Annotated in this window: 95 protein-coding genes and 1 tRNA gene (1 of these 96 running past the window's edge); 30 read left to right on the plus strand and 66 right to left on the minus strand. The window is 72.1% G+C overall.

Annotated elements, in window-relative coordinates; genetic code table 11:
- The 3 genes from P696_RS0104565 to P696_RS59200 form a co-directional block, all read left to right on the plus strand.
- The coding region (locus tag P696_RS0104565) for an IS5/IS1182 family transposase (RefSeq protein WP_026411388.1) at positions 1–184 on the plus strand (184 nt) is incomplete at its 5' end.
- A 48-nt stretch (positions 185–232) separates the two neighbouring features.
- On the plus strand, positions 233–682 hold the full coding sequence (locus P696_RS43305; protein ID WP_051466852.1) for a hypothetical protein: 450 nt from the start codon (positions 233–235) through the stop codon (positions 680–682).
- A 58-nt stretch (positions 683–740) separates the two neighbouring features.
- The gene (locus tag P696_RS59200) at positions 741–1,103 is read left to right on the plus strand and encodes a helix-turn-helix domain-containing protein (protein WP_425394135.1); all 363 of its coding nucleotides are present in this window, start codon (positions 741–743) and stop codon (positions 1,101–1,103) included.
- 1,063 nt (positions 1,104–2,166) lie between these two features.
- On the opposite strand, the gene P696_RS53980 is transcribed toward P696_RS59200, so the two are convergent.
- Positions 2,167–3,057 carry a pentapeptide repeat-containing protein gene (locus P696_RS53980; RefSeq protein ID WP_084336824.1) on the minus strand — a complete coding sequence of 297 codons (891 nt, stop codon included), beginning with the start codon at positions 3,055–3,057 and terminating at the stop codon, positions 2,167–2,169.
- Positions 3,058–3,984: 927 nt separating this feature from the next.
- Here P696_RS53980 and P696_RS0104585 point away from each other — a divergent pair.
- Genes P696_RS0104585 through P696_RS0104615 form a run of 7 tightly spaced genes read left to right on the plus strand, consistent with a single transcriptional unit; the run spans position 3,985 to position 12,367 of the window.
- Entirely contained in the window at positions 3,985–5,082 is a 1,098-nt protein-coding gene (locus P696_RS0104585; protein ID WP_211245630.1) for an ROK family transcriptional regulator, read from the plus strand.
- Positions 5,083–5,087: 5 nt separating this feature from the next.
- Positions 5,088–6,116 (plus strand): extracellular solute-binding protein, encoded by a 1,029-nt coding sequence (locus tag P696_RS0104590; RefSeq protein WP_026411391.1) that lies wholly within the window; start codon positions 5,088–5,090, stop codon positions 6,114–6,116.
- Positions 6,117–6,127: 11 nt separating this feature from the next.
- Complete coding sequence (locus P696_RS0104595; RefSeq protein WP_026411392.1) at positions 6,128–7,186, plus strand: ABC transporter ATP-binding protein; 1,059 nt, start codon at positions 6,128–6,130, stop codon at positions 7,184–7,186.
- A complete protein-coding gene (locus P696_RS0104600) occupies positions 7,183–8,934 on the plus strand; it encodes an ABC transporter permease (protein WP_026411393.1) in 1,752 nt (583 codons plus the stop codon). Before P696_RS0104595 ends, P696_RS0104600 begins: the two co-directional genes overlap by 4 nt.
- A gap of 33 nt (positions 8,935–8,967) precedes the next feature.
- A complete protein-coding gene (locus P696_RS0104605) occupies positions 8,968–10,428 on the plus strand; it encodes a lyase family protein (protein ID WP_026411394.1) in 1,461 nt (486 codons plus the stop codon).
- Positions 10,425–11,387 (plus strand): carbohydrate kinase family protein, encoded by a 963-nt coding sequence (locus tag P696_RS0104610; RefSeq protein ID WP_211245631.1) that lies wholly within the window; start codon positions 10,425–10,427, stop codon positions 11,385–11,387. Before P696_RS0104605 ends, P696_RS0104610 begins: the two co-directional genes overlap by 4 nt.
- Positions 11,388–11,389: 2 nt before the next feature.
- Positions 11,390–12,367 carry an amidohydrolase family protein gene (locus tag P696_RS0104615; RefSeq protein ID WP_034483274.1) on the plus strand — a complete coding sequence of 326 codons (978 nt, stop codon included), beginning with the start codon at positions 11,390–11,392 and terminating at the stop codon, positions 12,365–12,367.
- 620 nt (positions 12,368–12,987) lie between these two features.
- Here P696_RS0104615 and P696_RS0104620 read toward each other — a convergent pair.
- The 10 genes from P696_RS0104620 to P696_RS0104665 all read right to left on the minus strand — a co-directional run bounded on the left by P696_RS0104620 (position 12,988) and on the right by P696_RS0104665 (position 24,074).
- The gene (locus P696_RS0104620) at positions 12,988–14,277 is read right to left on the minus strand and encodes a COG4705 family protein (RefSeq protein ID WP_026411397.1); all 1,290 of its coding nucleotides are present in this window, start codon (positions 14,275–14,277) and stop codon (positions 12,988–12,990) included.
- Positions 14,278–14,315: 38 nt separating this feature from the next.
- Positions 14,316–15,539, minus strand: coding sequence for a sensor histidine kinase (locus P696_RS0104625; RefSeq protein WP_211245633.1), 1,224 nt, complete (start codon positions 15,537–15,539; stop codon positions 14,316–14,318).
- A gap of 35 nt (positions 15,540–15,574) precedes the next feature.
- On the minus strand, positions 15,575–16,228 hold the full coding sequence (locus P696_RS0104630; RefSeq protein WP_026411399.1) for a response regulator transcription factor: 654 nt from the start codon (positions 16,226–16,228) through the stop codon (positions 15,575–15,577).
- 682 nt (positions 16,229–16,910) lie between these two features.
- A complete protein-coding gene (locus tag P696_RS0104635; RefSeq protein WP_026411400.1) occupies positions 16,911–17,288 on the minus strand; it encodes a response regulator in 378 nt (125 codons plus the stop codon).
- A complete protein-coding gene (locus tag P696_RS0104640; RefSeq protein WP_026411401.1) occupies positions 17,285–19,936 on the minus strand; it encodes an FtsX-like permease family protein in 2,652 nt (883 codons plus the stop codon). Before P696_RS0104640 ends, P696_RS0104635 begins: the two co-directional genes overlap by 4 nt.
- Complete coding sequence (locus tag P696_RS0104645) at positions 19,933–20,595, minus strand: ABC transporter ATP-binding protein (RefSeq protein ID WP_026411402.1); 663 nt, start codon at positions 20,593–20,595, stop codon at positions 19,933–19,935. Before P696_RS0104645 ends, P696_RS0104640 begins: the two co-directional genes overlap by 4 nt.
- Positions 20,582–21,358, minus strand: a complete 777-nt coding sequence (locus P696_RS0104650; RefSeq protein ID WP_211245634.1) for an ABC transporter ATP-binding protein — start codon at positions 21,356–21,358, stop codon at positions 20,582–20,584. Before P696_RS0104650 ends, P696_RS0104645 begins: the two co-directional genes overlap by 14 nt.
- Positions 21,322–22,098 (minus strand): hypothetical protein, encoded by a 777-nt coding sequence (locus P696_RS0104655; RefSeq protein ID WP_211245635.1) that lies wholly within the window; start codon positions 22,096–22,098, stop codon positions 21,322–21,324. The genes P696_RS0104650 and P696_RS0104655 overlap by 37 nt, the downstream gene beginning before the upstream one ends.
- Before the next feature lie 192 nt (positions 22,099–22,290).
- A complete protein-coding gene (locus P696_RS43315) occupies positions 22,291–23,412 on the minus strand; it encodes a YncE family protein (protein ID WP_051466854.1) in 1,122 nt (373 codons plus the stop codon).
- Positions 23,409–24,074: a polysaccharide deacetylase family protein gene (locus P696_RS0104665; RefSeq protein ID WP_211245636.1), complete on the minus strand. Its 666-nt coding sequence runs from the start codon at positions 24,072–24,074 to the stop codon at positions 23,409–23,411. Before P696_RS0104665 ends, P696_RS43315 begins: the two co-directional genes overlap by 4 nt.
- 314 nt (positions 24,075–24,388) lie before the next feature.
- Between P696_RS0104665 and P696_RS0104670 the strand changes: the two genes are divergently transcribed.
- The gene (locus P696_RS0104670) at positions 24,389–24,604 is read left to right on the plus strand and encodes a hypothetical protein (protein WP_026411406.1); all 216 of its coding nucleotides are present in this window, start codon (positions 24,389–24,391) and stop codon (positions 24,602–24,604) included.
- A 330-nt stretch (positions 24,605–24,934) separates the two neighbouring features.
- On the opposite strand, the gene P696_RS0104675 is transcribed toward P696_RS0104670, so the two are convergent.
- A complete protein-coding gene (locus P696_RS0104675) occupies positions 24,935–26,674 on the minus strand; it encodes a sensor histidine kinase (RefSeq protein WP_245627504.1) in 1,740 nt (579 codons plus the stop codon).
- Between the two features lie 175 nt (positions 26,675–26,849).
- Between P696_RS0104675 and P696_RS43320 the strand changes: the two genes are divergently transcribed.
- Positions 26,850–27,971 (plus strand): methyltransferase, encoded by a 1,122-nt coding sequence (locus P696_RS43320; RefSeq protein ID WP_051466856.1) that lies wholly within the window; start codon positions 26,850–26,852, stop codon positions 27,969–27,971.
- A gap of 55 nt (positions 27,972–28,026) precedes the next feature.
- On the opposite strand, the gene P696_RS0104685 is transcribed toward P696_RS43320, so the two are convergent.
- The 16 genes from P696_RS0104685 to polA form a co-directional block, all read right to left on the minus strand.
- Complete coding sequence (locus P696_RS0104685) at positions 28,027–28,830, minus strand: alpha/beta fold hydrolase (protein ID WP_211245637.1); 804 nt, start codon at positions 28,828–28,830, stop codon at positions 28,027–28,029.
- A 93-nt stretch (positions 28,831–28,923) separates the two neighbouring features.
- Positions 28,924–29,838, minus strand: a complete 915-nt coding sequence (locus P696_RS0104690; protein WP_026411409.1) for a Cgl0159 family (beta/alpha)8-fold protein — start codon at positions 29,836–29,838, stop codon at positions 28,924–28,926.
- A gap of 159 nt (positions 29,839–29,997) precedes the next feature.
- Positions 29,998–33,237 carry an AfsR/SARP family transcriptional regulator gene (locus P696_RS0104695; protein WP_026411410.1) on the minus strand — a complete coding sequence of 1,080 codons (3,240 nt, stop codon included), beginning with the start codon at positions 33,235–33,237 and terminating at the stop codon, positions 29,998–30,000.
- Positions 33,234–36,485, minus strand: a complete 3,252-nt coding sequence (locus P696_RS52050) for an AfsR/SARP family transcriptional regulator (protein ID WP_051466860.1) — start codon at positions 36,483–36,485, stop codon at positions 33,234–33,236. Before P696_RS52050 ends, P696_RS0104695 begins: the two co-directional genes overlap by 4 nt.
- A 72-nt stretch (positions 36,486–36,557) precedes the next feature.
- Positions 36,558–38,525, minus strand: coding sequence for an AfsR/SARP family transcriptional regulator (locus tag P696_RS43325; RefSeq protein WP_084336828.1), 1,968 nt, complete (start codon positions 38,523–38,525; stop codon positions 36,558–36,560).
- Between the two features lie 205 nt (positions 38,526–38,730).
- On the minus strand, positions 38,731–39,237 hold the full coding sequence (locus tag P696_RS0104710) for a GNAT family N-acetyltransferase (RefSeq protein WP_026411411.1): 507 nt from the start codon (positions 39,235–39,237) through the stop codon (positions 38,731–38,733).
- 153 nt (positions 39,238–39,390) lie between these two features.
- A complete protein-coding gene (gene uvrB / locus P696_RS0104715; protein ID WP_026411412.1) occupies positions 39,391–41,505 on the minus strand; it encodes an excinuclease ABC subunit UvrB in 2,115 nt (704 codons plus the stop codon).
- 108 nt (positions 41,506–41,613) lie between these two features.
- Positions 41,614–42,774, minus strand: a complete 1,161-nt coding sequence (locus P696_RS43330; RefSeq protein ID WP_034483276.1) for a sensor histidine kinase — start codon at positions 42,772–42,774, stop codon at positions 41,614–41,616.
- Between the two features lie 63 nt (positions 42,775–42,837).
- Positions 42,838–43,599 (minus strand): hypothetical protein, encoded by a 762-nt coding sequence (locus P696_RS0104725; protein WP_034483279.1) that lies wholly within the window; start codon positions 43,597–43,599, stop codon positions 42,838–42,840.
- 180 nt (positions 43,600–43,779) lie between these two features.
- Positions 43,780–44,541 (minus strand): hypothetical protein, encoded by a 762-nt coding sequence (locus P696_RS43335; protein WP_034483281.1) that lies wholly within the window; start codon positions 44,539–44,541, stop codon positions 43,780–43,782.
- 60 nt (positions 44,542–44,601) lie between these two features.
- On the minus strand, positions 44,602–45,207 hold the full coding sequence (coaE, locus tag P696_RS0104740) for a dephospho-CoA kinase (protein WP_026411414.1): 606 nt from the start codon (positions 45,205–45,207) through the stop codon (positions 44,602–44,604).
- Positions 45,208–45,267: 60 nt separating this feature from the next.
- Positions 45,268–45,756, minus strand: coding sequence for a GNAT family N-acetyltransferase (locus P696_RS0104745; RefSeq protein ID WP_026411415.1), 489 nt, complete (start codon positions 45,754–45,756; stop codon positions 45,268–45,270).
- A gap of 80 nt (positions 45,757–45,836) precedes the next feature.
- Positions 45,837–47,795 (minus strand): endonuclease/exonuclease/phosphatase family protein, encoded by a 1,959-nt coding sequence (locus P696_RS0104750; RefSeq protein WP_245627505.1) that lies wholly within the window; start codon positions 47,793–47,795, stop codon positions 45,837–45,839.
- Positions 47,796–48,118: 323 nt separating this feature from the next.
- Positions 48,119–49,594: a 30S ribosomal protein S1 gene (rpsA, locus tag P696_RS0104755; RefSeq protein ID WP_026411417.1), complete on the minus strand. Its 1,476-nt coding sequence runs from the start codon at positions 49,592–49,594 to the stop codon at positions 48,119–48,121.
- 323 nt (positions 49,595–49,917) lie between these two features.
- The gene (locus P696_RS0104760) at positions 49,918–51,051 is read right to left on the minus strand and encodes a polysaccharide deacetylase family protein (protein WP_026411418.1); all 1,134 of its coding nucleotides are present in this window, start codon (positions 51,049–51,051) and stop codon (positions 49,918–49,920) included.
- 239 nt (positions 51,052–51,290) lie between these two features.
- The gene (polA, locus tag P696_RS0104765; protein WP_026411419.1) at positions 51,291–53,987 is read right to left on the minus strand and encodes a DNA polymerase I; all 2,697 of its coding nucleotides are present in this window, start codon (positions 53,985–53,987) and stop codon (positions 51,291–51,293) included.
- 128 nt (positions 53,988–54,115) lie between these two features.
- Here polA and P696_RS0104770 point away from each other — a divergent pair, with 128 nt between their 5' ends.
- Complete coding sequence (locus P696_RS0104770) at positions 54,116–54,493, plus strand: PaaI family thioesterase (RefSeq protein WP_051467090.1); 378 nt, start codon at positions 54,116–54,118, stop codon at positions 54,491–54,493.
- A 357-nt stretch (positions 54,494–54,850) separates the two neighbouring features.
- Positions 54,851–55,462 carry a hypothetical protein gene (locus P696_RS43340; protein ID WP_157429523.1) on the plus strand — a complete coding sequence of 204 codons (612 nt, stop codon included), beginning with the start codon at positions 54,851–54,853 and terminating at the stop codon, positions 55,460–55,462.
- Positions 55,463–55,556: 94 nt separating this feature from the next.
- Here the strand turns inward: P696_RS43340 and P696_RS0104780 are convergent, their stop codons facing one another.
- The 6 genes from P696_RS0104780 to P696_RS0104805 form a co-directional block, all read right to left on the minus strand.
- The gene (locus tag P696_RS0104780; protein ID WP_026411421.1) at positions 55,557–56,405 is read right to left on the minus strand and encodes an ABC transporter ATP-binding protein; all 849 of its coding nucleotides are present in this window, start codon (positions 56,403–56,405) and stop codon (positions 55,557–55,559) included.
- Positions 56,395–57,135: an ABC transporter ATP-binding protein gene (locus tag P696_RS0104785; RefSeq protein WP_051467092.1), complete on the minus strand. Its 741-nt coding sequence runs from the start codon at positions 57,133–57,135 to the stop codon at positions 56,395–56,397. The genes P696_RS0104780 and P696_RS0104785 overlap by 11 nt, the downstream gene beginning before the upstream one ends.
- A 74-nt stretch (positions 57,136–57,209) precedes the next feature.
- Positions 57,210–58,349: an ABC transporter permease subunit gene (locus P696_RS0104790; protein WP_026411423.1), complete on the minus strand. Its 1,140-nt coding sequence runs from the start codon at positions 58,347–58,349 to the stop codon at positions 57,210–57,212.
- Positions 58,346–59,311 (minus strand): branched-chain amino acid ABC transporter permease, encoded by a 966-nt coding sequence (locus tag P696_RS0104795; RefSeq protein ID WP_026411424.1) that lies wholly within the window; start codon positions 59,309–59,311, stop codon positions 58,346–58,348. Before P696_RS0104795 ends, P696_RS0104790 begins: the two co-directional genes overlap by 4 nt.
- 99 nt (positions 59,312–59,410) lie before the next feature.
- Complete coding sequence (locus P696_RS0104800) at positions 59,411–60,571, minus strand: branched-chain amino acid ABC transporter substrate-binding protein (RefSeq protein ID WP_245627506.1); 1,161 nt, start codon at positions 60,569–60,571, stop codon at positions 59,411–59,413.
- 687 nt (positions 60,572–61,258) lie between these two features.
- Positions 61,259–61,879, minus strand: a complete 621-nt coding sequence (locus P696_RS0104805) for an ANTAR domain-containing response regulator (RefSeq protein WP_034483284.1) — start codon at positions 61,877–61,879, stop codon at positions 61,259–61,261.
- Between the two features lie 97 nt (positions 61,880–61,976).
- Here P696_RS0104805 and P696_RS0104810 point away from each other — a divergent pair.
- Both P696_RS0104810 and P696_RS0104815 read left to right on the plus strand, forming a co-directional pair.
- Positions 61,977–62,054 (plus strand) — tRNA-Leu (locus tag P696_RS0104810).
- A gap of 74 nt (positions 62,055–62,128) precedes the next feature.
- Positions 62,129–62,890, plus strand: a complete 762-nt coding sequence (locus tag P696_RS0104815; protein WP_026411427.1) for a transposase — start codon at positions 62,129–62,131, stop codon at positions 62,888–62,890.
- Between the two features lie 57 nt (positions 62,891–62,947).
- On the opposite strand, the gene P696_RS0104820 is transcribed toward P696_RS0104815, so the two are convergent.
- Positions 62,948–63,367, minus strand: coding sequence for a MarR family winged helix-turn-helix transcriptional regulator (locus P696_RS0104820; protein ID WP_026411428.1), 420 nt, complete (start codon positions 63,365–63,367; stop codon positions 62,948–62,950).
- An 85-nt stretch (positions 63,368–63,452) separates the two neighbouring features.
- Between P696_RS0104820 and P696_RS0104825 the strand changes: the two genes are divergently transcribed.
- On the plus strand, positions 63,453–64,640 hold the full coding sequence (locus P696_RS0104825) for an MFS transporter (RefSeq protein ID WP_026411429.1): 1,188 nt from the start codon (positions 63,453–63,455) through the stop codon (positions 64,638–64,640).
- A gap of 460 nt (positions 64,641–65,100) precedes the next feature.
- Here P696_RS0104825 and pyk read toward each other — a convergent pair whose 3' ends face one another.
- Together pyk and P696_RS0104835 are read right to left on the minus strand one after the other, a co-directional pair.
- Positions 65,101–66,534, minus strand: a complete 1,434-nt coding sequence (gene pyk / locus P696_RS0104830; protein ID WP_026411430.1) for a pyruvate kinase — start codon at positions 66,532–66,534, stop codon at positions 65,101–65,103.
- A 236-nt stretch (positions 66,535–66,770) separates the two neighbouring features.
- Entirely contained in the window at positions 66,771–67,322 is a 552-nt protein-coding gene (locus P696_RS0104835; RefSeq protein WP_026411431.1) for a type 1 glutamine amidotransferase domain-containing protein, read from the minus strand.
- A gap of 73 nt (positions 67,323–67,395) precedes the next feature.
- On the opposite strand from P696_RS0104835, the gene P696_RS0104840 reads away from it, so the two are divergent.
- From P696_RS0104840 to P696_RS43345, 3 genes are all read left to right on the plus strand, one after another.
- Positions 67,396–68,178 (plus strand): DUF6597 domain-containing transcriptional factor, encoded by a 783-nt coding sequence (locus P696_RS0104840; protein ID WP_026411432.1) that lies wholly within the window; start codon positions 67,396–67,398, stop codon positions 68,176–68,178.
- 267 nt (positions 68,179–68,445) lie between these two features.
- Positions 68,446–69,960: an alkaline phosphatase family protein gene (locus P696_RS0104845; protein WP_084336830.1), complete on the plus strand. Its 1,515-nt coding sequence runs from the start codon at positions 68,446–68,448 to the stop codon at positions 69,958–69,960.
- 92 nt (positions 69,961–70,052) lie between these two features.
- Positions 70,053–71,174 carry a YncE family protein gene (locus P696_RS43345; RefSeq protein ID WP_051466868.1) on the plus strand — a complete coding sequence of 374 codons (1,122 nt, stop codon included), beginning with the start codon at positions 70,053–70,055 and terminating at the stop codon, positions 71,172–71,174.
- A 161-nt stretch (positions 71,175–71,335) separates the two neighbouring features.
- Here P696_RS43345 and P696_RS0104855 read toward each other — a convergent pair whose 3' ends face one another.
- From P696_RS0104855 to P696_RS0104955, 21 genes are all read right to left on the minus strand, one after another.
- A complete protein-coding gene (locus P696_RS0104855) occupies positions 71,336–71,713 on the minus strand; it encodes an MmcQ/YjbR family DNA-binding protein (protein ID WP_245627507.1) in 378 nt (125 codons plus the stop codon).
- The gene (locus P696_RS0104860; RefSeq protein ID WP_026411435.1) at positions 71,710–72,072 is read right to left on the minus strand and encodes a VOC family protein; all 363 of its coding nucleotides are present in this window, start codon (positions 72,070–72,072) and stop codon (positions 71,710–71,712) included. Before P696_RS0104860 ends, P696_RS0104855 begins: the two co-directional genes overlap by 4 nt.
- Before the next feature lie 51 nt (positions 72,073–72,123).
- Positions 72,124–72,630: a mycothiol transferase gene (locus P696_RS0104865; RefSeq protein ID WP_026411436.1), complete on the minus strand. Its 507-nt coding sequence runs from the start codon at positions 72,628–72,630 to the stop codon at positions 72,124–72,126.
- Positions 72,631–72,991: 361 nt separating this feature from the next.
- Entirely contained in the window at positions 72,992–74,077 is a 1,086-nt protein-coding gene (locus P696_RS52055) for an alpha/beta hydrolase (protein WP_026411437.1), read from the minus strand.
- 473 nt (positions 74,078–74,550) lie between these two features.
- Complete coding sequence (locus P696_RS0104875) at positions 74,551–76,014, minus strand: glutamate synthase subunit beta (RefSeq protein WP_026411438.1); 1,464 nt, start codon at positions 76,012–76,014, stop codon at positions 74,551–74,553.
- Between the two features lie 17 nt (positions 76,015–76,031).
- The gene (gltB, locus tag P696_RS0104880; protein ID WP_026411439.1) at positions 76,032–80,588 is read right to left on the minus strand and encodes a glutamate synthase large subunit; all 4,557 of its coding nucleotides are present in this window, start codon (positions 80,586–80,588) and stop codon (positions 76,032–76,034) included.
- Between the two features lie 373 nt (positions 80,589–80,961).
- Positions 80,962–82,002 (minus strand): hypothetical protein, encoded by a 1,041-nt coding sequence (locus P696_RS0104885; RefSeq protein ID WP_026411440.1) that lies wholly within the window; start codon positions 82,000–82,002, stop codon positions 80,962–80,964.
- Entirely contained in the window at positions 81,999–82,853 is an 855-nt protein-coding gene (locus tag P696_RS0104890; protein WP_026411441.1) for a hypothetical protein, read from the minus strand. Before P696_RS0104890 ends, P696_RS0104885 begins: the two co-directional genes overlap by 4 nt.
- 100 nt (positions 82,854–82,953) lie before the next feature.
- Positions 82,954–83,682, minus strand: coding sequence for a VIT1/CCC1 transporter family protein (locus tag P696_RS0104895; RefSeq protein WP_026411442.1), 729 nt, complete (start codon positions 83,680–83,682; stop codon positions 82,954–82,956).
- A 9-nt stretch (positions 83,683–83,691) separates the two neighbouring features.
- Positions 83,692–85,140, minus strand: coding sequence for a prolipoprotein diacylglyceryl transferase (lgt, locus tag P696_RS53985; RefSeq protein ID WP_084336834.1), 1,449 nt, complete (start codon positions 85,138–85,140; stop codon positions 83,692–83,694).
- A gap of 195 nt (positions 85,141–85,335) precedes the next feature.
- Complete coding sequence (locus P696_RS0104905) at positions 85,336–86,097, minus strand: DsbA family protein (RefSeq protein WP_026411443.1); 762 nt, start codon at positions 86,095–86,097, stop codon at positions 85,336–85,338.
- A gap of 220 nt (positions 86,098–86,317) precedes the next feature.
- Positions 86,318–87,088, minus strand: a complete 771-nt coding sequence (locus P696_RS43360) for a DsbA family protein (RefSeq protein ID WP_051466870.1) — start codon at positions 87,086–87,088, stop codon at positions 86,318–86,320.
- Positions 87,089–87,132: 44 nt separating this feature from the next.
- Positions 87,133–87,624, minus strand: coding sequence for a vitamin K epoxide reductase family protein (locus P696_RS0104915; protein ID WP_026411444.1), 492 nt, complete (start codon positions 87,622–87,624; stop codon positions 87,133–87,135).
- A 302-nt stretch (positions 87,625–87,926) separates the two neighbouring features.
- Positions 87,927–88,742, minus strand: coding sequence for a tryptophan synthase subunit alpha (gene trpA / locus P696_RS0104920; RefSeq protein ID WP_026411445.1), 816 nt, complete (start codon positions 88,740–88,742; stop codon positions 87,927–87,929).
- Positions 88,739–89,974, minus strand: coding sequence for a tryptophan synthase subunit beta (gene trpB, locus P696_RS0104925; RefSeq protein WP_034483548.1), 1,236 nt, complete (start codon positions 89,972–89,974; stop codon positions 88,739–88,741). The genes trpA and trpB overlap by 4 nt, the downstream gene beginning before the upstream one ends.
- Before the next feature lie 284 nt (positions 89,975–90,258).
- Positions 90,259–91,065, minus strand: coding sequence for an indole-3-glycerol phosphate synthase TrpC (gene trpC / locus P696_RS0104930; RefSeq protein WP_026411447.1), 807 nt, complete (start codon positions 91,063–91,065; stop codon positions 90,259–90,261).
- Positions 91,066–91,214: 149 nt separating this feature from the next.
- Complete coding sequence (locus P696_RS0104935) at positions 91,215–91,688, minus strand: DUF2752 domain-containing protein (RefSeq protein ID WP_026411448.1); 474 nt, start codon at positions 91,686–91,688, stop codon at positions 91,215–91,217.
- 129 nt (positions 91,689–91,817) lie between these two features.
- Positions 91,818–92,498 carry a winged helix-turn-helix transcriptional regulator gene (locus tag P696_RS58690; RefSeq protein ID WP_026411449.1) on the minus strand — a complete coding sequence of 227 codons (681 nt, stop codon included), beginning with the start codon at positions 92,496–92,498 and terminating at the stop codon, positions 91,818–91,820.
- A 12-nt stretch (positions 92,499–92,510) separates the two neighbouring features.
- Positions 92,511–93,266 (minus strand): Trp biosynthesis-associated membrane protein, encoded by a 756-nt coding sequence (locus P696_RS43365; protein ID WP_064743898.1) that lies wholly within the window; start codon positions 93,264–93,266, stop codon positions 92,511–92,513.
- The gene (gene hisI, locus P696_RS0104950; RefSeq protein WP_026411450.1) at positions 93,263–93,652 is read right to left on the minus strand and encodes a phosphoribosyl-AMP cyclohydrolase; all 390 of its coding nucleotides are present in this window, start codon (positions 93,650–93,652) and stop codon (positions 93,263–93,265) included. Before hisI ends, P696_RS43365 begins: the two co-directional genes overlap by 4 nt.
- Positions 93,653–94,156: 504 nt before the next feature.
- Positions 94,157–94,363 (minus strand): cold-shock protein, encoded by a 207-nt coding sequence (locus P696_RS0104955; protein WP_018657218.1) that lies wholly within the window; start codon positions 94,361–94,363, stop codon positions 94,157–94,159.
- Positions 94,364–96,082: 1,719 nt separating this feature from the next.
- Between P696_RS0104955 and P696_RS43370 the strand changes: the two genes are divergently transcribed.
- The 4 genes from P696_RS43370 to P696_RS0104975 all read left to right on the plus strand — a co-directional run bounded on the left by P696_RS43370 (position 96,083) and on the right by P696_RS0104975 (position 102,519).
- The gene (locus P696_RS43370; RefSeq protein WP_211245663.1) at positions 96,083–97,996 is read left to right on the plus strand and encodes an ABC transporter ATP-binding protein; all 1,914 of its coding nucleotides are present in this window, start codon (positions 96,083–96,085) and stop codon (positions 97,994–97,996) included.
- Positions 97,993–99,777: an ABC transporter ATP-binding protein gene (locus P696_RS43375; RefSeq protein WP_034483294.1), complete on the plus strand. Its 1,785-nt coding sequence runs from the start codon at positions 97,993–97,995 to the stop codon at positions 99,775–99,777. The genes P696_RS43370 and P696_RS43375 overlap by 4 nt, the downstream gene beginning before the upstream one ends.
- 194 nt (positions 99,778–99,971) lie before the next feature.
- On the plus strand, positions 99,972–101,285 hold the full coding sequence (locus P696_RS0104970; protein WP_245627508.1) for a HEAT repeat domain-containing protein: 1,314 nt from the start codon (positions 99,972–99,974) through the stop codon (positions 101,283–101,285).
- Positions 101,286–101,349: 64 nt separating this feature from the next.
- Entirely contained in the window at positions 101,350–102,519 is a 1,170-nt protein-coding gene (locus P696_RS0104975) for a winged helix DNA-binding domain-containing protein (protein ID WP_026411452.1), read from the plus strand.
- Between the two features lie 112 nt (positions 102,520–102,631).
- On the opposite strand, the gene P696_RS0104980 is transcribed toward P696_RS0104975, so the two are convergent.
- The 6 genes from P696_RS0104980 to P696_RS0105005 all read right to left on the minus strand — a co-directional run bounded on the left by P696_RS0104980 (position 102,632) and on the right by P696_RS0105005 (position 108,002).
- Entirely contained in the window at positions 102,632–103,693 is a 1,062-nt protein-coding gene (locus tag P696_RS0104980) for a hypothetical protein (RefSeq protein WP_026411453.1), read from the minus strand.
- A gap of 97 nt (positions 103,694–103,790) precedes the next feature.
- The gene (locus P696_RS0104985; protein WP_026411454.1) at positions 103,791–104,960 is read right to left on the minus strand and encodes a hypothetical protein; all 1,170 of its coding nucleotides are present in this window, start codon (positions 104,958–104,960) and stop codon (positions 103,791–103,793) included.
- Positions 104,953–105,567, minus strand: a complete 615-nt coding sequence (locus P696_RS43380; RefSeq protein WP_051466872.1) for an RNA polymerase sigma factor — start codon at positions 105,565–105,567, stop codon at positions 104,953–104,955. Before P696_RS43380 ends, P696_RS0104985 begins: the two co-directional genes overlap by 8 nt.
- A 251-nt stretch (positions 105,568–105,818) precedes the next feature.
- Entirely contained in the window at positions 105,819–106,082 is a 264-nt protein-coding gene (locus tag P696_RS0104995) for a Rap1a family protein (protein WP_026411455.1), read from the minus strand.
- A 61-nt stretch (positions 106,083–106,143) separates the two neighbouring features.
- On the minus strand, positions 106,144–107,331 hold the full coding sequence (locus tag P696_RS0105000) for a hypothetical protein (protein WP_026411456.1): 1,188 nt from the start codon (positions 107,329–107,331) through the stop codon (positions 106,144–106,146).
- Entirely contained in the window at positions 107,328–108,002 is a 675-nt protein-coding gene (locus P696_RS0105005; protein ID WP_245627574.1) for a sigma-70 family RNA polymerase sigma factor, read from the minus strand. Before P696_RS0105005 ends, P696_RS0105000 begins: the two co-directional genes overlap by 4 nt.
- 72 nt (positions 108,003–108,074) lie before the next feature.
- On the opposite strand from P696_RS0105005, the gene P696_RS0105010 reads away from it, so the two are divergent.
- The 6 genes from P696_RS0105010 (at position 108,075) to P696_RS0105035 (ending at position 114,186) form a co-directional block, all read left to right on the plus strand.
- Positions 108,075–109,181, plus strand: a complete 1,107-nt coding sequence (locus P696_RS0105010) for an acyl-CoA dehydrogenase family protein (RefSeq protein ID WP_034483296.1) — start codon at positions 108,075–108,077, stop codon at positions 109,179–109,181.
- A gap of 1 nt (position 109,182) precedes the next feature.
- Positions 109,183–109,899, plus strand: a complete 717-nt coding sequence (locus P696_RS43385) for an acyl-CoA dehydrogenase family protein (RefSeq protein WP_051466874.1) — start codon at positions 109,183–109,185, stop codon at positions 109,897–109,899.
- Between the two features lie 25 nt (positions 109,900–109,924).
- On the plus strand, positions 109,925–111,595 hold the full coding sequence (locus tag P696_RS0105020) for a CocE/NonD family hydrolase (protein ID WP_026411459.1): 1,671 nt from the start codon (positions 109,925–109,927) through the stop codon (positions 111,593–111,595).
- Positions 111,596–111,604: 9 nt separating this feature from the next.
- Positions 111,605–112,450, plus strand: a complete 846-nt coding sequence (locus P696_RS0105025; RefSeq protein WP_026411460.1) for a GNAT family N-acetyltransferase — start codon at positions 111,605–111,607, stop codon at positions 112,448–112,450.
- Positions 112,451–112,531: 81 nt separating this feature from the next.
- A complete protein-coding gene (locus P696_RS0105030; RefSeq protein ID WP_026411461.1) occupies positions 112,532–112,879 on the plus strand; it encodes a VOC family protein in 348 nt (115 codons plus the stop codon).
- A 119-nt stretch (positions 112,880–112,998) separates the two neighbouring features.
- Positions 112,999–114,186, plus strand: a complete 1,188-nt coding sequence (locus tag P696_RS0105035; RefSeq protein WP_026411462.1) for a hypothetical protein — start codon at positions 112,999–113,001, stop codon at positions 114,184–114,186.
- Between the two features lie 43 nt (positions 114,187–114,229).
- On the opposite strand, the gene P696_RS0105040 is transcribed toward P696_RS0105035, so the two are convergent.
- Positions 114,230–114,568 (minus strand): HEAT repeat domain-containing protein, encoded by a 339-nt coding sequence (locus tag P696_RS0105040; RefSeq protein ID WP_026411463.1) that lies wholly within the window; start codon positions 114,566–114,568, stop codon positions 114,230–114,232.
- A gap of 129 nt (positions 114,569–114,697) precedes the next feature.
- Positions 114,698–115,343: the 3' portion of a DUF899 domain-containing protein gene (locus P696_RS0105045; RefSeq protein WP_026411464.1), read on the minus strand. Its footprint extends 20 nt past the window's final position; only the last 646 of its 666 coding nucleotides appear in the window; the start codon falls outside the window, past its right edge; its stop codon occupies positions 114,698–114,700.

A 115,343-nucleotide genomic window follows, 5' to 3' on the forward strand; every position in this document is an offset into this window, starting at 1 on the left:
AGGCACCCGCGGCGGACGCCCACCCACCTTCGACCCGGCCCTCTACCGGCGCCGCAACGTCGTCGAACGCTGCATCGGCCGACTCAAGCAATGGCGAGGCATCGCCACCCGCTACGACAAACTCGCCCGCAACTACCAGGCAGCACTCACCCTGGTCAGCACACTCCTCTGGATCAACACATGATCCACCGGACAGGCCCTAGCCGAGACTGCGGACGACGCCCCCGAGCAGATGACCCTGGAGACGGCCTCGGTCCCCGATGAGCAACTGGAGGCCGAGCGTGCTCAAGCGCTGGAGGATCTACGCGAGCTGACCGCACAGGTTCGGGTGGTGTTCGTGGCCTATGCCAGCAACCCCAACGGCGGGATCTTGAACATCAAGTGGGGTGACGCCACCCTGGCAGATGAAGACGGCCATCTGAACTTGTCCCACGATGAGGTACTGCCGCTAACCTCCGGACCGGCGGCAGGCGAGGCTCCGGGTGGGACAGCGACGGGCGCGGTCGGCCCCGTACTGCCGAGTGGGCCGACCGGAGGAGCAACTCCGGCAGCCGCGCGCTTCGACAGCGCCCCGATGAACGACATCGACCTGTCACTACGTCCGCCTTTGTCGGAAGTCGACAGCGAACAGCAGGACCAGCACACGGGCATCACCGAGACCGGGACCGATGAGCAGCACTGAACAACTGCGCCTGCTGACCACCAGCGGCCCTAACCCGATGGCTGTGGACGTGGCAGCGATGTTCGACCCGGCACGGCTGACGCAGGCGCGCCAGCTGGCCGGGTTGACCAAAACGGCTCTGGCGCAGCACGTGGGTGTCAAAGCAGCCGCGGTCGGCCAGTGGGAGTCCAGCACCACCCCACCGCGCCCCGATCACCTGACGCGGGTTGCGGAAGTGCTGGAGGTGCCGATCGGCTTCTTTGCGCTCGGCCGGCCCTACGCCCGGCTAGACGCCTCGGATCGATGCCTTCGCCGCCGAAATGCTCACGCCCGCAGCCTCCATCGGGCCGCTGCTGCCCAGTCGCCTGGACTTCCCCGCCCTCACCGAGCTCAGTCTCGCCTGGGGTGTATCTCTGAAGTCTCTGCCCTATCGGACTCGTGAGCTCGGTTTGCTGTCCGAGGCCACCGCACGCCGCGGCCACCAACGCATCGAGCAAATGAAGAAGCTCGGCCTCATCGTCGCCGAGCCCGTCACCCACTATCCCGGTGAGACCCCCTGCTTGCTCGCCAGAGCCTTCGCCCTCGCCCAGCAGCAAGGACCCAGAACAAGCTCGCAGACGAACTCCAATGGCGAGTCCCACGCGTCCGCAAACTTCTCGGTGAAAACGACACCCGCCCCGAGCTCACCCTCATCAGGACGGCCGAACCAGCAGGCGCTTCCGACTCTTGATGACACTGGGATGACGGTATTTGAGCATGTTTGGCCATAGAGACAGCCTCCTTGCGTTCGAACGGCTTCCGGCACCTGCCAGCGGCTGCGAAGCGCAGAAGGCGCCGTGGCAAGAAGCAGCCTCGCGCTAGTCAGCCGGGCAGGGAACGGACTTCGAGTCCTCGACCCTGAATTCCGCACCATTTTCCCTACCCAAGCCTCCGACTAGCGCCGCGACCAGGAAAAGGCCCTAACAGCAGGGTTGCCAGTGGTCGGCTTTGAAGCCAGACTCGCCATCCTCCCAGATCACCGTCATTCCATGATCGGCGACGTAGGCATGAGCTCCAGACAGCTCGGCGGCGGCTGGAATCCTGTGGCGGGCGTTGCTGGGCGACCGTCCCGCCGACACGATCGAGGCGTCCGCGTCGCTGAACGACAACTGCGAAGGATGGTTCGGCGCCGCCAGGCAGGCACCCGATCAACCACCCCACTGGGGGGCAGAGCAAGAAATTCCCGCACCTTGGCGGCCAAGGACCTTGGAGGCCAGCCCATCACCGGAGCAGGGTGAGACGGGCCGACGGCATCGACGCTCGGCGGAGGAGGGACCGACTGGAGCGCGGGAGAACCCGTTGGCGCCGAGGTCCGGGCAGGGTGACGTTACGCCGGCGGAATCCATGCTGGTCCCGGGGGTACTCAGGCGGGTGGGTCTGGATACCCTCTGCTTTGCGTGCATGACCTCCCAGCATGTGCTGCGGGCGGGCCCGCCATCACCCGCACCGGACGCGCGAGCACCTTGTCAGCGCCTGTAATCCCCGCCACCCCGGAGGTCATCACCAAAACCGAGCATCCGGTGTTCGTAAAAGCCTCCCTTGAGATCCACAGGCCAGTCATACGGAGCCCAGGCCCCTTCCACATGAAAGCCGTTGTAGATCTTGGCATTCTTGAAAGTTCCTCCCGTTTTGAACATCGACGCCTCAAGATGGAGTCCCCACTCAAATTTTGCATCATTGAATTCCACCGGTCCATGGAATTCACAGGATCGGAAGAGTGCCTTATCCTTGAAAGTTGCACCTCTCCCCCGAAGTGTCGCCTTGATGGTGGAGCCGTCAAAGATCACGGCGCCACCGAAAACCACCTCATTGAATCCGATCCAGGTCGACACCCACTTACCGATGTGCGGCACGGTAACGCAGAGCACCCCGAAGTCCGCGCGACGGAAGGTCACTTCCTTCACGAAACGGGCCAGGGTGAAGTTCGCAGCGAAATTGTCGGCCAGGGTGTACATATAGTGCCGATCGTTGCTCTGATCATTTTGCAGGAAGGTTGCGCCGTCGAAATTCACCGCCTCCTCGAACCGCACCTCTCGAAAACTCACTCCATGCCTGAAGTGCGCACCGCTGAAGTTTGCCTGGCCTTCGAATGTGAACTTCGAGAAGTTAGCGGGTCCACGAAAGGAGGCTCCCTCGAAATTGACGTTCCCCACACGTGGACCAGTAGCCGAACTGAGGCTTTGCAGTAGTGCCACACTAAAGGCTGTACCGCGATGGTTCATATCGGCGCCCGGGCGAAGTCCGGCGAAGTATTCCTCGCGGGCCGCGGATGCGGCATGAAAGAGACAACGGGGCGAGTTCGGCAATTTGGCGGCCTTGCAGAACAACTTCGAGCAGTCGTCAGCGCCCTGAGGCATGGCCAACTCCCGGGGAGAGGGGTCTTGGCATCAAATCGTAGTTGCCCGCGCGCTCGGACGGAAGATTTCCGGCAAGTCCGGTGCAGTACCCGATCGACAGACCAGCCGCATCACCACCGCCGCCGACAGCCCAGGGGAGTGGCCGCTACGGGTCCCCCAACAACGGCGCAATACCCCATGGATATCGTGCGCGAGGTGCGTCTCCGGCCTCTCCTGTCCGCCGCGTCCCGGAAAGGCGAGCAAGATGGCCGGCCTATCCGGCCTCGGTCAGCGCGTACCACCAGGTCAGCGCGTCCTGGCCCGCTCGGGGTCGCGTGGGGCCGTCCGGGCCTGACCTAACCTGCGCCAACTCCGCGCGTACCTGCTTGACCGTGGATGTGGTCGGCCGTCCCGCTCGGGCAGGCCGCGCTGCAGCCGGTAGTCCCTGGCGTGCTGCCCCCGCCCCCCCAGGGAGCTGGTCCCCGGACAGCCAGCCGCAGGCGGCGACCGCCACGGCCTCCGGGGCCGCGCGCATGGTCTCGGTGACCAACTCCAGCCGATTCAGGTTCCGGATCGCCGCCAGTGCCCACGTGACATCGGTGCGCATCTACCCACCGGGCCGCAGCAGCCCTCGGCAGGCCAGCCCCTCCACCATCACCTGCGTCACCCCACTTGATGTTCAAGATCCCCCGTTGGGGTTGCTGGCATAGGCCACGAACACCACCCGAAGCTGTGCGGTCAGCTCGCGCAGATCCTCCAGCGCTGTGCACGCTCGGCCTCCAGCGAGAGTGCACAGGTCAACACCCCGACCCGATTTTGGTCCGGCACAGGCTGAACACTAGGCAAACTTACTTCGGATGGAGTAAGAAGTACGCCATGCCTTCTAGAGCAGTCGGACGTTCGGCACCAACCGGGCATGAAGCACTGCGTCGGATCCGGACCGATGCGGTGCTGACGGCGCTGCGCACACACGGTCCGGTGTCCCGCACCGACCTCGCCGACCTCACCGGGTATCGCCCGTCCTCACTGACCGAGATCGTGCGCGATCTGATGAACAGCGGGCACATCATCCAGGTCGGCACCGGGGACTCCTCCGGAGGCCGCCGGCCCCGACTGCTCGCGTTCAACCCGGCCGCCGAGACGCTGGTCACCGTGTCGCTGGAAGGCGAGCGGGCCCGCGTCGCCGTCGTGGACCTGGCCGGCGAGCTGCACCAGGAGCACACCAGGCGGGTCGACGCCGCCGACCCGCTCACGGGGCTGGCCACCCTGATCTCCGAGGCGATCCAGGACGCGGACGGGCCCGCTCCCAGCCGCGTGGTGTTCTCGGTCCCGGGCGTGGCCACCGCCGAAGGCGCGGTGGCTCTCTCGCCCGTGCTGCACGCGCTCGGCGAGGGCTCGCTGACCAGCATGCTCAGCGAACGACTCGGCCTCCCGGTGCAGACGGAGAACGACGTCAACCTGATCGCGCTGGGCGAGCGAGAGCGTGGCGCCGCCGCGAACGTCGACGACCTGGTGCTGATCTATGTCGGGTACGGCATCGGCGCCGCACTGGTCAATGACGGGGCGCTGTGCCGGGGCGCGGCCGGGTTCGCCGGCGAGATCGGCTTCCTGCCCGCCGGACTGCCGCCGGAGCCGCACAGCGGTGGGCGTGGCCGGTTCGAGCGGCGTTGGAGCGTTCCCGGCATCGGCGCCGCGCTGTTCGAACTGGGCGGACGGATGCCGGAGGAACCCGTCGCCGAGCTCGCTCGGCGGGCGAGCGAACCGGCCGTCGCCGCCCTGCGCCGGAGTGTCATCGAGGCCTGGGCATTCGCGGCGATCGTCTGTTCTTGTGTGGTCAATCCGGCACGCGTGGTCTTCGCCGGTGCGGCCACCCAACTGGGCGCGGATGGGCTCACCGAGCTTCGCGCGATGGTCCGCTCGTCCGCGCCGTCCGCTCCGGAGGTCGTGTTCGCGGAGCTCGGGGCGCACGCCCTGGATATGGGCGCGGTGTCGCCCACGTTGTTGTCGGCTGTGATCAGTGCGCAGCCCCCTGTCACGAAGGAATGACCAAATTGCGCAAGATCGTTCTGCTCATGGCGAGCGTGCTCACGCTCGGCGCTGCCACTGCCGGTTGCGGCATCAGCAGCTCGGACAAGTCGAGCCTGACCATCTACACCGCTCGGGACAAGGAGCTGGCCCAGGGCGTCGTGGACGCCTTTGAGAAGGCCAACCCCGACTACAAGGGCAAGGTCCGGCTGCTCACCCTGGGCGCCCAGGAAGCGCTCGAACGCGTCACCGCGGAGAAGGGCCGCCCGCAGGCGGACATCTGGTGGGGCGGCACGCGGCAGCAGTTCGTCCAGGCCACGAACGCCGGGCTCGTCTCCGAAGCCCCCGCCGAGGTGACGAACAGCATCCCGGCGAAGTACCGCGACCCGCAGGGCCGCTGGGTCGGCGAAATGCTGCTGGACGAGGTCATCTTCTACAACGACAAGATGCTCAAGCCCGAGCAGGCCCCGAAGGACTGGGACGACCTGATCAAGCCCGAGTTCAAGAACAAGATCATCATTCGGGACGTGGCCGCGTCCGGGACCATGCGCAGCATCTACTCCGCGATGATCGCGCGCAAGAGCAAGGGCGGCGACCCGGCGGCGGGCTATGACTGGCTGCGCAGGCTGGACGCCAACACCAAGGTCTACGCGGCCAACCCGACCGACCTTTACCTGCGCATTCAGCGGCAGGAAGCGCCGCTGACGGTGTGGAACCTGCAGGACGCGATGCTGCAGAAGAAGAAGAGCAACGCGCCGTTCAGCGTGGTCTCCCCGGCGTCGGGCGTGCCGCAGCTGGTGGACGGTGTCGCCAAGGTCGCGAAGGGCCCGAACTCCAAGGGCGCCGACGCGTTCCTGAAGTTCCTGCTCGGCAAGGACGAGCAGAAGAAGCTCGCCGAGGAGTGGTTCCAGATCCCGACCGTTCAGGGGGCCTCCGAGCCGAGCTGGCTGGCCCCGCTGAAGCTGCATGAGATGCCGGTGGACTGGGACCTCGCCGCGTCCAAGGAGACGGACTGGATCTCCCACTGGAGCGCCGCCATCAAGAACAAGGGCTGAGGCATAGGTAGATGAGTTCCGTTCGCCTCGACCACGTCGGCAAGCGCTACGGCGCGAACAACACCGTGGTCAACGACATCGACGTGACCATCGCGTCGGGTGAGTTCTTCACCCTGCTGGGGCCGTCGGGCTGTGGCAAGTCGACCACCCTGCGGATGATCGCCGGATTCGTCGCGCCCACCACCGGGCGCATCCTGTTCGGCGATCGTGACGTCACCTCGAGCCCGCCGAACAAGCGCGGCACCGGCATGGTGTTTCAGAACTACGCCTTGTTCCCGCACCTCAACGTCGCTCAGAACGTCGCGTACGGCCTGGTCACCCGCAAGGTACGCAAGCCGGAACGCGACCAGCGGGTGGCGCGGGCGCTGGAGTCGGTGGGGCTTGGGCGGTACGCCGACCGGCGCATCGAACAGCTCTCCGGTGGTCAGCAGCAGCGAGTCGCGTTGGCCCGGGCGCTGGTGATCTCCCCGGACGTGCTGCTCCTCGACGAGCCGCTGTCCAACCTGGACGCCAAGTTGCGGGAGGAGACCAGGACGGAGATCCGCCGTGCCCAGCGGGAGGCCCAGATCACCAGCGTTTATGTGACGCACGATCAGGCCGAGGCGATGGCGATGAGTGACCGGATCGCGGTGCTGGACGCCGGCCGCCTGCACCAGATCGGCACTCCCCGGGAGATCTACAACCGTCCCGCCACCGCGTTCGTCGCCCGGTTCATCGGGCGGAGCAACGTACTGGACGCCAAGGTGGTGGACGGTTCCGGGGAGACCGCCGTGGTGAGGTTGCCGGGCGGTGCCACGATCGAGGCCGCCCGCCCGGCCGACATGGCGACGACCGACGAGGTCGCCGTGTCGGTCCGGCCGGAGAACCTGCGGCTGACCGAGCCCGGCAGCGGAATGCTGGACGCGGTGGTGCATGCGGTGGAGTTCACCGGAGCGAGTAACCAGGTCGAGGTGGATTCCGGCGGGCTGAAGCTGTCGATCACCGTGGCGGACTCCGCCGCGCTGCCCCGGCCCGGTGACACCGTGGGTGTACGCGCGGAACCGGGGCACGCGTGGCTGGTGGCTCGATGAGTACCGTCACCACTCCGCCGTCGGCGGCCGCGGCACCGCGTACGCGGCGGCTCCCGGCCCGCGACTCCGACCGGTTCGTCTACGTGCTGGCGCTGCCGGTCGTGGCCATCCTGGTGTTCCTCGTACTCATCCCGATGCTCACCACGGCACGCAGCTCCGCCGGGGGCGCCGGGTTCGCCGACAACTACCGCAGCCTGCTCTCCGGCGCCTCCGGGCACGCGTTGCTGCTGTCGGTGGGCATCTCACTGGCGTCCGTGCTGTTCTGCGGCGCCCTTGGAACGTTCCTCGCCGTGCTCCTGACCCGCTTCGAGTTCCCCGGGCGGCGCCTGCTCTCAGTGTTCGCGGTGCTGCCGATGGCGCTGCCCCCGCTGATCGGTGCGGTGGCGTTCGTCCTGCTCTACAGCGAGACCGGGATCGTGCCGCGGACACTGCATTCCCTTACGGGGCTGAGTCCCGCCAGCAGCTCGATCGGTGGCGTGTCCGGGGTCATCCTGGTGCACGCGTTCACCATGTACCCCTACTTCTACCTGTCCGTTTCGGCCGCTCTGGCCGGTCAGGACGCCTCACTGGAGGAGGCCGCGACCAACCTCGGCGCCGGGCGGCTGCGGGTGTGGCGAACCGTTCTGCTGCCGATGCTCACCCCGGCACTGGTGTCCGGCGCGCTGCTCACCTTCATGATGTCGATGGCGTCGTTCACCGCGCCGCAGCTGTACAACGTGCAGACGCTGACCATGGAGATCGTCTCGGCGCGCACGTCCGGCAACGAGGCTTTGGCCGCGACCCAGGCGACCGCGTTGTCGCTGGTGTCCATCGTCTTCCTCGTGGCCATGCGCTGGTACCAGGGCCGGCGAGTCCACCGCAGCCTGTCCAAGGGATCCGCCGCGGTCCGGCGGGGCCTGTCCTCCGGGGCGGCCAGGGTCGCGGCCGGGATCGGCAGCCTGCTGCTCACCATCGTGCTGATGGCGCCCGTCCTGGTGATCGTGCTGGTGTCCTTCTCGGTGGACGGCGCGTGGACGACCCAGGTGCTCCCGCCGGAGTACACAGCAGCCAACTACCAGCGGATCTTCACCGACCCGAAGAGCCTGATGCCGGTCTCGGTAAGCGTCCAGACGAGCCTGATGGCCACCCTGGCGGCGATTCTGGTGGGTGCGGCGGCGGCCTGGGTGGTCGCCCGCTGGAAGCTGGCCGGCCGCTGGACGCTGGACGTGGTCATCATGCTGCCCTGGGCGCTGCCCGGCACCGTCATCGGTGTCAACCTGGTCACCACGTTCAACGAACCGAGCGCGGCCAACCTGGGCCTCACGCTGGTCGGCACGCTGTGGATCCTGCCGGTGGCGTACTTCGTACGGTTCGTGCCGCTGGTGTTCCGCTCCACCGGCGCCTCGCTCGAGCAGCTCGACCCCACCCTGGAGGAGGCCGCCCGCAACCTCGGCGCCGGCCCGGTGCGCGTGCTGCGTACGGTGACGTTCCCGCTGGTGCTGCGTGGCGTGATGGCCGGTGCGCTGCTGGCGTTCGTGGACGGCGTCGGCGAGTACGTCGCCTCGGTGGTGATCTATCCGCCCGGCACGGTCCCGATGTCGGTGGAGATCTACAACCGGATCTACTCCTCGGAATTCGGCACCGCGGCCGCCTTCGGCAGCCTGCAGATCGTGCTCATCCTGTTCGTCCTGTTCGCCTCCCGCCGGCTTGAGGACGGCCCGGGCCGCCGACGGCGGCGGCGACGCGCCCCGGCCGTCAAGCCCTCCTGACCTGGCCCTGAACTTACGAAGAGAGTGTTTGAGATGCCCCTGTCCGTCTACTGGGACAACCACCTGCGGGTGGCCTTCGAGGAATCCGCGCCGCAGCTGTACCGGCCGATGCTGCATGCCAGCCTCGCGCACGTGGTCATGCTCGCCGAGCAGGGGCTGCTGCCGGCCGACCGCGCCGGTCGCCTGCTCGGCGGCCTGCGTACGCTGCTCAGCGCCGAGGACGACGAGCTGGCCTTCGACGGCAGCGTCGAGGACGTCTACTACCTGACCGAGCAGCGGCTGGCCAAGGCCGCCGGCATCAAGCAGTCCGAGCTGGACGTTCAACTGGCACGGTCGCGCAACGACCTGGACGCCGGTGTGTTCCGCATGGTGCTGCGCGACGCGGTGCTGGAGCAGGCGGCGCAGGCCTGCGCCGCCGCCGAGATCGCCGCGGAGCAGGCCGGCCGGTACGCCGACGTGCTGATCATCGGCCTCACCCATCGCCGGCCCGCGCAGCCGACCAGCCTCGGCCACGTCCTGGCCGGCTACGGCGAGGCACTGGTCAGCCAGGTCAGGGAGATGCTCTCGGTCTATGACGAGCTGAACGTCAACCCGCTCGGCTCCTGCGCGTTCGCCGGCACCGATCTTCCCATCTCCGTCGACCGGCTGACCACCCTGCTCGGCTTCCGCACGAGCTTCACCTCCAGCTACGAGGCGGTGGCCGGAGCCGAGCACCTGGTCCGCGCGGCCACGGTGCAGGCCCGCGTCCTGGCCACCGGTGCCCGGATGGCCCGGACCATGCTGGACTGGATGACCTGGCAGTGGATCGTCACCCCTGAGGCGTACTGCCAGGGGTCCAGCATCATGCCGCAGAAGAAGAACCCGGTGGTGCTGGAGCACATGTGCTCGATGGCCGGTGCCGCCGCGGCCGACCTCGCCGCCACCCTGAACAACGTCGGCGCCGCCTGGTACGAGGACTCCAACAACGCCACCACCGACGTGCAGAAGCACCTGTGGCGGGCCAACGACCGGGCGCTGCGCTTCCTCACCCTGATGCGCGGCCTGCTCAGCGAGATCACGCCGCTGACGCCGCCGGCGCCAGAGGACGTGGTGACCACCGGCGCGACCACGACCGCCATCGCGGAGGCCCTCGCCAGCGCCGGCATCCCGTGGCGCGGCGCGCACTCCGTGGTCGGCGCGCTGGTCCGCAAGGCGCCGCCCGCGCAGTGGACGGAAGACCTGGTCGCCAAGGCGATCGAGGAAGCCGGATTGGGCGATGCCGACGGCACGGCGGTACGAGCCGCGCTGGACGCGGGGCTGCGGCCGGAACGCGTCCTGGACCGGCCCCAGGTCGGTGGCCCGGGCCGCGACGCGGTGCGACGTACGGCTGCCGGAGTGGCCGAGGCGGCGCGGTCGCTGTCCGACGAGTTCGCCGAGCGGCGCCTCGCGCTGCGGCAGGCCGAGGACGCGCTGCGTGCCGCGGTGGACGGCCGCCTGGCCGGAACCGACCAGTGAGCGCCTCTGTGGACAAGGCGCCCGCGGGCTCCCGGATCACAGTCGTCGGCAACGTCAACCTGGACGTGCTGATGTCCGGAGTGGCCGACCTGCCCGAGCCCGGCACTGAACGGATCGTGCCGCCCATCGCCCTGCGTACGGGAGGCTCGGCGGCCAACACCGCCATCACCCTGGCCAGGCTCGGCCGGTCCACCGTGCTGGCCGGTCTGCTCGGCGACGATGACACCGCGCACCTGCTGCGGCGGCAGCTCGACATCCCCGGCCTGCACACTCGCCTGGCCCGGATGCCGGGAAAGCACACCGGGGTGACGGTCGCCGTGGAATCGCCTGGGCGGGACCGCGCGTTCCTGTCCTCGCTCGGCGCCATGGCAGACCTCGACGCCGACGCGGTCCCGGAGGATGTGCTGCCCGCGGCGTTCGTGCTGCTGTCCGGGTACTTCCTGCTGCCCGGCATCCAGGGCGCGCCGGCCCGTACGCTGCTCGACCGGGCCAGGGCCGCGGGGGCTCGCACCGCGCTGGACACCGGATGGGATCCGGGTGGGTGGCCGCCGGAGACCCGCGCCGACGTGCTGGCCCTGCTCCGGCACGTGGACGTGTTCCTGCCCAATGACGACGAAATCCGGACACTGACCGGGCACTCGTCGGTCGAGGCGGCGGCGCGGGAGGTCGCGGACACCACGGGAGCCATCGTCGTCGTCAAGTGCGGTGCTCGCGGTGCGCTGCTCGCCAGGCCGGGGCAGCCGGTGACCGCTCACGCAGCGGTGAACGTACAGGTGCGCGACTCGACCGGGGCAGGCGACGCGTTCAACGCGGGGCTGCTGCACCGGCTCGCCGGCGGCGCCGAGCCGGAAGCGGCGGTGGAGTACGCGAGCAGCGTCGCCGCCACCGTGATCAGCAAGCCCTCGCACGACCGTACGTTCACTCCGGACGAGGTGCTCCAGGGGGCGACGGCATCGTGACCATGGCCGTGCAGGGCATCCCGATCATCGACTTCCACCTGCACTTCCAGATTGAGAATGACGCGGCCACCCGGGATCTGGCCGGCGGCCAGTTCCACTGTGCCGACCACGACGAGCTGGCGGAGCGCAGGAGACGCGAACAGGTGGCCGAGCAGTCCCGGCGCTGGCGGCGGGCCTGGGACTTCCCGGACCCGAAGCCGGACGCCGAGCGTGGCTGGGAGTCGGAGGCCGATCTCTGGCTGGCCGAGCTGGACCGCTACCAGATCGCGCACGCGGCCTTCGTCACCGGCTGCGGCGACGAGCGGGTCGGGCAGCTGGTGGCCAGGGCGCCCGAGCGGTTCTCCGGGATGGCCAATCTGACCGACCTGACCGCCCCCGACGCGGCGGAGCGGCTCGAGCACGCGGTCACCGTGCTCGGGCTGCGTGGCCTGAAACTGTTCGCCCCGCTGCTGCCGCACCGGATCGACGACCCGGCCGCAGACCCGGTGTGGCGGGTCGCCGCCCGCCACGACATCCCCGTGCTGATCCACTTCGGACACTGCGGGTCCAGCGGCGGGATCGCGCACAACGCGCACATCGAGCCGGCGTGGCTGGAGCCGGTCGCCAAGCGGCATCCGGGCGTCACGTTCGTGGTGCCGCACTTCGGCGTGCAGCACGTGCAGCAGATGCTGTTCCTCTGCTGGGCCTGCCCGAACGTGTGCGTGGACACGTCCGGATCCAACCAGTGGGTGCGCTGGATGCCCTACCGGCTCACCCTGGAGGACCTGTTCCGCCGCTGCTACGAGACGATCGGTCCCGACCGGATCATCTTCGGCAGCGACTCTTCGTGGTTTCCCCGCGGCTACTGCTACCGCTACCTCGCCGATCAGATGCGGATCTGCCACGAGATGAACATGCCAGAGCCCGACCTTCACCGGATCTTCGGCGGCAACGCGGCCCGTCTGCTCGGTATCTCATCGGCCCTCGAAGGATCGACCTGAGAGAGCCCGAGCCCGGACCAGCGACATGCCGGCCTGTCGGTGCCGAAAATTGTGTCACCCTATGCGACCTGCGCGTATTCGTGGATCAGTCCGCCAAGCCGATCACGTCATCTGATCTTGATCGGGTTTTCTGGTGCCTCCGCCGTTGGTTTCTACCCATTGCGCCTCGGTTCGAGTCTGTCTCTCCGACATATGCCGGAGAGACAGACCCTCCGGGGGATACGGTCACCGACCGAACCTGCATGACTACAGCCCGGACGATCGTGGTTGCTCGGTGGCTGCTCGGGGGTTTCGGTACCTGGCGTCAGCCAGGAGTAGCGGCCGACACGCAGAGCGGACGCGGACGGACACACCGGAACGATTCGGCTTGAAAACACCCGTTGTGGGAGTATCTGGGCGCTCTTGATCCGTAGATTGTGGGTTCGAGTCCCCACCTGACCTGGGCGAACGCGAAATTGCCGCGTTCGCCCAGCGTCGTTTCACCCCACTTTTCCTCTGTGGCTGCTCGGTGGTTGTCCGGTGGCCCGCATCGGGCCTGGTCGCTACCGCGTGCGATGCCGGCCACTGTGTTGCGGGTCAGTCTGTGTTCCCGGTAGGGATTCCGATGCTGAGCCGGTGTGTCAACGCAGATCGGTGAGGAGGGTGGCGAGTTCGGCTTCCTGCTTCGCCGGTGCCATCGGCGGGTTGGAGTGGTCGATGCCGAAGGTCTTCAGGACCTGGTCCATCTGCGCGTCGATGAACGTCCAGCCGGTGCCGTCCAGGGGCCGCAGGGAGGCTTCGTCGGCGTCCCAGAGATCACGCAGTGATTTCGCGGCCGTGTGCGCCCCCGCCGTGTTGCCCGCCCGCACGTCCTTGAGCGCGGTCGACGCGCGTGCCTTCAGCGCGTGGATCTTGGCTGGAGGGAACTTCTTCACGGCCTGGCCAGGGGGGAGCTGGACGGTCGGGGCCGCGTCGCCCTCCGGCGCCGGGGTGGCATGCGGCTGTCCGTGCGCCCAGATCAGCAGGACCGCGGTGGCGACGGCGAGAACACCGAAGCCCGCCAGCGCGACGCGCTCCCTGCGCGGATCGCCGGGGGTGTGGAGACCATGCGCGGCCTCGTGATCCGGGGTGATGCGGCTCTCGGTGACGTCGGAGCGGGTGGCGGTGAGGTAGAGGACGGTCGCCAGGATCAGTCCGAGGAAGATCACGCTGGTGGTGAGGGTGCCCAGGGCCAGGCCCGTCGGGTCGCCCGGGGACTCGGCGACCTTCGGGGAGGCGAGCCAGTCGCCGATGTTGGCGCCCAGCGGGCGGGTCAGGATGTAGGCGAGCCAGAAGGACAGCACCGGGTTCGCGCCGAACTTCCACAACAGCGTGATCGAGGCGATGAGGCCGAGCGGGAGCAGGACCGAGACGCCGGGGCTCCAGCCGGTGAGGTCGAGGGTCCAGTCGCCGGTGGCGGTGCCGAGCGCGAAGGTGACCAGAACGGTGAGCCAGTAGAACGACTCACGGGGCAGGGTCGTGATCGTGTGGATCGACAGGGTGCGCTCGCGCAGCCACCACGCGCCGAAGACCGCGGCGAGCAGGGCCGAGAACGCCGCGGAGCTGATCCACAGCGGCACGTTGAGCTGGTCGGTCAGGATGTCGGTGTAGAGCGTGCCGGTGACGCTGACGACGACCACGGTGAGCCAGTACGCGAACGGGACGTATCGCTTCAGCCGCAGCTGGACGGTCAGCACCACGACGAAGACGGCCGTGAAGATCAAGGCCGTGTTCACCAGGCCGACGCCCAGCCGCGTGTTGATCCAGTCGGCGAAGCTCTCACCGACGGTCGTGCAGAGGATCTTGATCACCCAGAACCAGACGGTGACCTCGGGAACCTTGTTGAGCAAGGGTCGCGTGCGCCGGGTGCGCACGGCGGTTGTCGTTGTCATGCGGAGAGGCTGGACCGCCATACCTGCCTATAACCTGACTACAGGGTCGGCTGTGGCAGGGGGAAGGTCACCTCGACGCGGCCGTGACCATCGGCGATCGCGTGGACCTCCGCTCCGGCGGAGGCGGCGAGACGCCTGGCCACGGCCAGTCCGAGCCCATGCCCGTCGCCGCCGGTGACGCCGGCCTCGAAGACGCGGTCGAGCTCGGCCGGGTCGAATCCCGGGCCGTCGTCGAGGACCTCGATCACGACGCACCGGGGCTGGACACGCGCCGTGACTCGGGCGTGGGAGGCCGCGTGCCGCAGGCTGTTGTCCAGCAGGGGCGACAGTACGGCCACGACGAGTTCGCCCGTCACGGCGACGTCGATGCCGTCCGGAACGGACAGGTCGATGGAGCGTCCGGCGATCGCCAGCCGTGCCGCCGCCCTGAGGTCGCAGCGGGTACCGCCGCCGGTCCGCGGCCGAGCGGCGCTCAGGATCGTGGTGACCGCCGCGCCCAGACGGTCGACTTCCCGCAGAACCGATTCGGGTGCCAGTTCACGGCCGGACAACTGCGCCAGCTGAGCCTCTCCCCGCAGGACGGTCATGGGCGTCCGCAGCTCGTGGGCTATCTCGTCGGTGAGCCGGCGCTCGTCGGCGAGCGCGGCCTCGACACGTTCCAGGAGGCGGTCGAGTGTGCGTCCGAGCTCCCCGAACTCATCGCGAGGCTCGCCGAGGTCGAACCGGCGGCCAGGTTCGTGATCGCCCCAGTCGTCGGCGAGCGCGGCCATGTCGTGGACCACCCGCAGCGCCCGGCGCACCGCAAGGTAGGCGACAGCGCCCGCGAGCAGGATCGACAGGCCGCCCAAGATGAGCGACATCGCCAGGCCACGCCGCACCGACGCCTGGTAGGGCCTCAGATCCACGCTCGCGACCACCATCACATGGCGGCCTTGGATCGGGACCGGCAGGGAATACAGCAGGTGGTCACCGACCGTGACGGTCTGGGACCGCGGAGAACCGGCCAGCGCCTCGACGCGGTCAAGGCCACCGTCAGGCACGATCCCGTCGATGAGACGCTCGTCGGCGTACACCCACGAGACCGTGTCCAGGGCCTCGTTGCCGTTCTCGGTCATCACGACGCGGCCGCCGCGCACCGTGACGTTCGCCGCGACCGCATCCGCGCGTGTATGCGCCAGATCCAGCGAGTCGGCGTCGGTCACCCGATTCAGCAACACGTGCGAGACCACCACGAGCACCGCGACCACCACTGTCGAGATCACCACCGTGAGCGTGACGACCCTCCCACGAAATCCCGTCACTCCCACCGATAACCCACCCCGCGGACCGTCACCAGATGGTCGGACGCGTCCAGCGTGCCGAGCTTGGTCCGCAGACGGCGCACGAAGGAGTCCAGGGTGTTGTCGCTGACCTGCGCGCCATGCGGCCAACCGGCCGCGACAAGGGCATGGCGGCGCACCGCCTCGCCCCGCGAGGCGATCAGCCTGCCCAACAACCGGAACTCGGTCGGCGTCAGGCTCTCGCTCCCTGAACCACAGGTCACGACATGTTTCGCCGGATCCAGAACAACACCGGTCGGCGAGGGGGCAACGGCCGTTCTGCGCAGCAGGGCGCGTACCCGCACCAGCAGTTCCGGAACGCCGAACGGCTTGGTGACGTAGTCATCGGCGCCGGCCTCGAAGCCGCTCACCTTGTGATGCATGCCGTCCAGAGCGGTCAGCATCAGCACCGGCGCGTCGACACCGCGGGCCCGCAGCGCCACACAGACGTCGCGGCCATCGGCGTCGGGGAGCCCCAGGTCCAGGACGACCAGATCAGGGACCGGCCCAACATTCCCCAGCAGGCTGTCCGCTGTGGCAGCCACCGAGACGGTATGGCCGTCGTGCTCAAGCACCCTTTTGAGGACGTCGCGAACAGCCGCGTCGTCCTCGCACACCACGATGAATGCCACCCGCTGACCTTACGTGACCGTCCCTGGGGCCAGGGTCACAGCAGCGGAGGTCCGTCACCGCCAGGATCTCCGGTGATCGAGGCACCCGGCCGGGGCCGGGTACCTCTCACCACGTCCCGGGGCAGAGCACCCGTGGACACACCACCCAATGTGACTCTCGGTAGCTCCTAATGTCGCTTGGGTCATCGAGCGCCCAGGTTGCACGACACGAACTCCTCGTTCCGGCAGAGCGGGATGTCCAAAACGCGCCGTTGCCCTCATGACTACCGCCGGGCCGGTTCGCATGGAGGCCATGCCTCGTATCGGTCGGACAGTCGCTTGTAGTCCGCCGGGAAGCGCAGACCGAACGTCCTCTCCACCGCCGGCCAGTCCGCCGGAGGAGGCGTGATCACCGATGGCCCGATGGTGGCCTCAAGATCGACAAGCCATGGGACAGCGACACCCTCTTCAACACGCTCACCGACCCTGCCCGCCCGTTCGACGACTTCAAGTTCGCCGAATCCGACGGGCTCCACGCCGGAGCGACCGAAGACCTCTGCACCTGGATCATCAAGGAACTCGCCAAGGCCTGACGGCACCCACCGTGACGGGGTCGATGGATCCCAGACGCCCGCCACCAACGACACGTCCGCCGGCCGCCGATCTCACTGGCCACACACCGCCAGTTCTTGGCCACCAACCGTCAGGTTCCGCAACTCACGGCCACACACCTGCACCCAACAGACCGCCTACCAGCACTTTCTTCCCCGGAGGGTCGCCGCGTGGGGCGCAGGGCGCGGGCCACATCGAGGCCGTCCATGTCGGGCGGACCGAGGTCCAGCAGGACGGCATCGTCGGGCGTGCGGGCGGCTTCGGCCAGGCCGCTTGTGCCGATGCGGCTCCAGGCGGGCGCGTAGCCGTTGCTGTGCAGGCCGGTTTCCAGATGGCGGCCGATGATGTCGTCGTCTTCGGTGACGAGGACACGGCTGCGGATGCGGTCCGGTGCGGCGGGCGTACGCTTGGTCGACAGCGTGGGAGCACGCGCGAGGATCGGCTCGGTCGGCGAAGGCGGAGCGCTCACAGGTCACGCAGCTCCTCCACGGCCGGGCGCTTGGTGCGCCGGATTCCGTTCAGCGCGGCCGCCAGGATGGCGAGCAGAGCGGCGAGCGCGGTGAGCACCAGGTAGGAGCCGGGGACCGACAGGCTCGTCGGCGGTGGGTCGAAGACTCCGGTCAGCACCTTGACCAGCATTTCGGACAGGGCCCAGCCGATGAGGGCGCCTCCGGCCAGGCCGGCCGTGGCCAGGAGGAGGGCTTCGGTGAGGACCATGCCGCGCAGCTGCCGGCTTTTGGCGCCGAGGACGGTGGCGATGGCGAAGGTGCGGCGGCGTTCGGCGAGGCCGAGGGCGAGGACGAGTCCGCCCGCTCCGGCGGCCAGCAGGACCGCGAAGGCGAGTTCGATGCGGGTGAGTCCGGCGAGGTCGACGGAGGTCAGGCTGGTGCCGACGGTGCCGCGGGTCTGGGTGAGGTCGGTGACGGTGGCGCTGGTGCCGAGCTGGTGGCGCAGTTGTGCGGCGATCTGCTTCTGGTGGGTGCCGCCGGTGTCGAGGAGGAAGGCGCCGACCGCGTCGCTGCCGGTCGCTCTTGCGATGTAGGAGGCGTTGGCGACGAAGAAGCTGTCCTTGGGGGCGGTGGGGAATTCCTTGGCGATTCCGGCGTAGTGGAAGGGGACCGTGCGCAGGGCCTTGGTGCGGGCGTCCTGGATGCGCAGGTTGACAGTGTCGCCCGGGGAGAGCTGGAAGTCGTTGACGGTCTCCACGCTGACCAGCAGGTTGTCCGGACGCTGGGCCAGCTTTTGCATGAGCTGGTGTGCGGTGCCGCCGGCGAAGTAGGCGTCCTGGAGTGACGTGGCCTTCGCGATGGTGCCGGGGCGGACGCCGTAGAGGTCCTGCAGGTCGGAGCCGACGTACGCGAAGCGGTGCTGGATCGGTTCGGCGTGCCGGACGCCGGAGATCTTCAGGGCGGATCCTGCGGCGGGAGGGACGTGGGCGCCGGGCGGTTCGGTGACCGTGACGTCGGCACCGTTGGTCAGCCGGGCGTCGACCTCGGCTTGCTGCTGGTAGGTGGCGTTGAAGACAGCGGTGGACACCGCGAAGGACACGGCGAGGGCGAGCAGCACGATCGAGCGGGCGAGCGGGCGGCGGCGCCGGGCGAGGGTGGCGGCCGTGGTGCCTGCCAGGGTCGCGGTGAGCGGGCGAGCCAGCCGGGCCAGGGCGGGGCGGCCGTGGGCGAGGGTGAGCAGGGTGAGCCGCCAGACCAGCAGGGCGGAACCGATCCACAACAGGGCCGGGCCGAGGAAGGCCCAGTACGACACGGAGATGCTGGGCACGCCCTCCGGGGCGAGGACGAGGGCGTACTGGTTGCCGGAGGAGGCGCGGAAGATGAACCAGGAGCCGACCAGCAAGATGAAGTCCAGGCCGTAGCGCATCCACCACGGGCTGCGGGTGCTGCGGGCGCCGGACTCCTTGCGGGTCTCGGCGACGGTCACCCTGCGCAGGTCGCGCAGGGCTGGAATCAGAACGGCCCCGGCGGCCACGGCTGCGCCGAGGGCGAAGGCGATGCCGTACCAGGCGGCCCGGGTGCCCGCGCTCGCCCCGAAAGAAGCTTGGCCGAAAGCGAGGCGGCCGGTCAGTGCGGCGATACCCAATCCGGCCAGGCCGCCGACGAGACCGATCAGGGCCGCTTCGAGGACCGCGAGGGCGGTGATCTGGCGGGGGCGCAGGCCGCGCAGCCGCAGCAGGCCCTGCTCCTGACGGCGGCGCTCACCGCCGGCGGAGGCGACCGCGGCGGTCAGCGCGGCGGCGAGGACGGCGCCGGGCACGCCGAGGAAGAGGAAGAGGATCTGGGCGTACAGGGCGTCCTGGCGGGCGGAGTCGAGGGCGGCGCCGACGTTGTTGCCGACCAGCGCCGCGCCCGCCGAGCGAGCCTCCAGGTTGTGGGCGGCGCCGGTGACGGCGGTGAAGGCGGCGGCCGGATCGGCGGGCAGCCGGGCGTCGTCACGGGCCACGTGGATCTGCGCGGTGACCGCAGTGGCGCCCCGCGTGAGCGCGGTGAACCGGGCGGCGGGCAGGAGGACGACGTTGTCCGGCGGGGCCGTGGGCTGGGACTGGCTGGGGGCGCCGACGGTCTGGAAGAGGGAGTCGGCCTGGGGCAGGTCGACCACGCCGTCCACCCTCACCTGCTTCAGCCCGGCGCCGGGGAGGCGGACGCCGATGGTGTCACCGGGGGCTGCGTGCAGGTTGGAGGCGGTCTGCTGGGCCAGCAGGACGCCGGTCGGGGAGCCCGACAGCGTGCGGATGGCGTCGGGGAACAGCCGGCGGTAGCCCTCGGGCAGGCCGAGGGCCATGCCAGGGCCGGTGCTCTGGGTGCTGCCCTGCACGCGGGCGGTCAACCCGGTGGTGTGGGCGTAGCCGACCAGCAGCGCGGCGCGGGTGCCGGGTGCCTGGCGGACCAGGGACATCACCGTGCCGGGGTCGGCGCCGGGCTGCACCTGGACCTGCCAGTCGACCGCGACCGAGCGCACGGCGCGCTGGGTCATGGTCGCCTTCGACGCCGTGAGGAAGGACCCCAGCGCGGCGACGAGGGCGACCGCGAGTGCGACGCCGGCCACTGCGGCCAGCAGGCGTCCGGTGCGATGGCGGGCCAGGCCGGCGGCCCACGCGGTGATCACGGCACTTCCTCGGGTGCGAGCAGCCGGCCGTCCCGCATGGTGCGCCGGGTGGTGAGCCGGGTGGCGATGGCCGGGTCGTGGGTGGTGACGACGAGGCCGGCACCGGTGTGGTCTGCGGCGGTCAGCAGGGCGTCCAGGACGCGGGCGCCGGTGGTGTGGTCGAGGCGGCCGGTGGGTTCGTCCGCGAGGATCAGGCGTGGGGACTGGGCCAGCACCCGGGCGACGGCCACCCGCTGGGCCTGACCGCCGGAGATCTCCTCGGGCAGGCGGTCGGCCAGGTCGGCCGCGTCGACCAGGGCGAGCGCCGCCAGGGCGGCCTGCCGCGCCTCGTCCTCCGGCCGGTCGGCGAGGACCAGGGGGAGAGCCGTGTTCTCGGCCACGTTCAGGGCCGGGATCAGGCTGTCGCCCTGGAAGACCAGACCGATGTCGTACGGGCCCAGGGAGGCGGCCCGGGTCACCGTGCCGCTGGTGGGCTGCTCGAGTCCCGCCAGCAGGTGCAGCAGGGAACTCTTCCCGGACCCGGAGGGGCCGACGACCGCGAGCCGGTCGCCGGACCCGATCTCCAGGTTGGCGCCGTGCACCGCCACGACCGCCTGCGTGTCCCGGCCGAAGGTCAGGGCCGCGTCGGTGCAGGCGACGAGCACCTCATCGCGTGTCATCGTGAGCCTCCTGCCGCAGCGGGCTCCGGTCTGGGGCCGAGGCGTCGGCGACCCTTCCGTCGTCCAGCGTGATCACGCGGTCCGCGCTGCGGACGACTTCGGCGCTGTGCGTCACGATCAGCACCGCGCACCCCTGCGCGGCCCGGTCCCGCAGCATGGTGAGCACCAGCTGCTCCGTGTCACCGTCCAGTTCACCGGTCGGCTCGTCGGCCAGCAGCACGTCGGGCGAGTTGGCCAGCGCGACGGCCAGCCCGGCCCTGGCCAGCTCTCCGCCGGACAGCTGCAAGGGCAGGGCGTGCCCCCGGTCACCGAGTCCCACCTGACCCAGGAGCTCTTTGACGGAAACGGCGGGCTTACGACCCATGGCCTGCTGGGGCAGGCGGACGTTGTCCCGCACGCTCAGGTGCGGCAGCAGATTGCGGGTCTGCAGCAGTACGCCGATGTGCCGGGCGCGCAGCCGGGCCCGCTCGGTCTCGGGCCGGTGGCTGATCCGCACACCGCCCACACGAACCTCGCCGCCGGAGGGCTCGTCTATCCCCGCCAGACACGCCAGCAGGGTCGACTTGCCCGCACCTGAGGGCCCCACGACCGCGACGGTCTCGCCCCGCCGCACCCGCAGCGACACCCCGCGCAGCGCAAGGATCTCCTCCTCACCGGCCCGGTAGAAGCGATACAGCTCGCGGGCGGCCAGGGCGTCCTCATCCAGCCGGGAGGCGGGCAGCGGTCTCACCGCCAGGCGAAGGAGTCGCTGACGATGCGCCACGGGTCGACGTTGTCGGCGTTGACCGGGCCGGACAGCGTCAGATCCACCTCATGGCCGGACCGGTAGAAGGCGTATCGCTCGAACGCGTCGCGCACCACCTTGCCGGTGACCGGGTCCTTCGCCGAGTCACCCTGATAGGTCAGCAGGACGACAGGGCCGGCGTGCCGGGTCACCTCCGACACCTTCGGCGCGGCGAACCTCGGCACCTGAGAGCGCAGCTGCGGGATGACCGTGTTGGTGACCGAGCCGGTCGTAGGCGCCGTGGAGGAGGTGACCGCCGTGATCCTCACGGTGTTCAGCTTGTCCGTGAACACCGTGCTGCTCCCCTGCTCGGAGCGGGCCCAGCCCTCGGGCACCTTCACCGTGAAACCGGTGAAGGCTCCACCGGTTGGGCGGTAAACGACATACACCTGGTTGTCGGGAATGTCACCGGGCGGATTGGACTCGGTGGGCGCCGGGGCGGGCTGGCCGTTGCCGCCGCGCGCGGAGGAAGCCGGCGGTGCTGTCCTCGTCGGGCCGGAACCGGCACAGCCCACGGTCACCACCGCGATGAGCGCCAGTGCGACGACCTCACATGTCCGCGCATGTGCTGCCATGGCCACTGCCCTCCAAGGAGCCCCAGAGCGGACGATCATGACATCCACGCTAGGAATCGGCTGGTCAACAGCCTGCTCGCCGAGGGTTAGACGATGGCAAAGCGTGGACCGCATCCCGCGCACCCGGCCGAGCCGCCGCACCATGGGGGCATGAGCCAGCGCGTGGCGTGAGTCACCCTCACCGCTGCCCTGGTCGCCGTTGCCCTGTTGGCTGTCCCCCTGGCCGTGGTCATCAGGTCGCCCCTGTACGCCGGCCAGCGCGTCGCCGGTTCGGTGGATTTGACGCGGCCCGCCCGCAGTAGGGGCGTTGGTCGCTCCCCCCGCCGACCGGACTGCTCAGCGGAGGACCCCGGTGTGGCCGAGGGAGTAGCGGCCGGGCTGCGGGAACACCGACAGGCCGTGCGGGCCGTCCCCGACTCTGATCCGGCGGATCAGCCGTCCGGTGGACGTGGAGATCGCGTACACCTCGGAGTTGTAGCGGCCCGACAGCCACAGCACCTTGCCGTCCGCCGAGATCCCGCCCATGTCCGGCGAGCCGCCGCCGGGCAGCCTCCAGCGATGCGTGACCCGCTCCGTCTTGAACGAGATGAGCGAGATCGTGCCCTCGCCGCGGTTGGTCACATACAGCGTCCTTGAGTCGCGGCTCACGTACAGGCCGTGCGCGCCCCTGCCCGTCGGGACGAAGCCGGTCGTGCGGAAAGTCGCCGCGTTGATCTTCCAGACGCCGTTGGACGCCATGTCGGCGATGTAGAAGGTCCTCCCGTCGGGAGAGATCTTCACGTCCTGCGGCATCGCGCCGTCCGCCAGTTTGACGACGCCCGTGACCTTCTGCCGGTGGGTGTCCATGCGCAGCACGTCGCCGGAGAACTCGCACGCGGTGAGGAAGAAGCTCCCGGACGCCGAGAAGTCGGCATGGTTGGGACCGGTGCACGGTACGTTCACGCGCCTGTGGACCCGCATCGTGTGGGCGTCCCGGAAGTCGATGCGCTGGAGCCGCTCCGCCATGATGATCGCGAACCGGCCGTCCGGGGTGAAGTACATGTTGTAGGGGTCGTCGACCGGCACCGGCTTGCCGGGCTTTCCGGTGCGCGGGTCGATCGGGACGAGATCGTTGGAGTCGTTGTCGTTGACCCACAGAGTCCTCAGGTCCCAGGACGGTACGACGTGCTGCGGCCTGAGGCCGACCTTGAAGCGTCCGACCCGCCTGAACGTCTTCTGGTCCAGCACGATCACGTCGCCGCTCTCCGAGTCGGGGACGTACACCCGCGCCGGAAGGTCGCGCACCGCAGGGCTGAGCTGCCCGGGCCGGTCGTGTTCGTACAGGTCCAGCGGTGAGTCCGCCACCTTGGCGGCGGCCTCATCAGGCGTTTGGAGGCGGGTGTGGCCGACGGAACTCCCGGAAGAGCACGCCGCCGCGAGCATTCCTGCGGCGGCCACGGTCATCCACCGGCTCTTCATGCGCCCATCAGCTCGGAAGCGGTGACGGCCCGCAGTCCGCGGCTGCGCAGGCCGTCCAGGAGGACGGGTAGCGCCTCGACCGTCCCGGAATGCCCGAGGTGCATGCTCACCACCGAACCTCCCCGCACCTCGCGCAGGACCTTGCGGGTGATGGCCGGCGCACCGGGATCGGTGAAGTCCAGCGAGTCCACGTCATAGGACAGACAGCCGCGATAGCCCAGCGTCGCGGCCTGAGCGCGGACCCGTCGTGACGCGTGCCGCGTCTGCGACGGACGGAACCAGACCCCCGCCGTTCCGGTCAGCCTCTTCAGCCGCTCGGCGCACCGGGCGATCTCGGCGTGGGAGTCCGCCTCTGACATCGCGTCGATGTCGCGGTGATTCTGCGTGTGGTTGCCGAGTTCGTGGCCATTGTCCAGGAACGCCCTCGCCGTGCCCGGCTCTTCGTCCAGCCATCGTCCGACCGCCATGACGGTGACGCGCGCGCCCGCCGCGTCCACCTCCCGCAGCAGACGTCGAGCGAGCGCCGGGTCACCGGACCCGTGGAACGTCAAAGCCACGGCACGAGCCGTTCGCACGCCGTGCGCGATCTCTTCCGGCTGCGACCGGACGGGCCGCACGGCCCCGGCGGCGGCAGCCACCGAACCGTGGCCGGGGGTTCTCACGTTCGCACTATGCCGGGAGCTTCCACCACACGCGGCACAGAAGCCCACCCCCGCGAGCCCGGCCACACCCGCCAACACAGAACGTCTCCCAATGATCACAAAGTGCAGCGTAGGGTCGATCGAATCTCTTGAGGGTCAACCGTCTCGGCAAGATCGGAAAAGACTTGACGAAGCCTCTTCGCGCCGCTCCCGTGGAGGCGGGGGATGCGCGTATCCGTCCGGTGACGTGACTCCTTGAAGCAGTGCGCCGTAACCGCGTACCGGTTCCCCCGACCGGCGTGCAGACGCAGATGAGAAGACCGCACCCCGAGCCAATGGTGTCCCGTTCGGCGGTCGCGGTGCAGGTCCGACGGCGGAGTGACCTGCCAGCCAGACGCAGTACCTACGCGGCCGGTCTCGCCCTGCTCGCGATCGTGGCCGCCGCGGCGTTGGCCTTCACCCTCACCGGCGTCAGCGCCGCGTCCGAGGCCGGCGGCGCGCCGCGCCCCGGCCGCCGGAACGACCACCGCGCCGCTGGCACCACCGCCTGAGGGCGGACGTCCCGGATCCGTCCGAGGAACGGCCGTGGCCCTCACCCACTCGGATCACCGCAACCCAGGAGCCGAGCACCGCCCCCCAAAGCGGGGCTCGGCCCAGGCCGTCCCGCCGTTCGGGCCGTCCCGCCGTTTAGACCGTCCCGGCGTTCGGACCGTCCCGGCGTTCGGACCGTCCCGGCGTTCGGACCGTCCCGGCGGTCAGGGCGTCCCGGCGGTCAGGGCGTCCCGGCGGTCAGGGCGTCCCGGCGGTCGGGTCGTCCGGCGGTCGGGGTGCGCCGTTTTGGGGGCAGGCGTCGTGGTGGTGGGGCTTGGTTGGGGCGGGGGTCAGCCGTCGGTCGAGGGGACGGGGACGGACCAGGTCAGGATCGTGCCGCCGGGCCGGTTCGGGGAGACCTCGAAGTCCCCTCCCAGTTCCTCGGCCCGCTGCCGGAGGTTGGCCAGGCCGCTGCGCCTGGTGACGGCGGGGTCGATGCCGCGGCCGTTGTCCGTCACCCGTAGCCGGAGGGTCCGGTCGCTCACGTCGACGCTGACGTCCACGGCCGTGGCGTGCGCGTGCCGGGCCGCGTTGGACAGCGCCTCGCCCAGGACGGCCAGGAGGCGCTCGGCGTGCTCGGCGGGCACGGCCGTGTCGAGCAGGCCGGTCATCCGCAGCGCCGGGGTGAAGCCGAGGGCCGCGGCGGCGCGGTCGGTGGCCGTCACCAGCTTCGCCCGCAGGCCGACGCCGCCGCCGCGGTCGCTCTCCCGCAGGCCGTAGATGGTGGAGCGGATGACCTTGATCGTGTCGTCGAGGTCGTCCACGACCCGCTGGATCCGCTCGCCCACCTGAGGACGGTCGGCGACGCGCCCGAGCGTGGACTGCAGCGTCAGGGCCCCGGCGAACAGCCGCTGGATGACCAGGTCGTGCAGGTCGCGGGCGATGCGGTCCCGGTCGCCGAGGACGAGCATGTGCTCGGCGTCCTGGCGGTGCTCGGCGACCTCCAGGGTCAGCGCCGCCTGGTTGCCGAAGCCGACGACCATGTCGACGACCGCGTCCGGGAAGGCCCGCCCGCCGGGCGCGTTCGCCACCAGCAGGACGCCGCGGACGTGGTCGCGGGTGCCGAGCGGTACGGAGAACGCCGGCCCGAGGTCGGCCGTGGAGGAACCGCCGCCCTCGGCGCGCAGGTCGGCGCCGACGGCGTCGCTGGTGACCGTCTCCCCGGTGGTGAACACCTTGGACGCCAGCGTCGTGGCCGGCAGCACCAGGCCGCGGATCTCCTCCTCCCGCGCGCCGGAGGCGACCTCGACGACCAGCTCGCCGCTGTCGCCGACCGGCACGGCCAGCGCGACCAGGTCGGCGCAGGCCAGCTCGCGGACGGTGGCGGCGACCGACGCCAGCACCTCGGCCGATCCCCGGCCCGCCAGCAGGCTGCGGGTGAGCTCGTCGCTCGCCGCCAGCCACTGCTGCCTGCGGCGGGCGTCGTCGTAGAGCCGGGCGTTGTCGATCGAGACGCCCGCCGCCGCGGCCAGGGTGCGCAGCACCGCCTCGTCGTCGGCGTCGAACTCCGCCCCGTCCCGCTTGTCGGTCAGGTACAGGTTCCCGAACACCTCGTCGCGCACCCGGACGGGGGCGCCGAGGAAGGTCGTCATCGGCGGGTGGCCGTCCGGGAAGCCGACGGAGGCGGAGTGGTCCTTCAGGTCGGCCAGGCGCAGCGGTTCGGGACGGCGGATGAGCTCGCCGAGGATGCCCTCGCCGCGCGGGTAGTGCCCGATCCGGGCGACGACGTCCTCGTCGACGCCGACGGTGATGAACTGCGTGATCGTGCCTTCCTCGCCCAGCACGCCGAGCGCGCCGTACCGGGCGTCGACCAGGTCGACCGCGGACTCCACGATGCGGCGCAGCACGACCTCGAGGTCCAGGTCCGAGCCGACGGCCAGGACGGCGTCCAGCAGGGTGCGCATCCGGTCGCGGGCCGCCCGCACCTGGTGGACCTGCCGCTGCAGGCCGTCCAGCAGATCGTCCAGACGCAGCTGCGGGGAAGCCCCGGGCGCCGCGCCGTGGCCCCGGTCCTGCGCGCCCTCGTCCACCGAAGCTCCCCTCACACCACACCGTCGAACCACTGTTCAGCATGCCCGATAAGTCGACCGCGTTCGAGACCACCCCGGCCGACGCTTCCCTCCCCGGACGCCCCTGCCGCACTATGAATACGAACGACTACCCAGAGCGACATCGCGGGAGCGTCCCCGCCTCGAAGGAGAGACAGTGAACGACGGACGGCAGTTCACGGGGTCGAGCGGGCGGGAGCCCGCGCCGACCACCGCGCCGGCGCCCCTCGCCCCCACCACGTCGTCCGGCCCCGGCGACCCGCCGTCGGCGATCGTGCGGGATCTGATCAAAGGCACCGTCCGGTTCTCCGCGCTGTACGCCTTCGTGCGCGTCGCGGGACCGCAGGCCCTCGCCGACGGGCCGCTGACCAGCGAGGAGGTCGCCGAACGCTGCCAGTGTGATCCCGTTCTGACGCGGCGGATGCTGAGGGCCCTGGAGGCGTACCGGATCGTCACCGGCGCGCCCGGATCGCGGTATCGCCTGTCCCCCGCCGGACGACTGCTCCTGCCGGACGTCTCCGGCTCCCTGCGCGCCGGGGTGCTGCTGAACGGGTCGGCCCCCTGGCGGGAGGCGGCCGCGGGCCTGAGCGAGACGCTGCTGGGCCGCCCTCCGCTGACGAGCCCGGACGACTCCCCCTACGAGCGCCTCCAGCAGGACCCGGAACTCGCCGCGGCCTTCGACCGCTACATGACGGCCCTCGCCACGCCGGTCGGCGAAGCGCTCGCGGCCCGCGGGTTCGAGGGCGTCGGCACCGTGGTCGACCTCGGAGGCGGCCGAGGGACGACGCTGGCCGCCATCCTGCGCCACCACCCCCAGGTGCGCGGGGTGCTGGTGGAACGTCCGTCCGTCGCCGAGGACGCGGCGCGCCACCTGGCCGGCCAGGGCCTGGACGGGCGATGCGAGATCATCGCGGGGGACATGTTCACCGCCGCCTGCCCTCCCGCGCAGCGGGTCATCCTGTCCGCCGTCCTGCACAACTGGGGGGACGACGACTGCGCGGCGATCCTCCGGCAGGCCCGTTCGGCGCTGACGGCAGGCGGGCCGGACGCCCGGCTGTGGTGCGTGGAGGAACTGCTGCCTCCCCCTCACGCCGACACGGACCGCGGCGCGTTCGATCTGGACATGAGGATGGCCGCATTGTTCCCCCAGGGCCGCGAACGCACCGCGGACGAGTACCGCGACCTGCTGGGCCGGGCGGGTCTGCGGCTGGAGACCGTCCACCGCATCCCGGCCAGTCCCCGAAGCCTCATGATCGTCCGTACGGCGGACACCCGCTGACGCCCCCGCGCGCCCCCGCACCGCACAGGGCATCCGCCGACAGCGCGGCTCCCGGTCACCAGGGGTGGCGGTCCAGGAAGTCGCCCACCTGCTTGGCGAACGCTTCGGGGGCGTCGGAGTAGAGCCAGTGACCACAGCCGGGCATTTCGACCAGGGTCGTGCCCGGACGTTCGGCCACCATGCGGCGCGCCGTCGCCCTGGACAGCATGAACGTCCCGCCGCCGCGCAGGAGCAGCGCCGGTCGGCCCCCTCGGGCGGACGCGCGCCACGCCTCGGAGTGGTCGCCGACCAGGGCTCGCTGGGAGGTCATCAGCTCGTCCAGGTCGAAGAGGAAGCCCCAGCCGTCCTCGAACTCGACGGCGCTGTCCATGAAGTACGAGGCGTCCGGGATGCCGCGCGCTTCGACCGCCTCGCGCAGGGCCTCACGGGACGGGGCGCGGTGGGGCCAGTCCGAGACGTCCAGGACGGGGTGGGTTTCGGGCTCGGTGTTGAGGACGGTCATGTCGACGTTGATCAACACCGACACGAGCGAGGGACGCCTCGCGGTCAGCGTGTAGGCGACGGCGGCGCCCATGGAGTGGCCCAGGACGGCGACGGGCCCGCGTCCGAGGGCGTCGATGACCGTCGCGGCGTCGTCGACGTAGGCGTCGGGCGTCAGGAGGCCGCCGTGGGCGGACAGTCCGTGCGAGCGCTGGTCGGGGGCCACCACGCGGTAGCGCCCGGCCAGCGCCCCGGCGAGCGGCGCGAAGACGCCGCCGTGGCCGAAGTGTCCGTGCAGGGCCAGCAGGGTCGGGCCGGGACCTCCGAAGTCCCGGACGGCCAGCTCGATTCCGTCGCTCTCCACTCGTCGCACGTCCATGGCGTCCATGATCGCGGACGACGGCTCCCAGCGTGACCTCCAGGACACGGCTCCCGCCGGGCGGGCACGTCGCGGTGTCTCCTCAGCACCGGGTCACAGGGGGCGGACGGACTTCTCGACGGCCTCGACGGCGGCGTCCACCGCGCCGCGCACGTCGCCGTCCGGCGGGTACAGGAGGGAGCGGCCGACGATCAGCCCGCGCACGTTCGGCGGACGCAGGGCCCGCCGCCACCCGGCGAGCATGGCCTCACGGTCGTCGGACACCTCGCCGCCGAGGATCAGCGCGGGCAGCGTCGTCGCCGCCATCACCCGCTCCATCTCCGGCACTACCGGGACCTTCAGCCAGGTCCGGGCGGAGGTCGTGCCCAGCGCGGACGCCACCGAGACGGCGCGGATCATCGCGTCCGGGGTGAGGACGTTGCGCAGCCGCCCGTCCTCACGGCGGGCGGAGAACGGCTCGACGACCGCCATCAGCCCGTGCCCGGCGAGCGCCGACACGGCCCGCGCGCACGCCTCCAGCATCGGCGCGGTCGCCGGGTCGGACTCGTCGATCCGCAGCAGCATCTTGCCGCCGTCCAGCCGGGACGCGGCGATCGCGTCCGCGTCGTAGCCGGTGAACCGGTCGTCGGTCTCGAACGCGGCCCCGGCGAGCCCGCCCCGGTTCATCGAGCCGAGCACGACCATGCCGTCCAGGACGCCGAGGAGCAGCAGGTCCTCGACGATGTCGGGGGTGCCGAGCACGCCGTCCACGCCGGGCCGCGACAGCGCCGCGCAGACCCGCGCCAGGTAGTCCGACCGGTCGGTCATCGCGCGCGGGTCGCCGCCGGCGCCGAGCACGCCGCGTCCCGGATGGTCGGCCGCGACGATCATCAGCCGCCCGGTCTCCCCGGCCGGGCGCGTCCGCCGCACCCGGGCCGCCGCCCGCTCGGCCACCGCCCCGGGGCTGCGCACCCGGACGGCGGTCAGCTCCGCGATCCGTTCCGTCCACTCGGTGGTCGCCAGCACCACGGCCTCACCTCACGCCCGGAAATGGAACGTTCTCACTAGACACTGTCACCCCCCGGGCCCCCCGCCAACCCCCCGTTCGGACGACCGCCGCCCACGGCGGGCCATCGCGCGCCGCGTCCCGTCGATCCGGGGCGCGGCGCGCGCCGGTGCCTTCGGCCGCTACCTGGTGGCGCTCCGCGCCCCTGGAGTCGAAGCTCGCATGTCGCCGGTGCCGTCGCGATCGCCACCCGAAACCGCCACGCGCGAGCCGTCCGCATCCCCCCGCGTTTCCGGCGCGTCCGCGCTCCCCAGCGTTTCCAGGGCGTCCGCGTTCCTCTGCGGTTCGGGGGCGTCCGCGCGCTCCAAGGGTTTGAGGTAGTCCGCGCGCCCCTGCGGTTCGGGGTCGTCGGGGCCTCCCAGGGGGGCGAGGAGGGCGGCGGTGTCGGACGTGTCGGGGAGGCTCAGCGCGGTGAAGACACGGTGGGCCTCCGAGAGGCAGGCTCGGGCGCGGCCGGGCTCGCCGAGTTCGTGGAGGGCCCGGCCGAGCTCGGCCAGCCCGCGGGCGTGGAAGTAGTCGTCCCCCTCGGTGGACGCGACCGCGCAGGCGTCCTCGGCGTGCGCGCGCGCCGACTCGAAGTCGCCCACGACGTTGTAGGCGCGCGCGAGCCAGCTCGACGCGAGCGACTCCCAGTACCGGCCGCCGATCACGCGCAGGATCCGCACGCTCTCGTGGAACCCTTCGAGCGCCTCGGCCGGACGGCCCGTCCAGAGCCGGATGCCGCCCAGGTAGATCAGGGCCCGCGCCCGGGCCCCCAGGTCGTTGATGTCGTGGGCGAGCGCCAGGGCCTTCTCGCCCTCGGCGACCGCCTCCTGGGGACGGCCGTTGGCCAGCAGGGCGACCCCGCGCAGCGCGAGGGCGAACGACTCGCAGGCGGGATTGGCGGTCGACCGGCTGATCCGGACGGCCTCGTCCAGCGACGCGAGCGCCCCGGGGAAGTCCCGCGCGGTGAGCTGCTCTCCGCCCAGGTGGTTGAGGACGTAGGGAAGCATCCCGTCGTCGCCGGTCCCGCGGAGCAGGTCGACGGCGCGTCCGGTCCGGGGAAGCGCCTCGTCGACCAGGAAGCGGCGGCTCATCGCACCGCCCTCGAGGTACAGCGCCCGCCCCTCGGCGGCCGGGTCGCCGCGCTCGGCCGCCGCCCGCCCGAGCTCGCGCGCGCTGCTCTCCAGCCGGTCGGTGCGCACGTTGTTGAACGCCGCCGGGTAGATCGCCATCAGGACGTCGGCGGGGAGGGCGATCGGGATCCCCGGTTCGCGGGAGGCCCGCTCGACCGCGTCGAAGACGTCGCCCTGCTCCTCGTGGAACCAGGCGACGGCCCGCCGCCGGTCGGCGAACTCCCGTCCGGCCGTCCCCGTCGGCGACACGAGCCGGGGCACGCGGTCCGCCGGAGAGATGACGGGATGGGTGTTGCGCAGTGTGACCAGGTAGAACTCCAGCAGCCGCAGCAGCGCCGGGACCCGCTCGGCGTCCTCGGCCAGCTCCCTGCCGTAGAGCCGGAGAAGGTCGTGGAAGCGGTACTCCCACTCGCCCGTCGAGTTCATCAGGCCGACGTCGACCAGCGCCTCGCACAGGTCCTCGGCCTCGATCGGCGGACGGTCCAGCACGGCGGCGGCGACGGCGGACGACACCGGCTGCGGGGCGACCGCGGCGAGCAGCCTCAACGCGCGGGCCTGCTCGGGGAGCAGCTGCCGGTAGCTCAGCTCGAAGCTGGCCCGGACGTCGAGGTCGCCGGTCCTGAGCCGCCGCAGCCGATGCTGCTCGTCGTCCAGGCGCCCGGCGAACGACGCGACGCTCCAGCCCGGACGGGTGGCGAGCCGGGCGGCTACGACGCGCACCGCGAGCGGCAGCTGCCCGCAGAGCGCGGCGAGCTCGCGCACGGGCTCCGGCTCGCTCCGGGCGCGCTCGGCGCCGATGATCCTGGTGAGCAGCGCGACCGCGTCGTCCTCGTCCAGGACGTCCAGGCCGACCCGGTGCGCGCCCGCCAGCTCGGGCATCAGCGCGCGGCTGGTCAGCAGCGTCGCGCAGTGCGGCGTCCCCGGGAGGAGCGCCTCCGCGTGGGCGTGGTCGCGGACGTTGTCGAGCAGCACCAGCATCGGCCGCTCCGCGAGCAGCGTCCGGTAGAGGGCGGCCCTGTTGTCCAGGGAGCCGGGGATGTCGGCCTCCGGCACACCGAGCCGCCGCAGGAACTGGTCGAGCGCCTCCCCCGGATCGACCGGGCGGCCGTCGGCCCCGCGCAGGTCGATGTAGAGCTGGCCGCCCGGGAACAGGCCCTTGACCTCGTGCGCGGCCCTGATCGCCAGGCTCGTCTTGCCGACCCCGCCCATGCCGTTGATCACGACGGGCCGGGCCGGATCCTCGGTGAGGGCGGCCACGATGCCCGCCCTCTCACGCCGCCGTCCGGTGAAGTCGGGCAGCACGGCGGGCAGATCCGCGCAGACCGGCCGCCGCGACTCGTCCGCCTCACCGAGGACGGCGCCGCGGGCGGTGACGGTCACGGACCCGCCGCCGGGGACGGTCTCGGCCGCTTGGCGAGCGGACGCCGGGTCCGGGGCGCCCGAGAGGATCTCCGCGTGACGCTCGCGCAGGGCCGGGCCCGGTTCGAGGCCGAGGTCCTCGGCGAGAGCGTGCCTGGCCCTGCCGTACGCGGCGAGCGCGTCGGCCGTCCGGCCGACGCGGTGGTAGGCCGACATCAGCGCCGCGACCAGCCGCTCCTGGTGCGGATCGTGGTCGAGCGCACGCACCAGCCCGGGGATGGCCTCGTGTTCGCGTCCGGCGGCCACGAGCAGTTCGAGGTACCGCGCGGTGGCCGCCTCACGCTGCCCGGCCAGCGAGCCGCGAGCCGTCTCGGCGAACGGACCCGGGATCCCCGCGAGCGCCTCGCCCCTCCAGAGCGCGAGCGCCCCGGACAGGGTCCGCACCGCCTCGGACAGGGTCCGCGCGGCCTTGCCCGGATCGGCGTCGGTGCCGGTGTCGGCCGCCGTGCTCGCGGCGGAGACGGCGTCGGCGAACGCCAGCGCGTCGACGTCGGCGCGTCCGGCGAGCAGGCGGTAACCCGTGCGCGGACGGTGTTCGAGGAGCGACGGCTCGCCCCTGCCCCGCCTCGGCTGGAGGGACTTGCGCAGCCGGTAGACGTGGCTGGCCACGACCCGCTGCGGGCCGTCCGGCAGGTCGTCGCCGTAGAGGCCGTCGACGATCGTCTGGACGGGGACGAACGCGCCGGGCGAGAGCGCCAGCATCGCCAGGATCGCCGTCTGCCCTGGGGACCCCGGCGCGACCGTCCGGCCGCCGACGGCGAGCTCGGTCGCGCCCAGCAGCCCGACGGAGACCGCCGGCGTCGCGTCCTCGAACGCGCTGGTGGTCACCGTCGTCCTCCCTCGCGTCCGGCCGCGTCGATGCCGAGCTCGGCGAGCCGCCGCCGCGCCTCGGCCAGATGGTCGTACGCCTCGGCCGAGCCCGCCGCCTCCAGCGCCCTGCCGTAGGCCAGCCGGGCCTGGGCCGCGTGGTGCGGCTGGCCGGAGGCGGCGGCGTCCTGCCAGGCGCGGCGGGCCTCCCGGACCGCCGCCTCGTGCCGTCCACCGGCCGTCAGCGCCCCGGCCAGGCGGTAGCGGGCCGGGATGGACAGGACGGCCATACCGCGCTCCCCGGTGCGTTCGAGCACGCCGTCATAGGCGGCGATCCCCGCCGGGAGGTCGCCGCTCCGGCACAGCAGGTCGGCCTCGGTCATCGAGGCGATGGCCGAGAGGCGGGGATCGGCGGTCCGGAACAGCCCGGCGAAGTGCCGGGCCCGTTCGATCAGCCGCTCGGACGGCACGGGCCGCGCGGGGTCCACCGCGTCGACGACCAGCTCGTGCAGGTGCCCGCCCAGCGCCAGCAGCGAGTCGGGCCGCGCCTCGCCGTCCAGTTCGCCGACGAGCGCCACGACCCGGCGCAACATCGCGCGGGCGCCCGCGTGGTCACCGGTCTCCCTGCGCGCCAGCGCGCCGTAGTGCAGGCAGAACAGCGTGAGCACATGCCGATGCCCACCCGCCTCCCCATCGAAGTCCGGATTCCCGAACGGGTTCGCAAGACCCTCGCCATCGGGGTCCGCGTTCGCCAGGCCCTCGCCGCCGAGGTCCAGGTTCCCGGACGGATCCACGAGCCCCTCGCGGTCGAAGTCCGGGTTCGCGGGGCCGTCGCCGTCGGGGTTCAGGCCGTACAGGGTGAGCGACTCGTCCAGGAGGACGCGGGCACGGGCGAACCCTCCGGCGGACAGGTGCGTCACCCCGGCGGTGTAGGCGGCCTGCGCGGCGCATCCGGCCACGTCGACACCGTCCACGACGACGTCGCCGTGCTCGTGGTGCAGCTCCATGGCCGTCCGGTGGAGCGCGTCGGCGGCCTCGGTGAACGGCCGGAGGCTCAGATGGTCGTCCAGGGTCGGCAGGAGCACCATGAAGTCCAGCGCGAGGCGGATCACGCGGAGGTCGCCGGTCGCCGCCGCCCGCCGGGCCAGCGCGGTCACCACCCCCTGGTGCCGCCGGACCCAGGCCGCCGCGGCCTCGTCGCCGGAGCCCAGCGTCACACCCGGACGGGACGCGCAGAGCAGGACGGGCGCGACCACCCGCACGATGTCCGGCCGGATCGAGGCGAGGCTCCCGAGCATCATCGCGCCCAGCAGGTCCAGGGCGGCGGCGACCGCCGCGGTCAGTTCCGCCTCGCTCAGCAGCTGGTGGACCTTGTCCCGCGCGTGGACGGCGACGAGCTCGTGGATGCCGTGGCGGCCCGCCTCGCGGGGCTGCACCAGGGCGGCGTCCGCCAGCTCCGCCAGCAGCCGTCCGGCGTCGGCCACCGGCAGGCCGAGGACGACCGCGGCGGCCGGAACGCTCCAGCCCGTGGGGTCCACCGCCGCCAGCGTCACCAGCGCCCTGGCCTGCTGGACGGTCAGCTGCGCGAACGACGCCTCCAGGGCGCCCGCGACGGCGAGGTCGCCCGCCCTCAGCTCGCCCATGAGCCGGGTGCCGTCCGCGAGCCGGGCCACCATCGACGACACCGGCCAGGCGGGCCTGCCCGCCAGCCGGGCCGCCGCGACCCGCAGCGCGAGCGGCAGGTGGCCGCACAGCGAGGCCAGCGCCGCGACCTGGTCGGGCTGCCCCTCGGCCCGGGACCGTCCGATGATCGTCGTCACCAGCTCGGCCGACTCGTCCGCCGACAGCCCGCCGAGGCGGATCCGGACGGTCGCGGGGAGCGACGGCAGCGGCCCGTGCGAGGTCACGATCCAGGCGGACCCCCGCGCGGCGGGCAGCAGCGGGACGACCTGCGCGTCGTCGGCCGCGTCGTCCAGGACGACCAGCACCGCCCGGTCGGCGAGCACCGACCGCAGCAGCGTCACCCGCTCCGGGACGCCGCCGGGCACGCGATCGGCGGGAACGCCGAGGGCCGACAGCCATCCGTCCAGCACCGCCGCCGGGTCCACCGGGCCGTCGACCGCGCGCAGCGAGGCGTACAGCATCCCGCCCGGGAACCGGACAGAGCCGGACTCCCGGGCGGAGCCGGACTCCCGGGCGGCGGTGTGGGCGACGCGCAGGGCCAGGGACGTCTTGCCGATGCCGCCCATCCCGCTGATGACGACGCCGCCGCCCGCCGTGAGCGCGTCCGACGCCGCCGCGACCTCGTCGGCCCGGCCCGTGAAGTCGGCGGGCGCGGCCGGTACCTGCATGGGAACCCGGCCGGACGGGGGTTCCGCGCTCGCCTCGCCCTCCGGGGGACGGACGCGAACCCCCCCGGACGCGTCCCCGGCGACGGCGTCGGAGGGCGTGAGCACGGCGGCGTCGCCCGACAGGATCGCGGCGTGCAGGTCCCGCAGCCGCCGTCCGGGTTCGACGCCCAGCTCGTCGGCCAGGACGCGGCGGGCGTGCGCGTAGGCGGCCAGCGCGTCGGCGGTCCGGCCGGAGCGGTACAGGGCCAGCATCAGCACAGCGTGCAGGCGTTCCCGGAACGGATGGGCGGCCACCTCGGCCGAGACGGCCGGGATCAGTTCCGCGTGACGGCCGACCGCGAGCATCAGTTCCCCGTGCAGTTCGCGCAGGCCCGCGCGCGCCTCGGCCAGGGCGTCCCGGTGGGCCGTGGCGAGCGGCGCGTCCAGGCCGCTCAGCGCGGCGGGTCCGCGCCACAGGCCGAGCGCCCGTTCGACGACGCCCAGCGCCTCGGCGGGAGCGCGTCCCGGGGTGTGGGCCTCAGTAGCCAGGGCGGTGAACGCGAGCGCGTCCACGTCGGCGGGGTCGAGGGCGAGCCGGTACCCGCCGGACCCGCCGGTGACGATCAGCGAGGGCTCCCCCGGTCCGCCGCCCCGGCCCCGCCGCCGGTCCGGTTCGAGGACGGCGCGCAGCCGGTACACGCAGTTGGCGATCACCTCGCGCGCCGACGACGGCGGATCACCCGGGTAGAGGCCCCCGACGAGCTCGTCCACCGACACCGTCGCCCCGGCCCGCATCGCCAGTGCCGCCAGAACCGTCTGGACGCCGGGGCCACCAGGCGGAACGGTCTCCACGACGCCGTCCCGCGCCCGGGTCACCGTGACGGGCCCGAGCAGGCCGATCCGAACCCCCGCGCGTGCGCGCGCTGCGCCGCCCGCCATGACGCGCCTCCACCCCCGACAGGCGCCCTCGCCTGTTCCCCCGACGGGCGGATTCTAGACAGGCGATGACATTTACGGAACAGCCGCCCCGTCGGCCGACCGGAGCCGCCTCGTCCCGAGCCTCAATGCCCCGAGGACGTCGTGCCGGGGCGCGAGCAGGACGTCGAGGGCCCTCGCCGACGCGGCGCGCAGCCCGGCCCGGCCGTCGGTCCGCTCGGCGAGCCCGCGGGCGAACAGCCGGAGCAGCTCGTGATGGCGATAGAGGCCGGGGGCGGGCGCGTCCAGCATGCCGAGGTCGACGAGCCCCTCGGCCAGGTCCTCCGCCCGGTGGACGTCCGTCCCGAGGAGCGCCGCGGCGACCTCCCTCGAGACCGGACGGGCCTCGGGCGGGGCGAGCAGGCGGAACGCCCGCGCGTGGTCGTCGTCCAGCAGGTCGTAGCCGCGCCGGAACGCCTCCTCCACGGCCAGGTCGCCCGCGGAGAGTTCGGCGAGCCGTCCCCGCTCGTCCGACAGCGCGGACGCCATCGCGCCGATGCTCGCGTCCGGCCGGGCGGCGAGCCGGGCGCCGACGATCCGCACCGCGAGCGGCAGGCCCCCGCAGAACCGGACGACCTCCAACGCCGCGCCGGGTTCAGCGGCCACCCGCTCCGCCCCGGCGACACGGCCGAGCAGCTCCAGGGCCTCGCCGCCCTCGAACCCCTCGAGATCGAACCGTCCCTCCACGGGCAGTTCGCTCAGCTTGCCCCGGGCGGTGACGAGGACCGCGCAGCCCGTCCCGGCGGGCAGCAGCGGACGGATCTGGGTGAGGTCGCGAGCGTCGTCGAGGACGACCAGGACGCCACGGTCCGCCAACCGCGACCGGTAGAGCGCCTCCCGCTCCGCGGTCCCCTCCGGGATCGCCGCATCGGGCACACCGAGCGCCGCGAGAAATCCACGCAGCACCACGCCCGGCTCGGCGGGACGGCGGCCGGTCCCGCCCAGATCCGCGTACAGCCGCCCGTCAGGGAAGCACCCGCCGACACCGTGCGCCACATGGACGGCCAACGCCGTCTTCCCCACACCGCCCGGCCCCGTCACCGCCACGACCACCGGCGCCCGCCCCCCGGCGGGCCCCCGTCCCGCCGAGGCCAGCGAAGCACGAAGCCGGACGACCAAGGCGCGCCGCCCGGTGAAGTCGGCGACACCGTCAGGCAACCCGCCACCCGTCCCGCCGCCCACCATGGGCTGCCCGCCACTCACAACGGCCTCGACGCCCCTCCCCGCAGCCCGGGCGGGGAGCAACGCCGGATCGGCGGCGAGGATCCGGCCATGCAGGTCGCACAGCTCCGGCCCCGGCGTCACGCCCAGTTCGTCCGCCAGGAGGCGCCGCGTCCGGGTGAACACGTCCACGGCCTCGGCCTGCCGCCCGCTGCGATGCAGCGCCAGCATCAGCAGGCCGTGCACCGCCTCGTCCCACGGATGCTCGTGCGCCAGCAGGGTCAGCTCGCCGACCGTCTCCGCGTGCCGTCCCAGGTCGAGATCGAGCCCCAGCCGCGTCCGGACGGCACGGAACCGCAGGTCGGCGAGCCGGAGGCGCTGCCGCTCGGCGTAAGGTCCGGGCAGCCCGGCCAGCGGCGTCCCACCCCAGAGCCCCTCGGCCTCGAGCAGCAGCCGCCGGGCCCCGACCGGATCACCGGCGCTCCGGGCCCGCTCCCCCGCGGCGATGCGCTCCTCGAAGACGAAGGCGTCCACCTCCGCGTCCGGCACCCGCAACGCGTACCCCGTACCGGCCGACACCAGGACCTCAGGACGGCCCCGGTCGCGTTCCAGCACCTGGCGCAGCCTCGACGCGTACGTGCGGACGGCCCCCACCGCACGGGCAGGCGGGTCGGCCTCCCACAACGCGGCGACCAGGTCCTCGACCGTCGTCCCCCGACCACGACGCAGCAGGACGGCCGCCAGCAGCGCCCGCTGCTGCGGCGACCCCGTCTCCAGTTCGCGTCCCCCACGCCAGACCCGAGGCGGCCCGAGCACGGTGAAGCGCCATCGTTCCCCGTTCACGGAACCGAAGCATGACCCGCCCCGATCACCGCGCCGTCAACGCCCGATCAACACCAGGCCCACCCCACACCCCGCGCCCGTTCAAACCCGCGCCCGACCAACGCCCCGCATCCGATCGACACCCGCGCCCGATCAACGTCGGCGCCCGACCGACACGCGGCACCCGATCAACACCCCGCGCCCCGGTGCCGCCACCCGCCTGCGTTCAGGGGGTGGGGGCCCACATGACGATTCGGGGGCCGAGGTGGTGGAGGCCCGCGGCGACCTCGGCGTCCCAGTGTTTGCGGAGGCCGGGGGTCCACCGGTCCTCGGGCAGGACGGAGAAGCCGTGCCGGGCGTACCACGGCCCGTTCCAGGCGACGTCGCGGAAGGTGAGCAGGCTGACGCCGGGTGATCCGGCCGCCGCCGCGTGGTCCAGGACGGCGTGGAGGAGCCGGGTGCCGATGCCCTGCCCGGCGAGGTCGGCGTGCACGGAGATCTGGTCGAGGTGGATCGCGCCGTCCAGCGGGGAGAGCACCGCGTACCCGGCGGGCGGGTCCCCGGCCACCAGGATCTCCGCGTCCCGGCCGATCATCTGCTCCACCACGGTCGGGCCCGGCGGGAACTCGATGCCGATCGTGCCGAACATCCGGTCGGCGGAGTTCTCGATCGGGGGCAGCAGATCCAGGTCGTCCGGCGCGGCCGGGCGGATCTCGTAAGGGTCGGTACTCACCCGCCGATCGTAAGCCGCCCGGCCCGCGACCGTCGCGCGGGCCACTCACCACCGTCACACAGGCCACTCGACCCCGCCACGCGGGCCACCCGACCACCGCCGCGCAGGCCACACAAGCACCTCCGCGCGGGCGACCCACCACCGCCGCGCGGGCTACTTGACCCCGGCCTCCTTCATCTCGCGCAGCTCGCGCTTGAGCTCCTTGATCTCGTCGCGGAGGCGGGCGGCGAGCTCGAACTGCAGGTCGGTGGCGGCCTGGTGCATCTGCTCGGTCATCTGCTCGATGAGCGACTCCAGCTCCTCGCGCGGACGCTCGCCGACCAGGTCGGCGGCGTGACGGCCCGCCTCGCGGCGCGACGCCAGGCCGGGGACGGGGGCCTTGCCGCGGGACTGCTGGCGGCCCCCGCCGCCGATCAGGGTCTCGGTGTCGGCGTCCTCGCGGGCGAGCGAGTCGAGGATGTCGGCGATCTTCTTGCGCAGCGCCGTCGGCTCGATGCCGTGCTCGGCGTTGTACGCCTCCTGCTTGGCGCGGCGCCGGTTGGTCTCCTCGATGGCCCGCTCCATGGACGGCGTGACCCGGTCGGCGTACATGTGCACCTGGCCGGACACGTTACGGGCGGCACGTCCGATGGTCTGGATCAGGGACGTCTCGGAGCGCAGGAAGCCCTCCTTGTCGGCGTCCAGGATCGCCACCAGGGACACCTCGGGCAGGTCGAGGCCCTCGCGGAGCAGGTTGATGCCGACCAGGACGTCGAACTCGCCCGCGCGCAGCTCGCGCAGCAGCTCGATGCGGCGCAGGGTGTCGACCTCGCTGTGCAGGTAGCGGACCTGGACGCCGAGTTCGAGCAGGTAGTCGGTGAGGTCCTCGGCCATCTTCTTGGTGAGGGTGGTGACCAGGACCCGCTCGTCCTTCTCGGTGCGCAGCCGGATCTCGTGCACCAGGTCGTCGATCTGGCCCTTGGTGGGCTTGACGATCACCTCGGGGTCGACCAGCCCGGTCGGGCGGATGACCTGCTCGACGACGTCGCCCTTGGCGCGGCCCAGCTCGTAGGGGCCGGGGGTCGCCGACAGGTAGACGGTCTGGCCGATGCGCTCGAGGAACTCCTCCCACTTCAGCGGCCGGTTGTCCATCGCCGACGGGAGCCGGAAGCCGTGCTCGACCAGCATCCGCTTGCGGGACGCGTCGCCCTCGTACATCGCGCCGATCTGCGGGACGGTCTGGTGCGACTCGTCGACGACCAGGAGGAAGTCCTCCGGGAAGAAGTCGATCAGGGTGTTGGGGGCCGACCCCCGCTCGCGGCCGTCGATGTGCCGCGAGTAGTTCTCGATGCCCGAGCAGGTGCCGACCTGCCGCATCATCTCGATGTCGTAGGTGGTGCGCATGCGCAGCCGCTGCGCCTCGAGCATCTTGCCCTGCCGCTCCATGTCGGCGAGGGTCGTCTCGAGCTCGGCCTCGATGTCGCCGATCGCCCGCTCCATGCGCTCGGGCCCGGCGACGTAGTGCGAGGCGGGGAAGACGTAGATCTCCTCGTCCTCGGTGAGGACCTCGCCGGTCAGCGGGTGCAGGGTGGCGAGCTTCTCGATCTCGTCGCCGAACATCTCGATCCGGACGGCGAGTTCCTCGTACTGCGGGATGATCTCGATCGTGTCGCCGCGGACCCGGAAGGTGCCGCGGGTGAACGCCAGGTCGTTGCGGCTGTACTGCATCTCGACCAGGCGGCGCAGCAGGTCGTCGCGCTCGATCTGCTGGCCGACGCGGAGCCGGGCCATGCGGTCGACGTACTCCTGCGGGGTGCCGAGGCCGTAGATGCAGGAGACCGACGCGACCACGACGGTGTCGCGGCGGGTCAGCAGCGAGTTGGTGGCCGAGTGCCGCAGCCGGTCCACCTCGTCGTTGATCGAGGAGTCCTTCTCGATGTAGGTGTCGGTCTGCGGGATGTACGCCTCGGGCTGGTAGTAGTCGTAGTACGAGACGAAGTACTCGACCGCGTTGTTCGGCATCATCTCGCGCAGTTCGTTGGCGAACTGGGCGGCGAGCGTCTTGTTCGGCTGCATGACCAGCACGGGCCGCTGGAGCTTCTCCACCAGCCAGGCGACCGTGGCGGTCTTCCCGGTGCCGGTCGCGCCGAGCAGCACCGTGTCCTTGTCGCCGCGGCCGACCCGCCCCTCGAGCTGGGCGATGGCCTGCGGCTGGTCGCCGGACGGCGTCATGTCGCTGACGACCTCGAACGGCGCTACCTTGCGCTGCAGGTCGGTGACCGGTCGCATCTGGCCTTCCCCCTGAAGATCTACCTTGTCCCGGGCCTTGGACCGGCCCGGTCGACCCACTCTACGTAGGGGTTACGACAATTCTCGGCCCCGGCCTGTTCCCGCAGGTCAGGAGGCTGGCACGGGGAGCCGTGCCCGGACGGCGAAACCGCCGTCCCGGGAGGGCCCGGCCTCGAAGTGCCCGCCGAGCGCGACGACCCGCTCGCGCAGGCCGACCAGGCCGTTCCCGCCGCTGGGCAGGCCGTGCTCGGCGGCGCCCTCGGGGACGGCCCGGTTGACGACCGAGACCTCCACGGCGTCCGGCGGGAGCCGCACGTCCACCCGCGTCGACGCGCCGCCCGCGTGCTTGTGGACGTTGGTCAGGGCCTCCTGGACGATCCGGTACACGGTCCGGGAGATCGCCGACGGCATCGGCCGCTCCTCCCCGTAGACCACCAGGTCCACCAGCAGCCCGGCCGCGCCGGACTGCCCGACCAGGTCGCGGACGCCGTCCAGGCCCGGGTCGGCGGACGGCAGCTCGCCCTCGCCCTGCCGCAGGACGCCGATCACCTGCCGCAGCTCCTCCAGCGCCTGCCGGCCCATGTCGCCGATCACGGTCGCGGTCTGGGCGGCCCGGTCCGGGTCGCGGGCGGCCACGGCGCGCAGCGCCCCCGCGTGGACGACCATGACGCTGACCCGGTTGGCGACCACGTCGTGCATCTCGCGGGCGATCCGGGTGCGCTCCTCCGCGCGGGCGCGCTCGGCGAGCAGGTGCTGCTCGCGCTCCAGCCTCGACGTCCGCTCCTGGAGGGACGCCAGCAGCTGCTTGCGCGCCCCCATGTACATGCCGAGGATCAGCGGGAACGAGGAGAACAGCAGCCCGAACGTGGCGTTCGCCGCGAACGAGCTGTTCCCGCCGTTCGGCGACGGGAGGATCAGGAACACCGCGTAGCTGGTCGCCGCGATCGTGATGGCCGTCCACCGGGACGCGGCGTAGGCCCCCAGCGAGTACAGGACGATCACCCCGGTGATCGGGCCGCCGCCCGCCGCCGACCCCACGACCAGGGAGACCAGCGCGACGTGGACGGGGTAGTGCCGCCGCGCGACCAGCGTGAACGCGAGAAGCGCGGACACCAGGGCGACGGCGTAGCCGGGGAGCCAGTACGACTTCGCGGTCCCCGCCCACATGATCGCGGCGTCGAGGACGGACGCGCCGGCCGCCAGCGAGGCGTCCAGGACCCGGGACCGGCGCGACGACCACGACGTCGTCCACCACCCCCGGAAGTCCATGCGACCGAGCCTATAGCGACGAGACGGGAAGATCCGATGCTCCCGACGATCTCCCCCGGAGAATCACATACCGCCCGAGAAGCCCACCAAGGCGACCGTGGCGTCGTCGGACGGCTTGGTCCGCGGCCACCGGACGACCTGCGGATCGGTGGCCTCCACCTTGCGCGTGCGCGCGATGAGCGCCTCCGGGCCCTCCTCCCGGACGATCCGCGTCAGCCCCGCCCAGTCGGTGTGGTGGAACATGTCGGCCAGGCGGCTCGCGCCGTCGGTCAGCAGCATGACGCCGCGCAGATCCGCCAGCGGGACCGTACCGGTGATCGCCTGCTCGGCGACCGACGGGTCCCCGGCGGCGAAGCCCCGGCCGCCGATGACCGCCTCGACGCCGCGCGGCCCGTCCAGCAGCAGGGTCGAATCGGCCAGCACCAGGTAGTCGAGCACGTCCCCGCGCACCCGTACGGCCATGACGGTCGCGGAGGGCGTGTACGGGTGCGCCAGGTCACAGGTCGCCCGGTGCGACGCCGCGACGTCGGCGATCGCGCCCGCGAGCCGGGCCACCAGCGGGCGGTTCCCGGGCCGGTGCGCGCCCTCGGGCGGCCCGACCGGCGCTCCGGCCTGCGGCGCGTCGCCGAGACCGTCCAGGATCCGGGCGAGCAGCCGGGTGCCCAGCGAGCGGGAGTACCAGGCGATGCCGTGCTCGCAGCCCAGGTCGGTGCCGAGCGGGAAACCGCGGCCGTCCAGCACGACGGCGGCCCCCGGCGCGGTCGCCACGAAGTCCTCGTTGCGGCGCTGTGGACTGCCTTGATCGGTAGCCCAGACGACCTGCATCAGCGTGCCCTCCAAAGTGCTCAGCCCGCGGCGGCGCGGCGGGTCAGGTCGGCCCAGATCTCGTCGGCCCGGGCGTCCAGGTCGTCCATCGACCCGGAATTGTCGATCACGTGGTCGGCGACCGAGCCTATAGCGACGAGACGGGAAGATCCGATGCTCCCGACGATCTCCCCCGGAGAATCACACACCGCCCGAGAAACCCACCAAGGCGACCGTGGCGTCGTCGGACGGCTTGCTCCGCGGCCACCGGACGACCTGCGGATCGGTGGCCTCCACCTCGCGCGTGCGCGCGATGAGCGCCTCCGGGCCCTCCTCCCGGACGATCCGCGCCAACCCCGCCCAGTCGGACCGCCCGAACAGGTCGGCCAGGCGGGTCGCGCCGTCCGTCAACAGCAGAACGCTCCGCAGCTCCGCCAGCGGGACGGTCCCGGTGATCGCCTCCTCGACGATGCCCGGGGCGGAGGAAGCCCAGACCGGCCCGCCGGTGATCTCCTCAACGCCGCGCGCGCCGTCCAGCAGCAGGGTCGAGTCGGCCAGCACCAGGTAGTCGAGCAGATCCCCGCGCACCCGGACGGCCAGGACGGTCGCGGCGGGCGTGTTCGGATGGGCCAGGTCACAGGTCGCCCGGTGCGACGCCGCGACGTCGGCGATCGCGCCCGCGAGCCGGGCCACCAGCGGGCGGTTCCCGGGCCGGTGCGCGCCCTCGGGCGGCCCGACCGGCGGCCCTGCCTGCGGCACGCCACCGAGGCCGTCGGTCAGCCGCGCGAGCAGCCTCGTCCCGAGCGAGCGCGAGTACCAGGCCGTGCCGTGCACGCACCCCAGGTCGGCGCCGAGCGGCAGCCCGCAGCCGTCCAGCACGACGACGGCCCCCGGCGCCGCCGCGACGAAATCCTCGTTCCGCCGCTGCGGACTCCCCTGCTCGGTGGCCCAGGTGACCTGCATCGACACACCCTTCGGGGTTCAGGCCGCGGCAGCGCGGCACCTCAGGCGACCCTCGCTGGATCAGACGGCGGTGGCGGCGCGGCGGGTCAGGTCGGCCCAGATCTCGTCGACCCGGGCGTCCAGGTCGTCCATCGACCCGGAGTTGTCGATCACGTGGTCGGCGACCGCGCGGCGCTGCTCCCGGGTGGCCTGCGCGGCGATCCGGGCGCGCGCGGCGTCCTCGGTCATGCCCCGCAGCGTGGTGAGCCGCTCGACCTGGAGCTCCACCGGAGCGTCCACGACGATCACCACGTCGTACATCCCCGCGAGGTTGTTCTCGGTCAGCAGCGGGACGTCGTAGACCACGATCGCGTCGCCCGGGGCGGCGTCCATCAGCTCCTGCATCCGCTCCCCGACCAGCGGGTGGACGATCTTGTTGAGCGCGGCGAGCCGGTCCGGGTCGGCGAACACGATCGCGCCGACCCTCTCCCGGTCCATGCGGCCGTCGGCCGTCAGCACGTCGGTCCCGAACTCGGCGACCACGGCGTCCAGGCCGGGCGTGCCGGGTTCGACGACCTCGCGGGCGATCCGGTCCGCGTCGATCACCACGGCGCCGCGCTCGGCGAGCCGCCGCGACACCTCGCTCTTGCCCGCGCCGATTCCGCCGGTGAGTCCCACTTTCAGCACGCGCCAGAGCCTACCGGCCCGTCCTTCCCCGCCGTCAGCCCCGGCCCCGCCGGACGGGCGTCAGGCGGGGGCGGGTTCCAGGTGCTTGCGCATGTGGACGAACGTGAGGTGCGCCGCCACCCGCTCCCGGTGCGTCTCGCTGTAGCCGAGGCTGCGGTAGAGCCGCAGGTTGGCCTCGCTGAGGTGACCGGTGAACAGGACGCACGAGGTGGCCCGTCCGGCGACCTCGGCCTCCAGGGCGTCCATCAGGAGCCGCCCCACGCCGTCGCCCTGCTGGTCGGGGGCCACGGCGAGCCGCCCGACCAGGCAGGTGTGGTCGCTGAACTGGGCGCGGACGATCCCGACGATCCGGCCGTCCAGCACCGCCTTGAGCACCGTCACGCCGCCGGCCAGGGCCTTGCGCACCTGGTCCAGCGACTCCACCAGCGGCGGGATGAACGGATCCCCGTACAGCTGCGCCTCACCCACGTAGGCGGCGCGCTGGACGGTCAGGATCTCCCCCGCGTCCTCGGGCACGGCCCGGTCCACCCGGACGTCCACGGTGCTCATACGGGAACCCTAACGGCGCGGGACGGCCCCGTCCCGCCCTCCGCGAAGGCCCAGGGGCCGGTCCCGGCGTCCACGACCGGTCAGCCGTCGACGCGGACGGTGACCGCGACCGGGAAGTGGCCGGACCCGGCCGGGGCGACCTGGTACCCGGAGAAGGTCAGGTCGTCGGTGCCGAAGATCCAGTCGGTCCGCTCGCCGTCGGACGTCGTCGGCGAGGCGTCCCCGCCGGTCGCGGCGCTGCGCAGGCCGGTGCCGTCGGTCATCCGGTCGATCTCGTCCGAGCCCGGCCCGGCGTTGAAGTCGCCGGCGACCACCGTGCGCGGGCCGCCGCCCCAGGCGCGCAGCAGCGCCGACACCTCGCGGAGCCGCTCCTTGCCCTCGCCGTCGCCGTTCTCCAGGTGCGTGGACCACACGTCCAGGCTGGACGACCCGACCTTCAGCTTCGCCCACACGTACCCGCGGATCTGCGACCAGTCGCCGCGCGGCATCCGGCCGATGCCGGACCGCTCGACCGGCAGCGAGGTCAGGATCGCGTTGCCGAACTGGCCGTCGGCGGCCGGGCCCCACAGCAGCTTCATGCCGAGCCGCCGCCCCAGCCACACGCCCACGTCGGTCGTGCCCGACAGCAGCGAACCGCGGCCCGCCTCCTGAAGCATGATCACGTCGGCGTGCCGGGTCTCGAGCGTCCGCGCGATGGCCTCGGGGTCGAGCCGTCCGTGCCGGTCGACCGCGTCGTGGATGTTGTAGCTGATCAGCCGCACCTGGCCGCCCGCGGGCGCGGCCTTGGCGTCACGGGACGGCGCGGCCATGCTGAACACCAGCGTCCCGAGCAGCAGCGCGAGCGCCGCGCCTCCGGCGGTCAGGGCGCGCTGCGGGGCGCGCGCGGGCAGCGGCCCGCCGCGCGCGGCGGTGATCGCGGCGAGGGCGCCGAGCAGGATCCCGGCCAGGCCGGGCAGCGTGTTGTTGGGGAACGGCAGCGGCTGCAGCGCGCTCACCTGGTAGGAGATCAGGATGACGCCGACCAGCAGCCCGCCGAGGGCGGCGCCGACGTCGATCCGCCAGACCGCCCCGCCGCGACCGGCGCGGCGCAGCGGCGCCCGGGACGCCACGGCCAGCAGCCACGCGGCGAGCACCTGCCCGATGATCACGACGGGGACGACCTCGATGCCGTTGACCGCGTAGGTTCCCGCGATCGAGGCCGCGCCGACGCCCAGCAGCGTCCCGCCGAGCACCGCGACACCGCCCGGCACCGCGCGCACGGCCAGCCCGGACGCCAGGAACGCCAGCGCCAGGCCCTGGCCGACCACGACGATCACGTGCGCCATCGTCAGCGACCGCCAGCCGGACGACGCGACGAACGCGGGGCTGGACAGCACCAGCACCTGCAGCGCCACGAACGGCCCGAACGCCGCCGCGCCCAGGGCGTCCCGCCAGGAGACGCCGGGCGCCTCCACGGCGCCGGACGACAGCTCCCGGTACAGGGCGAGCGCGCCGAGCGCCACGAACACCAGGCAGACCAGCCACGGCCCGATCCCGGACCGCCACACCGGGTCCCACGTCGCGAACGCGACCCGGACGGCGGTGTCGACCGACAGGCCCGCGACGGCCGCCGTGGCGAACCCGACCCCGGACAGCCCTCGCGCGCCCTCGTACAGGGCCGTGACGGCGAGCGCCCCGACCGCGACGCCGACCAGCGCCAGCCAGGTCTGCGGGGTGAGCGCCTGGGCGAGCAGCCGCACCAGCAGCAGCGCCCCGACGCCGGTCGCCAGCAGCCCGCTCGGCCCGGCCGCGCGCCGCACCAGCGGCGCGAGGAACCCGGCGAGGAAGACCGCGAGCACGACGGGCGCGGCCACGGCCGCGCCGGCGTCGTCGGCGAAGTGGTTGAGCTGGGGCAGCGCGAACCGGAGGGTCTGCGCGAGGACGGCGGTGGTGACGCCGATCAGGGCGAGCCGTGCCGGGCCCTGCGGAACCATGGACGGCCCGCGCGCGGCGCCTCCGGTGGTGGTGCCTGCGGTGGTCGAGGCGTCTGTGCTGGCCAATGGAACAGATGCTCCCGGGGGACGAACCGGATACGGGTGGGCGGGGCGGGGAGGGACGCGTTCCGCGTGGCCGGCGCGGGGCTCCCGCGCGGGGTGGCGCGCCGCCGTTCCCTCCCGGAGAGACCAGTGTCCCAGACACCCGCGTCCCCTCGCGACGTGACGCCCCGACCGGCGCAGCACAGCACCATACCGACAATCCGCGCGCCCGCGGGCCGGGCCGCGGGCGGGCGTGAAAAAACCGTGGCCGGAGGGATCCCCAGGGATCTCTCCGGCCGCGGTCAGGCGGTCACCGGGGGCCTCGCGGGCCCCTGGCGGTCAGTGGGTCACTGGCCGCCGGACAGCTTCTCGCGCAGGGCGGCGAGGGCCTCGTCGGTCGCGAGCGCGCCACCGGTCGTCTCGGTCTCGGCGCCGCCGCTGTAGGAGGTCTCGCCGGACGGCGCCGGGGCGCCCTCCGCCTCGGCCTCGGCCTTGCGGGCCTCCTCGATCTGCTTGCGGTGCGCGTCGAACCGGGCGCGGGCCTCGGCGTACTGACGCTCCCAGGTCTCACGCTGGGTGTCGTAGCCCTCGAGCCACTCGCCGGTCTCGGCGTCGAAGCCCTCGGGGTACTTGTAGTTGCCCTGGTCGTCGTACTCGGCGGGCATGCCGTAGAGGGTCGGGTCGAAGTCCTCTTCCTCCATGGCCGCGGCGCCCTCGTTGGCCTGCTTGAGGGACAGGCTGATGCGGCGACGGTCGAGGTCGATGTCGATGATCTTCACGAAGATCTCGTCGCCGACCTGGACGACCTGCTCCGGGATCTCCACGTGGCGCTCGGCCAGCTCGGAGATGTGGACCAGGCCCTCGATGCCCTCCTCGACCCGGACGAACGCGCCGAACGGCACCAGCTTGGTGACGCGGCCCGGAACGACCTGGCCGATCTGGTGGGTGCGGGCGAACTGCTGCCACGGGTCTTCCTGGGTCGCCTTGAGCGACAGGGAGACGCGCTCGCGCTCCATGTCGACGTCCAGGACCTCGACCGTGACCTCCTGGCCGACCTCGACGACCTCGGAGGGGTGGTCGATGTGCTTCCAGGACAGCTCGGAGACGTGCACCAGACCGTCGACGCCGCCGAGGTCGACGAACGCGCCGAAGTTGACGATCGACGAGACCACGCCCTTGCGGACCTGGCCCTTCTGGAGCGTGTTGAGGAAGGTCTGGCGGACCTCGGACTGGGTCTGCTCGAGCCAGGCGCGGCGGGACAGGACCACGTTGTTGCGGTTCTTGTCCAGCTCGATGATCTTGGCCTCGAGCTCGCGGCCCACGTAGGGCTGCAGGTCGCGGACGCGGCGCATCTCGACGAGCGACGCGGGCAGGAAGCCGCGCAGGCCGATGTCGAGGATGAGGCCGCCCTTGACGACCTCGATGACCGTTCCGGTGACGATGCCGTCCTCGTCCTTGATCTTCTCGATCGTGCCCCAGGCGCGCTCGTACTGGGCGCGCTTCTTGGACAGGATCAGGCGACCCTCCTTGTCCTCCTTCTGGAGGACGAGGGCCTCGACGTGGTCTCCGACGGCGACGACCTCGTTGGGGTCGACGTCGTGCTTGATGGAGAGCTCACGGGACGGGATGACACCTTCGGTCTTGTAGCCGATGTCGAGGAGGACTTCATCTCGATCGACCTTGACAACGGTGCCTTCGACGATGTCGCCGTCGTTGAAGTACTTGATGGTCTCGTCGATCGCGGCGAGGAAGGCTTCCTCGGACCCGATGTCGTTGACCGCTACCTGCGGGGTGGTCGAGGTGGCCTCGGTGCTACTCGTCATGTGTCGGCTGGCTCCGGATACGGACATTGAGAGGTGTCAAATGCACGCGCGGAGGGCTCTTTTCCGCCCTGCCGAGGACCGGAGAGGAGACACGGATTCCGAGAAATCCGCGTCGAGAACGAACCGATGCCGACGACCTGACCGAGCGCGAGCCTGCTCCGTCCGAAGCCGCACAAGCCCACAGCGCAGCGATCAGAATATGGGACCATGCCGCTCAGGTCAATCGCAGGGGCGGCCCCCACCTGCTCACCGACGGGAGAACCGGCACCGGCCCGGGTGGACGGAGGGGCCCGAATCCCCTCCCCCGTGGGCGTTCCGGGCGATCAGTACTCGCGCGCGTAAGGACGATACTGCTTGGCCAGTCTCTTCTCGAACGTCTTGGGGAAGGTCACGGTTCCCGGGTCGCCGTCGGAGGTGTACCGCTCCCCCGGGTGCGCGTCCAGCCAGTCCAGCCAGGCGGTCGAGCAGAACGTCCGGCAGTCGTTCTCCTTGATCTTCCCCTCGGACCGGATGCGGGTCGCGGCCCACCGGTCGAACACCTTGTCGAACGGCGACTCGGACGGCTTCCACCCGGCGAGGAACACGATCTGGAAGGAGTATTTACCGTCCTCGCGCTGCGCCCAGGTCCGGTTGTGCGGGATCGACCCGAACGGGTACGCGAAGGTCGTGGTGTGCTGCCCGGTCAGGGAGAACAGTTTGTCCTCCATGCCCGCGATCTCCTTCTGGACGGCGCCCTTGCCGAGCGTCCGCAGGTCGGGGTGGGTGACCGTGTGGTTGGCGACCTCGAACCCGTTGTGGATCAGCCAGCGCAGGCCCTCGGCGGCGCGCGGGCCGAGCGCGAACAGGTCATCGTTGCAGTAGAACGTCGCGACCGGCCGGAACCCCGGATGCTCGCGCGCGACCTGCTGGATGATCGCGACGGCGGTGTCGGGGGCCGGGTTCCCCTGCGCGTCCAGGGAGAACTGGCCGGGGGTGCTGTCGTCGAAGGTGAGCACGACCGGGTGCCTGCCGAGCGGGACGTCCAGCCGTCCGGACGCGAACTCGGCGGCGGTGACCGGGTAGTAGCCCGTCCTCGCCAGCCGGGTCAGCTCGGTGTACAGCTCCTTGGTCGAGCGGTCGAGCGACGCCTCCGGGTGCTTCATGATCCGGTGGTACATGAACACCGGGACCTGGCCCAGCTCGTTGGCCTTCGCCTGGACGGCCCCGGGCGCGGCGGCGGGGACCGCGTTCCCGCTCGGCGTCACCGGCGGCGAGCCCGGCGCGGACGTCGTCGAGGGCGTCCCCGCGGGCGCGGTGGCGGACGGCGGGGACGCCGACGGCGTCACGGCGGGGGTCGTCCTCCGGGAGCCCGTGGTGGCGGCGTGGTGGGCGTGGCGCGGCCGGTGGTCCTGGAACGCCAGCCCGAACACCAGGGCGCAGACGACCACGATTCCGGCGATCTTGTGGAGGAGCGGCACGAGCCTCCCGTCGGTCGAAACCTACGCGGGCACGGACAAGAAGCACCTATCCGAGTGATCTACCTTAAGCCCGCGCCCCGCCCACGGTCCGGCCACGAAACGCCAAAGGAACACAAAAGAAACCATCTCGTCCCCCCACCGGACAGCGGTCCCGCACCCCTCACACGACGACGCCCGCCGCCCGCGCGCGGAGCGCACGGACGGCGGGCGGACGGCCTACCTGGGGTTTCGCGGACGGGTCAGTGGGCGGCGTCCTGCCAGGTGCGGCCGGTGCCCATGGAGACCGACAGCGGGGCGCGCAGGTCGTAGGCGCCCGCCATCCGCTCCGAGACGAGCGACTTCAGCTCGTCCAGCTCGCCCGGGGCGACCTCGATGACCAGTTCGTCGTGGACCTGCAGGAGCATGCGCGAGCGCAGGCCCTGGTCGCGCAGGGCGCGGTCGACGTCGAGGCTGGCGACCTTGATGATGTCGGCGGCCGAGCCCTGGATGGGCGCGTTGAGGGCCATGCGCTCGGCCATCTCGCGGCGCTGCCGGTTGTCGGAGTTGAGGTCGGGCAGGTAGCGGCGGCGGCCGAGGATGGTCTCGGTGTAGCCGTCGCGGCGGGCCTGGTCGACGACGTTCGCGAGGTAGTCGCGGACGCCGCCGAACTGCTCGAAGTACTCGTCCATCAGCTGGCGGGCCTCGTCCACGGCGATGCGCAGCTGCTGCGACAGGCCGTACGCCGACAGGCCGTAGGCCAGGCCGTAGTTCATCGCCTTGATGCGCGCGCGCAGCTCGGAGGTGATCTGCTCGGGCGGCAGGCCGAACACGCGGGACGCGGTGATGGTGTGGAAGTCGGCGCCGGAGTTGAACGCCTCCAGCAGCGCCTCGTCCCCGGACAGGTGCGCCATGATCCGCAGCTCGATCTGGCTGTAGTCGGCGGTGAGCAGCGACTCGTAGCCGCCGCCGACGACGAACGCCTCGCGGATCTGCCGGCCCTCGGCCGTGCGGATCGGGATGTTCTGCAGGTTCGGGTCGGTGGACGAGAGCCGTCCGGTGGCCGCGACCATCTGGTTGAACGTGGTGTGGATGCGGCCCGCGTCGTCCAGCATCGGGATGAGCGAGTCGACGATCGACTTCAGCTTCGCGACCTCACGCCACCGCAGGATGCGCTCCAGGACGGGGTGCGCCTCCTTGGCCAGCAGGTTCGTCAGGGCCTCGGAGTCGGTCGTGTAGCCGGTCTTGGTGCGCTTGGTCTTCGGGAGGCCCAGCTCCTCGAACAGCACCTGCTGGACCTGCTTGGGCGAGCCCAGGTTGAACTCGTGCCCGACAGCCTCGTGCGCGGCCTGCTCCTGCTCCTTGACCTGCCCGCCGAGCGACGCCGACAGGGACGCCAGGTGGTCGGCGTCGACGGCGATGCCCGCCCGCTCCATGTCGGCCAGGACGCGCGTGAGCGGCAGCTCGACGTCGCGCAGCAGCCGGGCCGCGCCGCGCCGCTCGAGGTCGGCGTCCAGCACGTCGGCGAGCTCGGCGACGGCGCGGGCGCGGACCGCGAGCTCCTGCGCGGCCTCCTCCTCGCCCGAGCCGTCCAGGGTGAGCTGGCCGGTGTCCTCGGACTCGTTGGTCAGCTCGCGGTGCAGGTACCGCAGCACCAGGTCGGCGAGGTCGAAGGTGCGCTGGCCGGGCAGCGCCAGGTAGGCGGCCAGGGCGGTGTCGGTGGTGACGCCGTCCAGCGTGAGCCCGCGCGCGGCGAGCGCCAGCGTCGGGCCCTTGACGTCGTGCACGGCCTTCGGACGGGCCGGGTCGGCGAGCCAGGCGGCCAGGGCGCGCTCGTCGTCCTCGACGAGCTCGGCCGGGTCGAGGTGGACGGCCGGGCCCTCGCGGGACGCGACGGCGAGCGCGGTGATCTCGCCGGTGCCGCGCCCCCAGGACCCGGTGACCGCGAGGCCGGTGCGCTCACCGGCGGGGGCGTTCGCCTCCAGCCAGGCCCCGAGGGCGCCGGGCTCCAGGACGTCCAGCTCGATGTCGAAGCCCTCGTCGGCCTCGGGCTCGGCGGTGGTCAGCGACGCGTAGAGCCGCTCGCGCAGCACGCGGAACTGCAGCGAGTCGAACAGGGTGTGGATCTCCTCGCGGTCCCACTGGCCCATCCGGAGCAGGTCGGGCGTCCGCTCGAGGGCGACCTCGCAGTCGAGCTTGTTGATCTGCTGGTTGCGCAGCACGCCCGCGAGGTGCTCGCGCAGGTTGTCGCCCGCCTTGCCCTTGATCTCGTCGACCTTCGCGACGAGCGTGTCGAGGTCGCCGTACTTGGCGAGCCACTTGGCCGCGGTCTTCGGGCCGACGCCGGGCACGCCCGGCAGGTTGTCGCTGGACTCGCCGACCAGCGCCGCGAGCTCGCGGTACCGCTCGGGCGGGACGCCGTACTTGGCCTCGACGGCCGCCGGGTCCATGCGGGCGAGCTCGGACACGCCGCGGATCGGGTACAGCACGGTGACATGGTCGTCGACCAGCTGGAACGCGTCCCGGTCGCCGGTGACGACGAGCGTCTCCATGCCCAGCGCGGACGCCTGGGTGGCGAGCGTGGCGATGATGTCGTCGGCCTCGAAGCCCGCCACCGACATCCGCGGGATGCGCAGCGCGTCCAGCACCTCGAAGATCAGCGAGACCTGGGAGCGGAACTCGTCCGGCGTCTTGGCCCGGCCCGCCTTGTACTCCACGTACTGCTCGTGCCGGAACGTCGGCTCGGACCGGTCGAACGCCACCGCGATGTGCGTCGGCTGCTCGTCGCGCAGCACGTTGATGAGCATCGAGGTGAAGCCGTACACCGCGTTGGTGGGCTGCCCGTCGGTGGTGTTGAAGTTCTCCACCGGCAACGCGAAGAACGCCCGGTAGGCCAGGGAGTGCCCGTCGAGCAGCAGAAGCCGGTCGTGCTTGTCAGGGGTCGATGCTTGGGTCGCCACACCAGGACTCTAGTCTGCGCGTACGACAGTTCGAGGGAGGCTTTGTGACGGAGGAGCATCAGGTCGCCGTGCCGGAGGAGCACCGGGCCGTCGCCGCCGAGCACGGCGTGGACCTGGGCGGCCTGGACATGACCGGGGGCCTGGCCGCGGCCATGGGCATCGAGTATCTGGAGGCCTCTCCGGAACGCGTGGTGGCGCGGATGCCCGTGAAGGGCAACACCCAGCCGTACGGGCTGCTGCACGGCGGCGCGTCCTGCGTCCTGGCCGAGACGCTCGGCTCGGTGGGCTCGGCGCTGCACGCGGGGAAGGGCCGGATCGCGGTCGGGATCGAGATCAACGCCACCCACCACCGGGCGGCGACCTCGGGGTTCGTCACCGGCGTGGCGACCCGGGTGCACGGCGGGAGGACGCTCGCCACCTACGACGTCGTGATCAGCGACGAGCAGGACCGCCGCGTCTGCACGGCCCGGCTGACCTGCATGCTCCGCGACACCCCCCAGGGCTGACCCCACCCGTCCCCCCGCCGGGTTCCCCGCCCGTTCCCCGTCTGGTGATCCAGGCGTCATGGGGACGCCACGATCGAGAAAGATCGCTTCGGACCGGCGCTTCCTTTGCGGCGGGTATGGCCGGGTCGGTAACGTGGATCGGAAGGCCCGAGGCCACCGAGTAGACAACGCACGCGTCCGCGAGGACGCGTTGCGGCCCCAAAGGTGGCCTCGGGCCAACGACGTTCCGTCCCGGAACGCGGCGGCGTCCCCGCCCGGGTCTCCGGCGACACCTGCGTCCGCGGTTCACCGGTTGCGATTCGGTTGCGAATCCGGGCCGGTCTTCACGCCCGCGGAACGCCCGCTTACCGTCGGGGCATGCGCCGGGTGAGACCGCTCACGACCGTCATGGCCGCCAGGTCCGGTAGGGCAGGCAGGACCTGTGGGGCTCGCAGGGCCGGGCGGGCGGGTGTCGCCGGTCTGGTGACCGCCGTCCTGCTGGGCGCCTCGCTCCAGGGCTGCTCGCAGCACAAGGACGACGGCTACACGCTGCCCGCCGAGAAGCTCCGCGACGGCGAGAAGACGCAGAAGAACCGCACCGGACGCAGCAGCGACATGCGGTACACGGTCGTCGCCTACACCGACGGCATCAGCACGATCCTCGGCACGCACGCCGAGATGAAGCCGAAGGGGCAGTTCGTCCGGATCAGGCTGCTGTGCGTGAACATCGGACGCGACATCCAGGTCTTCGACACCTGGGCCCAGCGGCTCGTCCTCACCGACGGACGCCAGATCGGCGCGGACGTCAACAGCACCATGGTGAAACGGCAGCCCGAGCGGCTCTCCGTCGGCGCGAACATGCGCGCCGAGTTCGACCTGTGGTTCGACGTGCCCAAGGGCGGCAAGGTGAGGTCCGTCCGGCTGTACGGCTCGCCCTCCGTCGGCATGGTCACCGACCCGACGCCCGCCGAGATCCCCCTCCCGTCCTGACCCGGCCCGCGCCCCAGGCGTCGTAGCCGGACGCGGAACGGCCGCCGCCCTCCCCGGCTGGGGAGGACGACGGCCGTCCGAGGGACGTTCCGGCTCAGGAGGACGACGGCGTGTCGTCCTCCTCCACCGTCTCCGGAGCGGCGACCAGCGGAGCCTCCTCCGAGACCTCCCGGGCGACCGACGGCGAAGCGTCCGCCGCCGGACCACCGGCAGGCGTATCCGTGCCGACCTGCGCGTCCGCGCCGCCGCCCAGGTAGGCGGCCCGCACCTGCGGGTCGTCCAGCAGGTCCGCGGCCGGGGCCGACTTCACGACCCGCCCGGTCTCCAGCACGTACGCCCGGTGCGCGATCTGCAGCGCCTGGCTGGCGTTCTGCTCGACCAGCAGCACCGTCGTGCCACGCCGGTTGATCTCCACGATGATCGAGAAGATCTGCTGCACCAGCTTCGGCGCCAGACCCATGGACGGCTCGTCCAGCAGCAGCACCTTCGGCTTCGCCATCAGCGCGCGGCCGATCGCGAGCATCTGCTGCTCACCGCCGGACATCGTCCCGCCCGCCTGCGACTTGCGCTCGGCCAGCCGCGGGAACAGCTCGTAGACCTCGGCCAGCTCCTGGGAGAAGTCCCCGCGACGGGCGTACGCGCCCATCAGCAGGTTCTCCTCCACCGTCATGCCCGGGAACACGCCCCGGCCCTCCGGCGACTGCCCGATGCCCGCCAGCACCCGCTTGTGCCCCGGCATCTTGCTGATGTCCGCCCCGGCGAACCGGATCGACCCCGACGACAGCGGACGGAGCCCCGAGACCGTCTTCAGCGTCGTCGTCTTCCCGGCGCCGTTCGCGCCGATCAGCGTGACGATCTCGCCCTCGTCGACCTCGACCGAGATCCCCTTCAGCGCGGCGATCTTGCCGTAGTGGACGTGGATGTCGTTGATCTCAAGAAGCATCGGCCGGAGCCCCCAGGTACGCCTCGATGACCCGCTGGTCGTTCTGGATCTCGGCCGGCAGCCCCTCGGCGATCTTCTGACCGAAGTCCACCACCGCGATCCGGTCGCTGATCCCCATCACCAGGCTCATGTCGTGCTCGATCAGCAGCACGGTCACGCCCGAGTCGCGGATCCTGCGGATCAGCCCCTGCAGATCGACCTTCTCCGCGGGGTTCATGCCCGCGGCGGGCTCGTCCAGCAGCAGCAGCTTCGGATCGGTCGCCAGCGCCCGCGCGATCTCCAGGCGCCGCTGGTCGCCGTACGGCAGGTTCTTCGCGGCCTCGCCGCTCCGATGCCCGACACCGACGAAATCCAGCAGCTCGGCGGCCTTCTCCCGGCCCTGGCGCTCCTCGCGCCGGTGCCACGGCAACCCGAGGGTCGCGCCCACCAGGCCCGTCCGGTGGTGCGCGTCCGCGCCCACCATGACGTTCTCCAGCGCCGTCATGTTGTGGAACAGCCGGACGTTCTGGAACGTCCGCGCCACACCGAGCTTCGTCACGGCGTACCGCTTCTTGCCGTCGATGCGCCGCCCGCCGAAGACCACCTGGCCCTCGGTCGGCTGGTACACCCCGGTCGTCACGTTGAACACCGTGGTCTTGCCCGCGCCGTTCGGCCCGATCAACGCGAAGATCTCGCCCTCGCGGACCGTCAGGTCCAGCTCGTTGATCGCCACGACGCCGCCGAACCGCATCACGACCTTGCGCAGCTCCAGCACCGGCTTGCCCGGTTCCACGGCCCGCGCGGCGCTCTGGGTGGTCGAATCGCTCACTTGGTCACCTCCGCGGCCGTCCCCGGCCCCGCGACCTCGGCGCCCATCGACCCCATGCCGCCGGTGCCCTCGGCGAGCTCGGCCTTCCGCTGCCGGGACGGCCACAGCCCCTCCGGACGGAAGATCATCATCGCCACGAGCGCCAGACCGAAGATCAGCATCCGGTAGTCCGACAGCCCACGGAACCGCTCCGGCAGCCACGCCAGCAGGAACGCGCCCACGATCACGCCCGGGATGTTGCCCGAACCGCCGAGGACCACGCCCGCCAGCACCAGCGCCGACACCATGAACGTGAAGCTGCCCGGGTTGATCGACGTCTGCTTCGCCGCGAACACCACGCCGCCGCTGCCGCCGATCGCCGCGCCGATCGCGAACGCCGCCAGCTTGAACTTGAACGTCGGCACGCCCATCAGCTCCGCCGCGTCCTCGTCCTCACGGATCGACGCCCACGCCCGTCCCACCCGCGACATCTCCAGCCGCTTCACGAAGATGATCGCGAGAACGATGAGGAAGACCAGCAGGTAGTAGTACGGACGCGAGTCCAGCAGCCCGTACTTGAACGGCTGGATGTCCGTCCCCGCCACGGTCCACTCCGAAAGCGACGGCGGATGCGGGATCCCCTGCACGCCGCGCGGACCGTTCACGTAGTCCAGGTTGTTCGCCGTCACCCGGACGATCTCACCGAACCCCAGCGTCACGATCGCCAGGTAGTCGCCCCGCAGCCGCAGCGTCGGAGCACCCAGCAGCACACCCGCCAGGGACGCGGTCAGGATCGCCAGGATCAGCGTCTCCCAGAAACTCCAGTGGTACTTCGTCGCGAAGATCGCGATCGTGTAGCCGCCCACCGCGTAGAACGCCACGTAGCCCAGGTCCAGCAGGCCCGCCATGCCGACCACGACGTTCAGGCCGAGCCCCAGCAGCACGTAGATGCCGATCTGGTCGCTCAGCATCGTCGGCCAGTCCGACTCGCCCGGAGCCATGAACGAGCCGATGCCCTGCGAAGGAAGCAGCAGCGCGCCCACGATCAGCAGCAGGTACACCACCCACCGGGCCCAGCCGGGAGCCGACTCCCAGCGGTCGCGCAGCGGATCCAGCGAGAACCCGACGCCCCTCCTCCTGCTCGCCACGCCGCTCATGCGCGCGCCTGCTGGAGGGACTCACCGAGGATGCCGGTGGGACGGAACATCAGGACCAGGATCAGCACCGAGAACGCCACGACGTCCTTCCACTGCGACCCGAACAGGCTCGAACCGTACGACTCGAACAGGCCCAGCGCCACACCGCCGACGAGAGCGCCGCGGATGTTGCCGATACCGCCCAGCACCGCCGCCGTGAACGCCTTGATGCCGAGCAGGAAGCCCGAGAAGTACCACGCCTCCTCGAACCGGGCGTAGTACAGCGCCGCCGCCGCGCCGGCCATCACACCGCCGACCAGGAACGTCGCCGTCACCACCCGGTCGATGTTCACGCCCATGAGCACGGCGCTCTCCGGGTCCTGGGCGGTGGCCCGGATCCCGCGACCCAGCTTCGTGCGGTTCACGAACTGGTCCAGCGCGATCATGATGAGGATCGCCCCGAGGAAGATGATCAGGCGGTCGTTCGCGATCTTGATCGGACCGATGTCGATCAGGTCCGTCCGGTGCACGAAGTGGTACGCCTGCGCGATCTTGCCCTTCTCCTTCGGCAGATCGAACACCTGCGGGATCACGATCGTCGCGAACAGCTGCTCGATCACGATCGACGCGCCGATCGCCGAGATCAACGCCGCCAGCCTGGACGCGCCGCGTTTGCGCAACGGCCGGTACGCGACCAGCTCCAGCACCACCGCGCCACCGCCCGACACGGCGCCCGCCACGACCGCCGACAGGAGGATCGCGCCCACCAGGGCGAACCCGCCCAGGTCCGACACGCCCATGGTCTTGACCGTCCACATCGCCGCGAACGTTCCCACCATGAAGATGTCCGCATGCGCGAAGTTGATCAGCCGCAGCACGCCGTACACCATCGTGTACCCGAGCGCCACCAGCGCGTACACCGCGCCGAGGGACAGGCCGTCGATCGTCGACGGCCAGAATTGATGAATGAAGTCTGAGAACACCTGAGTCGCCCTTGTCAAAAGGGGCGGGAGCGCTTGTGGCGCTCCCGCCCCCACACCGTCAAGGCGCCCCTCCTACGAGAGGCCGTAGAGGCGCGAGCCTCAGCTGGCGGGCTTGGCCTCGCCGGCCTTGCCCAGCAGCCCGATCTTGTTGGCCTCCACCTGGTAGATGAAGATGTCGTGCGCCGCCAGCTCGCCCTTGTCGTCGAACTTGATCTCCTTGCCGACGCCCTGGAAGCTCACGGTCTTGAGGAACGAGTTGATGTCCTCGGCCTTGGTCTTGCCGTTCTTCACGGCCTCGACGAACGCCGACGCGGCGTCATAGCCCTCGGTCGAGTAGATCGCCACGTCCGCGCCGAACTTCGCCTTGTAGTCCGCCGCGAAGGTCTTCGCCTTCGGGTTCGACTTGCCCTCGGGGTCGATCAGGCAGCCGCAGGACAGGAACGTGTCCTTGGTGTTCTGCTGGCCCTGGGCCTCGACCAGGCCCGCGGCGACCGAACCGTCGCCCGACATCAGCTTGCCCTTGAACCCGGACTCGCGAAGCTGCTTGAACAGCCGCCCCGCCACCGAGTAGTAGCCGCCGAAGTACACCGCGTCCGGCTTGAACTGGTTGATCTTGTTGACCGTGGACGAGTAGTCGGTGGCCTTGTCGTCCACCGAGTCACTCTGGACCTGCGCGCCCTTGCCGGAGACCGCCGTCTTGATGCCGGTCGCCAGGCCCTTGCCGTAGTCCTGGTTGTCGTCCACGGTGAAGACCTTCTTGGCCTGCAGCGTGTCCGAGATGAACGTGCCCGCGCCCGCGCTCTGCACGGTGTCGTTCGCCACGACCCGGTGCCAGAAGCTCCAGCTCTTGGTGGCCAGCGTCACGTTCGTCGCCGACGGCGTCACCGACGGGATCTTGGCCTCGTTCAGGATCGGGTTCACCGCCTGCGACTCACCCGAGAACGCCGGGCCGATCAGGCCGACGATCTTGTCGTTCTTGATCGCGCCCTGCGCCAGGGTCGTCGCCTGCTCCGGCTTGCCCTGCGAGTCGTAGGTCTTGAGCTTGATCTTGACCTTGGGGTTCGTCGCGTTGTACTGGTCGATCGCGAGCTGCGCGCCCTGCTTGGGCGGAATCACCAGGCCCGAGTTCTCACCGGTCAGGTCACCCATGAACCCGATCGTGACCTCGTCGCCACCGCCCGACTTCTTGCTGTCTCCGCACGCGCCGGCACCGAGCGCCAGCACCGCGCTCACCGCCACAGCACCGGTGATCCTCATCATGTTGCGCCGCAAGGTGCCCAACCTTTCCATCCGGATCCGGGGAGGGATCGGGTACGAGTCATGCCCCGACGTGTCCGAGATCCTGGGAGGAGATATCGGTCACTCAGGGACCAGGTATGTCGTACACCGAGCAGAGCCGACGAAACAGGACCCCCGGACAGAAGGGTTACTCGTTCGTTACTCCCCCGTGCCCTCCCGCACGACCCGATATACAGCGCGGATCACGTTCAGTGACCGCCCTGAACACCGACCGCCGCCCCTCCGCGACGCCCGTCACAGGCCGCACGAAACCCCACACCCACCGGACCTGCCGGACCTCTACCACAACCACCACCGACCACCCCTGGACGCGCCCCCACCCGCCCGTCCGGCACCCCCCGACCGGCTCCCCAGCAGGCCACCCCCACGCCCCACCCCGTCAACCCGCAAGTAACGCCCCCGCCAGAACGCCATGACACCGGCCCCACCCCGCACCGAGTCACACCACCGTCGAACCGTGGACGGCGACAAGCCGCCGGGAAGATCGGGCCGCACCGACGCCAGGCCGCACCGGGGTCGCGCCACGACGCACTCGCGTCGCACAGGCATCCCGGCGCGCTCACGTCGCGGGCGGCCGAGGCCTCGGACATGAAAAGACCACCCGTGGCGGAGGGGTCCGCCACGGGTGGTCCGAGTTTCGGGACGGCGTCAGCCCGCCGCGGGCTCGTCCTCCGCGCCTGCCGCGCCACCGGCGCCCGCGATGACCGCCTCGGCCACGGCGCGCATCGTCAGGCGGCGGTCCATCGAGGTCTTCTGGATCCACCGGAACGCGTCCGGCTCCGTCCAGCCGTTCGCCGCCTGCAGCAGCCCCTTCGCCCGGTCGACCACCTTGCGCGTCTCCAGCCGCTCGGCCAGCCCCGCGACCTCGGCCTCCAGCGCCCGCAGCTCGGTGTACCGGCTGACCGCCACCTCGATCGCGGGCCGCAGGTCGGCCTTGGTGAACGGCTTGACCAGGTACGCCATCGCCCCGGCCTCGGTCGCCCGCTGGACGAGCTCGGCCTGCGAGAACGCCGTCAGCATCACCACCGGCGCGACCCGCTCCGCCGAGATCTGCTCCGCCGCGCTGATCCCGTCCAGTACCGGCATCTTGACGTCGAGGATGACCAGGTCAGGCTTCAGCTCGACGGCCAGCCGCACCGCGGCCTCGCCGTCCCCCGCCTCGCCCACGACCTCGTAGCCGTCCTCCTGAAGCATCTCCTTGAGGTCCAGCCGGATCAGGGCCTCGTCTTCTGCGATCACAACTCGCCGAGCGCTCTCCGTCACGCGCACGAGCCTACCGGCGTCCGCTACGCTGGTTCCCGTCAGGTAGGCCTCACAGGCGACCAGACACCCCCTGATCCGAAAACGAAATTCATTTCGGACAATTGCCCCGATAGCCCAACAGGCAGTAGGCAATGGTCTCAAACACCATCCAGTGTGGGTTCGAATCCCACTCGGGGCACCATAGACCAATAGGACAGTGAAGCGCCGCCGACTACCGACGGCGCTTTTGTCGTACCCCTGCGTGACACTTGCCGCATGTACGACCCGAGAATGCGCCGACAGGCGCTTGAACTGCTGAACGAAGGCCGACCCGTCGCCGAGGTGAACCGGCGGACCGGTATCCCGACAACGACCCTCTACAACTGGCGAAAGAACCTCTCCGCCCAGTTCGATCGGGTCTTACCCATGTGTCCGCTCTGCCACGACCGTCCGGTGGACGAGACCGCGTACTCGTACCTGCTGGGCCTGTATCTCGGTGATGGCCACATCGCCCATGCTCCGGGCGACAAAGGGGTCTTCCGTCTCGAGATCGCCTGCAGTGACGTCTGGCCAGGCCTCATCGACGCCTGCGCCGACGCCCTGTCCACCGTCATGCCCGGCCTCAAGGTGGGACGCCGGGCATGCCCCGGCTGCACCAATGTCGGCGCCTACTCCAAGCATTGGCCGTGCCTCTTCCCTCAGCACGGTCCTGGAATGAAGCACACCCGCAAGATCGAACTCGCGCCCTGGCAGAGAACGGTCGTGGATCGGCACGGGCGCGAATTCGTTCGCGGCCTGATCCACTCGGATGGGTGCCGCACGACCAACCGCGTCCGACGTCCGGGCAAGGACGGGGACCGGTCGTACGAGTACCCGCGGTACTTCTTCTCCAATGCGTCCGACGACATTCGGAAGCTCTACACGGACGCGCTCGATGCGCTCGGGATCGCGTGGAAGCAGAACAACGCGCGGAACATCTCGGTGGCGCGGGCCGAGGCGGTGGCTCGGTTGGACGAGTTCGTGGGGCCCAAGTACTGAGGGCCGCGCTGACGTAGGGGGGTCCGGCGGCCGGTCGAGGGTGCGCGGCGTCTTGGGTCAGCCGACGAGGTTCTGGAGGAGGGTGCGCAGGGCGTCCTGCTGGTCTGTGGTGAGGGCCGTCAGGGGGGTGTGGGCGGCCAGGCGGTCGAGGACCTCGGCGCGGCGCTGGTGGCCGGTCTCGGTGAGGACGACCTGCTTGGCGCGGCGGTCGGTGGGGTGCGGGCGGCGTTCGGCGAGGCCCTGTTTCTCGAGGCGGTCGATGACGAAGGTGGCGTTGGGGGGTTCGCAGACCATGCGGTGGGCGAGTTCGCGGGCGGTGATGGGCTCGGTGAGTTCGCGGAGGGCGATGACCTGGGTGGGAGTGAGGTCGAGTTCGTCGGCGGCCTGGCGGACGTGGGTGTCGAGGCGCTGGATGAAGCGGTGGGCGAGCTTGCAGATGTCGCGGTCGAGCTGGGGGTCGGCGGCGGGCTGGCGCATGGCAGGAAGTGTAGCGAGGCGCTTCGAATCATGATAATTATAACTCGAATCATTCGAGCTATAACTAGTTGGGGGGTGGCACTTCGTGCTGCTCTGGTCTCTGATGCTCGTGGTGTTCGGGCTGACAACGGGCGAGTTCGTGGTCGCGGGGATCCTGCCGGACGTGGCGGGGAGTCTCGACGTGTCGGTTCCGACGGCGGGACTGCTGGTGACGGCGTACGCGGCGGGGATGATCGTCGGAGGGCCGGTGGTGACCGTCCTGACGGCGCGGATGTCGCGGCGGGCCCTGGTGGTGGGCCTGATCGCGGTGGCGGTCGCGGCGAACGCCTGGTCGGCGGCGGCGCCGGACTACATGTCGCTGCTGGCCGGACGGTTCGCGGCGGGGTTGGTGGTCGCGACGTTCTTCGCGGTGGCGATCACGACGGCGGTCGGGACGGCCCCGGAGGGCGGTCAGGCGCGGGCGGTGGCGCGGCTGACGGTCGGGATGAACCTCGGGATGGTGCTGGGGACACCGCTCGGGACGCTGGTGGGGCACGCGGTGGGGTGGCGGGCGTCGTTCGGGGCGGTCGCGGTTCTGGTGTTGGTGGCGTTGCCGCTGGTGGCGGGGGCGGTTCCGGCGGGTGGTGCGGCGCTCGACGGGGTGTCGGCGGCGGCCGGGCTGCGGGCGTTCGCGAACCGGGGCGTCCTGGCGGCGATCGCGCTGACGGTGCTGGGGAACGTCGGGGTCGTGATGGTGTTCAGCTTCGCGGCTCCGCTGATGACGGACGTGGCGGGGTTCTCGCCGGGTGCGGTGCCGGTGCTGCTGCTGGTGTACGGCGCGGGCGCGGTCGTGGGGAACTTCGGCGGGGCGTGGCTGGCGGACCGGGCGCTGATGCCGTCGGTGGCGGGGCTGCTCGCGGTGCTGGCGGGGGTGCTGGGCGCGGGGTGGTTCGCGGGTGGGCACCGGGTGTCGGCGGCGGTGCTGGTGTTCGTGCTGGGGGCGCTGGCGTTCGCGGTGATCCCGGGGATGCAGACGCGGGTCGTGACGTCGGCGCGGACGGCTCCGTTGCTGGCGGTGGCGGTGAACGCGTCCGGGTTCCAGGTGGCGGCCGCGTTCGCGGGGTGGCTGGGTGGCCGGGTGATCGACGCGGGTGGCGGTGTGCGCGGTCTGTATCCGGTGGCGGCGGCGCTGACGGCGGCGGGTCTGGCGCTGGCCGTGGTGGTGCTGGTGAACGATCGCCGTTCGTCCCGGCGGGTGCCGGTCGTGGAGCCCGAGGTGGTGGAGCAGGTGTGACGCGGGCGCGAACGCGGAAGACGCGGTCGCCCTGATGTCGGCGGGGTTCGGGGCCGGAGGTGTTCTTCGACCTCAGGCCCGGAACCCCGCCGCCGCCTCGCGGCTGCCACACGCGACGCCCACCATGCGCCCCGTCCGCGACGCGCCCCGTTCGGGGCGCTCCGCGTTCGAGGCGCTCCGCGTCCGCGGTGCGCTGCGTCCGCGGTGCGCTGCGTCTGGGCCATCGCGTACGCAGTGGGTCCGCGTCCGCGGTGCGCCACATTCGTAGCGCGCCGCGTTCACGGCATTTCGCGTCCGCAATGCGCTGCGTCCGGGCCACCGCGTTCGCGATGTGCCATGTTCGCAGGCCGCCACGTTCGCAGCCTGCCGCGCTCATGGCGTTCGCGGCCGCGGTGCGCCCGCGTTCGTGCTGCCGGGTCCGCGGTGCGCCGCGTCGGGGATGCGGCGCGTTGGGGGTGGGTCAGTCGTTGAGGTGGGCTATCGCGTCGCCGATGCGGTGGACGCGGAGGGCGTTGGTGGAGCCGGGGGTGCCGGGTGGGTTGCCCGCGACGATGACGACGCGGTCGCCCTTCTGGCAGCGGCCGGATTCGAGGAGGCCCTGTTCGACCTGGCGGACCATCTCGTCGGTGTGGTCGGCGAAGGGGACGATGAAGGTCTCGACGCCCCAGACGTGGGCGAGGCGGCCGCGGACGGCGGGGACGGAGGTGAAGGCGAGCAGGGGGATGGGCGAGCGGTAGCGGGAGAGGCGGCGGGCGGTCTCGCCGGACATGGTGAAGGCGACCAGGGCCTTCGCGCCGACGATGGCGCCGACCTCGGCGGCGGCGCGGGCGATGGCGCCGCCGACGGTCTCGGGCATGCGGTCGAGGGTGTGGGTGGCGTGGAGGCTGGATCCCTCGGCGGTCTGCACGATGCGGCTCATCGTGCGGACGGCCTCGATGGGGTACTGGCCGACGCTGGTCTCGCCGGAGAGCATGACGGCGTCGGCGCCCTCGAAGACGGCGTTGGCGACGTCGCTGGTCTCGGCGCGGGTGGGGCGCGGCGCGCTGATCATGGATTCGAGCATCTGGGTGGCGACGATGACCGGGCGGGCCTTGTCGCGGCAGAGTTCGATGGCGCGCTTCTGGACGATGGGGACCTCTTCGAGGGGCAGTTCGACCCCGAGGTCGCCGCGGGCGACCATGATGCCGTCGAAGGCGGCGACGATCTCCTTGAGGTTCCGGACGGCCTGGGGCTTCTCGATCTTGCCGATGAGGGGGACGCGGATGCCCTCCTCGTCCATGATCCGGTAGCAGATGTCGGCGTCCTCGGGGGTGCGGACGAAGGAGAGGGCGACCATGTCGACGCCGAGGCGCAGGGCCCAGCGCAGGTCGGTCTCGTCCTTCTCGGTGAGGGCGGGGACGCTGACGGGGACGCCGGGGAGGTTGAGGCCCTTGTTGTCGGAGACCATGCCGCCGACGGTGACCTCGGTGGTGACGCGGGGGCCGTCGACGGCGGTGACGCGGAGGCCGACGCGGCCGTCGTCGATGAGGACGGTGTCGCCGGGCGAGACGTCGCCGGGGAGGCCCTGGTAGGTGGTGGAGACCTCGCGGCGGGTGCCGGGGACGGCCTCGGTGGTGATGACGAAGGTGTCGCCGAGCGTGAGCCGGACCGGGCCGTCGGGGAAACGGCCGATGCGGATCTTGGGGCCCTGCAGGTCGGCGAGGACGCCGACGGCGCGGCCGTGGCGTTCGGCGGCGGCGCGGATGCGGTGGTAGACCTCCTCGTGGACGGCGTGTTCGCCGTGGCTCATGTTGAGCCTGGCGACGTCGACGCCGGCCTCGACGAGGGCGTCGATCCGCTCCGGACTGGAGACGGCGGGGCCGATGGTGCTGATGATCTTCGCTCGACGGGTCACGTAGCACAACGGTATCGAGTTACCTGCCGGTATCGGTATTTGGGCAGCTCATTGACCTCGAAGGTTCACCCAGTGGTCCAGCCCATTGGTCTGGACCACCCGGTTCCGGCGGACGGCGTCCGGCGCCTCCGGCGGCGCCCCGGACAGCCGTCCGACGCCCTGCGGTCACGCCCTGCGGTCACGCCCGAGGCCCCACGTCTCGCGACGGACGGCGGCCCGGCTGGTGGTTCGGGGTGTCAGCGGGCGAAGGCTTCGGTGGCGGCTTGGCCGAAGGGCTTCAGGTCGTCGGGCTTGCGGCTGGTGACCAGGCGGTTCGGGCCGTCGTCGCAGATGACGACCTCCTGGTCCACCCAGGTCGCTCCGGCGTTGCGCAGGTCGGTCTGGAGGCTCGGCCAGGACGTCAGGGTGCGGCCGCGGACGACGTCGGCCTCGATGAGCGTCCAGGGGGCGTGGCAGATCGCGGCGACGGGCTTGCCCGCGTCGAAGAATCCGCGGGCGAAGGCGACCGCCTTCGGTTCGGTGCGCAGGAGGTCGGGGTTGGCGACGCCGCCCGGCAGGACGAGGCCGTCGAAGTCGTCCGGGCCGGAGTTCTCGACGGTGCCGTCGACGGTGAAGGTGTCGCCCTTGTCGAGGTGGTTGAAGGCCTGGATCCGGCCGGAGGCGGTGGAGATGAGCCTGGGGGTGCCGCCCGCCCGCTCCACGGCCTTCCAGGGTTCGGTGAGTTCGACCTGCTCGGTGCCTTCGGGCGCGGCGAGGAAGGCGATCGTCCTGCCCTTGAGGTCGGTCATGGTGTTCTCCCTGCTCGTCTTGGCTACTTTGGTAGGCCCTGCCCAGGTCAGGTGGGGTTATTCAGGGGGGTGCATGGGTTACCGCGAGGAGGCCGTGCCCGCCGGTTCGGGCTTGACCTGCTCTTGGCGTCAGGCGGTTCCGGTGGACGCGGAGCGGTTCGTCCAGCGGGTGGTCCCGGACGGCTGCGTGGACCTGATCTGGTGGTCGCGGGACGCGGAGCTCCTGGTGGCGGGGCCGGACACGGGTCCGATGCCGACGCGGATGGAGCCCGGTGAGGTGCTGGTGGGCGTCCGGTTCGCGCCGGGACGGGCCGCGCCGGTGCTCGGCGTCCCGGCGGACGCCCTGCGCGACGCCCGGGTCCCGCTTTCCGAGCTGTGGGGCGAGGAGGCCGTTCGTCTCGGTGAGCTGGTCGCCCGTTCGGTCGCGAGCACGCCCGAGGCGCCGGACGTGCCCGCTCCCCCGCGTTCGCCGGGCGCGCTCGTCGTCCCGGACGCCGGTCGGGGGACGGACGTGCTGGTGGCCGCGGTCCTGGAGCGGCGGGCGGGGCCGGTTGATCCGATGGTGGCCCCGGCGGTCCGGGGGCTGGCGTCGGGGGCGTCGGTGCGGGACGTGGCGGACGCGGTGGGCCTGAGTGAGCGGCAGTTGCGGCGGCGGGCGCTGGCGGCGTTCGGGTACGGGCCGAAGGTGTTGCAGCGTGTGCTGCGGTTTCAGCGGGCGCTGGGGGCGGCTCGGGCGGGGGTTCCGGCGGCGGAGGCGGCGGTGGACGCCGGGTACGCGGATCAGGCGCATATGGCGCATGAGGTGCGGGAGCTCGCGGGCGTCCCGCTCGGGACGTTGTTGGGCGAAGGCGGCTGAATCACCCGGGTGCGGTTCCTCGCGTCCAGGGGTGGGGGCCGTCATGATGACTGGACGTCGCGCACGGGACGACAGAGGGTGACGTCCACGATCGGCCGTTGGTCCGGATGGTTCCCTTCGAGGTTCCTGAGCCGCGCTCTCCGGGACCGTCGCTGATCGTCCGCGGCCGGGTGAGGATCATGTTCATCCGGCGCGGGCGCCCGCGTCACCGGTGGTGCGGCAGGTTCGTCCCGGCGTTTCCACGAACGGGGACAGACGGGAGCCGGAATGCCGGAACCGGGGCCGGGCGGGGCCGATACGCCGACGCCCGACGCGTCCGTCCCGCCGGTGTCGAGGCCGGGTGCGGCGTTGACGCGCCGACGCCTGCTGGGGACGGCGGGGGTGGCCGCGGCCGCGGCATTCGCCGCCGAGGTGCTGCCATCGAACGTCCGCCGGGCGATGGCCGAGACGGCCGGGCCGCCGCGCAACGGGAAACTGTGGGACATCCGGCACGTGGTGATCCTGATGCAGGAGAACCGGAGCTTCGACCACTACTTCGGGGTGATGCCGGGCGTGCGCGGGTTCTCCGATCCGGACGCGCCGAGGCTGCAGGACGGCAGGCCGGTGTTCTACCAGCCCGATCCGCAGAATCCGGACGAGTGCCTGCTGCCGTTCCACCTGGACTCGCGGACGACGAGCGCGCAGGCGATCCCGTCCACGAACCACTCGTGGCGGGTGCAGCACGACTCGTGGAACGGCGGCCGGATGGACCGGTGGCTGTACGCGCGCTCGGACCCGCAGCTGGACGGCGCGAACTACCCGTTCGCGATGGGCTACTACACGCGCGAGGACATCCCGTTCCACTGGGCGCTGGCGGAGCAGTTCACGGTGTGCGACCGGTACCACTGCTCGGTCCTGGGACCGACGTGGCCGAACCGGCTGTACCTCATGAGCGGGTCCGTCGACGCGGACGGCGGGCACGGCGGCCCGGTGATCTCGAACCGCGCCCCGGAGCCGTTCACGTGGCCGACGTACCCGGAGGCGCTGACGCTCGCCGGGGTGTCGTGGAGGGTCTACCAGCAGACCGACAACTACGGCTGCAACGTCCTGGAGTACTTCAAGGCGTTCCAGGACGCGCCGGTGAGCTCCCCGCTCTACAGGAACGGGCTGCGGACCTACGACGCCGGCCAGTTCGCGTACGACGCGCGGCACGACCGGCTGCCGACCGTGTCGTGGATCATCCCGACGAGCTACCAGTCGGAGCATCCGGACTACACCCCGGCGGCGGGCGCGGACTTCGTCGCGAGCCAGATCGACGCGATCGCCTCGCATCCCGACGTGTGGTGCAAGACGCTGTTCATCCTGAACTACGACGAGAACGACGGGCTGTTCGACCACGTCCCGCCGCCCTGTCCCCCGCCCGGGACGAGCGGCGAGTTCGTCGACGGGCAGCCGGTCGGCGGCGGGTTCCGGGTGCCGTGCCTGCTGGTGTCGCCGTGGACGCAGGGCGGCTGGGTGGCGTCCGAGCCGTTCGACCACACCTCGACGCTGCGGCTGCTGGAGCGGCTCACGGGCGTCCGCGTGCCGAGCCTGACGCCGTGGCGGCGGACGGCGTTCGGCGACCTCACCAGCGCGCTGCGGGTGGCGCCGATGGGGCGTCCGCCGAAGCTGCCCGACACCAAGAGGGAGCTGGCGCGGGCCGTGGAGGAGATCACGCGCCTGCCTCCGCCGTCCTTCCCGGTCGGCGCGCCGCAGGACCCGCCGCGCCAGCGGCGCGGATCGCGCCCCAGGCCGAGCCCCTGACCCCGCCGGACGACAACGCCCCCGGACAAGCAGAGCCGAACGACGACGCCCCGGACAAGCGAGCCGGTCACCGGACAGAAGGAGGCGGGAGAATGCCGACAGGGATCAACCGGTGGGTCGCGTTCGCGGCGGGCGCGCTGGTCCTCGCCGTGGCCGCATGGCCCACGGCGGACGCGCTGGGCCTGGCGGACGGGTCGTCGGCTCCGCCGCGTCCGGCGAACGTCGCGGCGAACCCGGACGCGTGGACGCCCTCGCCGCGCTCGCCGGGAGGGCTCCGGGGGCGGACGTCGGGCGGGTTGCAGGGGTTCGTGGCGCTGGCCTCGCAGGGCCGGATCGCGCAGGTGGACGTGGCGTCGCACCTGATCACCGCCACGAGCATCAGGACGGACGCGGGGCGCGGCGTGGCCGTGACGCCGGACGGCCGGAAGCTGTACGCCGCCGACACCGGGCAGTACGACGTGGCCGCCGTGGACCTGCCGTCCGGGACGGTGAAGAAGATCCCCGTGGGGCCGTACCCGCAGGCCGTGGCCGTGGCGCCCGGCGGACGGTCGGTGTACGCGGCGATGACCGGCGGCGACACCGGCCAGGGCGGCTCGGACGAGGTCAAGGTCATCGACACGGGCGCCGACCGCGTCACCGCGACGATCCGGGTGGGCACCGCGCCGCACCAGATCGCGTTCGCGGGCGACGGCCGCCGCGCCTATGTCACGCACGCGGGCGGCGTCGCCGTCGTCGACACCGCGTCGGGCGAGGTCGTCAGGCGGATCGCCGACCCGGACGGCGCGCAGGGCGTCGCGGTCACCCCGGACGGAGGGCGGCTGCTGGTCACCAACCCGCGCGGCGGCTCCACCTGGCTGGTGGACGCCGCGTCCGGGAAGGTCATCGCGACGATCGCGACGCCGGACGAGCCGTGGGGCGTCGCCGTCGCCCCGGACGGCCGCCGCGCGTACGTGGCGCGGATGAACGCGGGCTCGGTCGCCGTCGTGGACCTGGCGTCCCACGAGGTCGTCGGGCAGGTCGCGGTGGGGAAGCAGCCCGCGCCGGTCGCGCTCACCCCGGACGGCCGGGAGGCGTGGGTCGGGAACCTGTTCTCCGGCAGCGTCTCGGTCGTCGACACCGCGTCCGGCAGGGTGACCGCGACGATCGTCGGCGGCACCGGCACCAAGCCGATCAACGCGGCCCCGCAGGCCATCGCCTTCGCCCCGACGCCCTGAGTCCCGTCCACCCGACGACCTGTCGGACGTCCTCTCCCGCCCCGCTCGGGAGCGCAGCACGTCCCCGCTGCGGGACGAAGGACGCCCACGCGCCGACGCGCAGGCCGTCCGAGACGCGGCGCGAAGGGCTGTCCGCTCCCCCGCCTCTCAGGAGGGCGCGGTCAGGTTCGGGGGGCGGGGCGGAGGCGGCGCGGGAGGCTCGCGGCGACCACGTCGTAGGACTGTTCGAGCATCTCGTGGACCATCTCGGCGTCGAGGACGCCGTCGAGCAGCACGGTGACCCAGTACCGCTTGTTGAGGTGGTAGCCGGGCAGGACGGTGTCCGGGAACTCGGCGCGCAGCGCGACGACCTCGTCCGGCGGCAGCTTCAGGCTGACGCGCGGCGGGTCGTCGTGCTCCACGAGCAGCGCGAAGATCTTCCCGCCGACGCGGTAGACGGCGGGCTGCTCGCCGAACGGGAAGTCCTCGGTGGCGTCCGGGAGCCCGAGGCAGTGCTCGGTGACGTCGCCGGAACCCACTCCGCGGGCCTGGGAGTTCACGCGAGCGTGAAGTGCGGGTTGCGGATCACGCCGACCAGGTCGCCGACCGGGTTGCGGACGACCGCGACCTCGATGCCGCCGCCGACCTCGCGGCACGGCGTGTGGGGCTCGGCGCCCGCCGCGATGAGCCGCACCTCGGCGTCCGCGGCGTCGTCGACGCCCCAGTAGACGATCGGGCCGTCCTTCGGGTCGCCGTCGGGATCGAGGGCGAGCTCGTATCCGGCGACCTCGTAACCGACGTAGAACGGCTCGTCGAAGTAGGGCTCGAAGCCGAGCACGGACGTCCACCAGAGTTTGGCGGCGGCCAGGTCCGGGGCCGGGTAGATCACGGTGCGCAGGCCCTGGAATTCGACACTCACGGGCGCTTCTCCACTTTCAGGACGGGACGGTCTGGGCGGCTGACAACCGGGCTAGCGGCGCTGGAGCAGGCCGCGCACGTACGCCGCCTGCCCGGCGTGCTCGAGACAGTCGTCGGCGACGCTGACGAGCCGGACGCCGAGCGTGACCGGCGGCTTCCAGCGCTCGTCGACGACGACGTCGAGGGCGTCCGGAGTGAGGCCGCCGATGTACTCCTCGGTGCGGGCGTGGACGGCGTCGTAGTACTCGACCAGCAGCTCCGCGGTCGGCTGCACCTCGGCGACGTCGTCCGGCGTGTGCCCGAAGCCGGTGTTCCCCGGGTCGGCGGGGAGGTCGAAGCGGGCGGCGATGTCGCCGGTCTGCCAGACCTGTTCCTTGCCCAGGAGCTCAGCGATGTGGGAGTCCTGGACGCGGGCCAGGTGCCACACCAGCCAGCCGATGGTGTTCGCGCCGGGCTCGGGCGGGGTCGCCAGCTCGGTCGGGTCCAGCCCCGCCACAGCGTCGCGGACGAGCGGCGGGATGCGTCCGTAGAGATCCCCGAAAACCTCGTTGACGTTCATTCTTGCGACCCTAGCCCGCGCCTCCGACATTCCTTCCCCGCCGCCCCGGTGGACGCCGTCCGCGCAGGTCAGAGGCCCTTCGGGGCACGGGTGGGCCCGGCCACCCCAGCGGTGGGTGACCGGGCCCGTGGTCCCGGCGGACGGGACGGTGCCGTGGCCGCGTCGCCCGCGGCGGCGGGGTCATGGGGAACGGGGCGTCGCAGGGTCCCGATGGCGACGCCGGTCCGGAGCCGGAAAGTATCCGATACCGGCCCCCCGCACAAGACCCGCCGTGCAAGGCCGCGCCGCAAGGACCCTTGGCGAAAGGGCGGCGCTGGGGGCGGCGCTGGGGGCGGCGCTGGGGGCGGCGCTGGGGGCGGCGTCAGGGGATCTGCTTGGTGAGCCAGCCGAAGATGTACGGGAGCATGGTGCGCCAGACGACGGTGCCGTGTTCGCCGATCTTGGTCGTGTACTTGGTGACCCCGGTCGGCGGGCGGACGTGGCGCATGAAATTGTCGATCTCCGATGGCGGGGCCTCGGGGTCCCGGCCTCCGGTGGCGAGCAGCAGTCTGGCGGCCGGGGCCCGGGTGAGCAGTTCGTAGGGCGCGTTCTCGCGGAGCAGCCTCACATCGTGTTTGATCCGCGGGTCGGTGGACTCGTAGGTCCCGGCGATGCCGACGCCCGTCCGGTACAGGTTCGGGTGTTGGAGGGGGAACTTGACCGCGCAGTACGCGCCCTCGGAGTAGCCCATGGTGGCCCAGGCGGCGGCGTCGGTCCTGACGCGGAAGTTCTGGTACATGAAGTCGCGGACGTCCCGGGTGAGCCAGGTCGCGACGGGCGTCTGCCTGGGAATGTCGGTGCACTCGTTCGGCTTGCCGCCCGCGACGTTGATGGACGCCGAGACCAGGATGAACGGCCTGGCCTTCCCGTCCCGGATCATGCGGTCGACCTGGTTGCCGACGTTCAGGTCGCCGTACCAGGTGGTGGGCTCGCCGGGGGTGCCGCCGAACAGCTGGACGACCGGGTAGGAGACGTGCGCGTCCTGCTTGTAGTTCGGCGGGAGGTAGATTACGACGCGGCCGGTGACGTGCGAGGCCGGGCCGGTGAACTTCGCCTCCAGGCTTTTGCGCCCCGCGTCGGTCTTGAAGCGCTTCTGGGTGAGCGGGCCCGGCCCGACCAGGCCGGACGCGTGCCGGCCGCCCGCGCCGCCGACGCTGCTCTCCATGCCGCCGCCGTCGTCGAAGCTGGTCCCGAGGAAGTCGGCCGACACCTCGCCCCAGGTGCCGTAGAAGCCGCGCGCGTTGTTGATCAGCAGCCCGACGAGGGCGAGCGCGGTGACCTGGCAGAGGAGGATCATCCCTGCCCGTCCGGCGTGCCGGACGACGCCGGGCCCCGGGATCCGGTTCCACACGGCCATGCAGCCGGCGAAGGCCAGGACGGCCAGGAACACCGCCACGAGCAGTGTCACCGTGCTATGAGGACCCATTGTTCGCGCAAACCCCCGTGTCGCGGGTCCGTGTCCGAGGCCCGCGGTTCGCCAAGCAGACGCCCGTGGGGAGACAACGGCACGACCACAGCAGTGGCTTCGTCCGTTGATACCCGGGGCGGCTGATCAACTATAGGACGGGGGATGGGCAAAGATGTCCCGTCACGGTGCGCAATATCCACCTTTTCACTTGCCGCTTACCTTGGATAACGCGGTTTCTCGCCGTCCGGACACGACCGCCGCGTCCGGGTCCGGCGCCCGCGAGCTCGGTGTCCTCACCGGTCATCGGCCTGCAGCCGGCCTCCAGCCAACGCTCAGACACCTTCCAGACACCCCTCGGCCCGCCCAGAATTTTTACGTCCGACCGAGCACAACCGCTCGAGCGAGCAGGGCAGGCATGAGTGAGCGGTCGATCGCGCTGCGATCGACCGCTCACCAGGAGGCGTGCCGGACGGTCAGGTCAGGGAGCGGGCCGTCGGGGGGATCGGGTAGGGCAGGACGGTCTGGCCGGTGAGGAACTTGTCGACGCCGTGCGCGGCGGCGCGTCCCTCCGCGATGGCCCAGACGATGAGCGACTGGCCGCGGCCCATGTCGCCCGCGGCGAACACCTTGTCGACGCTGGTGGCGTAGTCGGCGTCCCGCTGGACGCTGCCGCGCTGGTCGAGGTCGACGCCCAGCTGGTCGAGCAGGCCCTCCCGCTCCGGGCCGAGGAAGCCCATCGCGAGGGTGACCAGCTGCGCCGGGAGTTCGCGCTCGGTGCCCGGGATCGGCTTGAAGCCGGTCTCGGGGCCCTCGACGCCGACGACCTTCAGCGCCCGCAGGTTCCCGTCCCCGTCGCCGAGGAACTCGACCGTGCTGATCGCGTAGAGGCGTTCGCCGCCGAGGTCGCGCAGCTCCTCGTGCGCGCTCTCCATCTTGAACAGCATCGGGTAGGTCGGCCACGGCTGGTGGCCGGGCCGCTCCCGCGGCGGCGTCGGCATGATCTCCAGCTGGGTGACCGAGGCCGCGCCCTGGCGGAGGGCGGTGCCGACGCAGTCCGCGCCGGTGTCGCCGCCGCCGATGACGACGACGTCCTTGCCGGTGGCGGGGATCGGCGAGGCGGGGAAGTCGCCCTCCTGCACCTTGTTGGCCGGGGGCAGGTACTCCATCGCCTGGTGGACGCCGCGCAGGTCGCGGCCGGGGACGGGCAGGTCCCGCCACGCGGTCGCGCCACCGGTGAGCAGGACGGCGTCGTACCGTTCGCGCAGCTCGTCGGCCGTGATGTCGACGCCGACGTTCACCGAGGTCTTGAAGGTGGTGCCCTCGGCGCGCATCTGCCCGACACGCCGGTCGAGGTGGCGCTTCTCCATCTTGAACTCGGGGATGCCGTAGCGGAGCAGGCCGCCGACGCGGTCGGCGCGCTCGTAGACGGTGACGTCGTGCCCGGCGCGGGTGAGCTGCTGCGCGGCGGCGAGACCGGCGGGGCCGGAGCCGACGACCGCGACCTTCTTCCCGGTCCGGACGGCCGGGGGCCGGGGACGCACCCAGCCCTCGTCCCACGCCCGGTCGATGATCTCGACCTCGACCCGCTTGATGGTCACCGGGTCCTGGTTGATGCCGAGGACGCAGGCGCTCTCGCAGGGGGCAGGGCAGAGCCGGCCGGTGAACTCGGGGAAGTTGTTGGTCGCGTGCAGCCGCTCGATGGCGTCGTGCCAGTCGCCGCGGTACACCAGGTCGTTCCACTCGGGGATGAGGTTGCCGAGCGGGCAGCCCTGGTGGCAGAACGGGATGCCGCAGTCCATGCAGCGGCTCGCCTGCCGTTCGACCTTGGGCCGGGCGAACTCCTCGTACACCTCGGTCCAGGACTTGATGCGGACGTCGACCGGGCGGCGCTGCGGGAGCTCACGCCCGGCGGTCAGGAAACCCTTCGGGTCGGCCATGTTCGGTGGTCCCCCTCTCAGCTCTGCGCGGCGGCCATGATGGCCTCGTCGACGTCGCGGCCCTCGGCGCGGGCGGCCTCGGCCGCGTCCAGCACCCGCCGGTAGTCCCGCGGCATGATCTTGGTGAAGCGGGTCGCGGACGCGTCCCAGTCGGTGAGCAGCGACGCCGCCGTGCCGGATCCGGTCTCGGTGTGGTGGCGCTCCACCAGGCCGCGGACGAACTCGGCGTCCTGGTCGGTGAGCGTCTCCAGGTCGACCATCTCGGGGTTGACCCGCTCGGGCACCAGGTCGAGCACGTAGGCGATGCCGCCGGACATGCCCGCCGCCAGGTTGCGGCCGGTGTGGCCGAGGATGACGACGCGTCCGCCGGTCATGTACTCCAGCGCGTGGTCGCCGACGCCCTCGACGACGGCCGTGGCGCCGGAGTTGCGGACGCTGAACCGCTCCCCGACGACGCCGCGGGCGAACAGCTCGCCCGAGGTGGCGCCGTACAGGATGACGTTGCCGCCGATGATCTGCCCGGACGGCTCGAACGGCGCGTCCGCCGGCGGACGCAGTGTGAGGCGCCCGCCGGACAGGCCCTTGCCGACGTAGTCGTTGGCGTCGCCGACCAGCCGCAGCGTGACACCGCGCGGGACGAACGCGCCGAACGAGTTGCCCGCCGAGCCGGTGAAGGTGACGTCGATGGTGTCGTCGGCGAGGCCCGCGCCGCCCCACTTCTTCGTCACGGCGTGGCCGAGCATGGTGCCGACCGTCCGGTTGACGTTGCGGATGGGCAGTTCGAGCGTCACCTTGTCGCCGTAGGCGAGGGCGCCCTCGGCGAGCTGGATCAGCGTGTTGTCCAGGGCCTTGTCGAGGCCGTGGTCCTGGCGGGTGGTGCGGCGCAGGGACGCGCCGTCCGGTACCTCGGGGGCGTGCAGGATCGGCGCCAGGTCCAGCCCGGACGCCTTCCAGTGCGCGACGGCGTCCCGGGTGTCGATCATCTCGACGTGCCCGATCGCCTCGTCCAGGGTGCGGAAGCCGAGCGCGGCCAGGTACTCGCGGACCTCCTCGGCGATGAACTCGAAGAAGTTGACGACGAACTCGGGCTTGCCCGTGAACCGCTGCCGCAGCACCGGGTTCTGGGTGGCGACGCCGACCGGGCAGGTGTCGAGGTGGCAGACGCGCATCATCACGCAGCCGGACACCACGAGCGGCGCGGTCGCGAAGCCGAACTCCTCGGCGCCGAGGAGCGCGGCGACGATGACGTCGCGGCCGGTCTTGAGCTGGCCGTCGGCCTGGACGACGATGCGGTCGCGCAGGCCGTTCAGCAGCAGCGTCTGCTGGGTCTCGGCGAGGCCGAGCTCCCAGGGCGCGCCCGCGTGCTTCAGCGAGGTGAGCGGGGACGCGCCGGTGCCGCCGTCGTGGCCGGAGACCAGCACGACGTCCGCGTGGGCCTTGGACACGCCCGCGGCGACCGTCCCGACGCCGACCTCCGCGACCAGCTTCACGTGCACCCGGGCGGCCGGGTTGGCGTTCTTCAGGTCGTGGATGAGCTGGGCGAGGTCCTCGATCGAGTAGATGTCGTGGTGCGGCGGCGGCGAGATGAGGCCGACGCCGGGGGTGGAGTGCCGGGTCTTGGCGATCCACGGGTAGACCTTGTGGCCGGGCAGCTGGCCGCCCTCGCCGGGCTTGGCGCCCTGCGCCATCTTGATCTGGATGTCGTCGGCGTTGGTCAGGTACTCGCTGGTCACGCCGAACCGTCCGGACGCGACCTGCTTGATGGCGCTGCGCCGCAGGTCGCCGTTGGCGTCGGGGACGAACCGCTCGGGGTCCTCGCCGCCCTCGCCGGTGTTGGACTTGGCGCCGAGCCGGTTCATGGCGATCGCGAGGGTCTCGTGCGCCTCGGCGGAGATCGACCCGTAGGACATCGCGCCGGTGGAGAACCGCTTGACGATCTCCGACACGGGCTCGACCTCGTCGATCGGCACCGGCGGGCGCTCGCCGTCCCTCAGCCGGAACAGCCCGCGGAGCGTCATCAGCCGCCCGGCCTGCTCGTCGATCTGGGAGGTGTACTCCTTGAAGATCTCGTAGCGGCGGGTGCGGGTGGCGTGCTGGAGCTTGAACACGGTCTCGGGGTTGAACAGGTGCGGCTCGCCCTCGCGCCGCCACTGGTACTCCCCGCCGACCTCCAGGGTGCGGTGCGCGGGCTCGTTGCCGCCCGCCGGGTAGGCGCGGGCGTGCCGCTGCGCGACCTCGGCCGCCAGGACGTCGAAGCCGACGCCGCCGAGCCGGGACGTGGTGCCGGTGAACGCCCGGTCCACGACCTCGGCGCCGAGGCCGATCGCCTCGAAGATCTGCGCGCCGGTGTAGGACGCGACCGTGGACACGCCCATCTTGGACATGACCTTCAGGACGCCCTTGCCGTAGGCCTTCACCAGGTTCCGGACGGCCTTGGTCTCGTCCACGCCGTCGAGCACGCCGGTGCGGACCAGGTCCTCGACGGTCTCCTGCGCGAGGTAGGGGTTCACCGCGGACGCGCCGTACCCGATGAGCAACGCCATGTGGTGGCACTCGCGGGCCTCGGCGGTCTCGACCACCAGGCCGACCCGCGTGCGGGTCTTCTCCCGGATCAGGTGGTGGTGGACGGCGCCGGTGAGCAGCAGCGACGGGATCGCCGCGCGGCCCGAGTCGCTGCCCCGGTCCGACAGGACGATGATCCGCGCGCCGCCCCGGATCGCCCGGGACACCTCGGCGCAGATCTCCGCGAGCCGCGCGCGCAGCGCGTCGCCGCCGCCGTGCACGTCGTAGAGGCCGTGCACGACGTGGGCCTGCAGGTGCGGCAGCGAGCCTTCGTCGTCGATGTGGATGATCTTGGACAGTTCGTCGTTGTCCAAAATCGGGGTCGGCAGCACCAGCCGGCGGCAGGAGTCCGGGCCGGGCTCCAGCAGGTTGCCCTCGGGGCCGAGGGTGGACTGCAGGCTGGTCACCAGCTCCTCGCGGATGGCGTCCAGCGGCGGGTTGGTGACCTGCGCGAACAGTTGCTTGAAGTAGTCGAACAGCAGCCGCGGACGCTCCGACAGCACCGCGATCGGGGTGTCGGTGCCCATCGACCCGAGCGGCTCGGCGCCGGTCCGGGCCATCGGCGACAGGATGACCTTCAGCTCCTCGCCTGAGTACCCGAACGTCTGCTGCCGCTTGACCAGCGTCTCGTGCGTCGGGATCTCGCGCTCGCGGCGCGGCAGCTCCTCGAACCTGACCAGGCCCTCGTGCAGCCACTCCCCGTACGGGTGCTGCGCGGCGAGCTCGGCCTTGACCTCGTCGTCCTCGATGATCCGTCCGGCCTCGGTGTCGACCAGGAAGATCTTGCCGGGCTGCAGCCGTCCCTTGCGGACGACCTTGTCGGACGGGATGTCCAGCACGCCCGCCTCGGACGCCAGCACCACGAAGCCCTCGTCGGTCACCCAGTACCGGCCGGGACGCAGCCCGTTGCGGTCCAGGACGGCGCCGACGACCGTCCCGTCGGTGAACGTCACCGACGCCGGGCCGTCCCACGCCTCCATCAGGGTGGAGTGGAACTCGTAGAAGGCGCGGCGCGCCGGGTCCATCTCGGTGTGGTTCTCCCACGCCTCGGGGATCATCATCAGCACCGCGTGCGGCAGGCTGCGCCCGCTGAGGTGCAGCAGCTCCAGGCACTCGTCGAAGGACGCGGTGTCGGACGCCTCGATGTCGATCACCGGGTAGATCCGGGACAGGTCGCCCGGGATCAGGTCGGACTTCAGCAGCGCCTCGCGGGCGCGCATCCAGTTCCGGTTCCCGCGGACGGTGTTGATCTCGCCGTTGTGCGCGATGAACCGGTACGGGTGCGCCAGCTCCCAGGCGGGGAAGGTGTTGGTCGAGAAGCGGCTGTGCACCAGCGCGATGCCCGACGCGAACCGCTCGTCCCGCAGGTCGGGGAAGAACGGCTCGAGCTGCGGGGTGGTGAGCATGCCCTTGTAGACGATCGTCCGCGAGGACAGGCTCGGGAAGTACACGGTGGTGTCCTGCTCGGCGCGCTCGCGCATGCAGAACACGACGCGGTCGAGCTCCAGACCGGTCTTCCCGGCGTGCGGGCCGTGCGCGGCGGCGGTCAGGAACAGCTGCGCGAAGTGCGGCATGACCTTGCGCGCGGCCGGGCCGCAGTGGGACGCGTCGTGCGGCAGCTCGCGCCAGCCGAGGACGGTCAGCCCCTCCTCGACGCACAGCGTCTCGATCCGCTCGACCGCCGCGGCGCGCCCGTCCTCGTCCTTCGGCAGGAACGCGAGGCCCGCCGCGTAGGACCCGGCCTCGGGCAGCGCGAAGTCGCAGACGGCGCGGAAGAACGCGTCCGGGATCTGGACGAGGATGCCGACGCCGTCGCCGTCGTCCGGCTCGGCGCCCACGGCGCCACGGTGGTCCAGATTGCGCAGGACGGTCAGGGCGTTGCTCACGATGTCGTGGCTCTTGCGACCGTTCAGGTCCGCCACCATGCCGACGCCGCAGGCGTCGTGCTCGTTGGCCGGGTCGTAGAGGCCCTGGTGCTGTGGAAGGCCCGGGGTGAGGGCAGCAGAAGCCATCAAACCCTCCCGTCGTCGTGTTGTCACTGGCTGATGTCAGTGCAGGCACGGGACGGCGTTGGCCCTGCTGCGGTGCGATGAGACTACATCACTGCCGGGATCATGCCCGATGCGACCAAGTCGCGAAACGTGTCCGGGTCTGTTGATCTTCGTCGATCTCGTTGATCTCCGCGTGGTTTAGACCAGTCTAGTAGCCGATGACCACACGACAACGCCCTGACCTCGGGTGATCATCATCACCGGGTCAGGGCGTTTAAGGTTGTGCTCGCCTCCGGGCACTCCGGACGGCCGTCCGGAGCCTCCGCCGGAGGGCCGATGCGGCACCGTCCGGAGGGGCGTCCGAGAAGCTGCGGGGAGGGTTCCGAAGGGTGGGTCAGTGGGTGCGGGCGGCGCGGTCCAGGACGGCCGGGGCCTTCTGCCCCTCGATCAGGATCGACAGCAGCGTCTCGTCCTTGGCGGCACTCGCCGCGTCCCCGGAACCGGAGAGCCGCTGCGCCCACGCCACCACCGCGAAGTGGCCCATCGCCACACCGCGCGCCGCGCCGTAGCCGTTCTGGCCGAACGTGCCGAGCGAGCCGCCCGCGCCCTTCGCGTCGGCCGAACCCTTCGAGGCGTTCGCCTCCACGGTCAGCGGCCGGACGAACCCGCCGCCGCTGCCCTGGCCCAGCGCGTCCACCAGGCCGTTCGCCGACGACGCGTCCACCAGGTTGAACACCGTCACCGACAGCGCGTACCCGTGCGCCGTGTCCGCGTACAGCGTGCGCGCCACCTGCGTGCAGCCCGCGCGTTTCAGGGCTCTGGCGGTCGCGGTCCCCCACACGGCCGGCGCGCAGCCGGAGCCCAGCTCCTTGCCCTTCAGCGTCAGCCGCACCTTCCGCGACACCTGGATCGTCGAGGCGTCCGGCGGGAACGCCTCGCCCGTGGTCAGCGGCGCCGCGTCAGCCGATCTCTTCTCGATCCCCGCGTACGCGCGTCCGGACGGCGAACTGGAGTACGTCGAGGGCGTCACGCCGGTCGGCGATGTCGCCTCGGCCGAACCGTCGTCCCCGGCGTTCGGCTTCGCGCGGGTGTCGTGCGTCCCGACGAGGAGCGCCGCGACGCCGACGACGAGCAGCAGCGCCAGCCCCATCGCCCAGCCGAAGTAGGTCCGGGCGCTGGGCCCGCGCTTCGGCTTGGGCCGCCGTCCCTGCGCCTGCGCGTCGCTCCGGCTGTCCTCACGGGGCCCGCCCTGGGCCTGGACGTCATACCCGCCCTGCGGGTAGCCGCCCTGCGCGTAGTCGTCATAGGGCTCGCCCTGCGGCGGCGGGACGTCGTCGTGACCGGCGTCCGGACGCCCGGAACCGCCGCGCGGACGCTCTCCACGCGGCGGACGGCCCTGGGACGGTCTCCTGGACCGGGTGGCGGGACGACTCATTGCTTGGCGTTGTCCCCGGCCATCTCCAGCCGGCCCCAGACGAAGTCGGCGGGCTTCTCCACCGCCAGGCTGAGGTCCACCAGCTCCGACAGGTTCGCGGGCTGGGCGCCCCCGGCCCGCTGGACCCAGGACACGATCACGAAGTGGCCGTAGGTGTGGGCGTACGCGGCGCTGAAGCCGGCGTGGAACGCGGGAGCGCCGTCCGGGTCGAGCGCGCGGACGAAGCCCGCGTTCGTCGCCGGGTCGAGATCGCGGACGATCTGCTGCGCGCCGTCCTGGTTCGCCATGTTCAGCACCGCGAACTGGCCGACGTGCTGCTTGTCCGCGCTCACGTACGCGCCGCGCGCGACCTGCGTGCACTGGTGCGACGCCAGGTCGGCCTGGAGCCGCGCGCCCCAGGTCACCTCCTTGCAGTCGCTCGCCAGGTTCGTCCCCGCGAGGGTGAACGAGTACTTCTTGTAGGCCACCGTCTTGACGTCCGCGGGGAAGACCTCGCCCTCGGTGACCGGACGCGCGTCGCGCTGCCGGTCGGAGATCTTGGCCATCTCCTTCTCGGGGGCCCACGGGGTGAACGCGGTCGGGAGCAGCTGCGCGCCCGACTTCGCCGCGCCGCCGGACTTCTTGTCACCGCCGGACACCATCATCACCACGACGGCCACGGCCGCGACCACGACGACCACCGCGACCGCCCCGCCCACGAGCAGCTTGGGATTCTTCCCCTTGGGTCCCTTGCCGGCGCCGTCGCCGTCCGCGTCCGCCGGCCAGAAGTCCCGCCCGCCCGTCGCGGTGCCGGACGGGGATCCGGACGGGGTCGATCCCGGGGATGCGCCTGAGTCACGAGCCTCGATCACAGTGCGGGAGCCTATCGTTCCAGCCGCCCACGCGCGCACAAAAGGGCGTTTCCGGTCGCTACACCCCGGTCCGCGGCGCTCCCCGTCCGTCCCGGCACGATCACACCCCGGTCTGCCCGATCAGCGCGCCGACGCCGAACGTGATCGCCGCCGCGGCCCCGCCGAACACCAGCTGGCGCAGCCCGCTGAACCACCACGACCGCGTCGTCACCCGCGCGACCAGCGCGCCCGCGCCGAACAGCCCCAGCGCCGCCAGGACCGCGGCCGGCCACAGGTTCTGCGCCCCCAGCAGGTACGGCAGCACCGGCAGGACGGCCCCGAGCGCGAACGACACGAACGACGACCCGGCCGCCAGCAGCGGGGACGGCAGGTCTCCCGGCGCGATGCCCAGCTCCTCGCGGGCGTGCACCTCCAGGGCCTCGTCGGGGTTCCGCGACAGCTGCCGCGCGACCTCCGCCGCCGTGGCCGGGTCCACGCCGCGCTTCTCGTACATCGCCGCGAGCTCGCGCTGCTCGGCCGCCGGATGCCGGGCCAGCTCCAGCCGCTCGATCTCGATCTCGGCCATCGCCAGCTCGGACTGCGAGGCGACCGAGATGTACTCCCCCGCCGCCATCGAGAAGGCCCCGGCCGCCAGCCCGGCCAACCCGGCCAGCAGCACCACGTCCTTGGACGCGCTGCCGCCCGCCACTCCGGCGATCAGCGCGAAGTTCGACACCAGGCCGTCCATCGCGCCGAACACCGCGGGCCGCAGCCAGCCGCCGTTCACGTCGCGGTGCTGATGATGGTGTTCGGCCAGCATCTCGGGCTCTTCCGCGGTCAATCCCCCCATGCCGCGACCTTACTGGGCATCCCGGACAGGCTCGCCCTTGCCCGCCGCGTCACCGTCCACGTCCGAGCCCTCCGCCTTGCCCGAGGACCCGTCCTTGTTGACGCCCTTCGCGCCACCCTCAGGCTCGTCCGAATCCTCAGCCTTCGCGTCGTCCGCAGGCTCGTCCTTCGCGTCGTCCGCGGCCTCGTCCGAAAGCTCGGGCTTCGCGTCGTCCGCGGACTCGGGCTCGTCGTCCGCCTTGGTGTCATCCGCGGGCTCGGCCGTCGCGTCGTCCGCAACCTCAGGCTTCGCCTCGTCTGCGGGCTCGGCCTCCGGCTCGGGGTCGGCCTTCGGCTCGTCCTGCGCGGCGCGCTCGTCCTCGGATCCGTCCTCGGACGTCTCCTGCGCGGCGGCCTTCGCGTCATCGCCGGGCTCGTCGACCGTGGTCTCGGGCTCCTCCTCGGAGGCGCTCTCGGGGACGTCCCCGGCCTGGTCAGCCCGGGTGATGTCCTCGGTCTCGGCGGGCTCGGGACGGTCCTCAGCGGCCTTCTCAGCGACGCCCTCGGGCTTCTCGTCCGCCACGGTCTCGTCGGCGGGCTCGGAGCCGGGCTCGGAGGTGCCCGGGACGGCGGGCTCGACGGCGCCCACGGCCTCGGGACCGGTCTGGTTCCGCGCCCAGTACAGGTAGCCGACCGCGCCGAGGAAGACGATGATCGCGGTCCAGTCGTTCAGCCGCAGCCCGGCGATGTGGTGGGCGTCGTCGATGCGCAGCGCCTCGACCCAGAAGCGGCCGAGGGTGTAGGCGGCGATGTAGAGCGCGAACGCGCGGCCGTGGGTGAGCTTGTAGCGGCGCTCGGCCCACAGCACCAGGACGGCGACGCCGACGCACCACAGCGACTCGTACAGGAACGTCGGGTGGTAGGTGGCGACGTCGGCGTACTTCGGGTCGAGCGTGCCGTCCGCGGTGCGGGGACGGTGCGCCGAGTCGATCTTCAGCGCCCAGAACGCGTCCAGCGGACGGCCGTACAGCTCCTGGTTCCACCAGTTGCCCCAGCGGCCGATCGCCTGGGCGAGCGCGATGCCGGGGGCGATGGCGTCGCCGAGCGCGAGCACCGAGATGCCCCGGCGGCGGCAGCCGATGATCGCCCCGACCGCCCCGAGGACGACGGCGCCCCAGATGCCGAGGCCGCCCTCCCAGACCTTCAGCGCGTTCACCGGGTCCTTGCCGTCCCCGAAGTACCGCTGGTAGTCGGTGAGCACGTGGTACAGGCGCCCGCCGACCAGGCCGAACGGGACGGCCCAGACCGCGACGTCGATCACGGTGCCGGGCTGGCCGCCCTTGGCCGCCCAGCGGCGTTCGCCGAGCCAGACCGCCACGACGATGCCGAGGATGATCATCAGGGCGTAGGCGCGGATCGGGACCGGCCCGAGGTGCCAGACGCCCTGGGAGGGACTAGGAAGGAAGGCCACCGGCTGCATGAGCGTTGACGTTACCGCGTTCGAGGGGTACGGGACGCACGTCCCGCGCCGAACACCCGATCGCCGGGCCTTCCGGGCGGAAACGGATATGCGGAACGCGAAACCGGGAGGCGGCGGGCCCGCGCGACCCTCCGCCTCCCGGCGACCGTGCCCGCCCTCCCGGCGACCGTGCGCGGGCGGCCCGTCACCGGCCCGCTACCGGCCTCCGGCCTGCTGGACGGCCTTGGTGAGGTCGTCCTTGGTGGTCGCGTTCAGCTGCCTGCCGTCGAGGAACATCGTCGGCGTGCCCTCGACCTTGCGGGTCTCGAGGGCGTACTTGGTCATCTCGGCGACCTTCGCCTTCTGCTTCATGTCCCGGACGCACGGCTCGAAGTTCGCGTCCGTGACACCGAGCTGACGGCCCCACTTCACCAGGTCGTCCTCGGAGAACCCGTCCTTGCCCTCCTCGGGCTGCGCCTTGTACAGCGTGTCGTGGAAGGAGAGCCACTGTGCGGCCGGGACGCACAGGGCGGCGTTCGCGCCGCGCTCGGAGTTGCCGCTCAGCGGTTCCTGCTGGAACAGGTGGAACGGCCGGTAGACGAGCTTCAGCTTGCCGTCCGCGACGAGCTGCCGCATGGTCGGGCCGAGGGACGCCTCCAGCGCCTTGCACCCGGGGCACTGGAAGTCCTCGAACAGTTCCAGGACGGGCTTGGACACGCCCGCCTTCGCCATCGTGACCGAGCCGTCCGGGTTCCGCGTGACCGGCGCGGACGGGCCGGTGTACGGAGTGGCCTTCACCTTCCCGCCGTTGTCGCCGCTGTTGGCGACCAGGACCACCACGACGGCGATCACCACCGCCGCGACCGCGACCCCCAGCACGATCATCAGCAGCCGGGCGCGGCGGTCCCGGGCGGCCTGGGCCGCCCGCTGCGCCGCCAGTTTCTCGCGCGCGGTGCGCGTCCTGTCGGCCTTGCTCATCGATCCCCCGATCGGCTCCACCTTGCGCTGACGCTTGCAGAGCGTAGCGACGAATGGTCACCGAGGGTGACAGGCGCACGTCATCGGGGCGGAAAGAGCACCGGCCGGGCACACCGCGCACGCGAGAGCGTGCGGGCGTGCCCGGCCGGGCGACGTCATGCCGGTCCGCCTCGTCCGGACGGACCGGACGTGACGGGCGTACGGGCGGACGCGGGACGGATCAGGCGGCGGAGGTGACGGCTTTCTCCAGGGCGTTCGGGTCGAACATCGCGTTCTGGTCGATCGGCTTGCCGTTGACCAGGACGGACGGGGTGCCCGCGCGGCCGCCGTACTTGGCCTGCAGCACCTTCAGCCCGTCGTCGTTGTTCTTCTTGACCTGCGAGGCGTACTTCTGGTCCGACACGCACTTGGCGAAGTTGCCCGTGGTGCCCGCGGCCGTGCCGAACTTCTTCAGCACGTCGACGGTCAGCGCCTTCCGCTCGTCCGGCTGGTTCTGGTAGGCCACGTCGTGGAACTGGAGGTACTTGCCCTCGTCGGCGGCGCACCAGCCCGCGACGGCCGCGCGCGGCGAGCCCTGGGGGTTCACGAACGACAGGATGTGGTACTTCACCGTGACCTTGCCCTCGGCGGCGAGCTGCTTCACGGTGTCACCGCTGGTCTTCTCGAACTCCTTGCAGATGGGGCACTGGAAGTCCTCGTAGAGGTCGAGCGTCGCCTTGGCGCCCGGCTTGCCCATCGTGACGGTGCCGTCCGCCTCGACCTTGATCGGGGCGACCGCGCCCTTGTACAGGTTCGCGCTGACGTTCTTCCCGTCGCCGCCTGACTTGTCGGAGTTCATGGCGACGACGGTGACCACGACGGCCACGGCGACCACGACCACGGCGCCCAGCACGGCGGTGAGCAGCCGGAACTGCTTGTTCCGCGACTGCTGCCGCCTGCGCTCCTCGGCCAGGCGCTCCCGGGCCGACCGCTCCCGTGCGGCCTTGCTCATTGGTACTCCTCAGGGTGGAGGTGCTCTTCGGGGGCTTTCACGGGCTAGTCGACCTCGCCGAGCCGCCGGAACTCGTCGGCGAGGACGAGGACGAAGATCAGGATAGTGATGATGTGCACCCCGGTGCACCACAGGCAGATCTTGTCCAGCACGGCCAGCTCGACCGTCACCAGGTAGACGACGAACAGCACGCCGACCGCCGCGGAGCCCAGCCGGCTCCAGCGGAACAGCGGCGAGGCGTTCCGCAGCGCCCAGGGCGTGATCAGCACGGCGAAGCCCACGAAGAACAGCAGCCCGAGCAGCGGCAGCGGGACGCCGAGCAGCTTGGAGTACTTGCTCGTCGTCACCGCGTGGCAGTCGATCGTGGCGTTGGTCGAGCAGACCAGCGCCTTCTTGTCGTAGTGCGAGTAGGTCAGGTAGATCGAGATGGCGAGCCCGGCCAGCGTGAGCGGCCAGGCCAGAAGGGGGAACCAGCGCCCGCCCGCCGAACGTGCCGGCGTCGCGTCCGCCTGCGCCGCCGCTGTCTCTTGCGTCATCGGTGATCCTTCCACGACCGCCCGTTCAAGGCCGCCCGTCGCGCCGGGGCCACGGCGGGCGAACACACACCTTACGGGAGAGCGACCCCACTCATGAGCTTGAACCGACGGGGCGTCGGAGCGAGTTCCCGATCCCGGCGACGACTTTCCCTGATCAACGACGCCATCCACCCGGAACGCCGCCCGTGCCCCCGCCAGGAACGCCGTCCGGACCGGTGTTCGCGGTCCGGACGGCGTGAGGGCGCGACCGGCGGGTGTGGCGCCGAGGCCAGGACGGGCTGCGGGGCAGGGCCCGCGGCCGGTCAGAGCTCGCGGCGGACGCCCCGGGCCAGGTCGGCGGTGAGGGCCCGGACGCCCGCGAGGCCGCTCGCCTCGTCCGGCGCGTCCAGCAGGCGGCGGATGAACGCCGAGCCGACGATCACCCCGTCCGCGAACCCGGCGACCTCGGCGGCCTGGGCGCCGTCGCTGACGCCGAGGCCGAGGCCGACCGGCAGGTCCAGGCCCTGCTTGTCGACGCTGGCGCGCGTCCGCTCGACCAGCCTGGGCGCGCCGGTGTCCAGGGCGGTGCGGGCCCCGGTGACGCCCATCAGGGACGCGGCGTACACGAACCCCCGGCACACCGAGGTGATCTTCTCGATCCGCTCGTCGGTGGAGCTGAGCGCGACCAGGAACACCCGGTCGAGATCATGGGCGTCGGAGGCCTCCAGCCAGTCGCCGCCCTCCTCGGGCGTGAGGTCCGGGGTGATCAGTCCCGCGCCGCCCGCCGACTTCAGGTCGCGGGCGAAGGCGTCCACGCCGTACCGGTCCACGGGGTTCCAGTACGTCATGACCAGCGTCGGGACGCCGGTCGCGGCGACGGCCTCGACCGTGCGGAACACGTCGGAGACGTGCGCGCCGCCGACCAGGGCCCGGTGGACGGCGTCCTGGATGGTCGGGCCGTCCATCATCGGGTCGGTGTAGGGAAGGCCGATCTCGATGACGTCGCAGCCCGCCTCGACCATGGCCCTGGCCGCGGCGATCGCGCCGTCCACGGACGGGAAGCCCGCGGGCAGGTAGCCGACGAGCGCGGCACGGCCCTCGGCCCTGGCCTTGTCGTAGGCGGTCTTGACGCTGCTCACTTGGTCTCTCCCTCGGGCATCAGGCCGAAGAAGCCGGCGGCCGTGTGCATGTCCTTGTCACCGCGTCCGGACAGGCAGACCACGATCACGGCGTCCGGGCCGAGCTCCCGGCCGACCTTGATCGCGCCCGCGAGCGCGTGCGCGGACTCGATCGCCGGGATGATGCCCTCGGTGCGGCAGAGCAGCGAGAACGCGTCCATCGCCTCGGCGTCGGTGATCTCGTGGTACTCGGCGCGCCCGGTGTCGTGCAGCCACGAGTGCTCGGGGCCGACGCCGGGGTAGTCGAGCCCGGCGGAGATCGAGTGCGTCTCCATGGTCTGGCCCTCGGCGTCCTGCAGCAGGTAGGTGCGCATGCCGTGGATCACGCCGAGCGAGCCGCCGACCAGCGTCGCGGCGTGCTTGCCGGACGCGACGCCGTCGCCGCCCGCCTCGAACCCGTACAGCTTCACGCCCTCGTCCGGGACGAACGCGTGGAACATGCCGATCGCGTTGGAGCCGCCGCCGACGCACGCGACGACCGCGTCCGGGAGCTTCCCGATGAGGTCGAGGCACTGCTGCCGGGCCTCGACGCCGATGATCCGCTGGAAGTCGCGGACCATCATCGGGAACGGGTGCGGTCCCATGACCGACCCGATGACGTAGTGGGTGGTGTCGACGGACGCGACCCAGTCGCGGAACGCCTCGTTGCAGGCGTCCTTGAGGGTGCGGCTGCCCGTCCTCACCGGGATGACCTCGGCGCCCAGCATCCGCATGCGCGCGACGTTGAGGGCCTGGCGCTCGGTGTCGACCTCGCCCATGTAGACGGTGCACTCGAGGCCGAGGAGCGCGGCGGCGGTGGCCGTGGCCACGCCGTGCTGCCCGGCGCCGGTCTCGGCGATGACGCGCTTCTTGCCCATCCGCCGGGTCAGCAGCGCCTGGCCGAGCACGTTGTTGATCTTGTGGGAGCCGGTGTGGTTGAGGTCCTCGCGCTTGAGCAGGATCCGGGCGCCCCCGGCGTGCTCGGCGAACCGCCTGGCCTCGGTCAGCAGGCTCGGCCGTCCCGCGTAGTTGTTCAGCAGGTCGTCCAGCTCGGCGGTGAACGACGGGTCGGACTTGGCGGCGTCGAACTCGCGGGTCAGCTCGTCCAGCGCGGCCATGAGGGCCTCGGGGGCGAACCGCCCGCCGAAGGCGCCGAAGTGACCGGTCGCGTCCGGGACCGGCGACCCGGACGACAGGGTCGCCTTCGAGGACATGGCGGGAACGCCGGAAGCGCCGCGCGCGGCGTCGATGGTCATGGGTCGTTTTCTCGTCTCTGGAGAGAGGGCTCGTCTGGTCAGTGAGATGCCGGACGAGCGCGCCATCGTTCGCGCAGCGGTTCAGCGAGCATGCCCGTACCTTACCGCCATCGGCCCAGGCCCACTGCGGTCCGGGGGTGACCCGACGGTCTCCGGAGCGGCCGGTTCCGTCAGCCTCCGGGACGGCATGGAAACGCCCGGTCCCCCTCGGGGAGACCGGGCGCGACGCGGGCGGGAGCGGGTCAGCCGCTCTGGCGGAGGGCCGGGTGGGCTCCGGCGGCGACGAGGTCGGCGACGGCCGAGCGCGGGTCGCGGCCGATGACCAGGCTCTCCCCCACCAGGACGGCGTCCGCGCCGGACGAGGCGTAGGCGAGCAGGTCGTGCGGGCCGCGGACGCCCGACTCGGCGATCTTGACGACGCCCGCCGGGACGCGCGGGGCGACCCGGGCGAAGGTCTCGCGGTCGACCTTGAGGGTCCGCAGGTCGCGCGCGTTGACGCCGATGACCTTGGCCCCGGCGTCCAGGGCGCGGTCGACCTCCTCCTCGGTGTGCACCTCGACGAGCGGCAGCAGGCCGATCGACTCGGCCCGCTCGACGAGGGAGACCAGCGCGTCCTGCTCGAGCGCGGCGACGATCAGCAGCGCGACGTCCGCGCCGTACGCGCGGGCCTCCCACAGCTGGTAGGAGGTGACGATGAAGTCCTTGCGCAGGATCGGGATGTCCACGGTGGCGCGGACGGCGGCCAGATCGTCCAGGCTGCCGCCGAACCGGCGGCGCTCGGTCAGCACGCTGATGATCTTCGCGCCGCCCGACTCGTAGTCGCGGGCCAGCGCGGCCGGGTCGGCGATCGCGGCGAGCGCGCCCTTGGACGGGCTGCTCCGCTTCACCTCGGCGACCACCCCGACGCCGGGCGCGCGCAGCGCCGCCAGCGCGTCCCGGGGCGCCGGCGCCTTCGCCGCACGGGCCTTGAGGTCGTCGAGCGACACCGTCCGCTGCCGGTCGGCGAGATCGGCCCGGACCCCCTCGATGATCTCGTCCAGCACGCTCACGTCGTGCCCACGCTCGCCCTCGGTCACGCAGGAGCCCCCTATTTTCCGGTCGATCCGTGCACCGATCGTAGCCTCACCCTCGGACGCCACCCGCACCCGGGGGCGGCCTCCGAACCGCCCTTCCAGCGCCATTCACACCCGAACTCCACTCATGGGGCCAGGACGTGCGCGAACGGCAGATTCCGGACGACCCAGTACACGATCAGCAGCCCGACAACGCCCGCGAGGGCGCCGCGCCGCAGCAGAACGGACGTGACCGGCTCGCCCCGCGCCGCGCAGTACGTCCAGCGCGCCCAGAGGTAGCCGACGACCGGCATCAGCAGGAACGCGAGCGGGTTGAGCCCGAACGCCGTCCCGACGTGCCCGTGGGTCAGCGAGTTGACCATGCGGAGCCCGCCGCAGCCCGGGCAGTAGTACCCGGTCAGGAACAGGAACGGGCAGGTCGGGTAGTGGCCGGGCGAGTGCGGGTCGACGAACGTGACGACCACGGTCGCCGCGGCGGCCGTCCCCAGGACGGCCAGCGGCGTCCACAGCCGCCGGATCGCGGGCGGCGCGGGCCGTCCGCCGTCCGGAGGCGTCCCCCGCCGTGCGACGCCGACCACGTCAGGTGTCCCCTGGCTCACCGCACCAGCCTAAGCCGAACCCGCCCCGGAGTTCAGGCGCCCGACCACGAACATGCCCACCGAGCAGCCCCGACCTGGCCTCGAAGGGGCGGACGACCAGCCCCGTCCGGGCGGTCAGGCGTCCGGGGGTCAGGCGTCGAGGCGGTAGCCGACGCCTCGGACGGTGCGGATGGGGCTGACGTCGCCGAGCTTGGCGCGGAGCTGGGCGATGTGGACGTCCACGGTGCGGCTTCCCGCGCCCGCGCCCGGCCCCCACACCGACTCCAGGAGCTGCTCGCGGGTGAAGACGCGGCCCGGGTTGCGGGCGAGGTAGCGGAGCAGGTCGAACTCGGTGGCGGTCAGGGTGACGTCCGTGCCGTCCGCGTCGCAGGTGCGGGCGGCGGTGTCGAGGACGAGGCCACCCGCGCGCAGTTCCCGCGTCCCCTCGGAACCGCCATGCCGCAGCGCGCCCGCGACCGCGCGGACCAGGGCGCGGGGGCCGAACGGCCGGTCCAGGCGGTGCGCGCCGAGGTTGCGGGCGAGGGCCGGGTCGATCGGGCCGACGACCGCGACGACGCGTCCGCCGGGCGGGCCCGGACGGGCGACCAGGGCCGAGGCGACACGGCGGTACAGATCGACGGGCGTCGTGGTGGTGGACAGGTCGAGGACCACCGCGTCCGGACGGAACCGGGCGACGGCGTCGGGCGCGCCCGACGCCTCGAGTTCGACCTCGACCCGGTATCCCTCGCGCGTCAGGCAGCGCCGCTGGAGCTCGGCCACGGCGGGATCATGCTCGACGACCAGGACGAGTTCACCCGCGCCACCGGCCACTCCGCTCCCGCCTCACCGACGCCGCGAGGCGGCGTCGGTCGAGGCGGTGTCGTGCGAGGGGTCGTCGTGCGAGGGGTCCTTGCTCTGTTCGCGATCCGCGCCGTCGTCGGGGTCGGCGCCGTCGTCGGGGTCGGCGCCGTCCGCGAGATCGGTGGGATCCTCGCCGCGGTCGAGGGACTTCCAGAGGGCGGACGCGTCGTCGCCGGACGCGGCCGGTTTCGCGGCCCTGCCCGTGCCGGTGCCCGTGGCGTCCTGGCCGGTCCCCGGCTTGGCGGCCTGCTCGGGACGGGCGTACCGGGCCGACAGCCCGGGCCAGCGCGAGCCGCGCACCAGGACGATCAGCCCGGCCGTCGCGAGCAGCACGCCGCCCGCCATCGACAGGCCCCACCAGGGCTCGACATGGACGACCGGGTGCGCGCCGAGCTTCATCAGCGCGCTCTTCTCCCCCGCGACCTTCGCGACGTGCGCGGGCCGGGAGGCGGTCACCGACGTCACCACGACACCGGCGCCGAACAGCGCGAGCAGCAGCCCGACGCCCGCGCGGATCCGGCCGGACACGGCGAACAGCGCGGCGAGCCCGGCGAGCCCGGCCCAGCCGAGCGCGGACGCGAGCTGCCCGACGTCGTGGCCGGTGAGGTGCTGGGTGAACGGCGTGATCGCGTCCTGGGCGCGGACCGTGGCCCAGCGCTGCCCGGAGGCGAGCAGGGTCAGCCCGGCCCCGGCGGCGCACACCAGCGCCGCGACGCCTCGTTCCCGCGCGGGGGTCACGGCCGCTCGGCGGGCCGTTCGCCGACGACGGCGTCGAGGACGTCGGCGTCGAAGCAGGTCCGGTCGCCGGTGTGGCAGGCGGCGCCGACCTGGTCCACCTTGAGGAGGATCGCGTCACTGTCGCAGTCGAGCGCGACCGACTTGATCCACTGCTGGTGGCCGGAGCTCTCGCCCTTGACCCAGTACTCCTGGCGGCTGCGCGACCAGTAGGTGGCGCGGCCGGTGGTGAGGGTGCGGTGCAGGGCCTCGTCGTTCATCCAGGCCAGCATCAGCACCTCGCCGGTGTCGTACTGCTGGGCGATGGCGGCGACGAGCCCGTCGGCGTCACGCTTGAGCCGCGCGGCGATCTTGGGATCGAGTCGAGACTCGGAAGGGGCAGCGGACATGCGTCCATTCTGCCGCAGGCCCCGGGCCGTCCGCGTCCAGGTCCCGCTTTCCCTCACCCTTCCTGGTCACGCCCTTGGGCGGTGGCGGGGCGGGGCGCGGCCTCGGCGTGACGAATAGCACACTGAGAGTTCGCGCCTCGAGTCGATTGCGACGCCGTTTCTCTCCGGCATGCCCGATTTCCCGTTGCGTGCCCGGAGCTTCCGACGGCATCCCGAGACTTCTGTGCGCTTGGAGGCCGATTCCCTGCGGAGCCGGGGCGCGTTCCGCACGAGGCCGGAGGCGTGTTCGTGCGGAACCGGGAGGCGTGTTCGGTGCGGGACCGGAAGTGTGCTCGTGCGGAACTGGGGGCGTGTTCGGTGCGGGGCAGGCGGCGTGTTCGGTGCGGAGCCGGGAGGTGTGTTCCCTGCGGAGCTGGAGGCGGCGCGGCGGGGGCGAGGAGGGCCGGACGCAGCGCAGCCCGCGTTCCGGAAGGGAAACGCGGGCTGCGCGGACGACTACGGGTGTTACAGGGGGACGACCTGGTCGGCCTGCGGACCCCGGTTACCCTGCGTCACCTCGAACTGGACGCGCTGGTTCTCGTCCAGCGTGCGGTACCCGGAGGACTGAATCGCCGAGTAGTGCACGAAGACGTCGGGGCCACCGCCGTCGACGGCGATGAAGCCGAAGCCCTTCTCGGCGTTGAACCACTTCACGGTGCCCTGCTGGGGCATGTCTTTCTCCTTGCGGCAAAACGTGGGCCCACACCTCGCGAGCCCAGCGCGGCTGCTAGCGGAACGCCCTCGCCCCCCGGGAGGTCCCGCAGAAGCCAAAACGCCCGCTGCCATCAGTCCGCGGGCGTCCGTACAAACGATCGAGAACCACGACTGCAACCGACTGGACCACCGTATCACCGGATCCGCGTAAAACGCAGGAGCCACAACCTTTCGATCGCCGCCCCGAGCGGGGCCGCACCGTGCGACTCATCGGGCGAACACCTGACGGACATCCGCCCATCCGAGTTCGGTGCTTGTTCGGTGCCGGGGAGAACGCGGATTGTCGCTGGCCAACGAGGAGATTCACGCGATTCCGGACGGACGGGGCACTGTCCGGGCGCCCTCTGGAAGGGAGCCGGGAAGCGGCTTGCCAAGGGGACTCGCCGAATCGTAAACACCGAAAAGTTCCGCCGAGAGCGGAGCGGACGGTACCGGAACCACGATGCGGACGGCCCGGTACCCCGAAAGCGACCGGGTGGTCAGGTTCCACAGGGGCCCGGCGCGGGGCCGCGGGGCCCGACCGGCCCGGCGTACTAGGAGATACCGAACCTCTGGAACCTCTGGAACCTCCCGAGCCACAGCGGCTCCGCGACCCGATATCGGCGGATCCACTCGAAGCGGTTCCGGCGGGGTCGCCGCCCGTCCGTCCGGACCGTCCGACTGGGGTGCGCACGAGGAAGGGCCGGAGCGCCGGGAACCTGTCTCCGATGGAACATTTTTAAGGACATAGCGGGCAATTTTTATGCGTTGACGACGAGTTCCCGCCATGGGCGCGCATGCCGAGGGCCTCTCCTTCGAGGCGTGCACGGCGGATGTCCTCACGGTGAACAAAGAAGTCGGCGGCGCTCGCCATTCTGTCGACGTCAAGAAGAGCGTCCGAAGGCCGACTCGGCCGCCGCCCCGATTCCCCCTCCGTCACTTCACCGAACAACCCGCCGCGGGCCACCGCCGAACGTGGACCTTCTCGGCATGGCCGCCGGGGCGTCCCACCCCGAGCGCCGGGGCCCGTCGCGCCGTCCCCCCGGACGACCCGGACCCCGCACGTCAAACCCCGCAAAGCAGGACGAGCCGTCCACCCTAGGCCCCCAGGGCGCCCGACGCCTCCGCAGCCCCTGCTGGGTGGGCGTTCGCGAGGCGCGAGGGGCCTTCACGGCGGCCTCCGGAACGGCCGTCCGGGGCCCTGGCGAGGCGGCCCGGGTGATCAAGCCGGGAATACCCGATACGCCCGGATGGTAGGGATAGTCGCGCCCCACAACCCTCCGGACCCAAGGAGCCCTCGTGCCAGCAGGCTCGTCCCCACGCGGAGCCTCGTCCCCCGAGCAGGCGACACCCGACCCCGACGCCCCGACCGTCCTGAACGGCACGGCCGTCCCCGACGCCGCACGGGAGAGCCGCGTGGCGGTGGACGACGATGCGGTGAGGGAGGACACAAGCACAAGGGAAGACGGTGCGGGGGCGGACGCCGACGTCGCTCCGGCGGCCCCTGGTGGACCAACGGCGGACGCCTCGGCAGCGGCCGACGGAGCTGCGGCGGACGCCTCGGCAACCGCTGACGGAGCTGCGGCAGACGCCTCGGAAGCCGCTGATGGAGCGGTGGCGGACGCCTCGGCGGCCTCTGACGGGGACGCGCTGGGGGCCGGGGGCGCGTCGTCGACCGGGCAGATCCTGCGGGAGGGGATGCGGGTCCTGGGGGTGGCCATCCGGGCGGAGCCCCGGGTGTTCACCATCTCGGTGCTGGCCAGCGCCCTGTACGGGGCGATGACCGTCGGGACGGCGCAGGCGCTCGGATGGGCCACCCAGCACACCGTCCTGCCGGCGTTCGAGAGCGGGCACACGACGGCGGGGGCGCTGGCCGGCGCCGCGCTGGTGATCCTCGGGGTGGCGTTCCTCAAGGCGCTCGGCGTGGGCGGACGGCGGTTCTTCGCCGGGCTCATGCAGTACCGGATGCAGGCCCGGTACCGGCGCGCGGTCACCCGGCAGTACCTGAGGCTGCCGCTCGCCTGGCACCAGCGGCATCCGACCGGGCAGCTGCTGTCGAACGCCAACGCGGACGTCGAGGCGGCGTGGGCTCCGCTCGCTCCGCTGCCGATGGCGGTCGGCGTGGTGTTCATGCTGCTGGTCGCGGCCGTGTCGATCCTGCTGACCGACCCGGTGGTGGCGGTCGTCGGGTTCCTGGTGTTCCCGGCGATCGCGCTGCTGAACGTCGTGTACCAGCGGCGGCTGGCGCCGGTGGCGACCCGGGCGCAGCAGCTGCGCGCCGAGGTCAGCGAGGTCGCGCACGAGAGCTTCGAGGGCGGTCTGGTCGTCAAGACGCTGGGCCGCGAGCAGGCCGAGACCGAGCGGTTCGCCGCGCGCGCGGACGCGCTGCGGGACGCCAACATCGCGGTCGGGCGCGTCCGGGGGATGTTCGACCCGGTGCTGGAGGCGCTGCCGAACCTGGGGGTGCTGGCCGTCCTGCTGATCGGGTCGGTGCGGCTGGAGTCGGGCGCGATGACGGCCGGGGACCTGGTGCACGTGTCGTACCTGTTCACGCTGCTGGCGTTCCCGATCCGGTCGCTGGGCTGGGTGCTGGCGGAGGTGCCGCGCAGCGTGGTCGGCTGGGACCGGGTCCGGTCCGTCCTGGACGCGGGCGGGTCGATGCCCTACGGGGAGGCCGAGCTGAAGGCGGGGGCGCCCGCCGCGCTGCGGGTCGAGGCCGTCCGGTTCGGGTACGAGCCGGCGGAGGGCGCGCCCCCGGCGGACGTGCTGCGGGACGTGTCGTTCGAGGCGTCCCCCGGGCGGACGGTCGCGGTGGTCGGGCCGACCGGGTCGGGCAAGTCCACGCTGACCTCGCTGCTGGTGCGGCTGGTGGACCCGGCGGACGGGTCGGTCCTGCTGGACGGCCTGGACGCGCGGGACGTCCGGGCGGGCGGCATCGCCGCGACCGCCGCGCTCGTCCCGCAGCAGACGTTCATGTTCGACGACACCGTCCGCGGCAACATCACGCTCGGGCTGGACGTCCCGGACGAGCGGGTGTGGGCGGCGCTGCGGCTGGCGCAGGGCGACGGGTTCGTCGCGGCGCTGCCGGACGGCCTGGACACCAGGATCGGTGAGCGGGGCGCGACGCTGTCCGGAGGGCAGCGGCAGCGTCTGGCGCTCGCGCGGGCGGTCGTCCGCAGGCCGCGGCTGCTGGTTCTGGACGACGCGACCTCGGCGGTGGACCCGCAGGTCGAGCAGCGGATCCTGGCGGGCCTGCGCGAGTCGGAGGAGAGCGGCGCGGCGACCGTGGTCGTGGTCGCCTACCGGAAGGCGACGATCGCGCTGGCCGACGAGGTCGTGTTCATCGAGCACGGGCGCGTCTCCGCCCGCGGGCCTCACGCGGAGCTGCTGGAACGCTCCGAGGGCTACCGGAACCTGGTGAACGCCTACGAGCGGGCCGAGGCCGAGCAGGACGCCCTCGACGCCGAGGCCGAGGCCGCCGACGACGTCGGTGACGGCGACGGCGACGGCGACGGCGACGGCGACGGCGACGGCGACGGCGACGGCGCGGGCGCGGGCGCGGGCGCGGGCGAGATCGTGGAGGAGACCGGCGGAGTGGGAGAGCGGGCATGACGGCGCTGAGTGAGTCCGCCGCGCGCGAGAGCGCGCTGAGCACGTTGCGGCGGGGGCTGCGGATCAGTCCCGAGTTCCGCGCCGGGCTGGCCGGGACGCTGCTGCTGGCGCTGGTCGCGACGGCGGGCCGGATCGTGGTCCCGGTCGCGGTGCAGCAGGTGATCGACAAGGGGCTCGGGAAGAACGGCGCGCACCCGGACCTGCCGTTCATCCGGACGGCGGTGGCGCTGTGCGCGGTCGGCGTCCTGATGACGGCCGTCAGCGCGTACCTGATGAACGTCCGGCTGTACCGGAGCAGCGAGACGGGGCTGGCGGCGCTGCGGGTGAAGGCGTTCCGGCACGTCCACGACCTGTCGATGCTGACGCAGAGCGGGGAGCGGCGCGGCGCCCTGGTGTCCCGGGTCACCGGCGACGTCGACCAGATCAGCCAGTTCATGCAGTTCGGCGGGCTGATGATCATCGTGTCGGCGGGGCAGCTGGTGGTGGCGAGCCTGCTGATGGCGGTCTACTCCTGGCCGCTGATGCTGATGGTGTGGGTGTCGTTCGTGCCGCTGGCGTGGGCGCTGCGCCGCTTCCAGCGGATGATCTCCGGCGCGTACACCAAGGTGCGGGAGCGCACCGGGGACCTGCTGTCGGTGGTCAGCGAGAGCGTGGTCGGCGCCGCGGTGATCCGCGCGTACGGCGCGGAGGAGCGCACCGCCCGCCGGGTGGACGAGACGGTCGACGCGACCCGGTCGGCGCAGACGCGCGCGCAGGGGCTGATCGCGATGACGTTCCCGTCCAGCGAGCTGGTCGCGGCGCTCGCGACGTCCGCCGTGGTGGTGTGCGGGACGCTGCTCGGCCTCGGCGGGCACCTGACCGCGGGCGAGCTGATCGCGTTCCTGTTCCTGGTGACGCTGTTCGTGTCGCCGATGCAGACCGCGACGGAGGTCCTGAACGACGCGCAGAACGCGATCGCGGGCTGGCGGCGGGTGCTGTCGGTGCTGGACACCGAGCCGGACGTCGCCGACCCGGGCGCGGACGGCGAGACGCTGCCCCGCGGCCCGATCGAGGTCGAGTTCGAGGGGGTCGGGTTCGCCTATCCGGGCGGGCCGCCCGTCCTGCACGGTGTGGACGCGCGGATCGCGCCGCGCTCGCGGATCGCGATCGTCGGCGAGACCGGGTCGGGCAAGACCACGTTCGCCAAGCTGCTGACCCGGCTGATGGACCCGGTCGAGGGCGAGGTCCGGGTGGACGGGGTGCCGCTGCGCCGCGTCCGGTTCTCCTCGCTGCGGGAGCGGATCGTGATGGTGCCGCAGGACGGGTTCCTGTTCGACGCGTCGCTGGCCGACAACATCCGGTACGGGCGCGCGGACGCCTCGGACGCCGACCTGCGGCTCGCGCTCACCGAGCTGGGCCTTGCGGACTGGCTGGACGGCCTGCCGCAGGGCCTGGCGACGCCGGTCGGGCAGCGCGGCGAGTCCCTGTCGGCGGGTGAGCGGCAGCTGGTCGCGCTGGCCCGCGCCTACATCGCCGACCCCGACCTGCTGGTGCTGGACGAGGCGACCTCGGCGGTGGACCCGGCGACCGAGGTCCGCATCCAGCGCGCCCTGGACGGTGTGACCCGCGGCCGGACGGCCGTGTCGATCGCGCACCGGCTGTCCACGGCCGAGGCGGCGGACGAGGTGATCGTGTTCGACCAGGGGCGGATCGTCCAGCGCGGGCCCGCGTCCGAGCTGGTCAAGGTGCCCGGCGTGTACGCCGACCTGCACGCCTCCTGGGTGGCCCAACGCAAGATCTGACCCGGCCCCGCCCCCTGCGAGCGTCTTGTGAGATTGCTCGCGGGGGTGGTCGGCGTGCGGGTGGCCGGGGGGCGTGTCGTGGGTGCTCGGGGCCCGTCCGGCAGGGGGTTCGGGCGGTGGCGGGTGGGGTACGGACGGGTCGCGAGCCGGGAAAGCACTTGCCCGATATCTGGTCGAGTGCGCATTCTGCTGGGGTGAACAACGAGGTCGTGGTGGAATCGGCGGGCACGCTGCACGGGCAGCTCCAGCGTGGACTCGGCAGGGCTGCGCGCCGTGCCGCCGACCGGCGTGGCGCCGGCGAGTACGTGTACGACTGTCTCCGGCGGGATCCCCGATGGGACCGGCGGTCCGAGTCACGCGGCCTGTACTACGCCCGGTTGATGGTGGATCTGGAGCTTCCGGTCGGTCCGGTCGCCGACCATCTGTTCGACCCGGCCGACCTGCTGGAGGAGGACGCCCGGTCGACCGGCCTGCGGGTCGGGCTGGCGCTGGAGACGCTCGCGGACCTGGTGCGGCTGAGCCGCCGGGAGGCCGCCGAGCCGCTGCGCCGGTACGCCGACGAGGGCGCGCACTGGTTCGAGGCGCTGAACCTGCTCGTCGGCCTGCGGGACCCGGCGCTGACCTGGGACCTGGACGATCTGGTGGACGGCCGCTGCGACGACCAGGACCTGGCGCATCTGGTCTGGGACGTGGGCAACCCCGTCCTGGAGATGTGGGCGGCGCGGAAGCCCCGCGTCGCGGCGGCGCTCGCGAAGCAGCGTGAGCAGAAGGCGCGGCGTCCTGTGGGACGAATGCGGGGCCCACGGGACCGTTTCGCGCGCGCGGGAGGGGCCGCCGGGGCGGGCGGCGGTGAAGGCGGGCCCTCCGACACCGAGTTGGTCGAGTTGGCCCGTCAGGGCGACGACACGGCCGTCGCGGCCCTGTTCGAGCTGGGCCGCAGGCGCGTGCCCGCGTTGCTGGACCTGGCCGAGGAACTGCTGCCGCAGCGCAAGCCGCGCTGGATCGGCGCCGTGGGAAGGGCCGTCGAGTTCTACGGTCCCGAGGCGCTTCCTCGTGCGCGCGTGTGGGCGGCGTCCCCTGGTCCGTGCGCGTATGTCGGCCTCCGCATGATCGCCAACCACGGCACACGCCAGGACATCCCCCTGCTCATGGACGAGCTGACCGACGCGCTCGACCGGGACGACTGGGGCGCGGCGGCCGAGCCCGTGGAGGGTCTCGGCAGGCTCCGCGCCGGTCAGGCCGTCCCGCTGCTGAAGTCCGCCTGGACCGACTCCGAGTACGCCTTCCTCCGCCGCCGCATCCTGACCGCGCTGATCCGCACCGCGCCGCACACCGCCGAGTCCTACACCGTCGAGGGCCTGTGGGACTGCGAGGAACCCGTCCGGCGGACGGCGGCGGAGTTCGCGCCGATCACCGAGGAGACCCGGACGCGGCTGCAGCGCCTGGCGCACGACGTCCCCGAGAGTCCCGAGGTGCGCGCGCCCGCCGCCGCCCGCCTCGCCCACTGAACCGCTCCCAGGGTCCTCGCGCGTGATCGGGACGCGCGCGGAGCGGCGCGACTAGACTTCGCTCATGCGTTCGATCAGCACCGCCGAGCGGCGGGCCCGGCTCGGCATCCGGCACCGGCTCGCCGCCGGGGTCCGCACCGAGGACCCCCTGGCGGTCGCGCGGTCCCTGACCGCGCTGCACGCGACCGACCCGGCGACGGTGTTCCTGCAGGTCGCGGCACGTAGCCGCACCGCCGAACCGGGTCATGTCGAGAAGGCGCTCTACGACGACCGGACGCTGCTGCGGCTCCTGGCGATGCGCCGGACGATGTTCGTCGTCCCGACCGACTTCCTTCCGGCGCTGCAGGCGGCCGTCGGCGACCAGCTGGCCGTCAAGCAGCGCGGACGGTACAGCAAGCTCATGGCGGACGCGGGCCTCGGCGACGGCGACCTTCCCGGCTGGCTCCGCGACGTCGAGGAGTCGACGCACCGGGCGCTGCTCGAGCTCGGGGCCGCGACCGGCGCGCAGCTCAGCGCCGCCGAACCGCGGCTGCGCTCGCAGGTCCTGATGGCCCCCGGCAAGTCCTACGAGAGCAGGACCGCCATCACGACGTGGGTGCTGGTCACGCTCGGCTGCGAGGGACGGATCGTCCGGGGCCGTCCGAACGGGTCGTGGGTCAGCAGCCAGTACGTCTGGTCGCCGGTCGAGACGTGGCTGCCCGGCGGCGTGCCGTCCCTGCCGGTGGACGAGGCGCGCGCCGAGGTCGTCCGCCGCTACCTGCGCACGTTCGGCCCGGCGACCACCCTCGACGTCAAATGGTGGACGGGCTGGACCGTGGGCGAGGTGAAGAAGGCCCTCGCCGGGCTCGACACGGCCGAGACCGACGCGGGGCTCGTCCTCGCCGACGACCTCGAGCCGGTGGCCGCGCCCGAGCCGTGGGCGGCGCTGCTGCCCGCCCTCGACGCCACGCCGATGGGCTGGAAGGAACGCGACTTCTACCTCGATCCCGGACACGTCCCGGCGCTGTTCGACCGCAACGGCAACATCGGCCCCACGGTCTGGTGGGACGGGCGGATCGTCGGCGGCTGGGGCCAGGACGCGGACGGCGCGGTCGTCTTCCGGCTCCTCGAGGACGCCGGTTCGGACGCGAACACCGCCGTCGCCGCCGAGGCCGAACGAATGTCCACGTTCCTCAACGGCGTCCGCATCACCCCGAGATTCCGAACCCCCCTGGAACGCGAACTGTCATCGTGAAGCTCGCGGGCGTCCGCGGGGAGCGTGTGTCCGCGGGGAGCGTGTGTCGGCGGAGAGCGTGTGTCGGCGGAGAGTGCGTCCGTCCGGCGCGGAGTTCGCGTGGGGATGGGCGTCAGGGTTCGTCTCGTCCGGTGGGGGGCGTCCAGTGGTCGTGCGGGCGGCTCCGGGCGCGACCGTTCGCCCATCCCGCCTGCCGGACGATCTCGTACCGCCACAGGTCTCCCGGACGCAGGTTCGCGTTGCGGGTGCCCGGGGTCACGACGACGTCCTGACCAGCGGCGAGTCGTCCGTCGGCCGGGTCGATGAGCAGTTCCGAGTCGATCGTCCCGTTCTCGGGCGTCGCCCTCCGGAGCGCGACGCCCTGGAGCCGCCGTCCGGTCGCGTCGGCCGCCGTGACGGCGCGGACGCCGCGCAGGCTGGCGAGGAGACGATAGGTGGCGACGCGGACGTCGTCGTCGACCGGAACGTCCACGAGCAGGACTGAAGCGCCGCTGTACAGGTACTCGTCGGTGCTCCGGATGCGCTCGTGCCCGCTCCGCGCCGCGTGGTTGAGCAGCGCCGCCCGCAGTTCCGCCGGGTCGGCGGGGAGGCGGCGCGCCTCGTCGACGCCGAAGTCGAGCGCGGACCCGCCGCCCGCCATGCCCGGTCCGGGGGAACGGGCCGGTTCCCCGGTGTGCAGGGCGCCGGAGCCGGGCTCGCCGTCCGCCTTCCACTCGGCCTCGTCGGCCGGGCTCGCCGGACGCACGGTGACCTGGTCGTCCGACCATTCCGAACTCCGCACCCGGTCCTTCCGCCGGACCGGTCTCCCCTGGCCGTCCCGCGCCGGGAGGGGCTCGTCGGCCGAGGCGAGGAGGTGGGTGTCCTGCTCGACCCGCACGGCGTACTTCACACCGGGGCGGCCGGGTGAGCGGACGACGACGGTCTCGCCGACGGACGACCTCCGGTACCAGAGGTCCCCCTTGCCGGAGGTCTTGGCCATGCCGTCGGCGGCGGCGAGGAGGAGCCGCGCCGCGTCACTCCTCTGGTACTCGACGGGCTCGACCTCGTAGTGGCGGGGCGCGTCTCGGAACATCCCCGTGAACTGGGACAACGCCGTCACGCCGGTCGCCACGACGACTCCGAGGAGGAGCAGGGACCCTGCTCGGCGCGGCGTCGCGTCCTGCGACCTGGTCATCGCGGCTCCTTCGCTGGGGGCGGGGGCTGACACTCCCTGTTGCCCGCACCCCGCCCGACCCTTCGCAGGAACACCGCCGCCCCCGCGCGGACGGACGTCAGGGGTTGTCCGGCATTTCGGGGGTGGGCCGCTTGGGGAGGAGACTTTCGGCGGGCCGGTCCGTCCATCCCGCCTGCCGGACGAGTTCGTACCGCCACCGGTCCCCCGGGCGCAGGTCCGCGTTGCACATCCCGGGGGTCACGACGACCTCCTGGGCGGCGACGAGCGTTCCCGTCGTCGGGTCGATGAGCAGTTCCGAGTCCATCGTCCCGTCCTCGTACGTCGTCGTCCGGAACGCGACGCCCTGGAGCCGCCGTCCGGTCGCGTCGGCCGCCGTGACGGCGCGGACGCCGCGCAGGCTGGCGAGGAGACGATAGGCGGCGGTGCGGACGTCGTCAGCGACCGGAACGTCCACGAGCAGGAACGACGCGCCGAAATAGAGGTACTCGTCGGGGTCCTCAACGCGGGTGTGCCCGACCTTCACCGCGTAGTTGAGCAGCGCGGCGCGCAGTTCCGCCGGGTCGGCGGGGAGGCGGCGCGCCCCCTCCACGCCGAAGTCGAGGACGGGACCTCCTCCCTTCTCCGGTCCGATGGAACGGCTCGGCTCCCCGCCGAGGTCGGCGGCGTCGGGTTTCCCGTCCGCCTCCCACTTCGCCGCGTCGGCCGGGCTCGCCGGACGCACGGTGACCTCGTCCCCGTACCATTCCGTGCTCAGCACCCGGGGTGTCCTGCCGTTGCGCCTTCTGAGCCCGTCCCCCATCGAGAGCGGCTTGGGTGAGGCGAGGAGGTAGGAGTCCTGCTCGACCTGCACGGTGTACTCCACGCCGGGACGGATCGGTGAGCGGACGACGACGGTCTCGCCGATGGACGACCTCCGGTACCAGAGATCTCCCTTGCTGGGGGCCTTCGCCCTGCCGTCGGCGGCCGCGAGGAGGAACTGCGCCGCGTCCCCCTTCCGGTACTCGATGGGCTCGACCTTGTAGTAGGGGTTCACGTCCCGCCAGAACCCCGTGACCAGGGACAACGCCGTCAGGCTGGTCGCCGCGACGGCGCCGAGCAGCAGCAGGAACCCGGCTTTCGGAGGTTTCCCGGGGGCGAGCGCCCTGCGGCGTCCGCCCCCTTCGCGGGTGATCTCGTCCATCAGCAGGGATCGGGCGGCGGCGCGGGCGGCGTCCGAGGGGGCGCGCTCCGGCTTGTGGAGAGCCGCCAGGACTTCGAGGTCACGCACGGGATCCCCCTTGGGGCGAAGGCTGCGTCTGCGGAAGGTACGCCGGTGGGCGGTGCACCGCCGGGAGGGCGGCCCGGATCTGGTTTCTGGCGCGATTGAGGCGCGAGCAGACCGTCCCGTAGGCGATGTCGAGGGCCTGGGCGGTCTCGGGGTAGCTCAACTCCCCCAAGGCCACCAGGAGGAGGACGTCGCGGTCCCCGTGAGCGAGTTCGGCGAGGGCCGCGCTGAGGGTGCCGTCCCCGGCGGCGAGGGCGCTCACGACCCGGTCCTCGTGGCCTTCGACATGGCCTTCGACGACGTCCCGGCTCTCCATGCGGGCCATCGCGCGGTACCGCCGCATCTCGCCGCGCCGGTGGCGTCCGATGAGGTTGGTGGCGATCCCGTAGAGCCAGGGACGGGACGAGTCGCGGGAGACATCGAACCTCTCGCGACTGCGGAACGCGATCAGGAAGGTCTCGGCGGCGATGTCGTCGGCGGCGTCGGCGCCGAGTCGCCGGTCCACGTAGCGGTGGATCTCCGCGTAGTGGCGGTCGAAGATCTCGGCGAACCGCTCCGGGCGGTCCCGTGAGGCCGCGATGATCTCGCTGTCGGACGCGCCCGCCGTCACCGGTGCGGCGTCACGTTCTGTGGCCTGGTCATCGCGGCTCCTTCGCTGGGGGGAGATCGGGGCTGACACTCATGTTTGCCCGCAGCCCGCCCACCCCTTCTCCGGAGGATCGCCTCGTTTCTGAGGGGCGTCGCGCGATGGTCCGGTGATGCGTTCGTGGCCGTTGGGAGGCGTGACCGGCCTCGTGGGGTCTTCGTTCGCGCGTGGGGCGGTGAGTCGGGTGTTCTCCCGGCTCACCGCCCCCGCTGGGCTCAGTGGGGCCGGACGGGCTCGTGGGCCGACTTGGCCGCGCGGTCGATGAGACCGGCGATGACCTGGGCGGTCTCTGGCGGGTGTTTCGCCAGCCAGGCCAGGACGGCCCGGTCGTACTCCCCGAGCTCGATGTCGTGCTGGGCGCAGACCGAGAGCAGAAGGTCCTGCGTCCGGGCGCGCATCACGCCGCGCTTCCCATGTGAGGCGTAGATGTCACGCACCTCTGTGTAGGCGTCGTGCTCGGTCTCGTAAGGTCCGCTCATCTCAACCTCTCCCCTTGTCTCTACCTATTCTTCGCCGCAGCGGGATTCTTGTTCCGCTATGTCAGCGGACCTTCGCGAGATTCATGTCCTTGCCGTCCTGCCACACCAGCCAGTCGCCCGCCGCGAGGACCCGGCCGGGCCAGGTGATGCGCCGTCCGGTGCGCAGGTCGTAGACGAACGAGCCGACGCGTCCGAGCGCGTCGGTCACGGTGAAGGCGACGACGTCGCGGCCGAGGGTCAGCTGTCCGCCCTTCCCGACGTCGAGCGCCTCGGGGAGCCGCACGTACGAGGTCACCGCGTTGTGGCCCGCCTTGACGGTGCTGAGGGACCGGCCGTTCACCCAGACGGCCGTCGTCGCGTTGGCCGCGCTGTACAGCAAGGGGGCGCCGCCGTCGTCCAGCCTGATCGAGTCCGAGATCGGGAGCGGCCGGGTTTCCGCTTTTGTGGGAGGTCCGGACGTGAGGTCGTACTGGAGTACTTCGCCCCGGTTGTTCACGGCGGTGAGGCGCGTGCCCCAGAGGGCGACCGGGGTGGCCCCGTCGAGTCGGAGCGCGTCGTAACCGGACTTGGACCGATCCTCGGCGACCTTCTGGGCCGGGCACCTGCCGCTCACCTGCACCGCCCCGGAGCGCAGCCTGACCACGGCGCTGACTCCGTCGGTCCAGACGCCGGAGGCGTTGGACGCGTAGGACGTCGTCCGCTTCCCGGACGCGTCCACGCACGTCATCTCACCCCGCGCGTCCACCAGGACCCTCGCCTGAGTGGACGTCCCGTACGCGACGGCCTGCTTCACGTCGGGTCGTTCAAGGCTCGTCGGCTCGGGCACCGGCGCGCTCCGCAGGCCGTCACCGCGGGACGGGCCCAGGAGCCACAGTTTCCGGCCGAGCAGGGCCATCACGGAGCCGTCCGGGGCCAGCGCCACCGGCATGGCGGGCGTGGGTGCCGTGTCGCGGATCGCGAAGGGCGGTGGCGGCCCCGTCAGGTCCTTGGGGTCGCCCACGGCCTCGACCAGGGAGCTGGAGGCCCCCAGGGCGGGGCGGGCCCGGTGGGTGGTCCCCTTGCCGGTGGTCAGGGCGACCAGGGGCGCGATGACGAGGGCGGACGTGACGGTGCACGCGATGAGCGCGCGCCGCCGGCGGTCCGACCGGCGGACGCGGCGCTGGTTCTCGGTGGCGGCGTCCGGGGTGGGGCGAACGGTCGCGGCCTGGGTCTCGAACGCCGTTCTCAGGCGGTCCTCGATGTCGTTCATGCCTTGTCCTTGAGCTGTTTGCCGAGCGCGGTGACGGCGCGCGACGCGTGGGCCTTGACGGTGCCGACGGCGATGCCGAGGGCGTCGGCGGTCTCGCGTTCGGTGAGGTCGAGCCAGTAGCGGAGGACGAGCACCTCGCGCTGGCGGCGTGGGAGGGCGTCCACGGCGCGGAGGAGTTCCCGGACGTCCTCGCGGTCCACGGCGGCCGACTCCGGGGTGCCGGACGCGGTGGGGGGAACGGCGAGCTGGGCGTGCCGCCGGCGCGCCATGCGCAGGTGGCGGAGACGGCTCCGGGACGCGTTGCAGACGCTGGCGCGCAGGTAGGAGAGCGCCGCGTGCGGGTCGCGGAGCAGGCGGCGTCTTCGGTGGAGGCGGACGAAGGCGTCCTGCGCGACATCCTCCGGGTCGTCGGCGCCGAGCAGCGCGGCGAGCCGGACGAGACCCCGGAAGTGGGCCTCGAACAGCTCGTCGTACGGCACCTCCTCGGAGGGCGGCACGGCGGCGTCCTGCGCGACATCCTCCGGGTCGTCGGCGCCGAGCAGCGCGGCGAGCCGGACGAGACCCCGGAAGTGGGCCTCGAACAGCTCGTCGTACGGCACCTCCTCGGAGGGCGGCACGGCGGCGTCCTGCGGGAGGGGCCCGATGTCGTCCTCCGCCATCAGTTGTTGCATCACGGACCAGAGACGAAGCAGACGGCCCGGGGTTTACCGTGAACCGAGACTTTCCGGAGAGGGGTGCGGCCGATGGCGCTGCCCGAGCTGGAACCGGGGGTGCCGCCGCCGGACGGCGGGCGGCTCCGGGAGGACGTGCGGAGGTTCCTCGCGGCGGCGGAGTTCGAGCCGCGCTGCGACTCGTGGCTGACCGGCGCGGATCCGGACTTCAGCCGGGAGCTCGGCGCGCGCGGATGGCTCGGGATGACGCTGCCGGTCGAGTACGGCGGGCGCGGACGGTCCGCGCTGGAACGGTTCGTGGTGATCGAGGAGCTGCTCGCGGCGGGCGCGCCCGTCGGGGCGCACTGGATCGCGGACCGGCAGATGGGGCCGAGCATCCTCGCGCACGGCACGGAGGAGCAGAAGCGGGCCTTCCTGCCCGCGATCGCGCGCGGCGAGTGCTTCTTCGCGATCGGGATGAGCGAGCCCGACTCGGGATCGGACCTGGCGTCGGTGCGGACGCGGGCCGAGCGGGTGGACGGCGCGTGGCGGCTGACCGGGACGAAGGTGTGGACGAGCGGCGCGCACATCGCGCACGCGATGGTCGTCCTCGCGCGGAGCGCGCCGGGGCCCGCGCGGCACGAGGGGCTGAGCCAGTTCATCGTGAGGCTGCCCGCGGAGGGCGTGGCGGTTCGTCCGATCCCCGGGTTGTCGGGTGAACACCATTTCAACGAGGTCGTGTTCGACGGCGCTCCGGCGGAGCTGTTCGGGCGGGAGGGCGACGGCTGGCGGCAGGTGACGGCGGAGCTGGCGTACGAGCGGTCCGGGCCGGAACGGTTCCTGAGCACGTTCGCGCTGGTCAGGCTCGTGTGTTCGCTGACGCCGGGGGCCGCGTCCGGACGGCTCGTCGGACGCCTGTGGGCGCTGCGGCAGGCGTCCCTCGCCGTCGCGGGCGCGCTCGAGGCCGGGCGCGACCCCACCCTGGAGGCCGCGCTGGTCAAGGACCTCGGGACGCGCTTCGAACGCGAGGTGATCGACGTGGCGCGCGAGCAGCTCGGCGTGGAACCGGACCCGGCGTCCCCGGATCTGGCGGCGCGGCTGCTCGCGCAGGCCGTCGTGCAGGCGCCCGGGTTCACGCTGCGCGGCGGGACGAACGAGATCCTGCGCGGCATCGTCGCGCGCGGCCTGGGGGTGCGCTGACGTGCCGGATGACAAGGAACTTCTCGAAGAGACGGCGAACGCGATACTCGGCCTGGAGGACGACCCGTGGCCCGCGCTGGACGAGGCGGGTCTGACGGGTGTCGGGGTCCCGGAGCACGCGGGCGGCAGCGGCGGCGACCTGGCGGACGTGGCCGTCAGGCCGGGGACGAACGTGGCGGGCGAGTCGCGCGACGACGTGACGGTCAGGGGCGATCTCGCGTCCGTGGAGTGTCCGGTTTCGGCCGGGGACGTGATGCTGCGCGGGGCGCTGTTCCGGGCCGTCCAGTTGACGGGGGCGATGCGCCGGGTGCTGGAGCTCGCGGTGCGGTACGCGGGCGAACGGGAGCAGTTCGGACGTCCGGTCGGGCGGTTCCAGGCCGTCCAGCAGCAGCTGGCGGAGCTGGCCGGGGAGGTGGCGGTCGCGGACGTCGCCGTCCGGGCGGCGCTGCGCACCCCGGACGACGAGGTCGCGGTCGCGGCGGCGAAGCTGAACGCCTCGCGCGCGGCGGGCGTCGTCGCGGACGTGGCGCACCAGGTGCACGGCGCGATCGGCGTGACGTCGGAGCATCCGCTCGGCGCGCTGACCACGCGGTTGTGGGCGTGGCGGGACGAGTTCGGCGGCGAAACGCACTGGGCGCGTCGGCTCGGCGAGCTCGGCCGCGTCCCGTGGGAGACGGTCACCCGGACCGACGCGTCACCGGATACCGTTACTTGGTAGTAGCCCCCGACCGGAGACCGAGAGCATGGCTCTACTCGATCGCCTGCCCACTCCCCCGCTCCCTCCGCTCCGCGATCCCCGCTACACCGTCCAGCGCGACGTGCCCGTTCCCATGCCGGACGGCGTGACGCTGCTCGCCGACCGGTACGTCCCGCGCGGCGTCCGGAATCCGCCGACGCTGCTCGTCCGCACCCCGTACGGGCGGCGCGGACCGGCGGCGCTGCTCAACGGCCTGCCGTTCGTGCCGTTCGGGTTCCAGCTCGTCGTGCAGAGCGCGCGCGGGACGTTCGGTTCGGGCGGCGAGTTCGACCCGCTCGGCAGCGAGCGCGACGACGGCGCGGCCACGCTCCGCTGGCTGCGCGAGCAGCCCTGGTTCGGCGGGTCGCTCGGCCTGTACGGGGCGTCCTACCTGGGGTATTCGGCGTGGGCGCTCGCGGCGGAGGGCGGGCCCGAGGTGCGGGCGATGGCGCTGCAGGTGACCGCGTCGTCGTTCCGCGAGGCCGCCTACGTCGGCGGGTCGTTCGCGCTGGAGTCCACGCTGACCTGGACCGACCTCACGCACCGGCAGACCACCCGGCTCGGCATGCTGACCGCGCCGATCGTGTCGCGCCGCCGGGCGGTGCGGGCCGCCGCGTCGCTGCGTCCGCTCGCCGAGCTGGACGTCCTGACCGGCGGCGCGCCGATGCGCTTCTACCAGGATCTCCTCGCGGCCCACGCGGACGGCGCGGACTACTGGCGCAGCCGTGACTTCTCCGGGACGGTCGGCCAGGCCGACACCCCCGTCACGCTCCTCGGCGGCTGGTACGACGTGTTCCTGCCGTGGGAGATCAGGGACTACCTCGCGCTGCGCGCCGCCGGGCACCGGCCCTACCTGACGATCGGTCCGTGGTGGCACGCGGACGCCCGGCACGGGCTCGTCGCGTTCCGCGAGGCGCTCGCCTGGTTCCGCGCGCACCTCCTCAACGACCCGTCCGGCCTGCGGAAACACCCTGTACGGCTGTACGTGACGGGTGCGCGCGAGTGGCGCGACTACCGCGACTGGCCGCCTCCCGGGATGCGCCAGGAGCGGTGGCATCTGCACAAGGGCGGCGGACTCGGCCCGGACGGCCCGCAGCGGCACGAGCCGAGCGCCTACCGGTACGACCCGGCGGATCCGACGCCCGCGCTGGGCGGCCCGACGCTCCTCGGAAGTTCGAAGCCGGTGGACAACCGTCCGCTGGAACGGCGTCCGGACGTCCTGGTGTTCACCTCGCCGCCGCTCACGTCCGACCTGGAGGTGATCGGCCCGGTCACGGCGGACGTCCACCTGCGGTCGAGCCGCGCGCACACCGACCTGGTCGTCCGGCTGTGCGACGTGGACGCGGACGGCGTGTCCCGCAACGTGTGCGAGGGCGGGCTGCGGCTCACGCCCGCCCACCCGGCGGACGGCGACGGCGTGCACCGGGTGACCGTGGACCTGTGGCCGGCCGCGCGGCGGTTCCGGCGCGGGCACCGCGTCCGCGTGCACGTGACCAGCGGCGCCTACCCCAAGGTCGCGGCGAACCCCGGCACCGGCGACCCGCTGACCAGCGCCGCACGGCCCGCCGTCCCCGCCGACCAGGAGGTCTTCCACGACCCGGACCACCCGTCCGCGATCATCCTCCCGGTCGTCGAGCGCCCCTCCGAAGCCACGATCCCCGACCCCGCGGCGGAATAGGGTCCGCGCATGGACGACTGGCGGTTCACCGGCGACCTGGACGCCTTCGAGGCCGCGGCGGGTCCCCTGCTGCGCTCGGACCCGGCGCGGAACACCATGCACCTCACCACGCTGGACACCCTTCGCCGCGCCGGTCTCCACGTCTTCGGCCCGGCCGATCCGATCTTCGGCTGGCTCGGCGGTCCGGAGCCGGTCGCCGCGTTCCTCTGCACCCCCGACTTCCCGCTCGTCCTCACGGATGTCACGGACGACGCGGCCCGCAGGCTCGCCGACGTCCTCCCGGTCACCACGACGGGCGTGAACGCCGAACGGTCCGCCGCGTCCGCGTTCGCCGCCTCCTGGCGCTCCCGCACGGACATGACGCCCTGGATGCTCCAGGAGCAGCGCCTCTACCGGCTGGACGAGCTCGTCCAGCCGGATCCGATGCCGCCAGGCACCTGGCGGGTCGCGACGTCCGCCGACCTCTCACGGGTTCTGACCTGGGTGGACGGCTTCGCCGCCGAGGCCGGAGGCGGAGCCCCGCGCGCCGTGACGGAGGAACGCCTGAACGCGGGCTGCGTCGTCCTGTGGGAGGTGGACGGCGAGCCGGTCGCGATGGCCGGACGCACCGCCACCGTGGACGGCATGACCCGCGTCGCCCCCGTCTACACCCCGTCCGCGCACCGCCGCCGGGGCTACGGCGCCGCCGCCACCGCCGCCGTCAGCCGCTCCGCCCTTGACGGGGGCGTTCGGGACGTCGTCCTGTTCACCGACCTCGCCAACCCGACGAGCAACGGCATCTACCAGGCCATCGGCTACCGGCCCGTCAGCGACCGTGTCGTGATCGGGTTCTCTGGGGTGGACGACGGCTCCTGAGGTGGGGAGGCGTTCGGCGTGTGGGGCGCGTGTCCGTGTGGCATGGGCGCTTCCCGCAGCGGGGGTTCCTAGGATCGCGGTATGACCATCGACTTGTTCGCGGGCATCCCGGTCAGCGACTACCAGGCGGCGCTGGCGTGGTACGAGCGGCTGTTCGGGACGCCCCCGGCGTTCGAACCGAACGACAGCGAGTCCGTGTGGGAGGTCGCCGCACACCGGTACGTGTACGTCGTCCACCTGCCCGAACGGGCCGGGCACGCGCTGCACACGGTGTTCGCGTCCGACTTCGACACGCGGATCTCGGAGATCGTGGAGCGCGGTCTCTCCCCGGAGCGGCGGGAGACCTACGACAACGGCGTCCGCAAGGCCACGTTCCGCGACCCCGACGGCAACGAGTTCGCCTTCGGCGGCGCCCCGTCCGACACCTAGCCCCAGCGTGTCGCACGACCACCGGCGTGGCGCGGCATCGGCTCGTGAAGGAGGCGAAACCGGGAGCGCGGTCCGGACGTCGATATCGGCGGACCGTCCGCGATCACTCAGGAGCCGACATGTACCCGGACCACCCCCTGGAGCTGTGGAACGAGGCGGCGGCGCACGCGCTGCTGGGCGCGGCCCTTCCGAACAGCGCCGTCATCACCTTCGACGAGGACGGCGGAGGGCTGCGCCGCCGCGAGTTCGGCATCGGGAGCTGGGGCATCGCGTGGGTCGAGGGCGGCCGTGCCGTCACCTACGGCTACGACCTCGACCGCAGCACCGCCCGTGACCAGCTGCCGCCCGTGGACCTGCTCGCGGGCGCGCCGGACTGGTTCCCGTGGGAGCACGTCCACGCGGCCCAGAAGGAGATGGACCTGGTCTCCTGGGTCTACTGGTGGGACGGGACGACCTGGGCGCGGCCCGAGTATCCCGGGGACATGGACGGAGGGCCCGACTCGGGGAACGACCAGTCCTTCGACGGCTACGCCGACAACGCGGAGGACTGGGACGCGGCGCGCGAGCCCTACGACGCCCTGCTGGCGGCGGTCGAGGCCCGGGTCGTGGACGCGGCCGTGATCGAGGCCCTGTACGCGCCGCTGGACGAGACGTGCCGGCCGTCCGCCCCGGCGGCGGCGGTCGCGGGCGCCCTGGAGCTGGCGCGGCGGCTCGGCGTCACGCCCGGCGCGCCACGGCCGGAACTCCCCGCCGGGACCGGCGAGCCCGCCGGGCGGCGCGTCCACGTCCTGGACGGGCACCAGGTGGAGGGGGCGATCGCGAAGGCGATGCGGAACGCGTCCGAGCTGGACCGTCCCGCCCCGTCCACCGAACCGGACGAGGTCGCCGCGTGGGTGCGCGCCAATCTCGGCGAGGCGGCCGTCGAGATCGCCTGGACGGGCTCGGACCGGCCCGGTCACGGCTACAAGCTCGGCATCGAGCGCGGGAGGATGGCGGACGCCGGACTGTCCGCGCTGCTCGACGCGTGGCGGGAGCGGGAGGCCGACCCGGAGCGTGGCCGGTGGACGCACGCCAGGGTCGTCGTCACCGCGAGCGGGTTCACGGCCGACCGCGCGTACGACCACCTTCCCGCCTGGTGGACGGGCTTCCAGCTGTACCTCGCCGGGCTGCGCGCGGAGATGGCCTCACGCGCGCCGCGATGGCGTCCGTCCTGGGCCGGGCTCCTGGATCAGGAACTCTGGTCGCAGGGCGTCCCGCCGGAGCTGGCCTGGCGGCCCGGCGAGCCCTTCCAGTCACTGGCCCTGTGAGCGGCCCCTCCACGGACGTCCTGTCACCCGAAGGCGGCCTTGGTCACTCGATCCAGCCGTTGGCCCGGGCGGCGTCCAGGGCCGCGTGGGCCTCGCGGCTGTCGAGCATCTCCAGGCCGCGCACCGCCCAGAGCCGGAGGGACTCGTCGTCGTTGGCCAGCTGGACGGTCAGGACCGGCATGGCCTCCGGCGACCGGGCCTCGGCGAGCAGTTCGAGCAGCCAGCAGCGCAGGCCCTGGTCCGGCTCCCGCTCGAACTCGGCCGCCAACTCCGGGACGTAGGCGTCGGCGTGCTCGCGCAGGAAGTCGAAGCCGTCCACGCGCCGCTGCGGATCGGCCGCGCGCATCATCGTCATCGCCTTCTCGAAGCGCTGAACCGACATCCTCGAACCTCTTTCGCCGTCCGCATTCCCTGCCGGACGAGTATCCCGAAGTCCGGGCCCGGAACGCGCCGAGGGCGGGCGGGACCGGTTCGCGGAGACCGGTCCCGAACACCCTCGCGGCGAAGCGCCTCAGCCCTTGTGGGAGTCGTGCCAGTTCCACCACTCGTAGGGCGGGGTCTGGGGGTAGCCGTCGGGCGAGTCCTCCCAGTTCTCCTGGCGTCCGAGGGCGGTGATGTCCAGGTAGGACCAGGTGCCGCCCATGACCTCGTCCCCGCGGCCGTTGACGAAGTACGTGCGGTAGACGGTGTCGCCCTCACGGATGAACGCGTTGGTGCCGTGCCACTCGTCCACGCCGTGGTCGACGTCGAAGTCGTCGGTGATGGTGAACCAGGGCATCGTCCAGCCCATGCGCTCCTTCATCCGGAAGATCTCCGGCTGCGGACCGCGGGACGCGAACACCAGCGTCGTGTCGCGGGCGTTCAGATGGGACGTGTGGGCCACCTGGTCGGCGACCATCGAGCAGCCGACGCAGGGCCGGTCCGGCCAGTCACCGGCGCCGGGGTCGAAGAACGCGCGGTAGACGATGAGCTGGCGGCGTCCGTCGAACAGGTCGAGCAGGCTCGCCCTGCCGTCCGGGCCGTCGAACACGTACGGCTTGTCGACGCGCAGCCACGGCATGCGGCGGCGCTCGGCCGCGAGCGCGTCGCGGGCGCGGGTGAGCTCCTTCTCCTGGACGAGCATGCGCTCGCGCGCGGCCTCCCACTCCTCGCGGGAG

The sequence above is a fragment of the Actinomadura oligospora ATCC 43269 genome (assembly GCF_000518265.1).
In the GTDB taxonomy this organism is placed as follows: domain Bacteria; phylum Actinomycetota; class Actinomycetes; order Streptosporangiales; family Streptosporangiaceae; genus Spirillospora; species Spirillospora oligospora.

Coding starts and splice junctions, on each gene's coding strand:
- P696_RS43305 (WP_051466852.1), top strand. CDS start 233: ATGACCCTGGAGACGGCCTCGGTCCCCGATGAGCAACTGGAGGCCGAG.
- P696_RS59200 (WP_425394135.1), top strand. CDS start 741: ATGTTCGACCCGGCACGGCTGACGCAGGCGCGCCAGCTGGCCGGGTTG.
- P696_RS53980 (WP_084336824.1), bottom strand. CDS start 3,057: ATGCCTCAGGGCGCTGACGACTGCTCGAAGTTGTTCTGCAAGGCCGCC.
- P696_RS0104595 (WP_026411392.1), top strand. CDS start 6,128: ATGAGTTCCGTTCGCCTCGACCACGTCGGCAAGCGCTACGGCGCGAAC.
- P696_RS0104600 (WP_026411393.1), top strand. CDS start 7,183: ATGAGTACCGTCACCACTCCGCCGTCGGCGGCCGCGGCACCGCGTACG.
- P696_RS0104605 (WP_026411394.1), top strand. CDS start 8,968: ATGCCCCTGTCCGTCTACTGGGACAACCACCTGCGGGTGGCCTTCGAG.
- P696_RS0104615 (WP_034483274.1), top strand. CDS start 11,390: ATGGCCGTGCAGGGCATCCCGATCATCGACTTCCACCTGCACTTCCAG.
- P696_RS0104620 (WP_026411397.1), bottom strand. CDS start 14,277: ATGACAACGACAACCGCCGTGCGCACCCGGCGCACGCGACCCTTGCTC.
- P696_RS0104645 (WP_026411402.1), bottom strand. CDS start 20,595: ATGACACGCGATGAGGTGCTCGTCGCCTGCACCGACGCGGCCCTGACC.
- P696_RS0104655 (WP_211245635.1), bottom strand. CDS start 22,098: ATGGTGCGGCGGCTCGGCCGGGTGCGCGGGATGCGGTCCACGCTTTGC.
- P696_RS43315 (WP_051466854.1), bottom strand. CDS start 23,412: ATGAAGAGCCGGTGGATGACCGTGGCCGCCGCAGGAATGCTCGCGGCG.
- P696_RS0104670 (WP_026411406.1), top strand. CDS start 24,389: ATGGTGTCCCGTTCGGCGGTCGCGGTGCAGGTCCGACGGCGGAGTGAC.
- P696_RS0104685 (WP_211245637.1), bottom strand. CDS start 28,830: ATGGACGTGCGACGAGTGGAGAGCGACGGAATCGAGCTGGCCGTCCGG.
- P696_RS52050 (WP_051466860.1), bottom strand. CDS start 36,485: ATGGCGGGCGGCGCAGCGCGCGCACGCGCGGGGGTTCGGATCGGCCTG.
- uvrB (WP_026411412.1), bottom strand. CDS start 41,505: ATGCGACCGGTCACCGACCTGCAGCGCAAGGTAGCGCCGTTCGAGGTC.
- P696_RS43330 (WP_034483276.1), bottom strand. CDS start 42,774: ATGGACTTCCGGGGGTGGTGGACGACGTCGTGGTCGTCGCGCCGGTCC.
- P696_RS0104725 (WP_034483279.1), bottom strand. CDS start 43,599: ATGCAGGTCGTCTGGGCTACCGATCAAGGCAGTCCACAGCGCCGCAAC.
- P696_RS43335 (WP_034483281.1), bottom strand. CDS start 44,541: ATGCAGGTCACCTGGGCCACCGAGCAGGGGAGTCCGCAGCGGCGGAAC.
- P696_RS0104745 (WP_026411415.1), bottom strand. CDS start 45,756: ATGAGCACCGTGGACGTCCGGGTGGACCGGGCCGTGCCCGAGGACGCG.
- rpsA (WP_026411417.1), bottom strand. CDS start 49,594: ATGACGAGTAGCACCGAGGCCACCTCGACCACCCCGCAGGTAGCGGTC.
- P696_RS0104770 (WP_051467090.1), top strand. CDS start 54,116: ATGACCGGGGGCCTGGCCGCGGCCATGGGCATCGAGTATCTGGAGGCC.
- P696_RS43340 (WP_157429523.1), top strand. CDS start 54,851: ATGCGCCGGGTGAGACCGCTCACGACCGTCATGGCCGCCAGGTCCGGT.
- P696_RS0104780 (WP_026411421.1), bottom strand. CDS start 56,405: ATGCTTCTTGAGATCAACGACATCCACGTCCACTACGGCAAGATCGCC.
- P696_RS0104785 (WP_051467092.1), bottom strand. CDS start 57,135: ATGCGGTTCGGCGGCGTCGTGGCGATCAACGAGCTGGACCTGACGGTC.
- P696_RS0104790 (WP_026411423.1), bottom strand. CDS start 58,349: ATGAGCGGCGTGGCGAGCAGGAGGAGGGGCGTCGGGTTCTCGCTGGAT.
- P696_RS0104800 (WP_245627506.1), bottom strand. CDS start 60,571: ATGATGAGGATCACCGGTGCTGTGGCGGTGAGCGCGGTGCTGGCGCTC.
- P696_RS0104815 (WP_026411427.1), top strand. CDS start 62,129: ATGTACGACCCGAGAATGCGCCGACAGGCGCTTGAACTGCTGAACGAA.
- P696_RS0104820 (WP_026411428.1), bottom strand. CDS start 63,367: ATGCGCCAGCCCGCCGCCGACCCCCAGCTCGACCGCGACATCTGCAAG.
- P696_RS0104835 (WP_026411431.1), bottom strand. CDS start 67,322: ATGACCGACCTCAAGGGCAGGACGATCGCCTTCCTCGCCGCGCCCGAA.
- P696_RS0104840 (WP_026411432.1), top strand. CDS start 67,396: ATGGGTTACCGCGAGGAGGCCGTGCCCGCCGGTTCGGGCTTGACCTGC.
- P696_RS0104845 (WP_084336830.1), top strand. CDS start 68,446: ATGCCGGAACCGGGGCCGGGCGGGGCCGATACGCCGACGCCCGACGCG.
- P696_RS43345 (WP_051466868.1), top strand. CDS start 70,053: ATGCCGACAGGGATCAACCGGTGGGTCGCGTTCGCGGCGGGCGCGCTG.
- P696_RS0104865 (WP_026411436.1), bottom strand. CDS start 72,630: ATGAACGTCAACGAGGTTTTCGGGGATCTCTACGGACGCATCCCGCCG.
- P696_RS0104875 (WP_026411438.1), bottom strand. CDS start 76,014: ATGGCCGACCCGAAGGGTTTCCTGACCGCCGGGCGTGAGCTCCCGCAG.
- gltB (WP_026411439.1), bottom strand. CDS start 80,588: ATGGCTTCTGCTGCCCTCACCCCGGGCCTTCCACAGCACCAGGGCCTC.
- P696_RS0104885 (WP_026411440.1), bottom strand. CDS start 82,002: ATGAGTCGTCCCGCCACCCGGTCCAGGAGACCGTCCCAGGGCCGTCCG.
- P696_RS0104895 (WP_026411442.1), bottom strand. CDS start 83,682: ATGGGGGGATTGACCGCGGAAGAGCCCGAGATGCTGGCCGAACACCAT.
- lgt (WP_084336834.1), bottom strand. CDS start 85,140: ATGCAGCCGGTGGCCTTCCTTCCTAGTCCCTCCCAGGGCGTCTGGCAC.
- P696_RS0104905 (WP_026411443.1), bottom strand. CDS start 86,097: ATGAGCAAGGCCGACAGGACGCGCACCGCGCGCGAGAAACTGGCGGCG.
- P696_RS43360 (WP_051466870.1), bottom strand. CDS start 87,088: ATGAGCAAGGCCGCACGGGAGCGGTCGGCCCGGGAGCGCCTGGCCGAG.
- P696_RS0104915 (WP_026411444.1), bottom strand. CDS start 87,624: ATGACGCAAGAGACAGCGGCGGCGCAGGCGGACGCGACGCCGGCACGT.
- trpB (WP_034483548.1), bottom strand. CDS start 89,974: ATGTCCTCGAAGGCGACCCTGTCGTCCGGGTCGCCGGTCCCGGACGCG.
- hisI (WP_026411450.1), bottom strand. CDS start 93,652: ATGTCCGCTGCCCCTTCCGAGTCTCGACTCGATCCCAAGATCGCCGCG.
- P696_RS0104955 (WP_018657218.1), bottom strand. CDS start 94,363: ATGCCCCAGCAGGGCACCGTGAAGTGGTTCAACGCCGAGAAGGGCTTC.
- P696_RS43370 (WP_211245663.1), top strand. CDS start 96,083: ATGCGGGTCCTGGGGGTGGCCATCCGGGCGGAGCCCCGGGTGTTCACC.
- P696_RS43375 (WP_034483294.1), top strand. CDS start 97,993: ATGACGGCGCTGAGTGAGTCCGCCGCGCGCGAGAGCGCGCTGAGCACG.
- P696_RS0104975 (WP_026411452.1), top strand. CDS start 101,350: ATGCGTTCGATCAGCACCGCCGAGCGGCGGGCCCGGCTCGGCATCCGG.
- P696_RS0104980 (WP_026411453.1), bottom strand. CDS start 103,693: ATGACCAGGTCGCAGGACGCGACGCCGCGCCGAGCAGGGTCCCTGCTC.
- P696_RS0104995 (WP_026411455.1), bottom strand. CDS start 106,082: ATGAGCGGACCTTACGAGACCGAGCACGACGCCTACACAGAGGTGCGT.
- P696_RS0105000 (WP_026411456.1), bottom strand. CDS start 107,331: ATGAACGACATCGAGGACCGCCTGAGAACGGCGTTCGAGACCCAGGCC.
- P696_RS0105005 (WP_245627574.1), bottom strand. CDS start 108,002: ATGCAACAACTGATGGCGGAGGACGACATCGGGCCCCTCCCGCAGGAC.
- P696_RS0105010 (WP_034483296.1), top strand. CDS start 108,075: ATGGCGCTGCCCGAGCTGGAACCGGGGGTGCCGCCGCCGGACGGCGGG.
- P696_RS0105020 (WP_026411459.1), top strand. CDS start 109,925: ATGGCTCTACTCGATCGCCTGCCCACTCCCCCGCTCCCTCCGCTCCGC.
- P696_RS0105025 (WP_026411460.1), top strand. CDS start 111,605: ATGGACGACTGGCGGTTCACCGGCGACCTGGACGCCTTCGAGGCCGCG.
- P696_RS0105030 (WP_026411461.1), top strand. CDS start 112,532: ATGACCATCGACTTGTTCGCGGGCATCCCGGTCAGCGACTACCAGGCG.
- P696_RS0105035 (WP_026411462.1), top strand. CDS start 112,999: ATGTACCCGGACCACCCCCTGGAGCTGTGGAACGAGGCGGCGGCGCAC.
- P696_RS0105040 (WP_026411463.1), bottom strand. CDS start 114,568: ATGTCGGTTCAGCGCTTCGAGAAGGCGATGACGATGATGCGCGCGGCC.